The sequence below is a fragment of the Streptomyces argenteolus genome, assembly GCF_042902585.1.
Classification (GTDB): Bacteria; Actinomycetota; Actinomycetes; order Streptomycetales; family Streptomycetaceae; genus Streptomyces; species Streptomyces argenteolus.
Map to the genome: position 1 here is coordinate 480931 of NZ_JBIBEG010000003.1, position 114394 is coordinate 595324.

The 114394-nt window shown below is 71.3% G+C and carries 95 protein-coding genes, 2 tRNA genes and 1 pseudogene (2 of these 98 running past the window's edge); 53 read left to right on the forward strand and 45 right to left on the reverse strand.

Annotated elements, in window-relative coordinates:
* The 5 genes from ACFY8O_RS14750 to ACFY8O_RS14770 form a co-directional block, all read left to right on the forward strand.
* A protein-coding gene (locus tag ACFY8O_RS14750; protein WP_387902026.1) for an SPFH domain-containing protein crosses the window boundary here: on the forward strand, nt 1-1012 show its 3' portion. 8 nt of this gene lie to the left of the window's left edge; only the last 1012 of its 1020 coding nucleotides appear in the window; its start codon lies off the left edge, out of view; its stop codon occupies nt 1010-1012.
* The gene (locus ACFY8O_RS14755) at nt 1009-1908 is read left to right on the forward strand and encodes a hypothetical protein (RefSeq protein WP_387902029.1); all 900 of its coding nucleotides are present in this window, start codon (nt 1009-1011) and stop codon (nt 1906-1908) included. The genes ACFY8O_RS14750 and ACFY8O_RS14755 overlap by 4 nt, the downstream gene beginning before the upstream one ends.
* A gap of 73 nt (nt 1909-1981) precedes the next feature.
* The gene (locus ACFY8O_RS14760; protein WP_387902032.1) at nt 1982-2530 is read left to right on the forward strand and encodes a nucleotide triphosphate diphosphatase NUDT15; all 549 of its coding nucleotides are present in this window, start codon (nt 1982-1984) and stop codon (nt 2528-2530) included.
* 50 nt (nt 2531-2580) lie between these two features.
* Complete coding sequence (locus ACFY8O_RS14765; protein WP_145805598.1) at nt 2581-3075, forward strand: FBP domain-containing protein; 495 nt, start codon at nt 2581-2583, stop codon at nt 3073-3075.
* 70 nt (nt 3076-3145) lie between these two features.
* The gene (locus ACFY8O_RS14770; RefSeq protein WP_387902036.1) at nt 3146-3553 is read left to right on the forward strand and encodes an SHOCT domain-containing protein; all 408 of its coding nucleotides are present in this window, start codon (nt 3146-3148) and stop codon (nt 3551-3553) included.
* Nucleotides 3554-3759: 206 nt separating this feature from the next.
* On the opposite strand, the gene ACFY8O_RS14775 is transcribed toward ACFY8O_RS14770, so the two are convergent.
* From ACFY8O_RS14775 to ACFY8O_RS14785, 3 genes are read right to left on the reverse strand one after another with little or no spacing between them, the layout of a single operon-like run.
* Entirely contained in the window at nt 3760-4578 is an 819-nt protein-coding gene (locus ACFY8O_RS14775; RefSeq protein WP_387902039.1) for an ABC transporter ATP-binding protein, read from the reverse strand.
* An 8-nt stretch (nt 4579-4586) separates the two neighbouring features.
* On the reverse strand, nt 4587-5735 hold the full coding sequence (locus tag ACFY8O_RS14780) for a FecCD family ABC transporter permease (RefSeq protein WP_387902042.1): 1149 nt from the start codon (nt 5733-5735) through the stop codon (nt 4587-4589).
* Nucleotides 5732-6817 (reverse strand): FecCD family ABC transporter permease, encoded by a 1086-nt coding sequence (locus ACFY8O_RS14785; protein WP_387902044.1) that lies wholly within the window; start codon nt 6815-6817, stop codon nt 5732-5734. The genes ACFY8O_RS14780 and ACFY8O_RS14785 overlap by 4 nt, the downstream gene beginning before the upstream one ends.
* Nucleotides 6818-6978: 161 nt before the next feature.
* Here ACFY8O_RS14785 and ACFY8O_RS14790 point away from each other — a divergent pair, with 161 nt between their 5' ends.
* The 8 genes from ACFY8O_RS14790 to ACFY8O_RS14825 all read left to right on the forward strand — a co-directional run bounded on the left by ACFY8O_RS14790 (nt 6979) and on the right by ACFY8O_RS14825 (nt 16705).
* Nucleotides 6979-7962 carry an ABC transporter substrate-binding protein gene (locus tag ACFY8O_RS14790; protein WP_387902047.1) on the forward strand — a complete coding sequence of 328 codons (984 nt, stop codon included), beginning with the start codon at nt 6979-6981 and terminating at the stop codon, nt 7960-7962.
* Complete coding sequence (locus tag ACFY8O_RS14795) at nt 7959-8747, forward strand: 2,3-dihydro-2,3-dihydroxybenzoate dehydrogenase (RefSeq protein ID WP_387902050.1); 789 nt, start codon at nt 7959-7961, stop codon at nt 8745-8747. The genes ACFY8O_RS14790 and ACFY8O_RS14795 overlap by 4 nt, the downstream gene beginning before the upstream one ends.
* A 56-nt stretch (nt 8748-8803) precedes the next feature.
* On the forward strand, nt 8804-10003 hold the full coding sequence (gene dhbC, locus ACFY8O_RS14800; RefSeq protein ID WP_387902053.1) for an isochorismate synthase DhbC: 1200 nt from the start codon (nt 8804-8806) through the stop codon (nt 10001-10003).
* A complete protein-coding gene (locus tag ACFY8O_RS14805) occupies nt 10000-11649 on the forward strand; it encodes a (2,3-dihydroxybenzoyl)adenylate synthase (protein ID WP_387902056.1) in 1650 nt (549 codons plus the stop codon). The genes dhbC and ACFY8O_RS14805 overlap by 4 nt, the downstream gene beginning before the upstream one ends.
* A gap of 70 nt (nt 11650-11719) precedes the next feature.
* Nucleotides 11720-12352: an isochorismatase family protein gene (locus ACFY8O_RS14810; RefSeq protein WP_387902058.1), complete on the forward strand. Its 633-nt coding sequence runs from the start codon at nt 11720-11722 to the stop codon at nt 12350-12352.
* 5 nt (nt 12353-12357) lie between these two features.
* A complete protein-coding gene (locus tag ACFY8O_RS14815; protein WP_145805617.1) occupies nt 12358-12585 on the forward strand; it encodes a phosphopantetheine-binding protein in 228 nt (75 codons plus the stop codon).
* Nucleotides 12582-16514: an amino acid adenylation domain-containing protein gene (locus ACFY8O_RS14820; protein ID WP_387902060.1), complete on the forward strand. Its 3933-nt coding sequence runs from the start codon at nt 12582-12584 to the stop codon at nt 16512-16514. Before ACFY8O_RS14815 ends, ACFY8O_RS14820 begins: the two co-directional genes overlap by 4 nt.
* Nucleotides 16511-16705: an MbtH family NRPS accessory protein gene (locus ACFY8O_RS14825; protein ID WP_387902063.1), complete on the forward strand. Its 195-nt coding sequence runs from the start codon at nt 16511-16513 to the stop codon at nt 16703-16705. Before ACFY8O_RS14820 ends, ACFY8O_RS14825 begins: the two co-directional genes overlap by 4 nt.
* Nucleotides 16706-16940: 235 nt before the next feature.
* On the opposite strand, the gene fes is transcribed toward ACFY8O_RS14825, so the two are convergent.
* Nucleotides 16941-18212 carry an enterochelin esterase gene (gene fes / locus ACFY8O_RS14830; RefSeq protein ID WP_387902065.1) on the reverse strand — a complete coding sequence of 424 codons (1272 nt, stop codon included), beginning with the start codon at nt 18210-18212 and terminating at the stop codon, nt 16941-16943.
* 195 nt (nt 18213-18407) lie between these two features.
* On the opposite strand from fes, the gene ACFY8O_RS14835 reads away from it, so the two are divergent.
* Together ACFY8O_RS14835 and ACFY8O_RS14840 are read left to right on the forward strand one after the other, a co-directional pair.
* Complete coding sequence (locus tag ACFY8O_RS14835; RefSeq protein WP_387902066.1) at nt 18408-20231, forward strand: hypothetical protein; 1824 nt, start codon at nt 18408-18410, stop codon at nt 20229-20231.
* A 139-nt stretch (nt 20232-20370) separates the two neighbouring features.
* A complete protein-coding gene (locus ACFY8O_RS14840; RefSeq protein WP_387902067.1) occupies nt 20371-21426 on the forward strand; it encodes a YncE family protein in 1056 nt (351 codons plus the stop codon).
* Between the two features lie 313 nt (nt 21427-21739).
* Here the strand turns inward: ACFY8O_RS14840 and ACFY8O_RS14845 are convergent, their stop codons facing one another.
* From ACFY8O_RS14845 to ACFY8O_RS14875, 7 genes are all read right to left on the reverse strand, one after another.
* Nucleotides 21740-23953 (reverse strand): catalase, encoded by a 2214-nt coding sequence (locus ACFY8O_RS14845; RefSeq protein ID WP_387902070.1) that lies wholly within the window; start codon nt 23951-23953, stop codon nt 21740-21742.
* A 181-nt stretch (nt 23954-24134) separates the two neighbouring features.
* Nucleotides 24135-26168, reverse strand: coding sequence for a CocE/NonD family hydrolase (locus tag ACFY8O_RS14850; protein ID WP_387902072.1), 2034 nt, complete (start codon nt 26166-26168; stop codon nt 24135-24137).
* A gap of 39 nt (nt 26169-26207) precedes the next feature.
* Complete coding sequence (locus tag ACFY8O_RS14855; protein ID WP_387902075.1) at nt 26208-27524, reverse strand: ATP-grasp domain-containing protein; 1317 nt, start codon at nt 27522-27524, stop codon at nt 26208-26210.
* 127 nt (nt 27525-27651) lie between these two features.
* The gene (locus ACFY8O_RS14860) at nt 27652-28278 is read right to left on the reverse strand and encodes an alpha-ketoglutarate-dependent dioxygenase AlkB (RefSeq protein WP_387902078.1); all 627 of its coding nucleotides are present in this window, start codon (nt 28276-28278) and stop codon (nt 27652-27654) included.
* Between the two features lie 160 nt (nt 28279-28438).
* The gene (locus tag ACFY8O_RS14865) at nt 28439-29257 is read right to left on the reverse strand and encodes a phosphatase PAP2 family protein (protein WP_387902080.1); all 819 of its coding nucleotides are present in this window, start codon (nt 29255-29257) and stop codon (nt 28439-28441) included.
* A gap of 1 nt (nt 29258) precedes the next feature.
* The gene (locus tag ACFY8O_RS14870) at nt 29259-30212 is read right to left on the reverse strand and encodes a YihY/virulence factor BrkB family protein (protein WP_145805637.1); all 954 of its coding nucleotides are present in this window, start codon (nt 30210-30212) and stop codon (nt 29259-29261) included.
* A 1-nt stretch (nt 30213) separates the two neighbouring features.
* On the reverse strand, nt 30214-31965 hold the full coding sequence (locus ACFY8O_RS14875; protein WP_387902084.1) for a diacylglycerol kinase family protein: 1752 nt from the start codon (nt 31963-31965) through the stop codon (nt 30214-30216).
* Between the two features lie 398 nt (nt 31966-32363).
* Between ACFY8O_RS14875 and ACFY8O_RS14880 the strand changes: the two genes are divergently transcribed.
* From ACFY8O_RS14880 to ACFY8O_RS14890, 3 genes are all read left to right on the forward strand, one after another.
* On the forward strand, nt 32364-32825 hold the full coding sequence (locus tag ACFY8O_RS14880; RefSeq protein ID WP_145805641.1) for a DUF5709 domain-containing protein: 462 nt from the start codon (nt 32364-32366) through the stop codon (nt 32823-32825).
* A 133-nt stretch (nt 32826-32958) separates the two neighbouring features.
* Nucleotides 32959-33525, forward strand: coding sequence for a type 1 glutamine amidotransferase domain-containing protein (locus ACFY8O_RS14885; RefSeq protein ID WP_145805643.1), 567 nt, complete (start codon nt 32959-32961; stop codon nt 33523-33525).
* Nucleotides 33526-33768: 243 nt separating this feature from the next.
* Nucleotides 33769-34674 (forward strand): Rieske 2Fe-2S domain-containing protein, encoded by a 906-nt coding sequence (locus tag ACFY8O_RS14890; protein WP_387902541.1) that lies wholly within the window; start codon nt 33769-33771, stop codon nt 34672-34674.
* A 191-nt stretch (nt 34675-34865) separates the two neighbouring features.
* Here ACFY8O_RS14890 and ACFY8O_RS14895 read toward each other — a convergent pair whose 3' ends face one another.
* Nucleotides 34866-36263, reverse strand: a complete 1398-nt coding sequence (locus ACFY8O_RS14895) for a glycoside hydrolase family 43 protein (protein WP_387902086.1) — start codon at nt 36261-36263, stop codon at nt 34866-34868.
* Between the two features lie 507 nt (nt 36264-36770).
* Between ACFY8O_RS14895 and ACFY8O_RS14900 the strand changes: the two genes are divergently transcribed.
* The 5 genes from ACFY8O_RS14900 (at nt 36771) to ACFY8O_RS14920 (ending at nt 42805) form a co-directional block, all read left to right on the forward strand.
* Nucleotides 36771-39086 (forward strand): beta-L-arabinofuranosidase domain-containing protein, encoded by a 2316-nt coding sequence (locus tag ACFY8O_RS14900; protein ID WP_387902089.1) that lies wholly within the window; start codon nt 36771-36773, stop codon nt 39084-39086.
* Nucleotides 39087-39346: 260 nt separating this feature from the next.
* Complete coding sequence (locus ACFY8O_RS14905) at nt 39347-40102, forward strand: esterase/lipase family protein (protein ID WP_387902091.1); 756 nt, start codon at nt 39347-39349, stop codon at nt 40100-40102.
* A 178-nt stretch (nt 40103-40280) separates the two neighbouring features.
* Nucleotides 40281-41204, forward strand: a complete 924-nt coding sequence (locus ACFY8O_RS14910) for a universal stress protein (protein WP_387902094.1) — start codon at nt 40281-40283, stop codon at nt 41202-41204.
* A gap of 96 nt (nt 41205-41300) precedes the next feature.
* Entirely contained in the window at nt 41301-42191 is an 891-nt protein-coding gene (locus ACFY8O_RS14915; protein WP_387902097.1) for a universal stress protein, read from the forward strand.
* 230 nt (nt 42192-42421) lie between these two features.
* A complete protein-coding gene (locus ACFY8O_RS14920; RefSeq protein WP_387902099.1) occupies nt 42422-42805 on the forward strand; it encodes a VOC family protein in 384 nt (127 codons plus the stop codon).
* Between the two features lie 450 nt (nt 42806-43255).
* Here ACFY8O_RS14920 and ACFY8O_RS14925 read toward each other — a convergent pair whose 3' ends face one another.
* On the reverse strand, nt 43256-44284 hold the full coding sequence (locus ACFY8O_RS14925) for a hemolysin family protein (protein ID WP_145805657.1): 1029 nt from the start codon (nt 44282-44284) through the stop codon (nt 43256-43258).
* Nucleotides 44281-45618: a hemolysin family protein gene (locus ACFY8O_RS14930; protein WP_387902101.1), complete on the reverse strand. Its 1338-nt coding sequence runs from the start codon at nt 45616-45618 to the stop codon at nt 44281-44283. The genes ACFY8O_RS14925 and ACFY8O_RS14930 overlap by 4 nt, the downstream gene beginning before the upstream one ends.
* 678 nt (nt 45619-46296) lie before the next feature.
* Here ACFY8O_RS14930 and ACFY8O_RS14935 point away from each other — a divergent pair.
* Nucleotides 46297-46938 carry a maleylpyruvate isomerase N-terminal domain-containing protein gene (locus ACFY8O_RS14935; RefSeq protein ID WP_387902103.1) on the forward strand — a complete coding sequence of 214 codons (642 nt, stop codon included), beginning with the start codon at nt 46297-46299 and terminating at the stop codon, nt 46936-46938.
* Between the two features lie 199 nt (nt 46939-47137).
* Entirely contained in the window at nt 47138-47551 is a 414-nt protein-coding gene (locus tag ACFY8O_RS14940; protein WP_387902105.1) for a hypothetical protein, read from the forward strand.
* A gap of 144 nt (nt 47552-47695) precedes the next feature.
* Here ACFY8O_RS14940 and ACFY8O_RS14945 read toward each other — a convergent pair whose 3' ends face one another.
* The 3 genes from ACFY8O_RS14945 to ACFY8O_RS14955 all read right to left on the reverse strand — a co-directional run bounded on the left by ACFY8O_RS14945 (nt 47696) and on the right by ACFY8O_RS14955 (nt 48906).
* A complete protein-coding gene (locus tag ACFY8O_RS14945) occupies nt 47696-47857 on the reverse strand; it encodes a hypothetical protein (protein ID WP_387902107.1) in 162 nt (53 codons plus the stop codon).
* 474 nt (nt 47858-48331) lie between these two features.
* Nucleotides 48332-48493 carry a hypothetical protein gene (locus tag ACFY8O_RS14950; protein WP_387902110.1) on the reverse strand — a complete coding sequence of 54 codons (162 nt, stop codon included), beginning with the start codon at nt 48491-48493 and terminating at the stop codon, nt 48332-48334.
* A complete protein-coding gene (locus tag ACFY8O_RS14955; RefSeq protein WP_387902111.1) occupies nt 48490-48906 on the reverse strand; it encodes an ATP-binding protein in 417 nt (138 codons plus the stop codon). Before ACFY8O_RS14955 ends, ACFY8O_RS14950 begins: the two co-directional genes overlap by 4 nt.
* 662 nt (nt 48907-49568) lie before the next feature.
* On the opposite strand from ACFY8O_RS14955, the gene ACFY8O_RS14960 reads away from it, so the two are divergent.
* A complete protein-coding gene (locus ACFY8O_RS14960) occupies nt 49569-50288 on the forward strand; it encodes a hypothetical protein (RefSeq protein ID WP_387902113.1) in 720 nt (239 codons plus the stop codon).
* 51 nt (nt 50289-50339) lie between these two features.
* Nucleotides 50340-50713: pseudogene (locus ACFY8O_RS14965) on the forward strand (transposase family protein); the annotation flags it as partial.
* A 246-nt stretch (nt 50714-50959) separates the two neighbouring features.
* Here the strand turns inward: ACFY8O_RS14965 and ACFY8O_RS14970 are convergent.
* Nucleotides 50960-51676, reverse strand: a complete 717-nt coding sequence (locus ACFY8O_RS14970) for a TetR/AcrR family transcriptional regulator (protein WP_387902116.1) — start codon at nt 51674-51676, stop codon at nt 50960-50962.
* Nucleotides 51677-51799: 123 nt separating this feature from the next.
* Between ACFY8O_RS14970 and ACFY8O_RS14975 the strand changes: the two genes are divergently transcribed.
* Nucleotides 51800-52507 (forward strand): NAD(P)-dependent oxidoreductase, encoded by a 708-nt coding sequence (locus tag ACFY8O_RS14975; RefSeq protein ID WP_387902118.1) that lies wholly within the window; start codon nt 51800-51802, stop codon nt 52505-52507.
* Nucleotides 52508-53108: 601 nt separating this feature from the next.
* On the opposite strand, the gene ACFY8O_RS14980 is transcribed toward ACFY8O_RS14975, so the two are convergent.
* From ACFY8O_RS14980 to ACFY8O_RS14990, 3 genes are all read right to left on the reverse strand, one after another.
* On the reverse strand, nt 53109-53828 hold the full coding sequence (locus ACFY8O_RS14980) for a hypothetical protein (protein ID WP_387902120.1): 720 nt from the start codon (nt 53826-53828) through the stop codon (nt 53109-53111).
* A gap of 21 nt (nt 53829-53849) precedes the next feature.
* Nucleotides 53850-54986, reverse strand: coding sequence for a hypothetical protein (locus ACFY8O_RS14985; protein ID WP_387902123.1), 1137 nt, complete (start codon nt 54984-54986; stop codon nt 53850-53852).
* 198 nt (nt 54987-55184) lie between these two features.
* Nucleotides 55185-55814 carry a transposase gene (locus ACFY8O_RS14990; protein WP_387902126.1) on the reverse strand — a complete coding sequence of 210 codons (630 nt, stop codon included), beginning with the start codon at nt 55812-55814 and terminating at the stop codon, nt 55185-55187.
* Between the two features lies 1 nt (nt 55815).
* On the opposite strand from ACFY8O_RS14990, the gene ACFY8O_RS14995 reads away from it, so the two are divergent.
* Nucleotides 55816-56169, forward strand: coding sequence for a tyrosine-type recombinase/integrase (locus ACFY8O_RS14995; RefSeq protein WP_387902128.1), 354 nt, complete (start codon nt 55816-55818; stop codon nt 56167-56169).
* A 118-nt stretch (nt 56170-56287) separates the two neighbouring features.
* On the opposite strand, the gene ACFY8O_RS15000 is transcribed toward ACFY8O_RS14995, so the two are convergent.
* Both ACFY8O_RS15000 and ACFY8O_RS15005 read right to left on the reverse strand, forming a co-directional pair.
* A tRNA-Pro gene (locus tag ACFY8O_RS15000) sits at nt 56288-56361 on the reverse strand.
* 50 nt (nt 56362-56411) lie between these two features.
* The gene (locus ACFY8O_RS15005) at nt 56412-59069 is read right to left on the reverse strand and encodes an ATP-binding protein (RefSeq protein WP_387902130.1); all 2658 of its coding nucleotides are present in this window, start codon (nt 59067-59069) and stop codon (nt 56412-56414) included.
* A gap of 107 nt (nt 59070-59176) precedes the next feature.
* Between ACFY8O_RS15005 and ACFY8O_RS15010 the strand changes: the two genes are divergently transcribed.
* The 3 genes from ACFY8O_RS15010 (at nt 59177) to ACFY8O_RS15020 (ending at nt 60852) form a co-directional block, all read left to right on the forward strand.
* Entirely contained in the window at nt 59177-59752 is a 576-nt protein-coding gene (locus ACFY8O_RS15010) for a DUF309 domain-containing protein (protein ID WP_387902132.1), read from the forward strand.
* Between the two features lie 106 nt (nt 59753-59858).
* A complete protein-coding gene (locus tag ACFY8O_RS15015) occupies nt 59859-60281 on the forward strand; it encodes a DUF350 domain-containing protein (protein WP_145805671.1) in 423 nt (140 codons plus the stop codon).
* Between the two features lie 139 nt (nt 60282-60420).
* Nucleotides 60421-60852 carry a hypothetical protein gene (locus ACFY8O_RS15020; protein ID WP_387902135.1) on the forward strand — a complete coding sequence of 144 codons (432 nt, stop codon included), beginning with the start codon at nt 60421-60423 and terminating at the stop codon, nt 60850-60852.
* Nucleotides 60853-60889: 37 nt separating this feature from the next.
* On the opposite strand, the gene ACFY8O_RS15025 is transcribed toward ACFY8O_RS15020, so the two are convergent.
* Genes ACFY8O_RS15025 through ACFY8O_RS15035 form a run of 3 tightly spaced genes read right to left on the reverse strand, consistent with a single transcriptional unit; the run spans nt 60890 to nt 65138 of the window.
* Complete coding sequence (locus ACFY8O_RS15025) at nt 60890-62290, reverse strand: NAD(P)/FAD-dependent oxidoreductase (RefSeq protein WP_387902138.1); 1401 nt, start codon at nt 62288-62290, stop codon at nt 60890-60892.
* The gene (locus tag ACFY8O_RS15030) at nt 62287-63708 is read right to left on the reverse strand and encodes an FAD-dependent oxidoreductase (protein WP_387902141.1); all 1422 of its coding nucleotides are present in this window, start codon (nt 63706-63708) and stop codon (nt 62287-62289) included. The genes ACFY8O_RS15025 and ACFY8O_RS15030 overlap by 4 nt, the downstream gene beginning before the upstream one ends.
* On the reverse strand, nt 63705-65138 hold the full coding sequence (locus ACFY8O_RS15035) for an FGGY family carbohydrate kinase (protein WP_387902144.1): 1434 nt from the start codon (nt 65136-65138) through the stop codon (nt 63705-63707). The genes ACFY8O_RS15030 and ACFY8O_RS15035 overlap by 4 nt, the downstream gene beginning before the upstream one ends.
* Nucleotides 65139-65510: 372 nt before the next feature.
* Here ACFY8O_RS15035 and ACFY8O_RS15040 point away from each other — a divergent pair, with 372 nt between their 5' ends.
* Entirely contained in the window at nt 65511-66518 is a 1008-nt protein-coding gene (locus ACFY8O_RS15040) for a hypothetical protein (protein ID WP_387902147.1), read from the forward strand.
* Between the two features lie 61 nt (nt 66519-66579).
* Nucleotides 66580-68109: an amino acid permease gene (locus tag ACFY8O_RS15045; protein ID WP_145805683.1), complete on the forward strand. Its 1530-nt coding sequence runs from the start codon at nt 66580-66582 to the stop codon at nt 68107-68109.
* Nucleotides 68110-68131: 22 nt separating this feature from the next.
* On the opposite strand, the gene ACFY8O_RS15050 is transcribed toward ACFY8O_RS15045, so the two are convergent.
* On the reverse strand, nt 68132-68896 hold the full coding sequence (locus ACFY8O_RS15050; protein WP_387902148.1) for a sulfite exporter TauE/SafE family protein: 765 nt from the start codon (nt 68894-68896) through the stop codon (nt 68132-68134).
* Nucleotides 68897-69040: 144 nt separating this feature from the next.
* On the opposite strand from ACFY8O_RS15050, the gene ACFY8O_RS15055 reads away from it, so the two are divergent.
* The 6 genes from ACFY8O_RS15055 to ACFY8O_RS15080 all read left to right on the forward strand — a co-directional run bounded on the left by ACFY8O_RS15055 (nt 69041) and on the right by ACFY8O_RS15080 (nt 76506).
* On the forward strand, nt 69041-70162 hold the full coding sequence (locus ACFY8O_RS15055) for a substrate-binding domain-containing protein (protein WP_387902150.1): 1122 nt from the start codon (nt 69041-69043) through the stop codon (nt 70160-70162).
* A gap of 101 nt (nt 70163-70263) precedes the next feature.
* Nucleotides 70264-71631: an ABC transporter substrate-binding protein gene (locus tag ACFY8O_RS15060; protein ID WP_387902154.1), complete on the forward strand. Its 1368-nt coding sequence runs from the start codon at nt 70264-70266 to the stop codon at nt 71629-71631.
* 46 nt (nt 71632-71677) lie between these two features.
* A complete protein-coding gene (locus tag ACFY8O_RS15065) occupies nt 71678-72679 on the forward strand; it encodes a carbohydrate ABC transporter permease (protein ID WP_387902157.1) in 1002 nt (333 codons plus the stop codon).
* The gene (locus ACFY8O_RS15070; RefSeq protein WP_145805692.1) at nt 72676-73551 is read left to right on the forward strand and encodes a carbohydrate ABC transporter permease; all 876 of its coding nucleotides are present in this window, start codon (nt 72676-72678) and stop codon (nt 73549-73551) included. The genes ACFY8O_RS15065 and ACFY8O_RS15070 overlap by 4 nt, the downstream gene beginning before the upstream one ends.
* A gap of 37 nt (nt 73552-73588) precedes the next feature.
* Nucleotides 73589-74617, forward strand: coding sequence for a hydroxyacid dehydrogenase (locus ACFY8O_RS15075; RefSeq protein WP_387902161.1), 1029 nt, complete (start codon nt 73589-73591; stop codon nt 74615-74617).
* Nucleotides 74614-76506, forward strand: coding sequence for a DUF2264 domain-containing protein (locus ACFY8O_RS15080; protein WP_387902163.1), 1893 nt, complete (start codon nt 74614-74616; stop codon nt 76504-76506). The genes ACFY8O_RS15075 and ACFY8O_RS15080 overlap by 4 nt, the downstream gene beginning before the upstream one ends.
* Before the next feature lie 33 nt (nt 76507-76539).
* Here ACFY8O_RS15080 and ACFY8O_RS15085 read toward each other — a convergent pair whose 3' ends face one another.
* On the reverse strand, nt 76540-76665 hold the full coding sequence (locus ACFY8O_RS15085; protein WP_387902165.1) for a hypothetical protein: 126 nt from the start codon (nt 76663-76665) through the stop codon (nt 76540-76542).
* Nucleotides 76662-76826 (reverse strand): hypothetical protein, encoded by a 165-nt coding sequence (locus ACFY8O_RS15090; protein WP_387902168.1) that lies wholly within the window; start codon nt 76824-76826, stop codon nt 76662-76664. The genes ACFY8O_RS15085 and ACFY8O_RS15090 overlap by 4 nt, the downstream gene beginning before the upstream one ends.
* A gap of 651 nt (nt 76827-77477) precedes the next feature.
* On the opposite strand from ACFY8O_RS15090, the gene ACFY8O_RS15095 reads away from it, so the two are divergent.
* Complete coding sequence (locus ACFY8O_RS15095) at nt 77478-78143, forward strand: fascin domain-containing protein (protein ID WP_387902544.1); 666 nt, start codon at nt 77478-77480, stop codon at nt 78141-78143.
* Nucleotides 78144-78254: 111 nt separating this feature from the next.
* On the opposite strand, the gene ACFY8O_RS15100 is transcribed toward ACFY8O_RS15095, so the two are convergent.
* The 6 genes from ACFY8O_RS15100 to ACFY8O_RS15125 form a co-directional block, all read right to left on the reverse strand.
* The gene (locus ACFY8O_RS15100) at nt 78255-78893 is read right to left on the reverse strand and encodes a LutC/YkgG family protein (RefSeq protein ID WP_387902171.1); all 639 of its coding nucleotides are present in this window, start codon (nt 78891-78893) and stop codon (nt 78255-78257) included.
* Nucleotides 78890-80434 (reverse strand): LutB/LldF family L-lactate oxidation iron-sulfur protein, encoded by a 1545-nt coding sequence (locus ACFY8O_RS15105; RefSeq protein ID WP_387902173.1) that lies wholly within the window; start codon nt 80432-80434, stop codon nt 78890-78892. The genes ACFY8O_RS15100 and ACFY8O_RS15105 overlap by 4 nt, the downstream gene beginning before the upstream one ends.
* Nucleotides 80431-81198: a (Fe-S)-binding protein gene (locus ACFY8O_RS15110; RefSeq protein WP_145805704.1), complete on the reverse strand. Its 768-nt coding sequence runs from the start codon at nt 81196-81198 to the stop codon at nt 80431-80433. Before ACFY8O_RS15110 ends, ACFY8O_RS15105 begins: the two co-directional genes overlap by 4 nt.
* A 35-nt stretch (nt 81199-81233) precedes the next feature.
* Complete coding sequence (locus ACFY8O_RS15115) at nt 81234-82232, reverse strand: DMT family transporter (protein ID WP_387902176.1); 999 nt, start codon at nt 82230-82232, stop codon at nt 81234-81236.
* Nucleotides 82229-82837 carry a TetR/AcrR family transcriptional regulator gene (locus ACFY8O_RS15120; protein WP_387902178.1) on the reverse strand — a complete coding sequence of 203 codons (609 nt, stop codon included), beginning with the start codon at nt 82835-82837 and terminating at the stop codon, nt 82229-82231. Before ACFY8O_RS15120 ends, ACFY8O_RS15115 begins: the two co-directional genes overlap by 4 nt.
* 133 nt (nt 82838-82970) lie before the next feature.
* Nucleotides 82971-83423 carry an Lrp/AsnC family transcriptional regulator gene (locus ACFY8O_RS15125; protein ID WP_145805708.1) on the reverse strand — a complete coding sequence of 151 codons (453 nt, stop codon included), beginning with the start codon at nt 83421-83423 and terminating at the stop codon, nt 82971-82973.
* A 138-nt stretch (nt 83424-83561) separates the two neighbouring features.
* Here ACFY8O_RS15125 and ACFY8O_RS15130 point away from each other — a divergent pair, with 138 nt between their 5' ends.
* Nucleotides 83562-84575: a DMT family transporter gene (locus tag ACFY8O_RS15130; protein ID WP_387902181.1), complete on the forward strand. Its 1014-nt coding sequence runs from the start codon at nt 83562-83564 to the stop codon at nt 84573-84575.
* 149 nt (nt 84576-84724) lie between these two features.
* Here the strand turns inward: ACFY8O_RS15130 and ACFY8O_RS15135 are convergent, their stop codons facing one another.
* Nucleotides 84725-85504: a FadR/GntR family transcriptional regulator gene (locus tag ACFY8O_RS15135; RefSeq protein ID WP_387902183.1), complete on the reverse strand. Its 780-nt coding sequence runs from the start codon at nt 85502-85504 to the stop codon at nt 84725-84727.
* Between the two features lie 81 nt (nt 85505-85585).
* Nucleotides 85586-85891, reverse strand: coding sequence for a hypothetical protein (locus tag ACFY8O_RS15140; protein WP_387902185.1), 306 nt, complete (start codon nt 85889-85891; stop codon nt 85586-85588).
* A gap of 217 nt (nt 85892-86108) precedes the next feature.
* On the opposite strand from ACFY8O_RS15140, the gene ACFY8O_RS15145 reads away from it, so the two are divergent.
* The 5 genes from ACFY8O_RS15145 to ACFY8O_RS15165 all read left to right on the forward strand — a co-directional run bounded on the left by ACFY8O_RS15145 (nt 86109) and on the right by ACFY8O_RS15165 (nt 90200).
* Entirely contained in the window at nt 86109-87062 is a 954-nt protein-coding gene (locus tag ACFY8O_RS15145) for a HAMP domain-containing sensor histidine kinase (protein ID WP_387902187.1), read from the forward strand.
* Between the two features lie 2 nt (nt 87063-87064).
* Nucleotides 87065-87736, forward strand: coding sequence for a response regulator (locus ACFY8O_RS15150; RefSeq protein WP_387902189.1), 672 nt, complete (start codon nt 87065-87067; stop codon nt 87734-87736).
* A gap of 203 nt (nt 87737-87939) precedes the next feature.
* The gene (locus ACFY8O_RS15155) at nt 87940-88821 is read left to right on the forward strand and encodes a DUF2510 domain-containing protein (RefSeq protein WP_387902546.1); all 882 of its coding nucleotides are present in this window, start codon (nt 87940-87942) and stop codon (nt 88819-88821) included.
* 411 nt (nt 88822-89232) lie between these two features.
* Nucleotides 89233-89607: a PadR family transcriptional regulator gene (locus tag ACFY8O_RS15160; RefSeq protein WP_145805717.1), complete on the forward strand. Its 375-nt coding sequence runs from the start codon at nt 89233-89235 to the stop codon at nt 89605-89607.
* On the forward strand, nt 89604-90200 hold the full coding sequence (locus tag ACFY8O_RS15165) for a DUF1700 domain-containing protein (protein WP_387902192.1): 597 nt from the start codon (nt 89604-89606) through the stop codon (nt 90198-90200). The genes ACFY8O_RS15160 and ACFY8O_RS15165 overlap by 4 nt, the downstream gene beginning before the upstream one ends.
* Before the next feature lie 228 nt (nt 90201-90428).
* Here the strand turns inward: ACFY8O_RS15165 and ACFY8O_RS15170 are convergent, their stop codons facing one another.
* Nucleotides 90429-91400 (reverse strand): hypothetical protein, encoded by a 972-nt coding sequence (locus ACFY8O_RS15170; protein ID WP_387902194.1) that lies wholly within the window; start codon nt 91398-91400, stop codon nt 90429-90431.
* A 96-nt stretch (nt 91401-91496) separates the two neighbouring features.
* Complete coding sequence (locus ACFY8O_RS15175) at nt 91497-100055, reverse strand: golvesin C-terminal-like domain-containing protein (RefSeq protein WP_387902197.1); 8559 nt, start codon at nt 100053-100055, stop codon at nt 91497-91499.
* Between the two features lie 419 nt (nt 100056-100474).
* Between ACFY8O_RS15175 and ACFY8O_RS15180 the strand changes: the two genes are divergently transcribed.
* Entirely contained in the window at nt 100475-101011 is a 537-nt protein-coding gene (locus ACFY8O_RS15180; RefSeq protein ID WP_387902199.1) for a hypothetical protein, read from the forward strand.
* A gap of 627 nt (nt 101012-101638) precedes the next feature.
* On the opposite strand, the gene ACFY8O_RS15185 is transcribed toward ACFY8O_RS15180, so the two are convergent.
* The gene (locus tag ACFY8O_RS15185; protein WP_387902549.1) at nt 101639-102580 is read right to left on the reverse strand and encodes a glycoside hydrolase family 6 protein; all 942 of its coding nucleotides are present in this window, start codon (nt 102578-102580) and stop codon (nt 101639-101641) included.
* Between the two features lie 231 nt (nt 102581-102811).
* Between ACFY8O_RS15185 and ACFY8O_RS15190 the strand changes: the two genes are divergently transcribed.
* Nucleotides 102812-103825 carry a LacI family DNA-binding transcriptional regulator gene (locus ACFY8O_RS15190; protein ID WP_387902201.1) on the forward strand — a complete coding sequence of 338 codons (1014 nt, stop codon included), beginning with the start codon at nt 102812-102814 and terminating at the stop codon, nt 103823-103825.
* Between the two features lie 221 nt (nt 103826-104046).
* On the opposite strand, the gene ACFY8O_RS15195 is transcribed toward ACFY8O_RS15190, so the two are convergent.
* On the reverse strand, nt 104047-105657 hold the full coding sequence (locus ACFY8O_RS15195; RefSeq protein WP_387902204.1) for a glycoside hydrolase family 43 protein: 1611 nt from the start codon (nt 105655-105657) through the stop codon (nt 104047-104049).
* 400 nt (nt 105658-106057) lie between these two features.
* On the opposite strand from ACFY8O_RS15195, the gene ACFY8O_RS15200 reads away from it, so the two are divergent.
* Entirely contained in the window at nt 106058-107650 is a 1593-nt protein-coding gene (locus tag ACFY8O_RS15200; RefSeq protein ID WP_387902552.1) for a glycoside hydrolase family 27 protein, read from the forward strand.
* Between the two features lie 227 nt (nt 107651-107877).
* Here ACFY8O_RS15200 and ACFY8O_RS15205 read toward each other — a convergent pair.
* Nucleotides 107878-107951, reverse strand: a tRNA-Pro gene (locus ACFY8O_RS15205).
* 129 nt (nt 107952-108080) lie between these two features.
* Between ACFY8O_RS15205 and ACFY8O_RS15210 the strand changes: the two genes are divergently transcribed.
* The 3 genes from ACFY8O_RS15210 to ACFY8O_RS15220 all read left to right on the forward strand — a co-directional run bounded on the left by ACFY8O_RS15210 (nt 108081) and on the right by ACFY8O_RS15220 (nt 113137).
* Nucleotides 108081-108785 carry a transketolase gene (locus ACFY8O_RS15210; RefSeq protein ID WP_145805731.1) on the forward strand — a complete coding sequence of 235 codons (705 nt, stop codon included), beginning with the start codon at nt 108081-108083 and terminating at the stop codon, nt 108783-108785.
* Between the two features lie 53 nt (nt 108786-108838).
* On the forward strand, nt 108839-109735 hold the full coding sequence (locus ACFY8O_RS15215; RefSeq protein WP_387902207.1) for a transketolase family protein: 897 nt from the start codon (nt 108839-108841) through the stop codon (nt 109733-109735).
* Between the two features lie 246 nt (nt 109736-109981).
* Nucleotides 109982-113137 carry a ThuA domain-containing protein gene (locus tag ACFY8O_RS15220; protein WP_387902209.1) on the forward strand — a complete coding sequence of 1052 codons (3156 nt, stop codon included), beginning with the start codon at nt 109982-109984 and terminating at the stop codon, nt 113135-113137.
* 66 nt (nt 113138-113203) lie between these two features.
* Here ACFY8O_RS15220 and ACFY8O_RS15225 read toward each other — a convergent pair whose 3' ends face one another.
* The 3 genes in view from ACFY8O_RS15225 to ACFY8O_RS15235 are tightly spaced (each overlapping or abutting the next) and all read right to left on the reverse strand, a layout consistent with a single transcriptional unit that may run on beyond the window.
* A complete protein-coding gene (locus ACFY8O_RS15225) occupies nt 113204-113785 on the reverse strand; it encodes a GAF domain-containing protein (RefSeq protein WP_387902212.1) in 582 nt (193 codons plus the stop codon).
* Nucleotides 113782-114393: a GTP-binding protein gene (locus ACFY8O_RS15230; RefSeq protein WP_145805739.1), complete on the reverse strand. Its 612-nt coding sequence runs from the start codon at nt 114391-114393 to the stop codon at nt 113782-113784. Before ACFY8O_RS15230 ends, ACFY8O_RS15225 begins: the two co-directional genes overlap by 4 nt.
* Nucleotides 114371-114394, reverse strand: partial view of a DUF742 domain-containing protein gene (locus ACFY8O_RS15235; RefSeq protein ID WP_145805741.1) — the final stretch only. 348 nt of this gene lie beyond the right edge of the window; the window shows 24 of its 372 coding nt (coding positions 349-372); its start codon lies beyond the right edge, outside the window; its stop codon occupies nt 114371-114373. Before ACFY8O_RS15235 ends, ACFY8O_RS15230 begins: the two co-directional genes overlap by 23 nt.

A 114394-nucleotide genomic window follows, 5' to 3' on the forward strand; every position in this document is an offset into this window, starting at 1 on the left:
CATCACCCGGCGGTTCGGCTGGCGCCACCTGCGCTCCGCGCCCACCGCGCACATCCGCCACCACGAGCGCGGCAAGCTCGCCCACGACGGGCCGGGGGCGAGCTTCTGGTACCGCTCGCTCACTGCCGCGCTGTCCGAGATCCCGGTGGACGACCGGGAGCTGGCCATGGCGTTCCACGCCCGTACGGCCGACTTCCAGGACGTGACGGTGCAGGCCACCGTCACGTACCGCATCAGCGACCCCGCGGTGGCCTCCGCCCGCCTCGACTTCTCGGTCGACCCCGACACCGGGGCCTGGCGCGGCGCTCCCCTGGAGCAGATCGCCACCCTGCTCACCGAGACCGCGCAGCAGCACACCCTGGACGTCCTGGCCCGCACCCCTCTCGCCCCCGCCCTGGTGGACGGGGTCGCCTCCGTACGGGACCGGGTGGCGACCGGCCTCGCCGCGGAACCCCGGCTGCCCGCGACCGGCATCGACGTGGTCGCGGTGCGGGTCGTCGCCATCCGCCCCGAGGCGGAGGTGGAGCGGGCCCTGCGCACGCCGGCCAGGGAGCAGATCCAGCAGGAGGCCGACAGGTCGGTCTACGAACGCCGGGCGGTCGCCGTGGAGCGTGAGCGCGCGATCGCCGAGAACGAGCTGGCCAGCAAGATCGAGCTGGCGCGCCGGGAGGAGCAGCTGGTCGACCAGCGCGGCACGAACGCCCGCCGGGAGGCCGAGGAGAAGTCGGCCGCCGACGGGGTCCGCGCGGAGGCCGAGGCCGCCCGCACCGTGCGCCTGGCCCGCGCGGAGGCGGAGGCCGCCCGCGAGGTCGGGGCGGCCCGCGCCGAGGCACAGTCGGCATGGCTGCGCGCCCACGCGGACGTGGACCCCGCCACGCTGCACGCCCTGGCCGCGACGCGACTGGCCGACAATCTGCCCCGCATCGACAGCCTCACCCTCTCCCCCGACGTCCTCACCGGCCTGCTCGCCCGGCTCGGCAGGCCCGGACCGGAGCCGGAGGCACGGGCGTGAGCCTCGCCCCGCGCGCGGTACTGGTGCACCGCACCACCGAGTACGAGGAACTGCTGACCCGGCACGGGACCCACGGCCAGGCCGCCTTCGTGCTGGCCGGCCGCGGCCGGTCCGTCGAGGAGGTGGCCGAGCGCCACCGGCGCAACGCGCAGGCGCTGCACGAGGTGGCCGCCGCCGTGCCGTTGCGCTGGCGCAGGACCCAGGTGGAGCGTTCGGACCTCGACCGCTTCCTGTTCGGGCCGGAGGACGTGGTGATCGTGGTCGGGCAGGACGGCCTGGTCGCCAACGCGGCGAAATACCTGTCCGGTCAGCCGGTGGTGGGGATCGACACCGACCCGGGACGCAATCCGGGCGTCCTGGTGCGCCACCGGCCCCGCGACGCGGCGGCCCTGTGCCGGGCGGCGGTCACGGCCGGTGGCCCGGTGGACGCGCTCACGATGGCGGAGGCCGTCGCGGACGACACGCAGCGGCTGCTCGCCCTGAACGAGATCTACCTGGGCCCGCCGGGCCACCAGACCGCGCGCTACCGCATCGGCCCCGACAGCGCCACTGCCACGGGGGAGTCCCAGGCCTCCTCGGGTGTCCTCGTCGGGACGGGGACGGGGTCCACCGGCTGGCTGCGCTCCCTCTGGCTGGAGCGCGGCAGCCGGCTCCGGCTCCCCGCACCGTCCGATCCACGACTGGTCTGGTTCGTACGCGAGGCCTGGCCCTCGCCCGCCACCGGCACGTCGATGGTCTCCGGTGAGCTGGCGGCCCGGGACGGGCTCAGGCTCACCGTCGAGTCGGACCGGATGGTGGTGTTCGGCGACGGAATGGAGTCCGACGCACTGGAGTTGACCTGGGGCCAGTCCGTCCGGCTCGGGGTCTCGGACACCACGCTCAATCTGGTGGCGTAGGCCCTCTCGTCCGGGACAGGATGGCGGGGTCCGTGGAGTTCCGTATCCGGTCGACCGGGGAGAAGAGCAGCGCATGACCACCGATCCCGTGGACGTGGACGTCCCGGCACGCAACTCCCGCCCGCCGCTCGCCCAGGCCGCGTTCGGGGTGGGCGTCATCGTGCAGGACGCGGAGGGCAGGATCCTGCTCGGCAGGCACCGCGGCGGCACCTGGGAACTGCCCGGCGGGAAGGTCGACCCGACGCACGAGTCGGTCGCGGCGGCGGCGGCCCGTGAACTCCGCGAGGAGACGGGGCTGCGCGTGCCCGAGCGGGACGTGCGCGTCTTCGCGATGCTGCACGACGTGGTGGGCGGCATCAACCGGATCAGCATGGGCGCCCTGGTGAGGGTGGGCTCGGCGACCGCCGAGGTCACCGAGCCGCACCTCATCAGCGCCTGGCGCTGGACCGACCCGGGCGCACTGCCCGGCCCGCTCTTCGACCCCTCCGCGCAGATCCTGGCCGCGTGGCGTCCCGATCTGGGCGTCGAGCACCCTCCGGCCCACCGGCTCCAGGTCGTTTCCGACGAGGAGCAGGCCACGCCAGGGCCTCTCCCCCGGCTCCGGACGGATTCCAGGCCCTAGGTCTGATAACTATTTGCCTAGGCCTCATAGGCACGGTTAGCGTCGGACGCATGAGAGCCCTCAGTGAACAGGACATCCGTGCGTCCTTCGTCAATTGCTCCAAGGGAGAGGCGAAGCGCCTGCCGCTCCCCCGTGACCTCGATGAGCAGCCCTGGGACGACCTGGACTTCCTGGGCTGGCGCGACCTCTCGGCTCCCGACCGGAGTTACATCGTCACGGAGCTCCACGGCGAGCTGACCGGCATCACGCTCCGCTTCCCCTCCCGGCAGCGCGGCTTCCTGCACCGGAGCATGTGTTCGGTCTGCCTGACCACGCATCCGGGCAACGGCGTCTCCCTGATGACCGCTCGCAGGACGGGACAGGCCGGCAGGGACGGCAATTCGGTGGGCATCTACCTCTGCACCGACCTCGACTGCTCGCTCTACGTACGCGGGAAGAAGTCCCCCGCCCCGGGTGGGCGGTTCGAGGAGTCGCTGACCGTGGACCAGCAGATCGAGCGGACGCGGGACAAGCTCTCGGCTTTCCTCGCCACGCTCTCCGCCTGAGCCCAGGAAGTGCGGCGGCTCGGAGTCGGATGTACCAATGAGGGACATTCCGCACGATCGGAGTAGACCCGTGGACGACTATCCGCTCCTGAACGCCTTCCTCACCATGATGTACCTGTTCCTCTGGGTGCTGTGGTTCTTCCTGCTCTTCAAGGTGATCACGGACATCTTCCAGGACCACTCGCTGAACGGCTGGGTCAAGGCGGCTTGGGTGGTCTTCGTGATCCTGCTGCCCTACGTGGGCGTCCTCGTCTATCTGATCGCACGGGGGCGGGGCATGGGGCGACGCGAGGCGAAGCAGGCCGAGGACCGCGAAGCCGCGTTCCGGAAGTACGTGCAGCAGGCCGCACGGCCCGAAGGTGAGACGGGACCGGGCGGCGGTCACGTGTCCGACCTCGCGAAACTCGCCGAGCTCAAGGAGAACGGCCATCTGAGCCAGGAGGAGTACGAGAAGGCGAAGACCAAGCTTCTCGCCTGACCGGCACCGGCAGTGCACGTTTCCCGTCCGGCGGCCGAACCGGGCGGGAAACGTGCGTGCGGACCCGAAGTCCGGAACCGGGCGGGAAACGCGTGTGCGGACCCGAAGTCCGGAACCCGGCCTGCGGGAACGGCATCCCGAGCGACCCGGCCCGGCCGGGCGTTACCCATGGCCCTGACCTCGCACTCCACGGAAGCCTGTGTCCGTCAAGGCAGCTCCGCGAGCCGGCCACTCCTCGGCACCACGACGGGCGCGGCGTCACCCGGGGCACGGAGTACGTCCGCGTCCAGTCCGTAGAGTTCCTTCACCAGCGCCTCGTCGACCGTCTCGTGCGGCTGGCCCTGGGCGACGACCCGTCCGTCCTTCATGGCGACGAGGAGGTCGGCGTAGCGGGCCGCGGCCACCAGGTCGTGCTGCACCATGACGACCGTACGTCCGGCGGCGGCCACCTCCCGTACCAGTTCCAGCACCTCCACCGCATGGCCGAGGTCGAGGGCGCTGGTCGGTTCGTCGAGGAGGATCACCGGCGTGTGCTGGGCGAGGACCATCGCCAGCCAGCACCGCTGGCGCTGGCCGCCGGAGAGCCTGTCGAGGCGCTCGGCGGCCAGTTCCGTCGTCCCGGTGGCGGCGAGCGCGTCGCGTACGGCGTCCTCGTCCTCCCGTGACCACTGGCGCAACAGCCCTTGCTGGGGGTGGCGGCCGTAGCGTACGAGCCCGGCCACCGTGACGGCCTCGGGGGCGCGGGGCGACTGGGGCAGCAGCGCCACACGGTGGGCGGCCCGACGGCGGCTGAGCTCCCAGACGTCCTCGCCGCCGATCCGGACGGTGCCCGCGTCGGGCCGGTGCAGCCGCGCGACGGTGCGCAGCAGCGTCGACTTCCCGCAGCCGTTGGGGCCCACGATCGCGACGACCTGGCCGGCGGGGACGGTGAGGTCGACCTCCTCGACGACGGGGCGGCCGGGGTATCCGGCGTGCAGGGCGCTGACTTCGAGTCCGGGCACGGTCGCGCGGGGTGTGTCTGTCATGGGGTGGGTCAGGCCTTTCCGGTGGCACGGTCCGGGCGGAAGAGGACCCAGAGCAGGAAGGGGCCGCCGAGGACGCTGGTGACGACGCCGACGGGCAGTTCTACGGGTGCGGCGACACGTCCCAGCGCGTCGGCCGCGGCGATCAGGGCCGCCCCGGTCAGCGCGGAGCCGATGACGGGCACGCGGGTGGGACCGGCCAGGCGCTGGGCCAGGACGGGTGCGGCGAGGGCGACGAAGGCGATGGGCCCGCCGACGCCGACGGCCGTGCCGGCGAGCGCGACGCCGAGTGCCAGCGCGCCCGCCCGCAGACGTCGCAGGTCGACACCGAGCGAGGCGGCCACGTCGTCGTCGAAGCGGAGCAGTTGCAGCCGGTGCCCGGCGGCGAGGGCGAGCGGCACCAGGACCAGCAGGACGATCGCCAGAGGCGTACCGACGCCCCAGTCCCGGCCGCTGAGGCTGCCGACGGTCCAGAGGAAGACGCCGCCCGCGGTGTTGTCGTTCTCGCGGGACATGATCAGGTCACTGACCGCGCCGATGAACGTCGAGACGCCGATACCGGTGACGAGCACGCGGTAGCCGGCGCTTCCTGCTCCGCCGGCGCACAGGACGACGATCGCCGCGGCCAGGACGGCGCCGATCGGGCCGAGCCACCAGTCGCCCACCATGCCGGTGGTGGAACCCGCCGCGGCGGCGATCACGGCCGCCGTGGCGCCGTCGTTGACGCCGACCAGGTCGGGGGTGGCCAGGCGGTTGCCGGCCAGGGTCTGGGTGAGGCATCCGGCGATGCCGAGCGCGGCCCCCACCATGAGCCCGGTGAAGATCCGGGGCAGCCGGAACTCCCGCACGATCATCACGGTTCCGGCGTCGCCGGTACCGAGGAGTCCCGAGAGCGTCTGCGACAGGCTCATCCCGGTCGAACTCGCCATCACCGCCAGGGCTACGAGGACGACGAGGAGCGGCAGGAGCAGCGCTGCGGCGAGGGCGCTGCGGCGCGGCAGGAGCCAGGAGAGCGTGCCGGTGCGCAGCACGACGCTGTCGGGGGGTGTCACGTCGGCGGTGCGCCGGACCGGGCCGCCGGTCGTTTCCGTGGTGGGCCGGACGGGGCCGTCGGCCTCCGTGGTGTGCCCCGGCGGGCTCTGTGCCGTCCGGTCGCTCATGCCTCGGCCCCCGCGGTGGACAGGCGGGAGGAACGGGCGATCCAGACGAGCAGGGGGCCTCCGACGAAGGCGAGCAGCACGCTGACGGGAGTCTCCCAGGGGCGGATGACGATCCGGGCCAGGATGTCGGCGAGGAGCATGATGTCGGCCGCGATCAGGGCGGACAGGGCGAGTTGGGCTGTCATGCGGGGCCCGGTCAGCGCCCTCGCCGCGTACGGGGCGAGCAGTCCGAGGAAGGCGATGGGGCCGGCGACGGCGACGGCGCAGCCGGCGAGCAGCGTGACCGCTCCGGCGACCACGAGCCGGATGCGGCCCGGGTGGTGGCCGAGCGAGCGGGCGCCGTCGTCCCCGAGACCGAGGGCGGACAGGGGGCGTGCCGAGCCGAGAGCGACGAGCAGGCCGAGAGCGACCAGCGGCAGGAGGGGGGCGAGGTCGGAGATCTCGACCCCGGCGAGCGAGCCGATCGTCCAGTACCGGTAGGTGTCGAAGGTCGACCGGGTGCCGAGCAGCACGTAGGAGGTGCAGCCGTGGAAGGTCGCGCCCAGCGCGGATCCGGCCAGGACGAGACGCAGCGGCGAGCCCGCCGTGCGTCCCGATCCGGCGAACAGCAGGACGACGGCGCTGGCCCCCATGCCGCCGACGAGCGCCCAGGCGAGCAGCGCTTGCGGGGAGTCGGCGCCGAAGAAGGTGAGCCCGAGCACGACGGCGAAGGCGGCCCCGGAGTTGACGCCCAGGAGGCCGGTCTCCGCGAGCGGGTTGCGGGTGGCGGCCTGGAGCAGACAGCCGGCGGCACCGAGGCAGGTGCCCACGAGCAGGGCCGCGAGCGTGCGCGGCAGCCGTACGTCCATGACGGCCAGCCTGACCTGTGCGTCCGCGCGGGCGGCGGGGTCGCCGACAAGGAAGTCCCAGGCCCGCCCCACGGCGCTCTCACCGGTGCCGATGAGGAGGGAGAGCAGCACGAGGGCCGCGAGAAGGACCAGAAGTCCGGTGGTGGCCCAGGCGATTGGGCGTCCCTGGGCCGAGGGACCTTCGGATGGGCGGGATCCGGCGGATCGCGGCCGACCCCCTTGCGCTAGCAACATAAGGTTAGCCTAACCTAAGCAAGCTCGTCCGGTTCTGGCGGGCCTCCGGGCACACCTGTGCCCTGAAGTGGCGCGTCGCGTACCGCTTCTCGCCGGTGCACGCGCCGGAGAGCGCCCGGCCGGAACCGAATTCGTCCGAATGCAAACGGAGATCCCAGGCCATGGCGCCGTATTCGTCCCTCTCGTCCCGCGGTATCGCACGTCCCGTCGTGTCCGCCACGCTGCTCGCTCTCTGCGCCCTCACCCTGAGCGCCTGCGGATCCGACGACGACACAGCCGGCTCCGCCGTCGCGGGCGCCGCGGCGACCACCCAGGTCACCGACGCCACCGGGACGAAGGTGAAGGTCCCCGCCGCACCGGAGCGCGTGGTCGCCCTCAGCGAGATGGATCTGGACGCCTCCCTCGCCCTGGGCGTCGAGCCGGTCGGCCTGACCGCGGGACGGGGCCAGAAGGGCGCGCCGCAGTACCTCGCGGAGCAGGCGAAGAGCATCCCCGTGGTCGGCGCGGTCACGGGCCCGGACATCGAGAAGGTCGTCCAGGCGAAGCCGGACGTGATCCTCGCCGGCCAACTCGCCGACGAGCAGGTGCTCGAGCAGCTGCGGAAGGTCGCGCCCACCGTCGTCACCATCGACGGCACCAAGGACTGGAAGAAGGCCCTCACGCTCACCGGCACAGCGCTGGGCAAGTCCGACGAGGCCGAGAAGTTCCTCGCCGACTACGAGACGAAGGCCTCGGCCCTCGAGAGCGACCTCGGATCGCAGGCCGGCGCGAGCGTCTCCGTGGCCCGCTACTCCGCCAAGGGCACCGCCGTCATGCAGCAGGGCGTCTTCATCAGCGACGTCCTGAAGGACCTCGGCTTCACGCGCCCCGGCATCCAGAACGAGCAGGGCGAGGGCCACTCCACGCCCCTGAGCGACGAGAACCTCAAGGAGATCGACGGCGACTGGCTGTTCATCGGTTCCCTCGACGCGACCTCGGACGCCGACCTGCTCGGCGAGCTGGCGAAGAAGCCCGCATACAAGCAGCTGGGTGCCGTGCGCGACGAGCACGCCACCGTCATCGACGGGACAAAGTGGACCAGCCTCGGTGGTGCCCAGGCTGCCCTCTCGGTGCTCGACGACATCCGTAAGGCCATGGTCAAGTGACCGCCGAGCAGGACTTCGCAGGCCGGTTCGCCCTCGTGACGGGCGCGGGCCGCGGCATCGGCGAGGCGGTCGTGCACGCCCTCGCCGGCCGCGGGGCCCGCGTGCTGGCCACGGACCTGACCGAGGACGGTCTCACCGCGCTCGCCGGGACGTACGAGGGCCGGGTGACCGCCCGCACGCTCGACGTGACGGACTCCGCGGCGGTCGAGAGCCTCGTGGCGGAAGCCGAGGCAGCCCTCGGCCCGCTGGACGTCGCGGTCAACGTGGCCGGTGTCCTGAGCGTTTCGCCGGTCGCCGACCTGCCGGACGAGGAGTGGACGGCCACCTTCGCCGTCAACACCCATGGCGTCTTCCACGTGTCACGCTCCGTCTCCCGCAGGATGGCCGCGCGGGGTTCGGGAAGCATCGTCACCGTCGCCTCCAACGCCGCGGGCATCCCCCGGACGAACATGTCGGCGTACGCGGCCTCCAAGGCGGCGGCCGTGATGTTCACCAAGTGCCTGGGCCTCGAAGTGGCTTCCGCGGGCGTGCGGTGCAACACCGTCTCTCCCGGATCGACCCTGACCGACATGCAGCGCGGCATGTGGACGGTGGGCGCCGAGGAGGCCTCCGCCCGCGGCGTCGTCGAGGGCGACCTCGCGACGTACCGCACCGGCATCCCGCTCGGCCGGATCGCGAACCCCTCGGACATAGCCGACGCGGTCGCCTTCCTCGCCTCCGACCGCGCCCGCCACATCACCATGCACGACCTGTACGTCGACGGCGGCGCCACGCTGCGGGCCTGAACCCCGACCCGCCGTCACCCTGCCGCAGTTCGAGCCATCCCCCCTGGAGACCACCCATGTCTGCCTCTCTGCGCGTCCCCGCCGCCGCTCCCCCGCACAGCGCCCCCGGCGTCGCGACCTCCCTGCTGGAGGCCTACCGGCCCGGCACGGACCGCTTCCTCGCCACTCCCCGGCACACCCTGCTCGGCTCCGGCACCCGCGCCACGGTGCCGCACGACGCCCGGCCCCTGCCCCTGCGGGTGCGGGAGGTCCTGGACTCCGCCCGGAGCGCGGGCGATCCCGCTCCGGTCGTCGTCGGCACCGTCCCCTTCGCCCACGACGGTGAGGCGTCCCTCGCCGTACCGGAGACCCTCCGGTGGGCCGGCGCCCTGCGCGCCGACCCGCTCGTCGCCCTGCACGGTCCCGACGTGGAGCAGGGTGACGACTGGCGGATACGCGAGGTGCCCGCCGCGGCGGACTACTCCGAGGCGGTCGCCGCCGCCGTGCGGCGGATGCGCGCCGGGGAGTTCGACAAGGTCGTCCTCGCCCGCACCCTCGAACTGACCTCGTCGCGTGACCTGGATCTGCCGGCCATGCTGAGCCGGCTGGCCCGCCGGGACCCGGAGGGCTACACCTTCGCCGTTCCCAGCGGTCCGGGCCGCACGCTCGTGGGTGCGAGCCCCGAACTCCTCGTGGCCCGCCGGGGGGCCCGGCTGGTCGCCAATCCGCTGGCGGGCTCCGCCCCGCGCAGCGGCGATCTGGCCGAGGACGTCCGCAGGGCGGCGGCGCTGCTCGACTCGCCGAAGGACCTGCACGAGCACGCGGTCGTGGTCGACGCCATCCGCGAGGCACTCGCGCCGTTCTGCGTGAGCCTGGACGTGCCCGAACGCCCCACCCTCATACGTACCGCCGCGATGTGGCACCTGTCGACCACGCTGACCGGTGAGCTGCGCGACCCCGCCTCCACCGCGCTCGACCTGGCGTCCGCGCTGCACCCCACTCCGGCGGTCTGCGGCACCCCGACCACTGTGGCGCGGCAGGTCATCGCGGACTCGGAGCCCTTCGACCGGGGGGCGTACACCGGCATGGTCGGCTGGCAGGACGCGGACGGCGACGGGGACTGGGTCGTCACGATCCGCTGCGCCGAGGCCGAGGGCCGCACCCTGCGGCTGTTCGCCGGGGCCGGCGTGGTGGCCGAGTCCTCCCCGGCCGCCGAGACGGCGGAGACCGGGGCCAAGTTCGGTACGTTCCTGAGCGCCGTGGGAGCCGCCCTGTGAGCGCCTTCCCGAGCCCCGACGCGCCCACCTGGCCCGACGAGTTCGCCGAGCGCTACCGCGCGGCGGGCCACTGGCGCGGCGAGACCTTCGGCGGGGTGCTGCGCGAGCGCGCCGCCGCCCATCCCGACCGCGTGGCGATCGTCGACCCGGGCCCCGAGCGCCGCGAGTGGACGTACGGGGAACTGGACGTACGCGCGTCACGCATGGCGGCCGGTCTCGCGGCACGCGGGATCTCCCCGGGTGACCGGGTCGTCGTGCAGCTCCCGAACATCGCGGAGTTCGTCGAGGTCGTCTTCGCGCTCTTCCGGATCGGCGCGCTGCCCGTCTACGCGCTGCCGGCGCACCGGGAGACGGAGATCGAGTACTTCTGCTCCTTCACCGAGGCCGTCGCCTACGTGATCCCGGACCGGCACGCGGGCTTCGACCACCTCGCGCTCGCCTCCAAGGTCAAGGCGCGTACACCGAGCCTGCGGCACGTGTTCGTCGTGGGCTCGCCGGGCGGGCACACGGCGCTGTCGGAGGTACCGTGCGACCCCGTGGACACCGGGCACGAGCCCGCGCCGGACGACCTGGCGTTCCTGCAGCTGTCGGGCGGGACGACGGGCGTCCCGAAGCTCATCCCCCGTACGCACGACGACTACATCTACTCGCTGCGCGGGTCCGACGAGATCTGCGGCGTGGACGGTGACACCCGCTTCCTCGTGGTGCTCCCCGCCGCGCACAACTTCCCGATGAGCTCACCCGGCTGGCTCGGCGTCCTGTACGCCGGCGGCACCGTGGTCATGTGCCCCAGCCCGGACCCGGCGACGGCCTTCGCGCTCGTCGAGAGCGAACGCGTCACGATGACCGGCCTGGTGCCGCCCCTCGCCCTGGTGTGGACGGAGGCCGGCCCGGGCACCGCGCACGACCTGTCGAGCCTGGAGCTCGTCCTCGTCGGCGGCGCCAAGTACAGCGAGTCGGCCGCGCGACGGCTGGAGCCCGCCCTCGGGTGCCGCCTCATGCAGGTCTTCGGCATGGCCGAGGGCCTGGTCAACTACACACGGCTGGACGACGACCACGAGACCGTGGTCACCACCCAGGGCAGGCCGATCTCCGAGGACGACGAGATCCGGGTCGTCGACGACGCCGACGAGGACGTCCCCGAGGGCGGATTCGGTCATCTGCTGACCCGGGGTCCGTACACGATCCGCGGGTACTGGCGTGCGCCGGAACACGACGCGAGGGCCTTCACCGACGACGGTTTCTACCGCACCGGTGACATCGTGCGCCGCCTCCCGACGGGACACCTGGTCGTCGAGGGGCGCGCCAAGGACCAGATCAACCGGGGCGGTGAGAAGGTCGCACCGGAGGAGCTCGAGAACATCATCCTCGCCCATCCCTCGGTGCACGACGTCTGTGTCGTCGGCGTGGCCGACGCGTACCTGGGAGAGCGCACGCTGGCCTACGTCATCCTGCGCGAGGGGGCCGAGGCCCTGAAACCGGCCGCGGTCAAACGCCTGGTGCGTGAACGTGGCGTGGCCGCCTACAAGATCCCCGACCTCGTCGAGTTCGTCGAGGCGTTCCCGCAGACCGGAATCGGCAAGGTCAGCAAGAAGGGCCTGCGCACGGAGGCCCTCCCCGGCCCCGCCGCGTCCGCCCCGCGCTGAGACACCTCCGCCCGGCACCGAGATCAGCACCCGAGTTCCGCCCCCGAGCGGCACCGAAAGGTTCCACCCCATGGCCCTTCCCGCCATCACTTCCTACGCACTGCCGTCCGACGCCGAACTGCCCGCTAACCGCGTGGACTGGACCGTCGACCCCGCACGCGCCGTGCTGCTCGTCCACGACCTGCAGAACCACTTCCTCCGCGCCTTCCCGGCCGGCGAGCAGCCGCTCACCGGCATGCTCGACAACACCTCCCGCGTCATCGGGCGCGCCCGCGCCCTCGGGGTCCCGGTCGTCTACTCCGTGCAGCGCGGCGGCCAGACGCACGAGGAGCGCGGCCTCCAGCTCGACTTCTGGGGACCTGGCGCGGCCGACGACCCCGAGGCCCTGGCGATTCCGTCCGCGGTCGCACCGGCGGACGGCGACACCGTGCTGACCAAATGGAAGTACAGCGCGTTCGTACGGACCGAACTGGAGTCCCTGCTCCGTGACTCGGGGCGCGACCAGCTCGTGATCACCGGCGTGTACGCGCACATCGGCGTCCTCATGAGCGCCTGTGACGCGTGGATGCGTGACATCCGGGCCTTCCTCGTCGCGGACGCCGTGGCCGACTTCTCGCGCGAGGACCACGACATGGCCCTGCGCTGGGCCGCGGGCCGCTGCGCGGTCGTCACCACGACCGACGCGCTTCTGAAGGAGATCTGATCACCATGGCGCTCACCCTCGAACTGATCCGCCAGGATGTCGCCGACGCCCTCGGCGAGGCCCCCGAGGACATCCCCCTCGACGAGAACCTCCTGGACCACGGGCTGGACTCCGTGCGCATCATGGCGCTGCTGGGACGCTGGCGCCGCGACCACGGCGTCGAGGCGGACTTCGCCGACCTCGCCGAGCAGCCCGCCGTCGAGGCATGGGCCCCGCTGCTGGGGGTCTCATGACCGCCCTGCTCACCGACGCCGCAGCCGCCGGTCGCACGCCGGCCGGGGAGCCTCCCGTACTGCCGCTGACCGCCGCGCAGTCGGGCATGTGGTTCGCCCAGTCGCTCGATCCGCTCAGCCCCGCGCAGAACACGGCGGAGTGCCTGGAGATCGAGGGGCCGCTGGACCCCGAGCTGTTCGCGCGGGCCCTGCGACGGGTGACCTCCGAGGCCGAGGCCCTGCGGGTCCGTGTCGAGGACTCCCCCGAAGGCCCGCGCCAGCGTGTCCTCGCCTCGGTCGAACTGCCGCTGACCACACGGGACCTGCGGGGCGCGGCCGACGCCGACGCGCGGGCCGGGGAGTGGATGCGCGCCGACCTGGCCGAGCCCTTCGACCTGACGGCCGGGCCGCTCTTCCGGCACGCGCTGTTCCGCGTGGGCGAGGAGCGGTGGCTGTGGTACCAGCGCATCCACCACCTCGTCATGGACGGCTTCGGCTACTCGCTCCTCGTACGCCGTACCGCCGAGGTCTACACGGCACTCGCCAGGGGCACGGAGCCGGGCCCCCGCACCTTCGGATCGCTCGCCGACCTGGTGGCCGAGGACGAGGCCTACCGGTCGTCGGAGGCCTTCGAGGCCGACCGCACGCACTGGAACGAGGCCTTCGCCGACCGCCCCGAGGTTCCCCGGCTCGCCGGACGCGGGGCACTCCCGTCAAAGAGCTTCCTGCGCCGCACCGCCCACCTGGGCCCCGAGGCCACGGAAGGCGTGCGCGACCTGGCCGGACAGCTCCGCGCCACCTGGCCGGACGTGCTGATCGCCGCCCAGGCCCTCTACACCTCGCGGGCCACCGGCCGTCGGGAGGTCGTGCTCGGCCTGCCGATGATGGGTCGCATGGGGTCGGTCTCGCTGCGCGTGCCCGGCATGGTGATGAACGTCCTGCCGCTGCGCCTGGAGGTGTCCCCCGGGGCCACCTTCGCCGAGCTGGTCCGCCAGGTCGTGCTGGGCATCCGCGCGGCCCGCCGCCACCAGCGCTTCCGTTACGAGGACATCCGCCGCGACCTGCGGCTGCTCGGCGAGAACCGCGGGCTGGTCGGGCCCCTCGTCAACGTCATGCCGTTCGACTACGCCGTGGACTTCGCGGGTGCCCCCGCCCGGGCCCGCAACCTGTCGGCCGGGCCGGTCGACGACCTGACGCTGAACATCTACGACCGCGCCGACGGCCGTGGGCTGCGCATCGACCACGACGGCAATCCCGCCCTGTACGGCGAGGAGCAGCTGACGGCGCACCAGGACCGCTTCCTGCATCTGGTGGAGCGGCTGAGCCGGACCGACCCGCACGTACCGACAGCCGCGCACGGCATCGCCACCCCGGCCGAACACGAGCTGGTCGTCCACACCTTCAACGACACCGACCGCGCCCTCCCGCCCACCACACTCATCGGCCCGATCGAGTCACGCGCCGCCCGTACCCCCGACGCTCCGGCTCTGGTGTACGGCGACACCACGCTCACCTACGAGGAGCTGAACACCCGCGCCAACAGGCTGGCCCGGCACCTGCGCACGCTCGGTGCCCGGCCCGGCGCGGTGGTGGCGGTGTCCGTGCCCCGCTCGGTGGAGCTGATCGTCTCGCTGCTCGCCGTGCTGAAGGCCGGGGCCGCCTACCTGCCGCTGGACCCGGACTACCCGGAACAGCGGCTCACGTACATGCTCCAGGACGCCGCGCCCGTGTGCGCGGTCACCGACCGGACGGGCCGGCTGCCCGAGGACACCGGAACCCCGCTGGTGGTCCTGGACGGGCTCGACGTCTCGGAGTACCTCTGGGTGAACCCTTCACGACCGCTCACCCCGGCCCATCCCGCGTACGTCATCTACACCTCCGGCTCCACCGGCAGGCCCAAGGGCGTCGTCGTGTCGCACGGCGCGATCGACAACCGGCTGCGCTGGATGCAGAGCGCCTACGGGCTGACCTCCGAGGACCGCGTGCTCCAGAAGACGCCGTCGTCGTTCGACGTCTCGGTGTGGGAGTTCTTCTGGCCGCTGCGGCAGGGCGCGGTGCTGGTCGTCGCGGAGCCGGGCGGCCACAAGGACCCGGCCTACCTGGCCCGGCTGATCCGCGAACAGGAGGTCACCACCTGCCACTTCGTGCCCTCGATGCTCCAGGTGTTCCTGGCGGAGGCGGACACCGGCGCGTGCGGCAGCCTCCGCCGGGTCTTCTGCAGTGGTGAGGCCCTGCCCCGCGAGACCGCCGCCGTCTTCGGGCGGGCGCTGCCGGGCGCCGAGCTGCACAATCTGTACGGCCCCACCGAGGCGGCCGTCGACGTCACGTATCACGCGTGCGAGGCCGGCTCCACCGGTCCGGTGCCGATCGGCAGGCCGGTCTGGAACACCCGGCTGTACGTGCTCGACGCGGCGCTGCGGCCCTGCCCTCCCGGGGTGCCGGGCGAGCTCCACCTGGCCGGGCGCCAGCTCGCGGAGGGCTATCTCGACCGTCCGGAGCTGACCGCGTCGCGGTTCGTCGCCGACCCCTTCGGCCGGCCGGGGGCGCGCATGTACCGCACCGGGGACCTGGCGCACTGGACCGACCAGGGCGAGGTGGTCTACCTCGGCCGCACCGACGACCAGGTAAAGCTGCGCGGGCAGCGCATCGAACTCGGCGAGATCGAGACCGCTCTGACCGCTCAGGACGGGGTGGACGGCGCGTGTGCGCTCGTACGCGAGGACCGGCCGGGCGAGCAGCGGCTCGTCGGGTATGTCACGGGCGGCGCCGATCCGGCGACGGTTCGCGCCTCGCTGGCACAGGAGCTGCCCGAGCACATGGTGCCGGCCGCGGTGGTCGCGCTGGAGACCTTCCCGCTCAGCCCCAACGGCAAGCTGGACCGGCGTGCCCTCCCCGCACCGGTCTTCAGCGGCGGCGCCGGAGCGCGACGGCCATCGGGCGCGCGGGAGGAGACGCTGACCCGGCTGTTCGCCCAGGTGCTCGGCGTCGCCACGGTGGGTCCTGACGACGCGTTCTTCGACCTGGGCGGCACCTCACTGCTCGCGGTGCGCCTGGTGGCCCGGGTCCGGGACGAGTTCGGAGCGGAGCTGACCATCGGGTCGCTCTTCGAGTGCCCGACGCCGGCCGCCCTCGCCGCCCGGCTCGGTTCCGCCGGACCGGCGTCCGACGACGCGCTGGACGTCGTCCTGCGGCTGCGCGGGGGTGACGGAAGGCCGCCGCTGTTCGCCATCCATCCGGCAGGAGGACTCGCCTGGTGCTACGCCGGGCTGACGGCCAGGCTCGGCCCGGAGCAGCCGGTGTACGGCATCCAGGCACGCGGGCTGGCCGGGGACGACGCGCTTCCGCGCACGCTCCAGGAGGAGGCGGAGGACTATGTCCAGCACATCCGCGGGGTGCAGGAGCACGGCCCCTACCGGCTGATCGGCTGGTCGGTGGGTGGCGTGCTGGCGCACACCGTGGCCGTACTGCTCCAGGAGGCGGGCGAGGAGGTCGAGCTGCTCGCGCTGCTGGACTCGTTCCCGGCCGAGCAGTGGCGTGAGCGGCCCGCGCCCGAGGAGGGAGACGCGCTGACCGCCGTGCTGCGCATGGCGGGCTTCGAGCGCACGCGCGAGCGCGACCGTGAGGACGTGCTGGCCACCCTGCGCAAGGCGGGCAGTCCGCTCGCCGGACTGAGCGACCGCGCTCTGTCCGGCATCGTCGACATCGTGCCGAACCACGCCCGCATCATGCGTGAACACCACCACCGGGCCTTCGAAGGCGATCTGCTGTTCTTCACGGCTGCCGCTCCCCGTGCGGAGGACTGGCTGACCCGCGAGGCGTGGCGTGCGCACGTGACCGGGGCGATCGACAACCACGATCTCGACTGCACCCACCCGCAGTTGATGCAGGACCGCCATCTCGACGGCATCGCCGCCGTCCTGGCGGCCCGTCTGAAGGAGCTGGACGCGTGAGCACGTGGAGCGGACCGTTCGATCCGGACCCCGAGGGGGAGGACACACATCTCGTGCTCGAGAACGCCGAGGGCCGGCTGTCGCTGTGGCCCACCTGGCGGGAGGTGCCTCCGGGGTGGTCGGCACGCTTCGGCCCGGCTCCGTACGAGGCGTGCGCGGCCACGTTGGAGCCGGGCCGGGCACAGACCTGAGGGGCCCGCCGTCACGGCGTGGGGCCCCGCTCCCGCGCCGCGACGGCGGCACATGCGGGGCTGCGGGGCCCGCCGGTCGCGGCGGCGCCCCACGGTGGGGGCCCGCCGGTCGCGGCCGGCCTTGCGGCAGGCGGGGCCTGGCGTCACGGCGGGGGGACCCGCCGGTCACGGCGCCGGGCGCTGTGGTGCACGGCCCGGCCTCACCCTGGGGGTAGCTGCCGACCGTAGCCGGCGTTCACCGCGCGGAGGTGGCCGGGCCGAACAGGTCCACCAGGCCGTCGGCGAGTTCGGTACGCCAGCACAGGTAGTCGTGCCCGCCGTTGAACTCCCGGTAGCGGGCGTCGTCGTAGCCCGCCGCCGCAAGGACCTCACGCAGGCGCCGGGCAGCCGGCAGGGCGACCCACTCCTGCTCACCGAAGGAGAGCCAGAAACGGACCGGCAGCCGCGGAGTCCGCGCGATCCGGTCGGTGAGCCACTCCGCCTGCGGCCCGTCGGGCCACCAGAAGGAGCCGGACTGGGCCAGGACGTTGCCGAAGCGGCCGGGGGCCGACACCGCCGCGTGGGCCGCGCAGAGTCCGCCCAGGCTCTGCCCGGCGACGACCGTGCGCGCGGGGTCCCGGGTGACCGGCAGCCGCTCGGACGCCCAGGGCAGCAGCTCGTCGGCCAGGAAGGCCACGAACTCGGGGCGGCAGGTCAGATGTGCCCATCTGGTGCCGGAGTCCACGGAGTCGGGCAGCAGGGCGGCCACGGGAGGGATACGGCCGTCGGCGATGAGGTTGTCCAGCAGGTGCGCCAGACGAAGCCGCGGCTGCCAGTGTTCGCCGTCCAGGAGCACGAGGACGGGGAGTTCCTCCTGGCGGCCGGAGGCGAGCGGCGGTTCGTAGAGCCAGACCCGGCGCGTTCCGCCGAGATTTCCGGAGGGGACCTCGTGGGCGGTGACCCGGCCACGGGCCACGTCCGGCCTCGGCTGCCAGTCCTGCCCGCCGGGCGCCTCCGGGAGTTCGGCGTAGGAGACCGGGTCGCCGCTCCAGCGCCGGGGCAGGGCACAGGGGTTGAGGGGATCGCAGCGGCGCCGGGTGCGCAGCCACTGCCAGTAGCCGGGAGTGCCCTGTTCGGGACCGCCGCCCTCGTCCACGTAGAAGTCGTAGGTGCCACGCCAGTCGTTGCGCAACCGCAGCGACCAGTGCCAGACGTCTGTGCCGGGCACCCGGTCCATCAGATTGCCCTCGGGGGCGCGCGGATCGCCGATCTTGTTGGGAAGGACCTGCACCGCACGGGTGGCGGGGGTGCCACGCCAGAGGAACGTCACGGCGCTGTGGCCGGGGCTGCCCTGGGGGTCAGGAGCGATCAGGGGGGTGCCTCCGGCGCGCACCCGGGCCCAGAAGTCCCCGGCCTCCCCCGGGCCGGGCAGCGGGAATCCGGGCAGCGGGAGCCTCGGCACGCCGTCCGGGCGGGCGATCCTGGGCGGCCGGCGCGTGACGTCCTGCGGCGGCTCTGAGGTGATCACGAGAAGGGCTCCGAACACGAAGGAAGTGCGACTTAGGGTCACCTTACCTCTCGGGTATCGAACGCAAGGTTCGACACTACTGAGGTTAGGCTAACCTAAGTGAACTTGGAGGGCTCAGACCGGCTGATTCACCAGGCCGTTGCCCCGTACGCCCTCCCTCCCGCATCCTTCTCCGCCTGCCAGGAGCAGCTCATCATGAACCCCGCCAGACCCTCCCGTATCTCCGCGTCCGCACCCTCCCGGCCCCGGCTGGGACGCGTTGCAGCCCTCGCCGCAGGCGCGACGCTCGGCATCGGCGCACTCGCCGGAGCGCCGCTCGCCTCCGGCTCCTCCGGCACGGACGCCACGGGCACGGTCGCCCTCGTCGCCGACACCGCCTCCCCCGCGGTGACCCTGGGCGTCACCGCGGTGAAGCCCGGCGGGGAGGTGGCGTTCGAGGTCACGGGCTTCCCCGCTGGAGCCACCCTGAGCGTCAAGTTCGACGACAAGACGCTGCTCGGGCAGTTCGCGATCGGTGACGACGGCAGCGTCTCCGGTTCGGTGACCGTCCCGGCCGATGCCGCCCCGGGCGGTGAGCACTGGCTGCGCTTCCTCGCGCCGCAGACGAGCGTCCGCAGCGAGAACCTGACGGTGACCGGCAGCACGCCCACGCCCACCCCGACCCCGACCCGCACGCCTACCCCGCAGCCGACGACCGAGCCGCCCGCGGCGGCCGAGCCGGCGGTACGGCTGACGAACTCCGGGGTGACGGCCGGCGGTAAGGTCACCTTCACCCTGTCCGGCTTCACGAAGGGCCAGAGCGTCACGGTGAAGCTGGACGACGCCGACATCATCGGGCAGTGGCCCTCCGCGGTGAAGGCCGACGGCACCCTCACCGCCACGGTCACCGTCCCCCAGTCGACGTCGGCGGGATCCCACTGGCTGCGTTTCCTGGCACCGAACCCCTCGACGAGCCTCCGGGCGGACATCTCCGTGACACCGTCGGGCACGGGCGGAAGCGGCGGGTCGGGGACCGGCGGTTCGGGCTCCGGCGGTTCGGGCTCCGGCGGTTCGGACTCCGGAACGGGCGGCTCCGGCTCCTCCGGCACCGGCAGCGGTTCCGGCACCACCGGCGGTTCGTCCGGCTCCGCCTCCGGCAGCACCTCCGCCACGATCACCGCGGGTTCACAGGTCGCCGCAGGCGGCAAGGTGTCGTTCCGGGTGACAGGCTTCCCCGCGGGGCAGCAGCTCACGGTCAAGCTCGACGACTCCGAGATCATCGGGCAGTGGGCGAACGGCATCGGCGCGGACGGCTCGATGTCGGGCACCGTCACCGTCCCGGCGGAGGCCACGAAGGGCGCCCACTGGCTTCGCTTCCTCGCCCCCAATCCGTCGACGAGCCTCCGGGCCGACTTCACCGTCACCTCCGGCGCCCCGGCCGGGCAGGTCGCGACCGCCTCGGGGCCCACGGGCCGATCCGGCGCCACCAGCGAGGTGCCCGCGGCCACCGGCGCACCGGCCGCCGCGTCGAACTCCCGGGGTTCCAAGGCCACGATCTCGGCCAGCGAGGTGCAGCCGGGCGGCACAATCCCCTTCGAGGTCGTCAAGTTCCCGGCCGGACAGACCGTCACCATCAAGCTGGACGACGAGGAGATTCTCGGCCAGTGGAAGGCCGACGCCTCGGGCGCGTACAAGGGCGAGGTCACCATTCCGGCCGAAACGCCCCCAGGGGCCCACTGGCTGCGGTTCCTGGCGCCAAACCCCTCCACCACCCTCAAGGTCGACTTCACGGTGACCGCACCCGGCACCCCGGCCACCGCGGCCGACCCGGCCGCGGTCACGCCGGACGCCGTTCCCGGCACCGTCACCGCGGTCTCGTCGGAGAGCTCCGTCTCGTACCCGACGATCGCCTGGTCGGCCGCTGCGGCAGCCGTAGGCGGGGCCGCGGGCGCCGCGGCCACCACTCTGTTCGTCGTCCGCCGCCGTCCGGGCGGGACAGCCGCACCCGCCGGACCCGCCGGGCCCGTCGCCCAGAGCTGAATCGGGCGCGCGGCCCGACACAGCACCCTCACAGCGCAGTTGTCGCATGCCTCACACACCTGAAGGTGTGTTACTTAGGTAAGCCTAAGCTAAGTTGTACATGTTCCAACCGAGACCCTGTCAGGGAGTTGACCCCCGCATGACCACGTCCCACCACAGAAGCCGTCGCACCGTCACCCGCGCCGCAGTCGCCGTCGTGATCGCCGCCGGCACCACCACCGCACTGACGGGCACCGCCTCCGCGCACGCCGCGACCGACGCAGTGACGGTCGCGCCGCTCGTGAAGGGCCTCTACCAGACCTCGTACTCCGAGCGGAACGACGTCCTGTGGACGACCGTCGCCGTGGGCCGCCCGCCGGTCGTGAGCTCCAGCCTGCTGAAGGTCGATCCGGACACCCTGGAGGTCGAGCGGACCATCACCCCGCCCGTCACCGACGCGGCGACGGGCGCCCTGGAGGCCGTCTACGGCGTGGCGGTGGACGACGAGCACAACACCGTCTGGACGACGAACACCCGTAACAACACGGTCGCCGTCTACAGCCAGCGCACCGGCAAGCACCTCGTCACGCTCCCGAACGTGAACCACGCGCGGGAGATCGTGGTCGACGAGCGCCACGACACCGTGTGGGCGAGCGCCTTCACCGACGGCACCCTCGTCGCCTTCGACTCGAAGACCTTCGAGGAGAAGCAGCGGATCACGGTGGAGGGATCCGGTCCGACCGGGCTCGTCGTGAACGAGCGGACCGGCACCGCCTACGCCGCCGACCTCACCAACGACCAGGTCATCGAGGTCACCGCCACGTCCGCGACCCCGCGGCTCATTCCCGCAGGCGACGGGGCGATCTCGATCGCGCTGTCCAAGAACGGCAAGACCGCGTACACGGCCAACCAGACCAGCGGCGACGTCTCGGTGATCGACCTGAAGAAGGGTCTCGTCACCAAGTCCGTCGCCACCGGCGCGGGCGCCCTGTCCGTCGCCACCGACGACCGCACGGGCAACATCGTGGTCGTCAACCGGACCGCCGCCACGGCGACGGTCGTCGACCCGAAGGCGGGCAAGGTCGTCAGGACCGTGACCACCGGGGCCAACCCGAACCACGTCGAGATCAGCGACGGCACCGCCTACGTGGTCGACAAGTCCGGAGCCGGCCTGGACGGCGCCGACCAGATCCACAGCTTCCGCGTCACCCGCTGACCCCGGCTCTCCCCCCGCCCCCACGCTCCACGCCGGTACGCTCCACCTCCCCCACCCACGTCACAGCCGGGTGCCCGGCCCACCTCGCGAAGCGGTGGACCGGGCACCCGGCTCGTCGCCGTGACCGGAGCACGTGAAGCGCCGGGCCCGAAAGGCGCCACCGAACGGGTGCGGCGCACGCTTTGCCGCTCAGGGGAACCCACCCTGGTCAGACGGTGATGGCGGGGGCGGACGCGGCACGGCACCCGGACACGCCACAGGCGGCACCCTGACTCGGGTGCCGCCTGTGGCCGGGCTGTGCGGTGCCCTCCGGTCAGACCCTCGCGGGGAAGCGGTCCCAGACCCGGTGCCCGCCCAGGAGGTGGCGGACCTGCTCCAGCACCTCGGCGCCGGAGCCGCCGTTCACCACGCCCGGCGCGTCCAGGGGCACGCCCGCCGAGGTGAGGACTCCGTCGCCCCCGGCCCAGGCCCCGATGGCCTTGGCGTGCCGGTACGCCTCGTCGAGCAGCAGGAGCAGCCGCGGGTCGGTGGCTCCGCCGCCGGATCCGGCCTTCGCGTCCCGGGCGCCGATGGCGTCGGCGCCGGGCGCGGGGGCGCCGGCGAGGAGGACGGCGTCGAACTCGATCGAGCGGGCGGTGGCGAAGGTGCGCTGGACGGTGATGGGGTCGCCGTCCGGGTCGAGGACGCCTCCGGCGGGGGCGACGACCAGCGGCACCATGCCGGCTTCCTGCACGGCGTCGCGTACCGCGCGGACCCCGTCCAGATCGGCGTCCTTGTCCGCGACGATGCCGATGACCCGGCCATCGGCCGGCCAGACCCCGCCGACCTGCGACAGGGCAGGGCTCGGGTCCGGATCGGCGAGCGCCCCCTCCGCCTGCGGGGCGGGCAGCCCCAGACCGGTGGCGACCTGTTCGCAGAGCTGGGTGTCGATCCGCGCGAGCACCTTCAGGGCGCGTTCCTTGATCGCCTGCTCGTAGCACTTGCCGAGCTCGAAGGTGTAGGCGGCGACGATGTGTTCGCGCTCCACGGGCGTCATGCTCAGCCAGAAGAGACGGGGCTGGCTGAAGTGGTCGTCGAAGGACTCCGGGGCCTCACGCACCTTGCGGCTCGCGGCCACCTCCGCGGGCACCTCGACGAAGGCGCCGGTGTCAGCGCCCGCCACGAACGGGCAACCGCCGTCCAGGGAGTTGGGCCGGTACGGCGCGACGCCCCGGTGGACGGCCGTCTGGTGCATGCCGTCCCGCAGCATGTCGTTGACGGGCGCGTGCGTGCGGTTGATGGGCAGCTGCGGGAAGTTGGGGCCGCCGAGCCGGGTCAGCTGGGTGTCGACATAGCTGAACAACCGCCCCTGGAGCAGCGGGTCGTTGGTGACGTCGATGCCCGGCACCATGTTGCCGAGGTGGAAGGCCACCTGTTCCGTCTCGGCGAAGAAGTTCGAGGGGTTGGCGTCGAGCGTCATCAGGCCGATCGGCTGGACGGGGGCCAGCTCCTCGGGGACGAGCTTCGTCGGGTCCAGCAGATCGATGCCCTGGAACATCTGCTCGGGGGTGTCCGGGAAGGTCTGCACGCCCAGCTCCCACTGGGGGAAGGCGCCGGCCTCGATGGCGTCCGCCAGGTCCCTGCGGTGGAAGTCGGGATCGACGCCCCCCGCGATCTGGGCCTCCTCCCACACCTGGGAGTGCACGCCCAGCTTGGGCTTCCAGTGGAACTTGACCAGGGTGGAGGCGCCTTCGGCGTCGACGAACCGGAAGGTGTGGACGCCGAAGCCCTCCATCATCCGGTACGAGCGCGGGATCCCCCGGTCGGACATGTTCCACAACGTGTGGTGCGTCGCCTCGGAGTGCAGCGTCACGAAGTCCCAGAACGTGTCGTGGGCGCTCTGTGCCTGCGGGATCTCACGGTCGGGGTGCGGCTTCCCGGCGTGGATGATGTCGGGGAACTTGATCGCGTCCTGGATGAAGAAGACCGGGATGTTGTTCCCGACGAGGTCGAATACGCCCTCCTCGGTGTAGAACTTCGTCGCGAAGCCCCGGGTGTCGCGGACCGTGTCGGCCGAGCCACGCGAGCCGAGCACCGTGGAGAACCGCACGAAGACCGGTGTCTCCACGTCCTTGGCCAGGAAGGCCGCCTTGGAGACCTTCGCCGCCGTCCCGTATCCGCGGAACACGCCGTGCGCGGCGGCGCCGCGCGCGTGGACCACGCGCTCCGGGATGCGCTCGTGGTCGAAGTGGGTGATCTTCTCCCGCAGATGGTGGTCCTGGAGAAGGACGGGCCCGCGGGGCCCCGCCTTCAGCGAGTGGTCGGTGTCGTACAGCCGCGCGCCCTGCGCGGTGGTGAGGTAGGCGCCGCTCTGTGCGTTGCGCGCCGGGTCCGCACCGGTGGGCTGGCCCGTGGGGCTGACCGTCTCGGGGCCGCTCTGGTCGGGCTTGGGAGGCAGCGGCTCGCGCGGTTCCGTCGGTTCCTCCGCCGACGGGGGAAGACTCCCGGGTGCACCCGGGACGGGCTGATGTCCTTGCTTGTCCGTCACTTCTCTCCTCCTGGATGTGGAGCCCGTCACCGGATCGGCGTACGGATGCCTCCGCCGCACCGGCCCGTCCGGGCACGGCTCATACCTCCCGCGCCCGGACGGTCTCCCACGGCGAGTCCCGGGCCGTCACCCGTTCGGCAGCGTCCGTCGGGGTGCGTGACGTCCGGGCGCGGGAGGCGGGTCAGACGTTCTCCCGCGGGATGCGTTCGTTCCAGGTCCGGGAGAAGACCCGGCGGCCGTCCTCGTAGCCGTCGAGGGTCGCGTCGACCTGGAAGGTGTCCTTGTCCGAGCTGAGCACGGTGCGCGTCTCGACCCGGACGTCCCAGTCGGTGCGGCTGAAGCGCATCTCCCAGGCCGACTCACCGCGTACGGAACCGAAGTCCTCACCGGTCCAGCTGTACGTCTCGTGGGCCCGAAGTCCGGTCTCGATCCCCGTGTCCTCGTGCCGCTGCCGTCCCCTGTCCTTCACGATGTCGAGCACCGACCGGTAGTCGACCAGGTCCCTGGCGACCGTCCACGCCTGTTCCGGCTCGCTCAGGCGGGTGACCGGGGGCGGGGCGCATCCCTCGGGCTCCCCGAAGGGGGCCAGGAGCTTGTCCTCCGGTACGTCGGAGGGACGCACGGGCAGGGTCAGGGCGCTGCCCTTCTCGTACACGCTGAGCAGCACCGGTTCCGGGGCGGGCCAGACGAGCGGCCAGTACGAGGTGGACAGCGACAGCCGGATGCGGTGTCCGGGCGGGAACGCCTGTGCGACGCTGTGCAGCGGTACGCGCACCCGGTACCGCCGGCCCGGTTCCAGCACCTCCGGGAACTCCTCGCTGTCGCGGTGCGTGAGGTTGAGCACCCCGTAGGTCACCCGGGTCGAGCGACCGTCCGGCGCGACGTCGGACACCCTGGCGTTCAGCTGGGCGACCGGCGCGTCGGCGGCCACCTCCACCTCGACGACGGGCGCGCCGAGGATCTCGACCCGCTCGGCCAGCGGTTCGGTCTGGAAGACGAGGGAGCCGCCGTCCTCCTCGCGCTGGTCGTAGGGGAGGTCCGGCGGGGCGTTGTAGGAGGCCCACTTCCCGGCGAACTGGCCGACCGACAGCGGCGACTGCACCGTGTGGACGCGGTCCTCCCGCTGCTCCACGGGATCCCCCGGGGTTCCCAGGGTGCCGCCGATCAGCGGGAAGACGGCCTCGTCGACGTCCGGCGAGGGCCAGGAGGGCGCGCCGACCCAGCGGCCGGGCCGTTCCTCGTACGAGGTGGAGGGCGGGACGCTCTCCTGCATCCAGGCGCGGAGCATGGGGCCGTCCATCACTCCGTTGTCGACGCCCTTCAGCCAGTGGTCCCACCAGCGCACCACCTCCTGGAGGTATCCGATGGCGGGTCCCGGCTCGCCGAGGTGCGGCAGCTTGTGCGACCACGGCCCGATCAGGCCCTTGCGGGGTACGTCGACGTGGCTCAGGAGCCTGGCCACGGCGTTGGAGTAGCCGTCAGCCCAGCCGCTGGAGGCGAGCACCGGGCAGCGCAGCGCCGAGTAGTCCTCGCTGAGGCTCGCGTGCCGCCAGTAGTCGTCGCGCTGCTGGTGGCGCAGCCACTCCAGGACCCAGGGCCGCGCCGCCTCCATGCGCTCGCGCCACATCTCACGCCAGCGTTCCCCGACCACCGCCGGGTCGGGCGGGCAGGTGGCGTAGGCGAACATGGTCCCCGCCTCGGCCAGGTTGTCGGAGAGCATCGCGCCGCCGAGGTAGTGCATGTCGTCCGCGTACCGGTCGTCCGTGAACGAGGCGATGCAGATGGCGCGGAGACTCGGCGGCCTGCGGGCGGCCGTCTGGAGGGCGGCGAAAGCTCCCCAGGAGATGCCCATCATTCCGGTGTTCCCGTCGCACCAGGGCTGCTCGGCGATCCACGCGAGCACCGACTCGGCGTCGGCCTGCTCCTGTTCGAGGTACTCGTCGAGCAGCACGCCCTCCGACTCCCCGGTCCCTCGTACGTCGACGCGCACACAGGCGTAGCCGTGTCCGGCGATGTACGGGTGGTGGATGGCGTCACGGGTGGCCGTGAGGTCGTTCTTGCGGTACGGGATGTACTCCAGGACGGCCGGCACGGGTTCCGCGTCCGACGCGGTGGGACGCCAGATCCGTGCGGAGAGCTTGATCCCGTCCGCCATGGGGAGGGTGACGTGCTTCTCTTCCTGGATCGCACAGGGCAGTTGATCGACGTGGCGCATGCCTGGGCGACCTCCTTTCGTGGTGCTGTACGTGCCGGTTCACCGGGTCTTCGTGCCGCGGCCTCCCGGCTCCGTCTCGTCGAAGGTGAGCCCGAGGGCCGCCACGCACCGGTCGAACTTGCGGCGGAGGTCCTCCTCGTCGGCCCCTCCGGTGAAGATGTGCGCCACCTCGTAGCTGTAGCTGTCCTGCTGGGAGACCGTGGAGAGCTTCTGGCCCTCCTCCGGTACGACGTCGATGCGCACGCCGGGTATCTCGCGTTCGATGGCGGCGATCCGCTCCGGGGTGGGCACCTCGTGCACCTTGCCGTCGCCGAACCAGCGGTAGTACCACTTGGCGGCCATCGCGTAGCGGCCGAGGCCGCCGGGAAGGGCGGGGTCGCGGCCCAGGGCGAGGCTGATCATCCGGTGGTGGTTGGGCGCCCCGTCGACGTAGTCGAAGAGTTCGGCGTGGGACTGCGAGTGCCGGGGGTTGATCTCCAGCAGGCTGACGTCGCCGGTCTTCGGGTCGTAGAAGTACTCGATGCTGAAGGTGGCGGACTCCATGCCGATCTGACGCATGGTCCGTTCGCTGACCTCGTGCAGCTTGCGGATCACCGGTGCGGGGAGGGTGCTCGGGTACTGGTGGCGCAGGAAGCACGGCGACGAGGGGTAGTTGATCGAGTCGAGCACCCCGTACACGTGGGCGTTGCCCTGGTAGACGTAGCCCTCCACGGCCACCTGGATGCCGGTCATCGCCTCCTCCGCCAGGCAGACCTGGCCCCCCACGCCCTGCATCTCGGGCGGGAGTTCGAGCAGGTCGAGTACGGAGTCGAAGGGCCTGCCGACGCGGCCGATGCCGGCCTTGATCTCGTCGACGGCCGCGCGGAACTCGGTCATGTCCGACACGCCGAAGGCCAGTTCGGACGAGTAGGCGAGGGCCGGCTTGAGCCACATGGGGAAGCTGACGCCCTCGGGGGGCTCCGGGTCGTCGGCGTCGAGGTCCACCCTGCCGAAGCGGGGGTACGCGTCGATGGCCTTGCGCTGTTCGAGCCGGCTCCAGTACTTGTGCTCGCACTTGACGACGGATTCGAGGCTGGTCGTGCGGACGCCGTACTCCTTGCCCAGCATCGGGACCATGGTGCTCACCGGGAAGTCCCAGTAGCCGACGATCGCGTCGATGCTGCCGTCGTGCGCGTCGAGTGCCGCCCGGGCACGGTCCATCAGAGCGGGTACGGAGACCTCGCCCTCCTGCAGTTCCTCGACGGTCAGCAGCCGGTGGAAGCGGTACGAGTCGGCGTCCGGGACCGCCTCCAGGGTCCGCAGGTTCGCGTCGTCGAGGCCGACGACGAAGATGTTCTTACGGTGCCCTTGGGGCATGGGGATGTCCCTCCGGTAGGAAGTGTTGCCTGCACTTCCCACCGCCTGCCCTGAGCCGGTTCCGGCATGCAGGGCCCTGAGCCGTGACGATCTCCGGGACGGCCCCTCCGACCGGCGGATTCCCTGGTCAGCGCACTCCGCGTGTGCGGAACTGGACGCTGATCCGCGGCCCTCGGGCGTGCGCGGACTTGGGAACGGCGTGCTGCCATGTGCGCTGGCAGGACCCGCCCATGACGATGAGGTCGCCGTGGCCGAGCGGCGTGCGCACCGTGTCGCCGCCCCGGCAGGGGCGCAGGAGCAGATCGCGCGGGGCGCCGAGGGAGAGGATCGCCACCATCGTGTCCTCGTGGGAGCTCCGGCCGTGCAGGTCGCCGTGCCAGGCGACGCTGTCGCGGCCGTCCCGGTAGTAGCAGAGCCCGGCGGTGACGAAGGGCTCGCCGAGCTCGTCGGCGTAGTGGGAGGACAGGGCCTCGCGGGCCTCGTCCAGCACGGGGCTCGGCAGCTGGTCCTGCGCACCGTAGAAGGCGAGCAGCCTGGGCACGTCGACCGTCCGGTCGTACATCTGACGGCGCTCGGCTCTCCAGGGGACGTCCGCCGCGAGTTCCGCGAAGAGCTCGTCGCCGCCACCGAGCCAGCCGGGCAGGAGGTCCGTCCACGCCCCGTCGCCGAGGACGGTCCGCCGCAGCCCGGCCAGGGGGCCGAGGGAGGGACCGTCGGCCTGGTCGAAGAGGGAACCCTGGAGATGAACGGACATACCGACAAGTCTACCCCGCGATTAGAACAGGTGTTCCCTTCGCCGGTGAGGCACCCTCCCCGGACCGCGCACTTCTCGCTTCACCCCGCGTGCCGCCGAACAGGACCGGGTGCCCGCAGGCCGGTGTCCTCGTGCGGCACCCGGCCCCTCCGGGCAGGTGTCATCGTGCGGGCCCCGGACCCGGACCCGGACCCGGACCCGGACCCGGATCCTCCGGCTCGGCGTCGTCGCCGCTCAGCTCCGGCTCCAGGCCCTCGGCCACCTCGCTGCGGCCGAGGCCCGCGTCGGCGCGCCAGGCCTCGAAGGACCAGCCGGTCAGGGCGACCACGGCCAGCCCGAGGGTCCAGCCGCCGACCACGTCGCTGAACCAGTGCACCCCCAGGGCGATGCGGGTGAAGCCGACGCCCAGCACCGAGACCGCCGCCACCGCCCAGAACAGGGGGCGCAGCCGACGGCGCACCATCGGCAGCAGGACGAGCAGCAGGATCGCGAACGAGGTCGTGGCGGTCATCGCGTGACCGGAGGGGAACGAGAAGCCGGGGGCCTGGGCCACCGGTTCCGGGAGGGCGGGCCTCGCCCGCTCGACGACTACCTTCACCAGCAGCCCGGTCAGCCCTCCGGCCACGGCGGTGACGGCCGACCACGCGGCGAGCCGCCAGGCCCGGCGGTGCAGCAGCCACAGGGTGAGCACCGCGACGGCCGCGCGCAGGGTGACGGGGTCCCACACCACGTCCGAGAGGAAGCGGAGGGTTCCGGTCCAGGCCGGGTGGTCGAGGGCCGTCCGGTTCAGCCATCGCGCCGCGCCCGCGTCCAGGCGCCGCAGCGGGTGCCACCCGCTCTCCACCAGGACGAGGAGGAGGCCGAAGAGGACTGCGGCCACCGCGGCGACGGCGGCGGATCCGAACAGCCGGATGCCGAATCTCCGGTCGGCGTCACGGCGATTCCGGCGCAGCGCGGGGGCGACGGGTCGTGCGGGCATGTCAGGCTCCCGGGTCGGGTTGTACGGGTCCGGGCCGCTTGGCCCGCACGGCCTCCAGCTGGGCCGCGAAGGAAAGGGCCAGGAAGAGGGCGATGGAGGTGAGGTAGGCCCAGAGCAGCAGGGACATGAAGGCGGTCAGCGGGCCGTAGACGGTGTCGAAGGACCCGCTCACCTGGAGGTAGAGGCTGAGCAGCCAGGTCAGCGTGGTCCAGAGCACGAGGTAGACGGCGGCGCCGAAGGCGAGCCAGGTGTAGCCCGGCTGCCGCCGCCGTGGCGAACGGCGGAATATCGCGCTCGCGGAGAGCAGTACGAGCGCCACGCCCACGGGCCAGCGGAGCAGGTCCCAGGCGGACCGCGCATCGGCGTCCAGGTCGTACACGTCGACCACCGCCGCCACCAGGTCTCCCCCGGCCACCATGGCGACGAAGCCGAGGCCGAGCGGGATGCCGGCGGTCAGCGACATCACCAGCCCTCGCAGGTACTTCAGGTGGAAGACCCGGTCGCGCTCCACCCCGTAGATCCGGTTGGCACCCCGCTCGATCTGGCACATCGCCGTCGTCGTGTTGGCCAGTGAGAAGACGAGCCCGAACCAGAGCGCCACCTGCGCCCCCTCGTCGGCCCGCTGACGGCTGCGGTCCAGCGCGTCGTCGACCACCTCGGCGCTCGGCCCCGCCGTGATGCGCTGGATCGTCAGTTCCGCGACGCGCCCCAGGTCCTCGGTGTGCAGGGCCGTCGACAGCCCGACGAAGGCGATGACGAGGGGCACCACGGCCAGGACGGTCTGCAGGGCGAGGGCGCGGGAGTGGCTGAAGCCGTCGGCGTAGCGGAAGCGTACGAAGGAGTCGCGCAGCAGCGGCCAGCGGCCGTACCGTCGCAGGGTGACGAGTGCCTCGTCACCGGAGAGTTCACTGCCGATCATGTCGCGTGTCTGCGGCACGCGGGTCGCGGTTCCCATGTCACTCCCCCCGCGCGGGCAGCATGACGGTCAGCGCGCCCGGCACGACCCGGGCGGTGAGCAGCCGGCCGGGCGGCACCGGGTCGCCGTCCAGCTCGCGTGGCTGGGGCGCGTCGAAGCGGATCTCCGCACGGCGGAACGTGAAGTACTCCACGGCCCGGGAGCCGTCCGCGCTCTTCCCGTCCGTGCTGCGGCGCAGCAGGGCGACGACGGCGCCGAACCATCCCGCCGGACCGCGCGGATCGAGGATCAGCAGGTCGAGCAGGCCGTCGTCGGGCCGGGCCGCCGGGACGAGTGCGGCACCACCCTGCACCTTGCCGGTGTTGGCGATGAGCACCATCCGCGCGCTGCGGCGCAGGGGCCGCCCGCCGTCCAGCGTCACGGTCAGGCGCATCCGGGGGGCGCGCAGCTCACGCAGGCCGCCGACCACGTAGGCGGGCCAGCCGAGCACCGCCTTGGCACGGTCGCTGGTGCTCTCCAGCATCGCGGCGTCGAGCCCTGCCCCCGCCATCACGGTGAAGTGGGCGGTGGCCGTGTCGTCGCCCTCGATACGGCCGAGGTCGATCCGGTGCGGAGCACCGCTGAGCGCGGCGGCCAGCGCCTCCGTGGACCTGACCGGCAGGCCCAGGTTGCGGGCCAGGAGGTTGCCCGTGCCGCAGGGCACCACAGCGAGCGGCACTCCCGTGCCCGCCAGCGCCTCCGCAGCCGCCCGGACCGTTCCGTCGCCCCCGCAGACCACGACCAGCGAGGCCCCGGCCCGTACGGCGCCCGCCGCCTGGCCCTCGCCCGGATCCTCGGCCGTGGTCGGGACGAACTCGGCGTCCCGGTGGCCGTGCTGCTCCAGGACCTCGCGCAGGGCTGCGCGGTCGCGCTCATCCGTCACGGTGGGGTTGAAGACCACCGTGGTGGCGCCGGGCGACGTGGCGTGCGCCGTACCGGCGGCGATGCCCGCGAACGGCGCCTCACCGGAGGGAGCCGGGGCGGGCACGTGCGGGCCCGCAAGGAGAGCCCTGCCGACGATCAGCAGGGACAGGCCTCCGTTGAGCAGGCCTCCCGCGATGTCCGTCGGATGGTGCATCCCCCGGTAGGCCCTGGCGATACCGACCAGGACCGGCAGGAGCAGCAACAGCACGGCCACGGGCCGGCGCCACGGCCCCTTGGCCCGGCGCAGGACCAGGACCGCGAGACCGGCGTACAGCGCCGTGGCGGCGCCGGTGTGCCCGGAGGTGTAGCTGGACGTGGGCGGCGACGCGTCGAGGCGATCGACGTCCGGCCGGGTGCGGTCCACCGCCTCGGTGATGACCAGGAAGACCAGGGACTGCAGTGACACGGCGACGGCCAGGAAGACCGCCTCCCGCCACCGGGGCAGCCGGGGGACCACCAGGAGCAGGAGGCAGCTGAGGAGGGTGCCGGCGACGACCGTCGCCGTGTTGCCCGCTTCGGACACGACGAGGGAGACCGTGTCGAGGGTGGCGGTGCGGGCTCGCTCCAGTGTCCGGGCGACCGCGTCCTCGGCCGTCATGGGCCACACGTGGGCCCCGGGGCCGGTGATGAGGAGGCCGAGCCCCACCATCAGCGCCGCCTGGCACGTCGCGGTCGCCGCGATGATTCCGGCGGCCCGTCCCATGCCTCCGGCGGTCTCCGGTGCACGGCGGGGGGCTTCGGCGGCCTGCCGCTCGCCGGAGCCGCGCGGCAGGACCACGGCGCGGGCGCCGATGGGGGCTGTGGGTCTTTCCGGTATGTCGGTGGGCATGGGCGTTCCCGTCGTTCTGTGGCTCTCGGCCGCGAGTGGGACCGGGGCGGCCCGCCCCGGCGTTCGCCGTCTGCCCCCTCTGCGCCCGGACAGACCTGTCGTGGCGTGAGGTGTCCACGCCCGTCCCCCGCCACGGGCTCCTCCGCCCGGTCGCACCGGCCGGTTATCGGTCATAAGCTGCCTGGGCCGACGGAGGGTGGCCCGTACCGGGCTGACCAGGCCGTCTGTCCGTACCCGGCGCCGGACGACGCCCCGGGGGCAGCGGGGTGGCCACCGGCGAATTCCGGCCGGTTCGCACCAATGACCCGGGCTCGTGCGGGCAGGAGAGCGGCGACGCCGGACGACCCGGGAGTACGGGCGACGGCGGATGCGGCATACCTCAACGGAAGGAGCAGCCGGTGTCGGACGCAGCACGCGGTGACGACGTCTACCAGCCGGAGGGATCGGACGGGGACAACCGGCCGACGGACGAACTCGATCCGGAGAACGTGATCGACGAGCCCGATCTCGACGACATGCTGGACACGGGCTACTCCCCGCCGGAGAAGCCCCTGGGCGTGTCCAAGTACGGCACGACGGCCGAGGAGCAGAGGGAGGGTGAGTCCCTGGACCAGCGCATCGCGCAGGAGCAGCCCGAGGAGGATCCCTTCCAGGTGAACCTGACCGAGGGTGAGCCCGAGGACAACGGCCCGGAGGAGGACGACGCGGGGGGCGAACGGGCCGGACGCGTCGCGGCGGCCGAGGACGCGCGCCCCCTGCGCAACAACAGGGTGCTGGGCCGCGACGTGGGCATCGACGGGGGCGCCGCCTCCGCCGAGGAGGCCGCGGTGCACATCCAGGAGGACGAGACCGGGGCCTGACGGTCCCGGCCGGCGGGCCTGCGCACGCTCCTGACCTGCAGGTCGGGTGCGCCGGATGCATGGCCTCGCCGATCAGGGGAACGTACGGACGCGGGCCACGCTCCGGTGGCCCCCGGAGGAAAGGTGACAGGCGATGACCGACAACGACGTGAAGAACCGGAAGGTGCTGGCCGTGGTCACCAACTACGGCGTGGAGCAGGACGAGCTGGTGGTGCCGGTCGAGCGCCTTCGCGGCGCGGGTGCCCAGGTCGACGTCGCGGCGGTGTCGATGGACGACATCGTGACGCTGGTGGGCGACAAGGATCCCGGCAAGACGGTCCGCCCCGATCTCACCCTGGAGGACGCCGTCCCAGGCGACTACGACCTGCTGCTCGTCCCGGGCGGCACCCTGAACGCCGACACGCTCCGGCTCCAGGACGGCACGACCGGGATCGTCCGCTCCTTCACGGAGGCCGGGCGCCCGGTGGCGGCCATCTGCCACGGCCCCTGGGCCCTGGTCGAGGCGGGTGTCCTCGCGGGCAAGCGGCTGACCTCGTACGCCTCGCTGCGGACCGACATCCGCAACGCGGGAGGCGAATGGACCGACGCGCCGGTGGTGACCGACGATTCCGGCGGCTGGACGCTGATCACCTCGCGCAACCCCGGTGACCTCGACCCCTTCCTGGGAGAGATCGGCAAGACGCTCGCAGCGCGCGCCTGAACCGGGACGGCGCACGGGAACCCGGCCCGGCCCCCGCGTCCGGACACGACCGGTGGCGGGCCGGGGCGCCGGCCCACGCGCCACTGCACTCCCCGGGGTGCGTAGCGCGGGCAATCGACTGACAACGGCGCCCGGCCGTTTCCTGTCGCGCCAGATGGATACCCGCCCTCTATGAACGAAATGTCTGAAGTCGACCGACGCGCCTCCGCCGGCGGCACGGCCTGGCGCGCGGTGCGGCGCGTGATGCCGTCCCCCCTGGGCCCGGGCCGGATCCTGCGGGCCATGGACCGCCTCGAACACACCACCGCACTCGACGGTGCCGTCGACCTGGTGCAGAAGGGGGTGCATGCGCTCCCTCTAGGGCCCTGGCGAGACGCGCTGCACGGCCGCTGGCTGGGCCATCCCGTGCATCCCCTGCTGGTGCAGGTCCCCATCGGCACCTGGCTCTCGGCCGCCGTACTCGACCTCCTTCCCGGACAGCGCCGCGCGGCGTGTGCCCTCGTCGGCGTGGGACTGAGCACCGCTGGCCCGGCGGCCCTCGCGGGCTGGGCCGACTGGGCGGAGCTGCAGTCCCGCCAGCGGCGGGTCGGGTTCGTCCACGCGGCGGCCAACATCACCGCCGTGGCCTTGTACGCCGGGTCGTTCACGGCCCGGCTGCGCGGACGCACCGGACTCGGAAAGGCCCTGGGTTTCGCGGGTCTGTCCGTCGTGGGCGTCGGCGGGGCGATCGGCGGCCACCTGGCGTACCGGCAGGCCTCGGGGGCCAACCACGCCGAAGCGGTGCCGGATCTGGTGACGCCCGGGTGGCACGAGGTCGGCGCCGTGTCGGACTTCCCCGTCGGCGAGGCGGTGCGCCGGCACATCGACGACGTGCCGGTCGTGGTGGTGCGGGAGAGCGGCGAGCAGGTGCGGGTGCTGGCCGACGCGTGCAGCCACCTGGGCGGCCCGCTCTCCGGCGGTGAGGTCACGGACGGCTGCGTACGCTGCCCGTGGCACGGGAGCGTCTTCCGGCTGTCCGACGGCTGGAACGTCGAGGGCCCCGCGACCGCTGCGCAGCCCGCCTTCGACACGCGGATCACCGACGGCCGTGTGGCGGCGCGCCTGCGTGAGCGAGGGCTCTCCCCGAGCGCCTCGCACGGAGCGGCCTGAGCGACCGGGCCCCTGGAGCGTGGCGTGCCGGGGACGACCGGGTGAGGGTGGCGGCGGGCGGGCCGTCCGCCGCCACTGTCACCTCACGACACGGGAACCGCGGCCCCGGCACGGCCACGCGTCCCCGGCCGCGCCGGGGAACGCGCCGACCGGTCTCGGGGCGCCTCTCCCCGCTGCCGGGCGTCCGTGGCTCAGTAGCCTACTGAGAACGTGGCGTCGGCCCGGTCCGTGGCGGTCGCGACCGGATCGATGCGCAGGGCGTAGCCGGAGTGCCTGATGTACCGCGTCGGGTTGTTGTGCGAGCGGAAGGACGCCCATGAGCTGTCGGCCAGCCCGGCGACCCGGTGGAACGTGGCGTCCTGGGCGTAGGCCGCGGTCCCGTCGACGGCGTCGAGCCGGAGCTGGTAGTCGTAGTGCCGCAGGTAGCGGGTGGGGTAGTTGACCGACTGGAAGGAGACGCCCGCGGAGTCGGCCAGGCCCGGCACGAGCCGCCATTGGGAGTCGGTGTACGGATCGAAGGGGTAGGTGTCGATCCGCGCGGCGAAAGCGGCGTGGCGCACGTAACGGTCCGGGTGGTTGTACGACTTGAGCCGGTTCCAGGCGGGGGCGCCCCAGCGGGCGACGAGGTTGCCGTACTCACCGGTCGTGACAGGGGCGATCGTGCAGTGCTTGGCGTTGACCGGGTGGGTGTAGAGCCTCTGATCGACGGGGGTCCAGGTGCCGGCGGCGAGGTCGGTGCTCCGCCAGGCGTAGAAGACTCCGTTGGGGGTGTAGGTGTCGCCCCACAGGTACCAGGTGTTCGAGGTCAGGGACTTCACCAGGGTGGGGGCCTCGGTGCCTCCGTGGGCGACCGACGTGCTGAAGGGCGTGAAGCTGCCCGGGTTCAGCGAGGTGGAGCGGGCGCCGACCAGACCACCGGTGCTGCTGCTCTTGAAGTAGAGGTAGTTGGCCCCGTTCACACCGACGGCCATGTCGCCGTCGATGACGTCGTAGCCGGGGTCGAAGAAGACCTGGGGAGCGGAGACGGTCGTGAAGTCGCTGGTGTAGTTGACCATGAGGACGTTGTGGCCGGACGAGTTCACGGCCGAGTAGAGCAGCGCGTACTGCCCACGGCTCGCGTCCCAGAAGGCTTCCGGCGCCCAGCTGTGGGTGGCCATGGTGTGCAGGTGGGGGCGGCGGTAGTTGGTGAACGTGCGCAGGTCGGTGGAGTCCCACACATGGATGTACTGGCTGTTGTAGCCCCAGTCCGTGCCCTTGAGGTCGGTGGCCAGCACCACGAAGGTGCCGTCCCGTTTGCGCATGATGAACGGGTCCCGCAGGCCGCCGGCACCTGCGGTGGGGGTGACGACGGGGTTGTTCTGGTTCAGCGGCATCCAGGTGAGGGAGTCCGTGCTGACGGCCAGGTGCAGGCCGTAGTCGGTTCCGGCCCCGTCGGGTGACTCGGTGAAGTAGCCCATGACGTAGGCGGCGTCCGCGGCGTGCGCCGGGCCGGCCCCCCACGCCAGGTCGGCGGCCAGCGTCATGGAGGTGGCCGCGGCGGCGCCGAGGAACAGCCTGCGTGAGGGCGTGGTGCGGGGGTGTGCGCTCATCAGCTCTCCGGATGCTTGCGGGTCGGGTGAGCGGACCGCGGTGACGGGCCGGCCGCCTCGGCTGCCGGCCCCGCCGGTGCCGGTCTGGGGCCGCCACCGTCGATGCGGGTCGATATTTCGAACGAAGTTCGGTGGACCGGTCAGAAAGTAGAGCTTCCCGAGAGGCGCGTCAATGCCCCTGACAGCGCTTTCCGCTCCTCGCCGACTCAGCACAACCCGCTTGGCACGCAAGGCACTTGAGGGCGCCGACGGCATTGACGCCGAATTTCGCGGCGCCTATGGTTCCGGCGACATGGCGAACACTGTTCGAAACCACGAACAGTATCCCCTCGCCACCCTTCCGGGCCCCGGCACGTGCGGTTCTCCCCCGAGCGCCGCGTCTCCCATGCACCCCCGGCCCTCCCTCGGACGCGAGGAGGTGTCCGTCGGCGCACCGCCCCAGCCCGTCCGGAAGAGCACACCACCCCACAGCCAGTGCACCACTGGCCCTCACGGAACAGGTGCTCGATGTCTTCCCACGTCAGCAGGCGACGCATCCTCCAGATCGCCGGGGCCACGGCCGCCGCCTCCGCCGCAGGACCTCTCCTCGGCGGCTCCCCCGCACAGGCCGCGATACCGCCGGTCAGGGCCGACATCGGAGTCCGCGCACAGGGCTTCGACCTCGGCCAGGTCCGCCTGACAGCCAGCAGGTGGCTGGACAACCAGGAGCGCACGAGGAGCTATCTGCGCTTCGTCGACGTGGACCGGCTGCTGTACAACTTCCGCGCCAACCACCGGCTGTCCACGAACGGCGCGGCGGCCACCGGCGGCTGGGACGCGCCCGACTTCCCCTTCCGCACGCACGTCCAGGGCCACTTCCTCACGGCATGGGCGCAGCTGTACGCCGTGACCGGGGACACCGTGTGCCGGGACAAGGCCGTCCGCATGGTGGCGGAACTGGCCAGGTGCCAGGCCAACAACGCGAACGCCGGCTTCGGCGCCGGGTACCTCTCCGGCTATCCCGAGTCCGACTTCACTGCACTGGAGGCACGCACCCTGACCAACGGCAACGTGCCGTACTACACGATCCACAAGACCATGGCCGGGCTGCTCGACGTGTGGCGGCACATCGGCAGCACGCAGGCCCGTGACGTGCTGCTCGCCCTGGCCGGCTGGGTCGACACGCGTACGGGACGGCTGAGCCGCTCGCAGATGCAGGCGATGCTGGAGACCGAGTTCGGCGGCATGAACGCCGTGCTGACCGATCTCTGCCAGCAGACCGGCGACACCCGCTGGCTGACCGTCGCCCAGCGGTTCGACCACGCCGCGGTGTTCGATCCGCTGGCGGCCGGCCAGGACAGACTGAACGGGCTGCACGCCAACACCCAGGTGCCGAAGTGGATCGGAGCCGTGCGCGAGTACAAGGCGACCGGCACCACCCGTTACCGCGACATCTCCACCCACGCCTGGAACCTGTGCGTCGGTGCGCACACGTACGCCATCGGCGGCAACAGCCAGGCGGAGCACTTCCGCGCGCCCAACGCCATCGCCTCCTACCTGAACCAGGACACCTGCGAGAGCTGCAACACCTTCAACATGCTCGCCCTCACCCGGGAGCTCTTCACCCTGGACCCGGACCGGGCGGCCCTGTTCGACTTCTACGAGCAGGCCTGGCTGAACCAGATGATCGGCCAGCAGAACCCGGCGGACAGCCACGGCCACGTCACCTACTTCACCCCGCTCAACCCGGGAGGCAGACGCGGGGTGGGGCCGGCGTGGGGTGGCGGGACCTGGAGCACCGACTACACCACCTTCTGGTGCTGCCAGGGCACCGGCCTGGAGATGCACACCAGGCTCATGGACTCCGTCTACTTCCACTCCGGTACGACGCTGACCGTCAACCTGTTCGTGCCCTCGGTGCTCACCTGGTCGCAGCGCGGCATCACGGTCACCCAGACCACCGACCACCCGACGGGCGACACCACGACCCTGCGCGTGACCGGCAGCGCGGGCGGCACCTGGGCGATGCGCATCCGTATCCCCGGCTGGACCAGCGGGGCCACCGTCAGCGTGAACGGGGTCGCGCAGAACATCGCCACCACGCCCGGCAGCTACGCCACGCTGAGCCGCGCCTGGACCACCGGCGACACCGTCACCGTCCGCCTGCCCATGCGGGTCGTCATGCGTGCGGCGAACGACGACCCCGGTGTCGCCGCGATCACCTACGGCCCGGTCGTGCTCTCCGGCGACTACGGCAACACGGCCCTCAACTCGCTCCCGTCCCTGGACACGTCCTCGATCAGGCGGACGAGCACCGCGACACTCGCCTTCACCGCGACGGCGGGCGGCTCGACCGTCGGCCTCGGCCCCTTCCACGACGCGCACGGCCACAACTACACCGTCTACTGGAACACCAGCGGCACCACGCCCGTCCGTCTCGCCAACGCGGGCAGTGGTCTCGTACTGGGCATCCAGGACATGTCCACGGCCGACGGGGGCCGCGCCCTCCAGTGGACCGACTCCGGCACCGCCGACCACGACTGGGAGATGCTCCCGGACGGTGACGCCTTCCGCTTCCGCAACGTGCACAGCGGCAAGGTGCTCGGCGTCCGGGACATGTCCACGGCCGACGGCGCGACGGTCCTGCAGTGGTCGGACAACGGCACCGCGGACCACCGGTGGATCCTGCTCGACCAGGGGGACGGCACCCACAAGATCCGCAACGTGCACAGCGGCAAGCTGCTGGCCGTCGAGAACGGCTCCACCGCGCTCGGCGCCTTCGCGGTGCAGGACCGGGACGACGGCACGGCCGACAACCGGTGGCGCATCGTGCGGAACCCGTGACGCTCCGCCGGACGGCCCGCCTGTCCGCTCGCGGGCAGAGGAGGCGAGGCTCCGTGCCGGCCGGTCCCCAGGTCGGGGGCCGTACCGGGCGGGACCCGCCCCCGGTTCGACGGCCGATTCGGAGCGGACCTCTCCCCCGGTTCGGCGGCCGTCCTCGCTCGCTGGTGATTTCACCGATGGCGTCCAGGTCACGTCCCACGACTCTTGTCGGGTCAAGCACCCGCATCCCAGCGTCCCGCATCCCCGTCAAGGAGTGCTCCATGCGTCGTCGTCTTCCGCGCCGGATCATCGGCGTCCTCGCGACCGCCACGGCCGCGTTCACCCTGTTCTCCGCGGCCCCCTCAGCCGGCGCGGCCGACATCGCGACCACGGCTTCCTCGACCGCCTCCACCGCAGGGGCCACCGTCGCGGACGTACAGCCGCTGGCCACCGGCACACCCGTCGTCTTCGTCCACGGCTACACCGGCAACGCCTCCAACTGGGTCACCGCCATGGGCGTCTTCCAGCTCAACGGCTGGTCCAGCTCCAACCTGTTCGCCTACGAGTACAACTCCTACGGCAACAACATCACCAACGCCCAGGGGCTCGCCTCCTTCGTCAACAACGTGAAGGCGCGGACCGGGGCGAGCAAGGTCGCCATCGTCAACCACTCGATGGGCGGCCTCGTCAGCCAGTACTACATGAAGGTGCTGGGCGGAAACAGCAACGTCAGCCACCTCGCCTCGATCGCGGGCGCCAACCACGGGACCACCTTCGCGAGCGCCTGTCTGATCTACACGACCTGCCAGCAGATGTATCCGGGGTCGTCGTTCATCTCCCAGATCACCTCGGGCGACGAGACGCCGGGCAGCACCAGGTACGCGAGCTGGTACTCGGCGTGCGACGGCGTCATCATCCCGTACACCAGCACCCGGCTGGACGGTGCGACGAACAACAACGTGCTCTGCCAGACCCACATCGGTTTCCTGGCGGACACGGTCGTGCTGGGCCAGATCGCCCGGTTCATCGCCTCCTGACCGCCCGGGGCGCCGGCCGGTGTCCCGTGGGGGGTCTCGAACGTCCCCGGCCCTGTTCCCTCGCGCGTCCGCGGTGGGAACAGGGCCTTCCGGCCTTCCGTGCCCGTCAGGCGCTGGCCGCACCCCGTCCGGCGGTGACAGCATGGAAGGAGGGGGACGGACGGCACGAGGAGCAGCGATGCGTACCCACACGTCCGGCGCGGGACCGAGGACGGTCGTGGGCGTGGACGGTTCGGAGCATGCCAGGGCCGCCGCACTGTGGGGTGCGGACGAGGCCACACTCCACGGTCAGGCCCTGTGGCTCGTACACGCCGCGAATCTGGACCGCCTCGACCGGTTCGCCTCGTTCGAGACCTCCGAGCACGCCCGGACCAACGGCACCGCGGTCCTGGCGGCGGCGGAGGAGGAGATACGCAGCCGGTTCCCCGGTCTCGACCTCACGGTCAAGCTCAGCAGGCGGAATCCGGTGACCGCACTCCACTCGGCTGTCGGGCCGGGCGGCACGATCGTCGTCGGCAGCAGGGGCAGCGGAGGGTTCGGCCCCCTCCTCCTCGGATCGGTCGGTCTCGAAGCGGTCGTCGGCAGCCCCGCGCCCGTCGTCGTGGTGCGCGGGGAGACCGGACGGGGCAGCGGCGCACCGGTCACCGCCGCGGTACGGGACGAGCACGACGCCGTGTGGCTGGACCGGGCCGCGAGGGAGGCGGAGGTGCGGGAGTGCCCCTTGCGCCTGCTGAACATCCGGAGCATTCTCGGCCGGTTCGACGGACGGCAGGCCCCGACCGAGGACGAGGAGCGGCCGGGAGACTCCCACCGGCAGTTCCTGACCAACCTCGCCGCATCGATCCGCGAGACGCGTCCAGGTCTCACCGTGCAGGCGGGAACGGACACGGCGCGATCGGCCGCGTCCGCCCTCGTGGAGGCGAGCAGAAAGTCGGAACTCCTGGTCGTCGGAAGCCACGAGCGCCGCAGTGTCTCGGCCCTGGGCCTCGGCCACGTCGTACACGCCCTGCTGCACCACGCGCACTGCCCCGTGCAGATCGTGCCCTACACCCGCGACGAGCGGGGAGTCGCCGAGGAGGCGCTCGGGGATGACGTCGTCTGACGCGCCGGGCCACGCCCGGCCGTCGGCTCCGGGCCCGGCCTCCGGCTCCCGGCCACCGTCGGGGCCCGTCGCCCCCGCGCACGCCGAGGAGGAATCATGCCGGGCAACGAACGGAATCTGACGCTGGACGGTCCGGTGGTCGTCGGCACGGACGGCACGGAGGACGCCCACCGGGCGGTGCGCTGGGCGGCGTCCGAGGCCGCTTCCCGGGAAAGCCCCCTGACCGTCGTACACGCCACAAGGACCGAGGCCGGACACGGCCGTCTGTCCGCACGCGGAGTCGAGCGCGCGAAGGAGCACGCCACCGAGGTGCTGGCCGAGGCGGCGGAGCTCGCGAAGCGAACCGCTCCGGGCGCCGCGGTCACCACCACGTCGTGTCCGTACGCGACCGCCTCCTGCCTGCTCGGCGAGGCCGGCCGTGACGGCACGGTCGTCGTGGGAACCCGGGGCCACGGCGGTTTCCTGGCTCTGCTGGTGGGCTCGGACGCCCTCCGGGTGGCGGCCCACGCCCATGTACCGGTCGTCGTGGTGCCCCGCCAGGAGCGCGAGGATGCCGCGGGCACTGTGCTGGTGGCCGCGCGGGACGGACGGGACCGGGAGGCGGTGCGTCTCGCCGCCGACGTGGCACAGCGCCGAGGGGCGGCGCTGCGTGTGTTCAGCGCGTGGATCTTCCTCGACAACGTCGGCAGCATGGCGACGATGTTCGGCGATCCGGCCGGTCTCGCCGAGGCGGAGGCCGCGGAGGCCGCCCGTCTCGTCGCCGAACTGCGCGCGGACCGCCCCGGTCCGCGGGTGAGCCACGACGTCGTCCGCGCGGCGTCGGCAGCCGCCGTGCTGGTGACGGCGACCGCCGACGCGGACCTCGTGGTCATCGGCTCCCGCCGGCATTCCTCTCCCGTAGGCGCCGCGCTGGGACACGTGACCCACGCGGTGCTGCACCACGCGCACTGCCCTGTGCTCCTCACCCCGCTGTCCGCGCGGGACTGAGCCGCCGGGTCGTGGGCCGGGACCGCGAGCCGCCGGGTCCTGGGTCGTGACCCGCCCTGCCGAGCGGGGTGGGGGGAGGCACTCAGTGCGTGCCCGCCGCGCCGGGCACCCGCACGGGCGGCACGCCGAAGCCGGCCTGCTTGCAAGGCGGTCCGCACCGGCCGCCGTGCGGGAGCCCGGACCGGCCGCATCCGCCCGGTCCCGGCCCTCCGCCGCCTACACTCCCGGGCATGGCATGCCGTATCAGCGAACTTGTCCTCGACGCCGCCGACCCCGGCCGGCTCGCCACGTTCTGGAGCGAGGTCCTCGGCTACGTCGAACTCGGCCGCGAGGACGACGGAAGCATCGAGATCGGACCGCCCGGCGTCGGCTTCGGCGGACCGCAGCCCACCCTGGTCCTCAGCCCGAGCAGCGACCCGCGCCCGAGCAAGCTTCCGCTGCACATCGACGTCAACTCCACCGACCGTGACCAGGAAGCGGAACTGGAGCGGTTGCTCGCCCTCGGCGCGACGCCGGCCGACGTCGGCCAGACCGGCACGGAGGACTGGCACGTCCTGGCCGATCCCGAGGGCAACGAGTTCTGCCTGCTGCGCACCCGGCTCCAGCCGCTCTGACCCCGCTCCCCCGGTACGGGCCCTCTCCCTCTCCGCAGCACCGTGCATCGGGCACCGTGCATCGGCGAGGCTCCTGAGTCACGAAGCGGTGTGCCCGTACGCCGACCTGCCCGGGCACCGACCCGCACGTGCGGCGGTGTACCCAGGCGCCGTTGTGCCAGGCGGCGGTCACGAGGCCAGGCCTTCGAGGACCGAGCGGGGCGGCCCCCGGCTGCCCCGGAGGCGTCCACGACACGTTCGGCGGGGCGGGCGGCACCGTGCCCCGCCGGGAGCGCAGACCGAAGCCGCCGTTCGCGGCGGCGACCCCCGCCGCCGCGAACGGTACGAGCAGACCGGCCCGCCACCCCTCCAGCAGCGCGGCCTGCGACTCCTCGTGCGTCGCGGCCACGCTGACGGCGGTGACGGCGTGTCAGCCCCGTCGAGATCCGGTCACCCCTGGGAGATGGCGGGTCACCCGGCCGCGGGGCCCTCCGGTTGAAGATAGCGAGCCAGGAGGTCGTCCAGGCTCACGATGCCCGTGAGCCGCCCGGCGTCGTCGCGGACCACCGCGAGCGAGGACCGGCGCCGGCGCAGCAGGTCCAGGGCGGCGGCGACCGTGGTGTTCTCCGTGACCTCCGGCACCGGCCGGGCCAGCGCGCGGGCGTCGACGGCCCGGTCCCGCGCACGGGCGACCAGGACGTCACGCGCGTGCACCGAGCCGAGCACGGTGTCGTGGTCACGGACCAGGAGCCGCGTGCGATCGCCGGACGAAGCCACCCGGAGGATCTCCTCCGCTCCGGCGCCCGCCTCGACCGAGAGGATGGCGTCGGCCGGGACCTGCAGGTCCCGCACGGGCGTCTCCGGTTCGGTGAGGGAGCGGGTCAGCAGGCCGGAGTCCACCCCGCTGATCAGGCCGAGTCGTTCGGACTCCGCCACGAGGTGGGTCAGCTGCTCACGGTTGTGGACGGAGGCCAGCTCGTCGCGCGGGGTGACCCTGCACAGCCGAACGAGCCCGTTGCTGACCCTGTTGAGGACCCAGATGAGGGGGCGCACCACCTTCACGACCGCGCGGAAGGAGGGGGAGAGCAGCATCGCGGAACGCTCGGGGTGGGCGATGGCCCAGGACTTGGGCGCCATCTCGCCCACGACCATGTGCAGGAAGACCACCACGATCATCGCCACGGCGAAGGCGACGCCGTAACTGAGTGCGCTGGGCAGGCCCAGGTCGTTCAGGAGGGGGTCGAGCTCATGGGAGATCGCCGGCTTGGAGACGGAACCCAGGCCCAGCGTGCAGACGGTGATACCGAGTTGGGCGCCTGCCAGCATGAGGGAGAGTTCCCGCATACCCGCGAGGGCGGCCTTGGCCCCCCTCTGCCCCTGGGCAGCGGCCTTCTCCATGCGGTGCCGCTTGGCGGCCACCAGGGCGAATTCGGCGGCGACGAAGAATCCGCTGCCGATCAGCAGCAGGACCGTCACGAAGAGCGCCATCGGAAAGCTCATGCCCGCTCCTCCGTCTGTTCGGGAAGTCGCTCGATCCGGACGCGGCCGGGCACATGCCGGTCGAGGGTACGGACGTCGATGACGACACCGGCACCACCCGCGAGGATGAGGGTGAGGCGGTCACCGATGGCCGGGAAGCGGCCCAGCCGGTCGATGACGAGCCCGGCGACCGTGTCGTAGTCGTCGTCCTCCGGGAGTTCGAGCCCGGTGACTCCCGCGACCTCGTCGAGACGGCGGCCTGCGTCCACCAGCCAGCCCTCGCCCTCCGCGACGGCGATGAAGGTCGCCGCGTCGGACTCGTCGGCGATGTCGCCCACGAGTTCCTCGGCGATGTCCTCGTAGGTGACGATGCCGGCCACGCCGCCGTGCTCGTCGAGCACGACGGCGAACTCGTCGTCCCGCTGCCTCATCCGTGACACCGCGGCCGGGAGCGGGAGCGTGTCCGGCAGCAGCAGCGGCGGACGGGCCGCCGCCCCGGCCGTGGCGACGGCCGCCTGCCGTGCGGACATACGCATCAGTTCGCGCACCCCGAGCACCCCTGCGACGTCGTCGGGGTGGTCGCCGATCACGGGGTAGTGGGAGTGTCCGTACGCGCCGATGAGGGTGACGGCCTCGGCCGCGGTGGCGTCCTTCCGGACGAAGACCGCGTCCACGCGCGGCACCATCACCTCCCCCAGTGTCCGTTCCGAGAATTCGAGCGCGTGGTCGACCAACTCGGCGGTCGCGCGCGGCAGCTGGCCCTGCTCGTGGGACTCGCCGATCAGGTGACCCAGTTCCTCCAGCGTGGCGCCGTGGTGGAGTTCCTCCACCGGCTCGATGCCGGTCCTGCGCAGCAACGCGTTCGCGGCGCCGTCGAAGATCCGCACCAACGGACCGACGACCTTGAGGTAGCCGAGCGTCGAGGGGGCGAGCGCCTTGGCCAGGCGCTCGGGGACGGCGAGGGCGAGGTTCTTCGGAGCCAGCTCGCCGAGCACCATCTGCACGACGGTGGCCAGGACGAAGGCAAGCACCACGGAGATGCCGGTGACGGCTCCGTCGGGGACACCCACGCCGGACAGGACCGGCCGCAGCAGGGCGGAGACGGCGGGTTCCGCGATGAATCCCACGATCAGCCCGGTCACGGTGATACCGAGCTGGGCACCGGAGAGCATGAAGGACAGACGCTCCAGCACCTTCAGGGCGCGAGCGGCCTTGCGATCACCTCGCTCGGCCTCGCGCGCGAGGGCGAGCCGGTCGGCGGAGACGTACGCGAATTCCTGGGCGACGAAGTAGCCGGTGCCCGCGGTCAGCACGAACACGGCCAGCACCCCCAGCCAGGCTTCCACGGCACTCATCCGACACCACCCCGCAGCGTGCCGCTCTCAGGCGTTTTCCGGCGAGGTGGCCGGGGACTGTGCCCCGATGGGTCCGTCGACGATCTGGCGGACAAGCGTCGGCTCCTAGGTCTGGTACGGGTCTGGTGGGAACGATTGGGGACGAAACGATGTTCCCGACCGGCGTACGCGCGAAACGGCGCCACCGGCCGTGCGCACGGGATCACGCACCGCCCCCGGCCGCCCGGCGCACCGGTGAGCGGCTGACGCATTCCACCGGTCACGGGCCACGCCGGGGAAGGAGTCTCCACCTGCGACGAGGGCAAGTCTATGCTCTACATGGTTGTAGAAACAGACCCACGGGCCCGTATCGCACCCACTACCCCCACCGGGCAGGGGCCGGACGGACTGATCCAGGCCCCCCGCGCACGCACCCCGGGCTGCCCCACGACTCGACCAGCTCCCCCACACCACGAGGCCACGCCCGCTCTCCACCTCCGGGTCCGGTCGCCTCCGCACCGGCAGCTTCTTCGAGAGCCAAGGGGATTCGCTCAGACGCGTATGGTCGGTGCGCGCTCCGGTACTTCGCAGACAACGACGGGGCTTGGTCCCACCGATCGGTCGTTCATGCTTTGGTCAAAGGTTCCATCATGTGGGCGGCTCGGGCGGGACGATCTTGATGGGGGCACGATGCCTCGCATGACTGAGGAGATACGCAAGGCATACCTACTGGGCGCCGAGCGGGCCGTGCAGCTACTGGCCACGGAAGAGGTGGCGCGTTGCTGGGACGAAGAGTCGGTGCTGCCGGGGATGACGGTGGGTGGACTGGCCGGTCACCTTGCGCGCAGCGTTCTGCAGGTCGAGTGGTTTCTCGAGGGCGAGACGGTCGGCGCGGATCCAGTTTCGCCGGTGCGCTACTACGCGCGGCTCGTCGGCACGTCTCTGCCCGACTCCCCGCTCAACGTCGGCGTGCGTGCGCGGAGCGAGGAGACGGCAGCCGCGGGGCCCGCCGCCGTGGCTGAGCAGGCGCGCGCTGTATGGCACAGGCTGGCACAACGGCTGGACCGAGAGCCGGCCGATCGGCGAGTGGCCGTCCTCCACCGGCCCGGGGAGGAAATGCTGCTCGACGGCTACCTCCAAACCCGATGCGTCGAGTTGGCAGTGCACCTTGATGACCTGGAGCTGAGCGTGGGCGTTCAGAATCGGACACCCGAGGCCACCCTCGCCCTTGCAGTCGACGTCCTCGTCGCGGCCGCTCGTGACCGACACGGCGATCAGGCCGTGCTCCACGCGCTCGCCAGGCGTGAACGTGACGCCGGCCAGTCCTTGCGCGTGCTGTAAGCAGCGGTTGACGTTCCGGGCCTGAAGGGCGCGCGTCGGTTGCCGACGCCTGCACCCCGCCACGAACGCAAGCCGGGCCCAGCGCCTCGCCTTCGACGGCCGTCGGTCCGGTGGCGCCATGGCGTCAAGAGGGTCTACCCCCGAGCGCTTCACCTCGGCCGAGGGGGAGCCGAGTTTCGACCAGGAGAGTGCATCGATCATGACCGAATTCGTCCGCACAGGGCGGTTGTTCCGGGTCGTCGGGTTCAATCCGTCCCACCGGCAGCTCTTCTTGCGGAGCGAGGCAACACTGGTTGACGGGACTACGACACGCATCGAGATCTGCATCGGCCATGTGGAGCTGATGCTCCTCCAGCCCTACTACCGCGAAGGGATCCACATTCGGCGCGCCGATCCTGAGGAGTTCGCCGTGTTGAAGGAGCGGCACAAGTTGGAGCCGTCCGACGCCGAGTACACCTGGATGCTGGACCCCGAAGGGGGCAGCTTTGTCATCGGCGGCAACCCGAACTGGCGCGAGGCGGAGTACGCGCTGATGGGCGACCGGGAGTCGCTGTACGACCTGTCCAAGCCCTGGCCGCCCGACTTCCCGGTGGAGACGGGCAACGTCGACTGACTCATCGTTCCGGACGAGCGGACATGGCTGGGGGGCACCCGGAGCCACCGGATGCGGCCCAGCAGTCCGGGACCCGCCCTTCCAGCAGATCTACCCCAGGAAACGACGGCGTGGTACGCCAGGAACTGTCCCCGTTCACCAGGGTCAATGGGCGAGGCCGGCGCCGTCAGCCATGGGGCCCCACGTCGACAGGTCGAGGGGTGCCACTGGCGCTGCGGCGACGACATGGACGACGCGGGACGAGTCGCGGCCGTCGATCTGTTCCTGCCCCGGGTGGATCTCGATCTGTGCGATCTCGGTGATCACGGGTGTGGTGTTCCCTTCCTGCTTCTCGGGTCGGACGTCCAGAAGAAGACGGCCGCCGGAGCGGCGCTCTCTGCCCACTTCAACGGGATGCGCGCACCACGCTCGCTGCCGAGCCCCATCGTCACGACCCGCTGACCCGCTGACCCGGTCAAGGACGCCAGACCCCAACTGGTCCCCCACTGGTCCCCAAAAATGATCAAGGGCCGGATTCGGATTCCTCCGAAACCGGCCCTGACCTGCGACTGTCTCCAGTCGGGACGACAGGATTTGAACCTGCGCCCCCTTGACCCCCAATGGACGAAACACAGTCCAGGGGCTTCGTTAGATCCAGGGAGAGCGGAAAACGTCCAGGTCAGCGCCGGTTTTTCCGATTCGTACCGCGCAGTTCGTGAGACCTGTGTAAGACGACCGTGAGACGACAAAGCCCCGGCTCGGTGAGTTCACCGGCCGGGGCTTCGCCGCGCCTTGGGCCGGTCAGTTCTGCTCGTCGTCCTCGGACTCTTCGCCGACGGCGAGCGACCCGGGTTCAGCAGGGGCCGTACTGATCCGCAGGCATCCGTCCGCGCCGAACAGCTCGATCACCTGCGACAGATGGGCGCGGGCCGCACTGCGGCCGGGGGCCTCTCGAGTGGTCACCCGCGCCCCTCCAGGACCGCCCACACGATCTTGCCCCAGCGCCGCTCGTCCGTGCCCCAGTCGGCAGCCAGCGCCGCCACGAGACGCAGACCGCGCCCGCCCTCTTCGTTGTCGTGCGCTTCGCGCTCCACCGGCCGGGCCCGGGAGAGATCCGCGACGCCGACACGCACCCGCGTGTCGCCGGGACGGTCGATGACGACCCGGATGGACTCCCGCCTGGCGTGCTGCACTGCGTTGGCCACCAACTCGGAGACGATCAGCGCCCCGTCCTCGGCCAATGCGTCCAGCCCCCAGACTGCACAAGCGGTACGAAGCAGGCGCCGCGCGGTGGCTGCGCTCTCGGGCTGCCTCGCCAGGGTCTCGCTGTACCCGGGGTGCCCGGTCCGGCGGGCCCGGGTTGTAGGTTGCGGCACGTCGGTCTGCTTCCTTCAGATCGGCCAGGCCCGGGGCCGTTCGCGCGGTCGCCGGGGCGCTTCGCGTTCAGGTAACCGGGGTGCGTGATCATGCGGAGGAGCCAAACAGGGGGCCAGGGAGGGGCCACACTGGATACGGAAGGGGGCCACCATGAGCGACACCACCGAGCGACGCCGCGAGTCCGGCGCCTACCTCGCCGGTCTGCGGCGGCACTCCGACCGCTCGCAGCGGCAGTTCGCCGCCGTGCTGTGCACCGTGTCGATCAGGACTTCTCGGCTACACCGTCGTCAGCGACGCCTTCGGGCGTCGCCGCAAGGGAAAGCCCGAGGCCCACGCCGCCTTTTGCCGACTCACTGCCGACTGGATCCGCCAGGCACGCGAAGAAGCCGGCCGCCCCGTCAGTACGCCATGGCAGCTGGTGGCGGTGAAGGCGCCCGCTCTCGTCCGGACCCACCACAGCGAGCCGGAACGCGATCGCGGCGATCGCCCCGCGGGGCGACAGAGGCGGGTGTCCGCTCCCCATGGGCGCCGGCTGCCACGCGGGCCGGCCAGCGCCTTCCCCGTTACGAGCGAACTCTGGACCTAAGGGCTGTCCCGCAAAGATCGGCTGGTGTGCCCGGCCTCATGGGCGCGGAGCCAGGGCCGCATAATGTCCCCTGTGATGAACAGTGCAGACCTGCAGCCTGCCCGGATACCGGGTTACGACGGCGGCCCCCTCACTTACCAGGCCGGGTTCCTGGACGAGCCGCTCTTCTGGCTGGGGCACCTCCACTCGTGTATCCAGAGCGAGGACGCCGAGGAACTGCTGTTCGGCGCGGACTACGACGCGGCCAACGACTTCCAGCAGCGACTGTGGGCGCGGACCGAGTGGCCGGCATTCACGGTCCCTCTCGCTGCTGATCACCGTCTCCACGTGGTCTACCGCACAGTCACGGACGATACCGGCACCGACTACCTCCTTCACCATCCCGACTGGGACCAGGCCGAACTCCTCGCCCGGGACGACGGGCACTTCATGGGGCCGGGCCTGTCCTGGCCCGAGCTCGTAGCAGCTGGGGACAACATGCTGCCCGGCGGCAGCACCACCGATCCCCACTCCCGCCTGCTGCTCCTGCTGCCTGCGTTCGGCGACGATGCAGTATCCGACGATGCTGTTGGCCGCCTGGCGGGTGCGCTGCAGGCCCGCACGAGCGTGGAAGACCCCGAGGCCCTCGCCTCTGCTCTCCTGGAGGACCAAGGGGCCCCGGGCCCCGCGCGCTGGACGACAGCCGGGCACGGTTTCTCCGTGAACGATGGCGAATACTCCTTCCGCAACCCCACCAACCTCTTCGCCCTGTCAGCGGGTCGCCTGGCCCGGGTAGCAACCGCGCTGACGCCGTGACTCACACACCAACTCCCGACGGCGAGTTGTCGCGTTCGGAACGATCCAGCCGTGACTGCTGTGATCACGGCTACGCAGCCGACGTGGATATCTCCGTTCACCGGGCTGAGCCCGCGCTGTTTCAGCAAGTTGGTGCCTATGCTGCGGCGTGACGAGGCAGACGCGGTTCGCAGGGGCCGACCGTAGAGCCTGCTGCGGGCGGACCGGGTACCGCTGGTCACGGCGTACCGGCGCACGAACTTGACGATGCGCCATCTCGCCCCGCTGTTCGGCGCCTCGAAGTCCGCAGCCGACCGCATCATCGACCACCTCGGGCCCCTGCTCGCTCTCCAGCCCCGGAAGCGGTTCCGCAAGGACACTGTCTCATCGTGGATGGCACGCTTGTACCCACCCGCGACCACACGGTGGCCGAGCAATCGAAGAATCGGGGGCCAAGGCCGCCGTCAGCAACACGATGACGATCGCCCCCACCCGCCCCGAAGCCGTGATCCACATTGCCCAAGTTGGACTCTTTGCCACCGAAGTTGGATCGGTCAGGCGGTGGTGACGAGGTTCGCCTTCTCGTGTCGACGTTCGCGTGAAAGTACCCAGCCAGGCGCGAACGCACCCGGCACGCCGTACCCTCCACGGCCGGAGCCAGGCCGGCTTTCGGCCTGCGAGTTGGGAGTCGTTCAGCACTGGTGAGGGATGCCCAGTCCGCGTAGGAGCTGGGCCAGTTCCTCGCGGAAGAGCTTTTCTGGGCTGACGGTCTGGTTGCGCATGTGGCCGTAGACCTCAAGCGACACCAGGCCGTGCAGCTGCCCCCAGATGCGCAACGCGAGTGCAACGGCCGCGGGCGGCAGTTCCGGGAATGCCGGGCGAACCTTGTCGAGAAGCCCGGCATCGAAGTCGGACCATTCGAACTCGCTGCCTTCGTAGAAGCGTTTGGCTCGGGGCCAGGCAACTGCCGCGAGTGCGGTGAGTCCTGTGCAGACGCGGCGTGCGGCATCCGGTGCGGCGCCTTGCTCGGGAGCACGGTAGCCGGGAACAGGGTCACCGTAGATGAGCCGGAAGCCCTCGGGGTTGGCCAGGGCCCAGTTCCGGAAGGCGCTTGCCCATGCCCTGATCCGGGCGGCGGGATCCGGAGTGGGAGCAGATTCCCAAGCCGAGTCCACGGCGTCGGCCAGGGCGGTGTACACGTCGTTGATGAGCGTGGTGACCAGGTCGTCGCGGGTGGCGAAGTAGCCGTAGATAGCGTTGGCGGTCATGCCCATCTCGCGGGCGATGGCCCGCAGTGTGATGGCGTCGGGTCCGCCTGAGGCCATTAGCTCCAGTGCCACGCTCTTGATTTCGGCCGTCGTCTCGGCGCGCAGCCGCTCACGTCTTCCCCTGCTTGCTGTACCGGTCACGAGGACACTCTACAGCGTCACCTCAATTGGTGGCCGTATGGAAACTTCACGGCGTATAGTCGCCGCTGGAGCGTCACGGCGGTCGCTGACGCACCCGCTTCCGCATGAACGAAGGGAAGAACCATGCGTATTGGAGTCATCGGAGCTACGGGAACCATCGGCAGCCAGGTCGTCGCCGAGGCCCTCGACCGAGGGCACCTCGTTCAGGCATTCAGCCGCGATGCTTCCCAGGTCAAGAGCAACGAGCGCCGGGACGGCGTCAGCTGGGCGAGCGTCGATGTCCTGGACCCGGCGAGCATCGCGGCAGCCCTCCCAGGTCTCGACGTGCTGATCAGCGGCTTCCAGCCCGGCAACGCCGCCCATGACATCGCGGACACCCTGCGGCGTTCGATCGCCGATCCCACGGTCTACGCCACCGCGGCGCGAGCCCTGCTGAAGGCGCTGGAGAGCCACCCCAGAACCCGGCTCATCGTGATCGGCGGCGCGGGCAGCCTGGAAGTCGAACCGGGGGTAGTACGCGCCGACTCCGATGAGCTCCTGCACGCGACACTCGACCAAGTCGGGCTGCCTCGCGAATATGCGGCAGCAGTGCGCGGCCACCGAGACGCCCTGAACGTTCTGCGGACCTCCAACCGCTTGTGGACCTACTTCAGCCCGGCCGAGGACATCGCCCCCGGCGAGCGCACCGGTCGCTTCCGGATCGGCGGTGACCAGCCCGTCGTGGACGCCGACGGCCGCAGCCGCATTTCGGTGGAGGACGCCGCTGTTGCCCTGATCGACGAGGCGGAGCTGCCGCGCTTCGTCCAACGCCGCTTCACGATCGGCTACTGATGCCCGCAGCTGGTATTCGCCACGAGAGAAAGCACCCAGAGGCTGGTCATGCATGGCCTGACCCGCCTGGGCACGTTCAGGTGTACCCCGACATCTCGCGCCGGTAGGCGCGTTGTGCTCGGCAGGAGCCTGAGCAGGTCAGGCGAATCTGCCCGGTGAGCCCAAGGTGAGTGGCGTCCCGCAGACGACGCAGCAGTTCGGTTGGTTGCCCCGGGTGTTGTCCGCAGCTGGCTGAGGCAAGGTGGGAGACCGCGGTCGACGCCTCGGTTGATGTAGGACCAGCGAGCGCAGCGCTTCGAGCAGTAGATCTTGTTGGTCGGGCAGGAGAGGAGAGGGGGCCTGTGGACGATCGCGTCATTCCCCACGGGTAAGTTCACGTAATTCCCCAAGTCCTGGCTCGGGAGGGCTAGGAAGTCATCTCAATTGGCTGGGCAGGCTGCTGGTCATGGTGGGTTCGTTGAACGTCCGCTTCTCTCGCGGAGGCGCCGCCGCACTCCCTCGCCGGCCAGGGCGCGAGTCATCTCCAGCCGATTCCCGCCTGAGCTTGTACGTCATCTTCAAGAGGCGTGAATGGCTGTAGCGCCCCACCGGGAGATCGCGGCTACGGGTCCTGGCGTGCGTGCCGGGCCCTGGCGGACGCCGATCGCACCCAGCCAGGGCCCGGGGCCGCGTCGAAGTCCTCGGTGAAACGGTAGATGCCGCGCACGCCCGTGTACGCGGCTACCAGGGCCAGGATCCATGCCAACGCGTCGGGTCCCGGTCCGCGTTCGGCCACGAGGAGAGCGAGCAGCGTCACCGCGGCCATGGCCAGCGCGGAAAGGTGCGCGGCGGGGCGGTACTGGGAGGTGCGCGGGGGCAGGCGGACGCGGCGGGCTGCGGTGGGTTGCGCATGCTCCGGTGCGTACGCCGACTCCGCGGCGTGGCGATCCGTCACTCCCCGGACGACGTACCCGTCGTCCGTGACCAAGGCCGCGCCCATCGCCTCCGTCGGATCGCCCCAAGACCCGCCGGCCGCGGCCCAGCAGAGCCAGCCCTCCCGGCCCTCGAGGGCGATGCCCGGTTCCAGATCGAGCCAGCGGAACGCCGTGTTCTTCTCGTCCGCGGTCCGCAGCGCGAAGGTCCGGTCGTCGGCCGTGAGCGACAGCCGACGCGCCAGCCAGGTCACGGTGCCCTCACCGTCCCACTGTGCCTTGCCCGCCCGGACGCGGCGGGCCGCAACCGTACCGGCGGCGGCATCCCGGCGCAGCTCGGACGGGCCCGCGTGAGGGCCGCCACCGGCGAACAGGCTGACCACCCACAGGCGCAGCAGGTACAGAGACACCAGGCGAAGATCAGGTCTCGTTCACTGCAGCGACGGATGTGACGTTTCGCGGCGGGTCCACGGTTCCTGGTCCACGCCCACTCCATCCATCGTCATCCCCGCGAGGAGTCCCACGGCACCTGATATCAAGCCCAGCAGCAGGCTGGCCCAGCGCGGAGCGACATCCAACAGGAACGGGACAGCAAGAAGGGCACCTGCCGCCGCGAAACGCAGGTGTGAGGCGTGCGTTCCCACGAAATAGCGGGAAGGCCGGGGAATCGGTGTCACAGAGAGCGCGGTGTCGGTTTCGCAGACGGGCGCGGCTCCCTCATGCAGGTAGTACCGGTGATCCTCCTCGAGGGTCGCGCCCCAGACCACATGGCCGGAGTCGGAGACGAAAGCAGCGGAGACCGTGCGCGCCTTGCCCGCCTCAGCGACGTCTCGCCATCGGGTCGGCCAGCACAACCAGCCGGCGTGAGCGACGAGTTGGGCAGCGGCGTGGGTGAGGTGCTTCTCGCTGACGATGCTGCCGTGTCCGGCGTGCACGGCCTGCAGTCGGACGACGTGTTGCCCGTCGGTGTCGTCTTCGGACGTCAGCTCAAGGCTGTAGGAGTGCTTGACTGCTATACGACCGCCGTTTCCAGCCGGGTACCGGTATGCCTCCTGTACCGCGGTCCCGAATCGGACGCGGACCGCGTGCACGCCGCCTGCGGCAGCATCCTTTCTCAGGATGTGCTGCGCGTGGTCGAGGTAGCTCTGGAGCAGGGACAGGAGACACAGAGACGACACGACCCCGAGGACGAAGGTGAGCAAGCAGTACACGGCCCCGAGCTCTGAACTCCGGCCGCTGTAGAAGGCACTGTTGGCTGCGGCAAAGGGAGCCCAGACGGTGAGATAGGCCGCTGCCACGAGACCCCAGTCACGGCGCACCACCCCCAGCTTGCCGGGAATCGTCGTTTGTGGAGGAGCGGTGGCCGGCAGTGGCCTTACCAGGGGAGCCGACCGCGAAGCGTGCAGCCAGCCCACAACGAACGCCGACGCCAGGCCCAAAGGTACGAGGATGTCCCAGCGCGGGCCGTCGGTGTGGGACTGCAACGAGGCAGCGCCCCAGGCGGCCGCTGCCGACAGCAGGGTCGCCGCACCCACAGCCCTGGCGACAGGTGTTGAATGGTGCTGCATGTCTTCTGCCCGCCCCTGGCTCGACGATCTTGTGTGTGGCAAGGAGAGTACGCCCCGCTGATCGGTATCCGGAAGCGGCGGGGGCGAGAGCCGGAGGTCTGGCGCTGTCGCGGCTCATGACCATCGAGCACGCACAACTGGACTGCCGTTTCGCCCTGGTGAACAGCTGCCCGGGGCATCACGCCCACCCAGGGCACCTCAGTGAGCGTTTGGCTTTTCGATCTCTGTTTTATTTGGTTGGGCGTCGCGCCAGTTCGGGGCGGCCTCGTGGGTGAGGCGGCGGGTCATGAGGTTGATGGCGGCCGGCTGGATCATGGCGGCTGATCGGTGGGGGTGGGTTTCGTAGTCGCGGGCCAGGCGGCGGTGGTGCATGAGCCAGCCGAGGGTGCGTTCGATGACCCATCGACGTGGTTGGACGTGGAAGCCTCGGGTGGTGGGGTCGCGTTGGACGATCTCGAGGTCGATGCCCAGCTGGGCTGCGTGTTCTACGGCTTTGTTGTCGATCAGGCAGGCGCTCGGCTGGCTTGCGCGGCCCTCGGCCTGGCGGACTTTGCCGCGGAGGAGGCTGGTGAGCTGGTCGAAGATGCCGTCGGCTTCCCAGCGGGCGAAGTAGCCGTAGACGGTCTGGTGGGGTGGGAAGTCGTGCGGCAGATAGCGCCAGGGGATGCCGGTGCGGTCGACGTAGAGGATGGCGTTCATCAGGGTGCGTAGGTCGTGGGTGGGTTTGCGGATGCCGGCGCGGGCTTGGCGCCAGGTTTCCAGGGTGGGGCGGATGAGTTCCCAGCGGGCCTCGGACAGGTCGCTTGGGTAGGACTGCGAGGGCTGCATGATGCCCCAGCGCATCCTGTCCGTCGGCCCCAATCCGGACGCCCGCCTGTTCACGGGCCCGCGCGGCGGACGTATCTCCACCGCCGTCCTGCGCGACGCCACACACTGGGACGACGTGGTCACCAAGCTCGGCTACGAGCATCTGCGCCGCCACGACCTCCGGCACACCGCGCTGACCTGGTTCGCCGACGCCGGGGTCCAAGTGCACGTCCTCCGCAGAATCGCCGGCCACGGTTCCCTGACCACCACCCAGCGCTACCTGCACCCGGACGTCCACAAGATCACGGCAGCCGGGGCGGCGCTCTCCGCCCACTTCAGCGCGTACCACGCTCACTGCCGGGCCCAGTCGTCATGACCCGCTGACCCGGTCAGGGACGCCGGACCTCCAGCTGGTCCCCAACTGGTCCGCAAAAATGATCAAGGGCCGGTTTCGGATTGCTCCAAAACCGGCCCTGATCTGCGACTCTCTCGAGTCGGGACGACAGGATTTGAACCTGCGACCCCTTGACCCCCAGTCAAGTGCGCTACCAAGCTGCGCCACGTCCCGATGCGATTCCTCCCGGTGTTCCCGGGTGGCCGCGCAGGACAAACATTACCTCACTCCGAGGACCGGATCGACGCCCGGACCTGCTGGGCGCGGGTCGCCAGTCCTTCCGCCCCGCAGGCGGTGGCCAGCTTCTGGGCACGGGCGACCTCTCGGTGGGAGCGGATCGCGGTGCCGTACTCGAAGCGGGCCAGCGCGTGCTCGTAGGCGGACGAGGAGGACTCCAGGTGACGCACCGCCTCGGCCAGCAGGTGGGTGGCCTCCTCCTCGGGGGCGAAGAGCGAGACGCAGCGCAGGGCCTCACCGATGGCCGTGCCGGTGCCCAGGCGCTCCGCGTGGACGCGGGCACGGGTGGCCAGCTGGGCCCCGCGGACGGGGTCGGTGTCCGCCAGAGCTCGGGCGAGGTCGCAGGCCCAGGGCGCCCAGACACCGTTGAAGCGGCCCCGGGGCTCCAGTGCGGCTCCGGCGGCCTCCAGCTCCGCCACGGCCTCCTCGAAGCGCCCTTCGGCCAGGAGCAGCCGGCCTCGTACACACGGGGCGTCCGGCAGGACCATGGCGCTGGGGTACGGCGGCCCGAAGTTGTACCGGTCCGCGACGAGCCGGGCCTCCGCAGTCCGGCCTCGCGCGAGCAGGGTGTCGACGAGCAGACAGGTGGCGTCCCAGTGGACCGGGAGGCCGCTTCCGGCCCTGTCGGCGAGCCTCAGTCCTTCGCGCAGGAAGCCCTCCGCCTCGGCGAGACGGCCACGCCTGCGGTGCACGAGGCCCAGGAGGGTGTGGGCGAACGCGAGGTGCGCGCCGCTCCAGCCGGAGATCTCGAAGGCGCGTACGGCCTCGCTGAACAGGGCTTCGGCCCGGTCGAGGCGGTCGGTGAAGGCGTAGGTGATGCCGACCATCGCGGGGAGCTCGAAGCCCCATTCGGAGTCGGTCCAGCCGAGCCCGCGCGCGGGGCGGCCGTCCACGAGCGCGCGTTCGCAGAAGTCCGCGATGATCTGGGCGTCCTCACCACGGAGCATCGCGTCGAACGCCCGCAGAGTGAGCAGCGCGCGCTCGGCGTTGTCCCGGCCCTTGAGGTGGTCGGCGTTGCGGGCGAGCCGTGCCGAGCGACCGGGGCCGTCGTCCTCGGACGCCTGCATGCCCTCCCACAGGAAGTGCGCGGCCTGGAGCCGCATCAGGCCGGGGCCCGGTTCGGTGCGCGCGGCCTCCGCCGCCAAGGAGAGTGCCGCGTCCTTGAGCTGGTTGTTGTGGGAGAGGGCGGAGGCGAGCCGGAAGGTGGCGTCGATCCTGAGCGCCGCGTCCAGCCCCGGTGTGTCGAGGGCGGCGCGCAGGTGCTGCACGGTGGTGGCCGGCGAGGAGAGCAGTGTGGCGCAGCCCAGTTCGTACAGGAGGGCCGCCCGGTCGTGGGGGCGCGGCGGTTCGTCCAGCGCGCGTTCGAGACAGCGCCTGGCGGCCTCCGGGGCGCCGACGGCCAGATGCTGACGCGCTGCCTCGCGGAGCTGGGCGACCAGTTCCTGGTCGTCGTCCGGGTGGACCTCGAGCAGGTGCCGGGAGGCGGCAGCGGCACCGAGGCCCGCCTGGGTGATGGCCCACGCCGCCCGTCCGTGCATCGCGGTGCGGGTCGCCGGCGGGATGGACCGGTAGACGGCGCTGGCGATGAGCGGGTGGACGAACTCCAGCGGGTCGAAGCCGCTGACGATACGGGCGTCACGCAGTCGCGCCGTGCAGTCCGCGGCCTCCGCCGAGCTCATGCCCGCCAGGGTGGCGGCGAGTTCCTGGGAGATCTCGGTACCGAGCACGGCCGCGGCCCAGGCGAAGCGGTTGGCGTTCGTGCCCAGGCGTTCGAGGCGGGCGACGAGACCGCTGCCCCGGGCCGAGGCGCCGAGTTCGCGCAGCAGACCGGCGGATTCCTCGACCGGTGCGAGCTCGCGGTCCTGGGCCTTGGCGACGAGTTCCACCGCCTCGTAGGGGTTGCCGCCGGTGACGGCCCAGACCTCACGGCAGAACGGGTCGTCGGCATGGTCGCCGAGGCCCGCCCGCACCAGTTCGGCGGTGGCGTCGGGAGTGAGGGCGCGCAGGGCCACCCTCACCAGGGCGGGGTGGCCCTCCGTGCCGCCGCTCGCCGCGCCCCGCGGCATGGCCCAGTCGGCGTCGCGGTCGGCGAATTCCTGGGGTCGGTGCGCCTGGACGACCAGGACGGGGAGTTCGGAGAGCCGGGCGGTGAAACCGGCGAGCCAGGCGAGGGACTCGCCGTCCGCCCAGTGCGCGTCGTCCACTATGAGGAGAAGCGGCCGGTGGCTGAGGCGGGAGGCGAGCCGCGCCACGACGAAGTCCAGCCCGTCCCGCACACCTTGGGGATCGGGCTGTGGGCCGCTGGGCTCGGCGAGGCCCAGGGCGGGCGCGGTGATCTCGAACCAGTCGCCGAACAGGGCGCGCGCCTCGTCGGCGGGGAAACGGTCCAGGGCGGGCTGGAGGAGCTGGCGTACGACGTGGAACGGGACCGAGGTCACCGTCTCGCCGCCACGTGCCGACCAGATGGTGCAGCGGTCGGCGGCCATGGCCTGGATCTCGCCGAGCAGGGCTGTCTTGCCGATGCCCGCCTCACCGCTGAAGACCAGCAGCCCACCGGCTGCTTGTCCCCCGCAGAGGGCGTCCACCGCCTTCGCGGCGGCGGCGAGTTCCGGTTCGCGCTCGTACAACGGCCGGGACGGCTTCATGCCTCCCCTTCCCAGGGTGGTTGCGGAGGGTTCCGAGCCTAGCCGCGCGCGGGTGTCCAGGCACAGGGTTCCCGGGGTTCTTCGCAGGTGCGAGGCACAATTGGCGGGTGGACGAATCTCGCAGGGACCGTGACGAGGAAGGACGGGCGCGCAATGCGCGCCCCCGGGACGGGCTCGGGCGCCCCCTGCCGTACGGGGCTGCGGGGGTGGAGCGGCAGCCGGAGGGGGTGGTCCGCTCCCCCGAGGAGACGGTGCGTGAGGCGCAGCGGCTGCTGGACGCGGGGATGCCGTTCCACGCCCACGAGGTCTTCGAGGACGCGTGGAAGTCGGGGCCGGAGGCGGAACGCGAGTGGTGGCGTGGCCTGGCGCAGATGGCGGTGGGGCTGACGCACGCCGCCCGGGGCAACGCGGCGGGCGGGGCACGGCTGTTGAGGCGCGGAGCCACGGCGGTCGAGGGGTTCCTCGGCGCCGATCCGTACGGCGTCGGGGTGGACGGACTCATCCGCTGGGCCCAGGAGTTGGCCGGTCGCGTGGACCCGAGCGGGCAGGAGGGCGCGGACCCCGGGCTCCGGTCCGCGCAGGCCGCCCCCGGCGACGTACCCGCCGGACGGGAGGGTGTTCCCGTCCTGGACGCCGCGGCGGAGGCGCCGTGGCTGCTGCGAGGGGACCGGCCCAAGGAGTAAGGACGTGCGTGCGATAGGTTTTGCTCCTTCTTGACGACGTGTTGATCGCGCTCGTCGATGCACGTTCCTCTTATCCGAACCACTCGCTCAGGAGACGGACGCCCCGATGACGGACATCATCAACGGCCTCGGCCGTGCCACCGCATACGGGGCCCTCGGCGTCGTACTGCTCGTTCTCGGCATTTTTCTGATCGACGCCCTGACCCCGGGCAAGCTCGGTCGGCAGATATGGGAGGAGCGCAACCGCAACGCGGCGGTGCTCCTGAGCTCGGCCCTGCTGGGCATCGGCGGCATCGTGTTCACCTCCATCTGGACGACGTACGAGGACTTCGGCAAGGGGCTCGCCTCGACGGCCGCCTTCGGGCTGCTCGGTCTGATCATGATGGCGGTGGCCTTCCTCGTCGTGGACCTGGTCACGCCCGGAAAGCTGGGGGCCACCCTGGTGGAGCGGGAGCCGCACCCGGCGGTGTGGGTGACGGCGTCCTGCAACCTGGCGGTCGCCGCCGTCGTCTCGGCCTCGATCGCCTGATCCCGGGACCGCTCACGGCCGCCCGGTCGCACGACGGGGCGGCCTCCTGATCGCGGCACCGGCCCCGGCCCCGGATCGCGGGCGGCCGATCGCCCGGTCCGGCGAACAACGCGCTGCGCAGCCATTACGATCCGGCGTCATGAGCACTTCTGACCAGGACCAGGACCGAGCGCGGGACGAAGCGCGGGAGACGCAGCAGGCCCCCGCGCGGGACACGCCGGGCGCCGCACCCCAGCGACAGGGGCGGGGACCGGAGCAGGAACCGGAGAAGGACCTGAGCGCGGCGGACATACCCGAGCCCGCCGAGCAGAGCCGGAGACTCACCCCGCGTCAGGCGCGGCGGTTGCGGATCCTGCTCTCGTCGGTGGGCATGGCGGTGATGGCCGTGGTCCTCGCGCTCCGGATCGCGAGCCGTTCCTCGGTCCTGGTCGTCGGGGTGTACGGCCTGGCCCTCATCCTCTGCGGGCTGGTCATCGAACTCAGCAGGAACGGCCGGACCCGGCTCGGCAGCTGGCTGCTGGGCGTCGGCCTGGCGGCAGCGGTCGGCGCGGACTGGCTGCTCATCCCCTGACCCACGCCCCCCGCCTGAGGCGCATCCGCCTCCTCTGTCACAGCGCGGTGATCCGCACGGGCGGGCCACCCGGGTCGACCCCGTCGAGCCAGCCGGCCGGAAGATGGAGCGCCCTGCCGGGAATCGCGGGCAACAGCAGCCGCTGACGGTGGAGTTCACGCCCGCCCTGGGTGACGGCGAGCAGCGGCACGGAAAGCCTCCGTGTGGTCCGCAGCACGAACCGGTCCCCCTGGGGCCGCGCGCCGTCGGGACCCGCCACGTTGGGGGCGATCCACCGCAGCGGCGCGTCGACGAGCAGGGGGGTCCGGCTCCCGGCCGGCTCCCCCGTGCCGGCCAGGTGGTGCAGCACGGGCACGGCGACGGCCCTGCCCTCCTCGGCGGCGATCCCCGCGCGCTCGACGGCGTGCAGCAGGTTTCCCACGGCGAAGACACCCGGCCGAGACGTCCGGTACGCGGCGTCGTAGGCGGGTCCCCGGGTGCCGGGATCGAGCTGGATGCCGCCGCGCCTGACGAGCTCGTGTTCGGGGACGAAGTCCCCGGTGAGGACCACGGTGTCGCAGCGCAGCGTGGCGGTCCTCCCGTCGTCATGGCGCACGGTCACCCCGGTCAGCCTGGTTCTTCCGCTCAGGCCGGTGACCGTGGCCCCGGTCAGCAGGGGGATCCTGCGGCTCCGCACGGGATTCGGGCGGGCCGGCTGCCCGGTGACCACGGCGACCACCTGGACGCCTGCGGCCAGCAGGGTGGCGACGGCGGCATGGCGCACGGGCTCGTCGCCGACCACGACCGCGCTGGTGCCGATCCGCTGTCCGAATCCGTGGACGGCCTGCTGGAGTTCACCGGAGGTGTAGACGCCGGCGGGCCGGGTTCCGGGGATCAGTCGGGCGCTGCGCGGGCGTTCGCGGGCGCCGGTGGCGAGCACGACGGCGCGGGCCGTGATGCGTTCGAGCCCGCCGGGCCCGGTGGTCTCGACGGTACGTGGACCTCCCCAGCCGGTGACGCTGATCCCGGTGCGCAGTGCGGCCCCCGCCCTCAGTGCCGACTCCACGTGCTGCCGGGCGAACGCCGGGCCGCTCGTCCCGCCCGGAGCCCACCAGGAGGGGCCCTGCTCCGGGTCGCCCGCCACGCCCTGGGAGTACGGCGATCGGCCGGCCGAGAACCGGGCGTACGCCGAGCCGCTCGCCGGGACGTGCGCCGCAGCACCCACCGCGGACCGGACGTACGGGGAGCCGTTCGCCGAGGCCAAGGCGTACACCGACCGGGTGACGGGTCCGCCGAATCCGCCGTGGTGACAGTGCCGGGGTATGCCACCGGCCTCCTGATCGCGCTCCAGGATCTCCACCCGGCCGGCGCCCGCGGCGGCGAGTTCGGCTCCCGCCGCGAGGCCGGCCGGGCCCGCCCCGACGATCAGGACGTCGACCTCCCGTACGGTCACGGTCATGGTCGCGCCTCCTCGAAGAGGGCGCGTACGGCCGCGCCGCAGTGGAAACCCTGGCAGCGGCCCCCACGGGCACGGGTCCTGCGCCGCAGGCCGTCGAGGGACCGGGGCGCAACCGTCGAGGAGAGGGCGTCCCTGACCTCCCCGAGGGTGACCCGCTCGCAGTGGCAGACGAGCGTGCCGTACGCCGGGTCCGCGGCGATCAGACCGGCGCTGCGGTAGGGGCGGGCGGAGGACTCGCCGATGCCGGGCATCGTGAGCGGCGGGAGCTCGTGGGGCTCTCCGCGTTCCAGCCCGATGGCGTCGAGCAGTCCGCCGACGTGCCGGGCGATCGCCATGGACGCGGTGAGGCCGGTGGACCGGATGCCGCCCACGGCGACGTACCTCTGGTCGGGATACTCCTGGATCCGGTAGTCCTCCTGCCCCGTGGCGGCGCGCAGGCCCGCGTAGACGGCGGTGATCTCCTCGTCCAGGAGTGCGGGCACGATCCGCCTGCCCTTCTCACGCAGCGTCCGCATGCCGTCGGCGGTGGAGCCGGTGGCGGTCTTGTCGTCGAGTTCCTCGGCGGTCGGGCCGAGGAGGACGTTGCCGAACACGGTCGGTGCGACCAGGACCCCCTTGCCCGCGGGGCCGGGGACCGGCAGCAGGATGTGGCCGACGAGGTCGCGGGCGAGCTTGTCGAAGACGATGAGCTGGCCCCGGCGCGGGGTCACGGTGAAGACGTCGTGGCCGAGGAGCCGGTCGATCTCGTCGGCGTACAGCCCTGCGGCGTTGACGAGGTAGCGGGTGCGCAGAGGGCCGCGGGAGGTCGTGAGCGTATGGCCGTGCTCGTCGCCGGCGACCTCCCGGACCCGGCAGTTCAGGTGCAGGTGGACACCGGCGCGGACGGCCTGGGTGGCGAAGGCCAGCGGGGTGGTCCAGGGGCAGATTATGCTCTCGTCCGGGACTTCGAGCGCGCCGAGCGCCCCGGGCCCGAGATGCGGTTCACGGACCCGCAGTTCGTCCGCGCCGACGAGGCGGGCCGCGTGGTAGCCGTTGCGGACCGCCTTGTCGAGGAGCCGGGGCAAGGCGGTCAGCTGCTCCTCGTCCCAGGCCACGAGCAGCGCGCCGACGCGCTCGACGGGGATGCCGGTCGCGGCGGCGTAGGCGGTGAGGAGTTCCTTCCCCTCGCGTACGAGGCGGGCCTCCAGCGAGCCGGGTACGGCGTCGAACCCGGTGTGCAGGATCGCGGTGTTGGCCTTCGACGTGCCGCTGCCGATGTCGTCGGCGGCCTCCACCAGCGCGATACGCAGCCGGTGGCGGGCCAGTTCGCGGGCGATGGCCGTGCCGACCACGCCCGCGCCGACGACGGTGACGTCGTACCGGCTCCCCGGGCCCTCGTCCCGGTGCAGCGGGCCCTGCGCGGTGACGGTCTCGCTCACGCGCGCTCCAGGAGGAGGTTCACGGCGGACCGGAAGCCGTCCAGGCGCTCCGCCGCCTCGTCGGGTCCGATCCGCGGTTCGTAGACGGCGGAGGGCCGCCAGGCCGGTGTCGCCCGCCGCGTCGGGAGGTCCGGGTCGAGTCCGAGGCGGGCGACGGCGCCGGCGCCGAGCGCGGTCACGTCGGGCAGCGCCGAGACCTCGACCGGCCGTTGCAGCAGATCCGCCTGGGTCTGCATGAGCAGGTTCGAGCGGGTCAGGCCCCCGTCGACCCGCAGCGCGGTCAGCGGTGTGCCCAGCTCGCACGTGACGGCGTCGGCCAGCGCGACGACCTGTGCGGCGATGCCCTCGCACAGAGCGCGGACCAGGTGGCCCGCGGTGGTGTCGAGTCCGAGGCCGGTCACGGAGCCCCGCAGGTCGCTGCGCCACCAGGGCGCGGCGAGTCCGGCGAGCGCGGGGACGAAGGTGACTCCGCCGGTGCCGGGGACGGTCGCGCCCACGGGGTCGAGGTCGGCGGCTCCGGAGATCACGCCGAGGCCGGTGAGCCAGCGCACGGCGGAGGCCGCCGTGTAGACCTGTCCGTCCAGGCAGTAGTCCGTCCGTCCGCCGAGCCGCCAGGCGACGCAGCTGACCAGGCCGGTGGAGCCGGTGCTGGGCCGGTCACCCGTCTGGGCGAGGAGGAACGCCCCCGTCCCGTAGGTGCACTTGGCGTTCCCGGGTTCCAGGGCGTTCTGCGCCAGGAGCGCGGCCTGCTGGTCGACGATGAGGCCCGTCAGGGGGATCTCGCCGCCGAAGGCGGTGGTGGTGCCCACCGGGCCGGCACAGTCCACGACCGTGGGCAGCCGTTCGCCGGACAGGCCGAAGATCTCCAGTGCGGCGGGTGACCAGCGGACGTCGTGCAGCCCGAGCAGTTGGGTCCGCCCGGCGGTGGCGGCGTCGGTGACGAAGGCCCCCGTCAGCTGATGGACCAGCCAGGAGTCGCTGGTCGTCACCACTCCCTCGCGGGTCAGCTCGCGGCGTATCCACGCCATCTTGGGTGCGGCGAAGTACGGGTCGAGCGGGAGCCCGGTGAGTTCCTTCAACTGAGCCGCGTACGCGCTCAGTTCGCCGCAGAGCGACTCCGCGCGCCGGTCCTGCCAGACGACGGCGGGCGTGAGGGGGCGGCCCGTCGCCGGGTCCCAGGCGAGCACCGTCTCGCCCTGGTTGGCCAGACCGACCGCCGCCACGGCTTCGCCCGCTTCCGCGACGGCCCGCCGTCCGGCGTCGAGGACCGACCCGAGCAGTTCGGCGGTATCGGTCTCCACCAGTCCGCCGGCACCGTGGTGCGGGTGCACGGGCGCCGTCGCGGAACCGATCACCCCCCGCTCGGGGCAGATCACCAGGGCCTTGGTTCCGGACGTCCCCTGGTCCACGGCGAGTACCGGTCCGGTCAATCGACGCTCCAGTCCTGCGGCTGCCCGGTCCCCCGGGCGACCTCGTGATCATCTGGTCCCGCGACCACAGTCGTGCAGTCCGCTCCCCGCGTCAAGCAGGATCCGGCCATCCTGCACCGAGCCCTCCGGAGTCTCCAATGTCCGCCATTCGGACGCCAGTTGAGTAAGATCCGCAAAGTTGCCGAAGGGCGGGTGCAGCGCGCCCTACACTCACCGCGCAGTGAACAACCGGAGTTCCGGCGAGGGCTGTTCGCGACTGTTCTGCCCACCCCCCACGTTCTTGAGGATTCATGTCGAGAAGAACCCGTGCCGTGCCTCCGTGCCCGGCATCCCGCCCCGCCCCCACCGCGTGTCCAGGGCCGGGGCTCGTCCATGGGCACCGGTGATTTCAGGCCGGTCTACCACCCCGCCGGGCCCGATCACGCCTTACGCGTGGCCCTGCAGGATCTGCGCACCGGCAGATGGCTCGCCATGCGGAATCTGCTGGAGAGCACCCCGGACTGGGCACTGTGGACCCAGCGCACGCAGGTCCTCGCGGCGGTGGCGGCGGGCTCGGACACCGTGCACGCGTGGCTGACCGAGGAACCGCGGAGTGTCGCCGCGGCCGTGATGCACGCCCGAGTGGCGGTGGAGCGCGCGGTGCGCGCCCATCGCGAGAAGCGCCCGCGCGCACAGGAGTTGTGGCAGGTCGCCTGGGAGGGCTGCCGCTCCGCGGCCTACGCCTCCCCGCAGGACCCGGTGCCCTGGGTCTGTCTGCTGGCGCTCTCCCAGCTCGACGAGGGGCAGCGCCTGGAGGAGCACCGGCTGCCGCCGCCCGGCCCGATGCTCTTCCCGGGCCCGTGGGGCCTGCTGGCGGAGGCGGACGCACGCGATCCGTTCAATCGTGAGGCCTACCACCGGATGCTGCAGTTCGTCTACGCGAGGCAGTCGGGGGGAACGCTCTCCGAGGCCGTCAACTTCGTCCAGTGGGCCGCCTCCTCGGCTCCGGCGGGCTCCCCTCTGCACGCACTTCCCCTGTACGTGCGGGTGGAGCGCTACCGGCGCGAACACGGCAACGAGCGGGCACTTGACCTGCACTGGGTCACGGAGGACGGCGAGCGCGACGCCCGGCGGGCCCTGCACCTGTGGTTCGACGCGGCGGCCCCCTCCACCCGGTCCCTGCTCGATCTCAACCATCTGGCGCACGCGTTGTGGGGCTCGCTCCGGTTCGCGGACGCGGCGCCGGTGTTCCGGGCGATGGGCCCGTACTACACGTCGGTGCCCTGGTCCTACCGCACCCGCGCACCTCAGGACGCGGGCGGCGCCGAGGACGTGTTCCTCCGTGCCCGCGGCCGTTGTCTGGCCTCCGGGCACGAGCCCGGAACGGAGTCGCACGGCTGATGCGCCGGCGCCCGCCACCGCCTTTCCTCCGTCCCTCGTCCCCCACCTGGAGGTCAACCCGATGTCCATATCCGCCTCGACCCCGCCGAGTACGGAAGCCGCTCCGCACGACGACGAGGAGCAGCGCCTGCGCGAGCTCGGCTACCAGCCGGTGCTGGCCCGCCGCATGGGCGGCTTCGGCAACTTCGCGATCAGCTTCTCCGTCATCTCCATCCTCTCCGGCTGCATGACGCTGTACGGCTTCGGCATGTCCACCGGCGGGCCGGCCGTCATGCTCTGGGGCTGGGCCGGTGTCGGCCTGTTCGTGCTCTGCGTGGGGATGGCCCTGGCGGAGGTGACCAGCGCGTATCCGACGTCGGGAGCCCTGTACTACATGGCCGACCGGCTCGGCGGCCGCAAGTGGGGCTGGTACACGGGGTGGCTGAACCTGCTCGGTCTGCTGGGAGCGATCGCCGGGATCGACTACGGTGCGGCGTTGTTCACCGGCGCGTTGCTCAATCTGCAGTGGGGCTTCGACCCGACCCCCGGGTCCACGATGCTCATCTTCCTCTGCATCCTGCTGCTGCACGCGGTGCTGAACCTGTTCGGTGTGCGGCTGGTCAGTGTGCTCAACTCGATCAGTGTCTGGTGGCACCTGGGCGGTGTGGCCGTGATCGTGTCGGTCCTGGCGATCGTGCCCTCCAACCACCAGTCGCCGTCCTTCGTCTTCACCGAGTTCGTGAACGGCACCGGCTGGGAGAACCCGATCTACGTGGCGGCGATCGGCCTGCTCCTGGCGCAGTACACCTTCTGCGGTTACGACGCCTCCGCCCATCTGTCCGAGGAGACGTCCAACGCCTCGGTGACGGCGGCCAAGGGCATCGTCCGGGCGATCTGGGTCTCCTGGATCGCCGGTTTCGTGCTGCTGGCGGGCCTGACCTTCGCCATTCAGGACTACGCGGGCACCCAGGACAGCGCCACCGGGGTCCCTCCGGCCCAGATCCTGATCGACGCGCTGGGCACGGCCGGGGCCACCGCCATGCTGCTGATCGTCATCGCGGCCCAGCTCTTCTGCGGGAACGCCGAGGTCGCGGCGGCGAGCCGGATGGTCTTCGCCTTCAGCCGTGACAACGCGCTGCCGGGCTCCACCCTGTGGCGCAAGGTCAGCGGGCGCACCCAGACGCCGGTGCCCGCCGTGTGGCTGTCGGTCGGTGTCGCCGCGCTGCTGGCGGTGCCGTCGCTCTACTCCGCGACGGCGTACGGGGCGGTGACGGCGATCAACGTCATCGGGATCACCCCGGCGTACGCCATTCCGATCTACCTCAAGCTGCGCGCCGGGGACCGCTTCCAGCGTGGTCCCTGGCATCTGGGCCGCTGGTCCAAGCCGATCGGCTGGATCGCCGTGGTGTGGGTCGCCGTCGTGACCGTGCTGTTCCTGCTCCCGCAGTCGTCGCCGGTGACGATCGACTCGATGAACTACGCGTCGATCGCGCTGGTCGCCGTGCTGGTCCTGGCGACGGTGTGGTGGTTCGTGGCCCGCCGTTCGTACAGCACCCCGACCGCGTACGGCAACGCTCGGGAGCAGGCGGAGATCGCCGAGGGCATCGTCTGACCGTCCCCGCCCGGGGGGGCCTTCAGCTCAGCAGGAGCTGGAGGCCGCCCAGGACGGTGGCCGCGATCACGATCCGGTCGAACACCTTCTGGTTGATCCGGCCGACGCAGGCGCGGCCGAGGTAGGCGCCGGGGATGACGAACAGCACGAGGGCGGCGTCCAGGAGCAGCGACCTGGCGTCGATGAGGCCGAGCCCCACGCTGAAGGGCACCTTCGAGGTGTTGACGATCAGGAAGAACCACGCGGACGTCCCGAGGAAGCCCAGCTTCCGGAACCCCGCCGAGAGCAGGTAGAGCGACATCACGGGGCCGCCTGCGTTGGCGACCATGGTGGTGAACCCGCCGAGCACTCCGTACGAGCGGGCCTTGAGCCGTGCTGCCCGGGAGGGTGCCTCGGTCTCCTCCTCGGGGGGCGGCTGGGAGCCGGCGCGCCGTCGCCAGAGGGTGACGCCCGCCATGAACAGGAGGATCGCGCCGATCGAGGTGCGTACCGCGTCGTCGCCGGCCCACATCATGAAGAAGGTGCCCGCGAGCACGCCGACCGCCACGGCGGGGAAGAGGCGCAGCAGGGTCGGCCAGTGGGCGTGGCGCCGGTAGACCAGCACGGCGAGGATGTCGCCCGCGATCAGGATCGGGAGCAGCACTCCGGTGGATTCGCGGGCCGGGAGAACGGCCGCGAAGACCGCGAGGCTGATCGTATTGGCTCCGCTGACCGCCGTCTTCGAGAAGCCGACGAGCGTGGATGCCGCCGCGAGCGCGGCCAGTTGCCAGAGTGTGATGGTGTCCATTCCGGATCAGATGGTAGACACATCTTCCTCTCGGCGGATCATCGTTCCCTCCGTCCCCTCCGCGTCGCCCTCCGCTCGCTATGCTGCGATCGCTCGCGGAAACGTTCAAACGAACACGGCACAGCGGTAGGCAAGGGGGCCATCATGCGGGAGCCGGTCGATTCGAGGCGGAAGCGCATCCTCTCGGTGGTGCACGCGCGCGGCGCCGTCAAGGTGAGCTCGCTCGCCGAGGAGCTGGACGTCTCGGCGGTCACCCTGCGGCGGGACGTGGAGGAGCTGGCCAGGGCGGGGATGCTGCGGCGCGGCCACGGCGTGGTCCGCCCGATGGGGGGCGTCGAGCGCACCACGGCGGTTCCGGCACCACGGGGCGGTGAACCCGCCGGGGAGGGGGGCGCGATCGCCCTCGTCGTCCCGGAGCGTCATTCCTATCTGTACGAGACCCTGCACGGCGCCCGGACGGCACTGGAGGCGGCCGGGGAGCACATCACCCTGCGCATCGCGCCCCAGGCGGCCGGCGCGGAACGGCCGCAGGTGGAGCGCGCGCTGGCCGCCGGTGTCCGCGGGCTGCTCATCGCGCCCCGATGGCGCAGCAGGGCGGGCGAGGAGGCCGACTACGGCTGGCTCTCCGAGGTGGAGGTGCCGACCGTCCTGATGGAGCGGCGGCCCCGGGCCGGCAGCGCGCTGCACGCCCTGGACTCGGTGTGCACCGACCACTGGTACGGGATCCATCTGGCCGTGGACCACCTCGTCTCGCTGGGCCACCGCCGGATCGTGCTGGCGGCGAGGAACGACAGCCCGACCGCCCGCTCGATCCGGGCCGCGTTCGCCGAGATCGCGGGTGCGCGGCCCGAGGTGGAGGACTGGGCGGTGGTGCTCAGCTCCCCGACCGCGGGCCCAGGGGAGCCGGGCAGCCGGGAGGAGGCTCCGGATCTCGCGGCACTGGTGCACGGGCGGGGCTTCACCGGCGCGGTCCTGCACGGCGACGAGGACGCCCTGATGCTGGTCCAGAAGCTCGCGGAGAACGGGATACGGGTGCCGCGGGACTGCTCCGTGGTGGCGTACGACGACGTCGTGGCGGCGCTGGGCAGCACCTCCCTCACCGCGGTGGCCCCGCCGAGGGGCGAGATCGGGCGGGCGGCGGCCGAGCTGCTGATGCACCGTCTGGCCCATCCGCCCGGCACGACCGGTCCGGTGCGGCGGGTCGAGCTCCTGCCGGGCCTCGAAGTGCGCGGATCGACTCAGGAGTTGCCCCACCCGGCACACTGATCGTTTGAACACTTCAAGCTTCTTTTGATCGATCTATTGACCACTAACGATCAGCCGATCAGTATTCCCGTGTCTCGAATCAGGAGCCGCGGGAGGCGCACATGCCTGGTCGACAGAGCCGTCGATCCGTGCTCGCCACGATCACCGCACTTCCTCTGGCAGGCGCTCTCAGCGCCTGCGGAGGGGGCGGCGGAGACACACGATCGGGCGGTACGAGCAGTACCGGCAGTACCGTAAGCAGCAGGAACGGCAGGAAGACCCGGATCACCTTCTGGTCCGCCCTGCGGGGCAGCCAGGAGGTCGTGGACGCGTTCAACCGCGGTCACGACACGATTCAGGTCGATTACCAGCAGGTCCCCTCGGGGGCCCAGGGCGGTTACGCCAAGCTCAGCAACGCGGCCCGGGCCGGCAACGCCCCGGACATCGCCACCATCGAGTATCCCCAGGTCCCGGGTTTCGCCATCGACGGAGTCTGCAGGGACGTGACGGACCTGGTGAGCGCGGGGCTCCGGGCCAAACTGCTTCCGCAGGCGCTGGGTCTGACCACCTTCGAGAAGCGGGTGTTCAGCGTCCCGCTCGACATAGAGCCGATGGTGCTGCACTACCGCACCGACCTCTTCGAGCGGTACGGCCTGACCGTGCCGCGCACCTGGGAGGAGTTCGAGGAGGCGGCCAGATCCGTGCGCGGCGGGAGCGGCGACCGCCGGATGGCCCTCTTCCCGACGGACGGTGACACCCATCTCGCCGCCTTCGCGTGGCAGGCGGGCGCCCAGTGGTTCGACACGTCGGGCGGCGCCTGGAACGTCTCGCTCGCCGACGCCCCGACGCGACGCGTGGCCGCGTACTGGCAGCGGCTCACCGACCAGGACCTGGTCTTCATGAACGCGGTCGAGAGCCGGCACAGCGATGTCCAGATCGGCAACGGCCTGGTGCTCAGCAGGCTCAGCGGCGCCTGGGACGCCGGGGCCCAGATGAAGGCCCGGCCGGGCCAGAAGGGCAGGTGGGCGCTTGCGCCGCTCCCCCAGTGGGATCCCGCCGACCCCGGGGTGGGGACCCACGGCGGTTCGACGTTCGCGATCACCAAGGACAGCGCTCACCCCGAGGCGGCGATGGAGTTCATCGAGTGGCAGGTGTCGCACCCGGACGCCCTGCGCGCCCGGCTCTCCAGCGGCGCGAGCAGCCAGTACCCGGCCGCGCCCGGCCTGGTCGACGTGGGCCGCAAGGCCTTCGACCGGGCCTACTACGGCGGCCAGGACATCTACACCCTCTTCGAGCAGGAGGCCGCCAAGATCCGCCCGGGCTGGGTCTGGGGCCCCCGGATGACGGCCACCGGCAAGATCATGAAGGACGGGCTGGCACGGGCGAGCGGCGGCCAGGGATCCGTCATCGGAGCCGTCAGGGCGGCGCAGGAGGGCACCATGCCCGATCTCAAGGCGCTCGGCCTGACCACCACCCAGCGCTCCACATGACCGGCGGTCCCCTTCCGTTCCCAGCAGCAGAGAGGCAGGTGACAGCATGACCAGCGCCACCCCCGTGTCCGTCCATGCGGACGCCCCCGCGCGGCCTTCGCCGGAGCGTCCGGCCGCCACCGCGCCGGCACCGAAGGGCCGCAGGTCCGCCCGGCGGCGTGAACTGGGCGCCTGCGGCGTCCTGATGACGCCGTTCTTCGCCCTTCTGGTGACCGTCTTCCTGATCCCGGTCGCCACCGCCGTGTATCTGAGCTTCTTCAGCGACGACCAGCCCGGGCTCGGTTTCGGCCCCGAACGGACGGTCTTCGCCGGGCTCCGCAACTACGCCGCCGTCCTCGCGGACCCGACCTTCCTCGGCGGTCTCGGGGTCGTCGCCCTGTACTGCGTGGTCTACATCCCGCTCATGGTGCTCGGTGCCCTCGTGCTGGCCCTGCTGCTGGACTCCGGCGTCGTCCGCCTGCGGGGCACCGTCCAGCTCGCGCTGTTCCTGCCGCACGCCGTGCCGGGCATCATCGCGGCCCTGATCTGGCTGTACCTCTACACGCCCGGCATCAGCCCGGTCATCGACCTGCTCGGCAGGGCGGACGTCACCGTCGACTTCCTCGGGGTGCACATGGTGCTCCCCTCCATCGTGAACATCGCGCTGTGGAGCAACCTCGGCTACAACATGGTGGTGTTCTACGCCGCGTTGCAGGCGGTCCCCCGCGAGGTGATCGAGGCCTCCGTGGTCGACGGCGCCGGTCCGGTCCGCACGGCCCTCCAGGTCAAGACCCCGCTGGTGCGCTCCTCGATCGTGATGGTGGCGATGTTCACCCTCATCTTCGCCCTCCAGCTCTTCACCGAGCCGATGCTGCTCAGCCAGTCGACCCCGATGATCAACTCGCGCTTCTCACCCAGCATGTACATCTACGACGCCGCCTTCACCCGGAACAACTACGGTCTCGCGGCTGCCGCCTCGGTCATCCTGCTCCTGTGCACGATCGCCCTCTCCTACGGCGTCACCCGCTGGACCAACCGTGCAGACGCCACCGAGGAGGACGCCCGATGAGCGCGTCGACCGTGTCCCGTACCGCGTCCCCCCTCCGGCCCCGGCTCCTCGGCCGTTCCGTGGTCAACCTCGTGGTCCTCGTCTCGGTGCTGTACACCCTGCTGCCGGTGCTCTGGCTGGTCCTGGCGGCAGCCAAGGACCGGGACGCCCTGTTCAGCAGCAGCTTCCTGTCGCTGACCGACTTTTCCTTCGTTCAGAACATGAAGGACCTGTTCGCCATGGACGGCGGGCTCTACGGGCGGTGGTACGGCAACAGCCTGCTGTACGCGGTCGTGGGCGCGGCGCTCGGCGCGCTGATCAGCATCGCGTGCGGCTACGCCTTCGACAAGTACCGCTTCGCGCACAAGGAGAAGCTGTTCGGCCTGGTGCTGGCCGCCGTGATGGTGCCGCAGACCGTGCTCGCGCTGCCGCTGTACCTGATGGCGTCGGGTGCCGGACTGGTGAACACCTTCTGGGCGGTCTTCATCCCCGTCCTGTTCAATCCCTTCGGCGTCTACCTGGGCCGCATCTTCAGCCAGGGCTACGTGCCCGACGAGGTGCTGGAGGCCGCGCGGATGGACGGCGCGGGCGAACTGGCGGCCTACTTCCGGGTCGCGCTGCGCATGCTGGGGCCCGGCCTGGTCACCGTCTTCCTCTTCCAGCTCACGGCCATCTGGAACAACTTCTTCCTGCCCATGGTCATGCTCTCCGACCAGGACCTCTATCCGGTGAGCCTCGGTCTGTACTCATGGAACAGCGCCGCGTCCGTATCACCCGAGTACTACCCCGTCGTCATCATGGGCTCGCTGCTCGCGGTTCTGCCCCTGATCCTCGCCTTCGCCCTGCTCCAGCGTTTCTGGCGGTCCGGGCTGACGGCGGGCGCCGTCAAGTAGCCGTGCCGCCCCGCCCGGACCACCGCACAGGAGAACCATGCCCAGCACTCCCCCCGCCCACCGACTGCCGCGTGCCGCGCTCGCCATGGGAGCGGACGCCGCCGCCGCGGTGCTCTCCCCCGCCTCCCTGTCGGCACTGGCCGAGGTGTGCACGCTCGCGCCCCTGCCGGCGATCGACGACTTCACCACGCCCGCGGCCCGCGCCGCGCTCGCGGACACGGAGATCCTGATCACCGGCTGGGGGTGCCCACCGATCCACGCGGGCGTGCTGGCCGCCGCACCCGCGCTGCGGGCCGTCGTGCACACGGCGGGCTCCGTACGGGGTCATGTCACCGAGGCCTGCTGGGAGAGAGGCATCGAGGTGTCGTCCGCGGCGGCGGCCAACGCCCTCCCGGTCGCCGAGTACACCGTCGCCATGATCCTGCTGTCGGGCAAGCGCGTCCTGGAGCGGGCCCGCGACTTCCGCGCCACGCGTCACCGCGACGCCTGGCTGGCCACCCCTCCCGACGTGGGCAACTACCGCCGTACGGTGGGCATCCTGTCCGCCTCCCTGATCGGACGGCGGGTGATCGAACTGCTGCGCCCGTACGACCTGCGGGTGCTCCTCCACGACCCGTACGTCACGGAGGCCGAGGCCGACGCGCTCGGGGCCGGACTGGTGTCCCTGCCCGGCCTGTTCGCCGGGAGCGACGTCGTCAGCGTGCACACACCGCTGCTGCCGGCGACGACGGGCCTGGTCAGCCGGGAGCTCCTCGCCTCCATGCGGCCCGACGCCGTTCTCGTCAACACCTCCCGGGGGGCGGTCGTCGACCAGGACGCCCTCACCGACGTACTGCGCTCGGAGCACATCCGGGCGGTGCTCGACGTCACCGATCCCGATCCGCTGCCGGTGGACCATCCGCTGTGGGACTGCCGCAACGCGACCATCACCCCGCACCTCGCCGGATCCCAGGGCAACGAACTGCGGCGACTCGCCGACCTGGCCGTCGGCGAGGTCGCCCGCTGGGCCGAGGGCGGCAGTTTCGCCCATCCCGTACGACGCGAAAGGCTGGCATTCCTCGCATGACCCTCATCCCCTTCCGGCTCCCCCCGGCGGATCACGAGTCGAGTCCCCTCACCGGCTGGACCCGGGACCACTGGGAAGCGGTGGCCGACGGACTGCTCCGCTCGGCCTGGGAGTGGTCGACCCCCGGCCGTGCCCTGATCGACCTTCCGGGGCGCCCGTCCCGCTCCGGCGTCCGCTCCGACGGCCTGGAGGGCTACGCCCGGACCTTCCTCACCGCGGCGTTCCGCGTCGCCGGCTCGGGCGGCGAGGATCCGCACAACTGGCTGGAGCGGTATGCCGACGGGCTCGCCGCGGGCACCCGCACGGCCGGGCGGGACGACGCCGAGTCGTGGCCGCTGATCCTGGACCACACGGTCTTCGGCCAGCCCATGGTGGAGTCCGCCTCGGTGGCGATCGGGCTCAGGCTGACCCGGCCCTGGCTGTGGGACGGGCTGGACGCCCGCACGCAGGACCGGGCGGAGGAGTGGCTGCGCGGTGCGCTGCGGCACTCCCCCGCGCCCAACAACTGGTACCTCTTCCCGTTCTCCGTCGCGGGTTTCCTGGAGTCGGTGGGCCGGGGTGACGCCGAGACGGCGAGGGCCCGGCAGCGTGCGCTCGACCTGATGGAGGGGTGGTACCGGGGCGAGGGCTGGTACTCCGACGGCGACGGGCGGGCCTTCGACCACTACAACGGCTGGGCGCTGCACCTGTATCCGGTGCTGGACGCGTTCCTGTCGGGTGACGAACAGCTGGCCGCGCTCTACGGCGGCCGGCTGCGCGAACACCTGGAGAGCTTCTCGCTGATGTTCGGCGCGGACGGTGCGCCGATGCACGTCGGACGCTCCCTCACCTACCGGTTCGCGGCGGGAGCAGCGATCGGGATGGGCGCGGCGTCCGGGCACACCCCGCTGGCGCCGGGCGTCTCGCGGCGGCTGATCAGCGGTTCGCTGCGGTACTTCCTGGAGCATGGTGCGGCCGGTGACGACGGTCTGCTGAGCCTCGGTTACCACGGCCCGCACGACGCGACGCTCCAGGTGTACTCGGGCCCGTCCTCGCCGTACTGGGCGTCCAAGGCCTTCGTCGCGCTGCTGGCCCCTCCGGAGCACCCGTTGTGGACCGCTCGCGAGGAACCGGCGCCGAGCGAGGGCCCGGACCGGGTGCTGGCCCTGCGGTCACCGGGCCTGCTCGTCCAGTCGACGCGTGCGGACGGCATCGTACGGCTGCACAACCACGGCAGCGACCACGTGCGGCCCCATGAGGCGGAGACGGCCGACGTGTCGGACCCGCTCTACGCGCGCCTGGCGTATTCGACGGCCACCGGCCCGACGGCGTCCACGAACACCGCGGACAACCACCTCTCGCTCAGGGTCGCGGGCTCCCGCAGCAGCAGGGTCCGCATCCGTCCGCTGGGGGCGGGGCACGGCGAGGGCTGGGGCTGGGCCGCCTCCTGGCACATCCCGGTCTTCCCCGAGGGGGCGCCGACCTGGCCGGGTCTGCGGGTGGAGAGCGTGACCGTGGTCCGGGGCCGGTACGAACTGCGGGTGCACCGGATCCTGGGCGCCCCGGCCGACGCGCGGGCCGAGCAGACGGGTTGGGCGACGGAGCCCGGGGGCGCGGTGCGTTCCTCGCTGCACGGGCTGCACGGCTGGACGGAGCAGGAGGAGGTGCGGGCACCGCAGGGCACGGCGTTCACCCGGTGGGCGGTGCTGCCCCGGCTGGGTGCGGACGTGGAGGGGACCGAGGTGCTGGTGGCCCTGGCCGCACTCACCGGCGAGCCCGAAGCCGGCCCGCTCGCCGCGGCGGTGAGCGCGGTGGACGTGAACGGGGATCGGATCGAGGTGCGTTGGGCGGACGACGGCTCGACCACCCACGTGGGCTTCGCGCCGCTGGAGGTCGGCCACGGCCTGTAGCCCGGAGACGGCCGGCCCCTCACCGCGCGCCGTTCACCTGGCGTGGGGCCCGTCGCCGTCACCGGCGAGCGCCGGGAGGAGGTGCCGTGCGAGGAGCTCTTCGATGTCGCGCAGGGCCCGCGCCACGGTGCGGTGCTCCTCGCGGAGCCTCACGATCACGGGGCCAGCTGGGGGAACTGCTTCTCGAAGTCGGTGAACGCCCCCTCCTCGCCGGAGTGGTGCGTACGAAGGGAGTCGCAGAAGGCGAGGCAGTGCACCGCGAGCCCCTTTCCCGGCGCCCGTTCCGGCCGGAAGATCCCGGTCCCGGAGGAGCTGCGCACGCTCGCGCTGACCCCTCGGCACCTGTACCTGCTCGCCCACCTGCTCCTCGACGGGCCGATGAGCGTGGACCGGCGCCGGAAGATCGTCAGCATCTCCCCCTCGCACCGGGACACGATCCACGGGTGTGGCTGGGGCACGGGGCGACGGCCTGGCGGGAGGCGCTCGGACCCTGACGGCCGAGCAGCGCCGGATGTTCGTCGACACGCCGGCGGCGTACGAACGCGCCCTCGCCGACGGCTGAAGCACAGCCCGGCCCGCACACACCCCCGCGAACGAACGCCGGGGAAACACTTTCCGCGCTCCGCCTTAATGGAGAACTACGGAACCAGTAATTCAGGAATACACTTCACACGTCTCCCCGAAATCCCCCGAATTCAATTCCGAACAGCACGTCGCGCGGTTACGCTGAGGCCGCTTCGCCCAGTGGCGTGGCAGCTGCCGAAACGCCTGGGGAGGCGTCGGTCGCAGCTTTCGGGGGTGCGGGGGACGGGGGCGGCTTCGCCGTGGGGGGGGAACAGGTCGACGGGTGAACACTCTCCCCGGCCGTTGCCGTTCGTCCCTGGGACCGTTCGGCGAGGCGAGAACTCCTTCGCAGTGCTTTCCCGCAGCCGGAATTCTCTTGACGACGAGTAAGGAAAACCGTGCGACGCATCACGTCCGTATTCCTGTCCCTGAGCGCCCTTCTGACGGCCTCCGTACTGGCCGCACCGATGGCCGGATCCGCACCGCGGACCGACGGCCCGGCCCCCGTCCCCAGCGGCTGGGCGGCGGTGGACGGCGCCGCGCTGGAGCGCCTCGCCTACGCGGCGGGCGCGTCGCAGGCTCCGCTCGCAGCCGGCCGCACCACCTCCGCGACGGCCGCCGAGCCCGAGCTCCTCGCCCTGCGGTCGGCCCGTAACGAGAAGTTCGTCGCCACCGAGGCCACCTACCCGGCCCCGAACACCGGCGTCCTGCGCGCCCGCTCCGCCGAGGTCGGCGGCGGCTGGGAGGGCTTCGCGTTCGAGTGGGACGAGCCTTCCGCGACCTACGCGCTGAAGTCCCTGGCGAACGACCGGTACGTCGCCGTGGAGAAGAACTACACCGGCAGCGCCCAGAACGTGCTGCGGGCCCGCTCCGCGAGTGTCGGCGGCTGGGAGCGCTTCTACCTGTTCTACAACGAGGAGCTGGACCGCTACGCCCTCCAGTCCACGCTGAACGGCCTGTTCGTCGCCATGGAGAACAGCTACACCGGTTCGCTCCAGTACGCCCTGCGCGCCCGTTCGACCGCGATCACCGGTTCCTGGGAGGAGTTCAGCCTCTACGGCATCGGCGCCTGACCGCGCCCCCGCCCCGGTGCCCGCGATGCTCGGGCACCGGGGCCCGCGCGGCGAGGAGCTGCCCGGGCCTCGGCCTCGTCCGCAGCGGCGGCCTGGGCCGACTGGTGCCGCTCAGACGTCCGTGCGGATCACCACCGCGAGGGTGCGAGGACCGTGGACGCCCTCGACCCGCTCCAGTTCGATGTCGGAGGTGGCCGACGGTCCGCTGACCAGGGTGGTGGGCCTCTCCGGGACCAGCCGGGCGACCGCCTCGGGAACCCCGGCCACGACCGAGGACAGGTCCACGACACAGACGTGCAGGTCGGGCACGAGGGACAGGGCGCGCCGCCCCTGGTCCGGCGATCCGTCCAGGAAGATCGTGCCGGTCTCGGCGCAGCTGACGGCGGAGGCGGTCACGACACCGTCCAGGGCGTCGAGGCTGGGCGCGGGGATGTCCGCCGAGTCCCGCTGGACCTCGCCGTCGTAGGACACGAGCCACTGTTCGTCCAGCCCGGCGGGCACTCCGATCCGCCGTGCGCCGTGCCCGCGCAGCACCTCGGCGACCACGTCGGCGGTGCGGTCCGCCGTGCAGGGGTGGACCAGTGCCTTGTAGTCGACGAGGCGGTCGGTCAGGAGCGTGAGGCGTTCGCCGTCCGGGAGAGTGCGGCCGGTGCGGTAGGCGCGGGGGATCTCGGTGCCGGGGGTGGGCGCGAGGGCCAGGGCGTCCCTGATCCGGCCGAGCACGGTGTCGCGTGCGGTGGGGGTGGTCACCGGTCCTCCTCGGGGGCCTCGGCCGTACGGCGCGCGCCTTCGTCGGCCGCCGCCCGCATGGTCTCCGCGCCCTCGGCCGACGCCAGCCAGGAGCGGAAGGACTGCTTGGGCGGTGCGGCGGTGTCCCGGCTGTCGCTCCAGCCGCTGAGGGGGGCCGGCAGATGCGAGATCGTGCCGTCGCGTCCGCCGACGACCCAGCCGAGGGAGGCGGCCTTCTGCGCGGCGGTGAAGAGCCCTGGTTTCTTCATCACCGAGGCCGCCGCCTTCATGGCCAGCTTCTCCGCCGTGGTCCCGGCCTGTTCGGTGTGCTGGTGGCGCAGCTCGACCAGCATCGAGGGAATGTCGATCTTGACCGGGCAGGCGTCGAAGCACGCGCCACAGAGGCTGGAGGCGTACGGCAGGGAGCTGTTGGGGTCGTTCTTCGCCGCGTGCATCCCGGCGAGCTGCGGCGTGAGCACCGCCCCGATCGGCCCGGGGTACGTCGATCCGTACGCGTGTCCCCCGGCCCTTTCGTACACCGGGCAGACGTTGAGGCAGGCCGAGCAGCGGATGCAGTTGAGCGCCTCGCGGCCGATCGTGTCGGCGAGGGCGGCGGTGCGCCCGTTGTCGAGGAGGACCAGGTGGAAGTCCTGGGGCCCGTCTCCCGGGGTGACGCCCGTCCACATCGAGGTGTACGGGTTCATCCGCTCGCCGGTCGAGGAGCGGGGCAGGAGTTGGAGGAAGACCTCCAGGTCCTGGAAGCGCGGCAGGACCTTCTCGATGCCCATGACGGTGATGAGGGTGTCGGGCAGCGTCAGGCACATGCGGCCGTTGCCCTCCGACTCGACGACGGCGAGGGTGCCGGTCTCGGCGATGCCGAAGTTGGCGCCGGAGACCGCCACCTTGGTCGTCATGAACTTCTCGCGCAGATAGGCACGGGCGGCGGCGGCCAGGTGCGCGGGCACGTTGTCGAGGTCCGGGTCGATGCCGGGGATCTCGTCGAGGAAGATCTGCCGGATCTCGTCGCGGTTGCGGTGGATGGCGGGCACCAGGATGTGCGAGGGCTTGTCGTCGGCGAGCTGCACGATGAGCTCGGCGAGGTCGGTCTCGTACGGCGTGATGCCGACCGCTTCGAGGTGCTCGTTGAGGCCGATCTCCTGGGTGGCCATCGACTTCACCTTGATGACGTCACGGCTGCCGGTCGCCCTGATCAGCCGGGTGACGATCTCGTTGGCCTCCACGCCGTCGCGGGCCCAGTGGACGGTGCCGCCGCGCTCGGTGACCTTCCGCTCCAGCTGCTCCAGGAGTTCGGGCAGCCGGTTCATGGTGTCGGTCTTGATCGCCGACCCCGCGTCGCGCAGCTGTTCCCAGTCAGGGAGTTCGCCGGTGACGTTGAGGCGCTTGGTGCGGATGGTGCGGGTGGCCCTGCCGAGGTTGCGGCGCAGCTGCCCGTTACGGAGTTCGTCGTGGGCCGCCTCCGGGAACCTCCGGTCGCCGCGCAGGTTTCCCGTGCCGTACGGGGAGCGGGGCGGGGCTGCGGGCATGCCGAGAAACGTGCTCATCGGGCGGCCTCCATCGGGGCGTACGGCGCGGTACGGGTGGATCCGAGGATCTGGGCGAGGTGCAGCGTGCGCGTACCGGACCTGATGCGGGAGAGCCCGCCTCCGATGTGCATCAGGCAGGAGGAGTCCCCCGCGGTGCACACCTCGGCCTCGGTGTCGGCGATGTTGCGCATCTTGTCCTGGAGCATCGCGGTGGACGTCTCGGCGTTCTTGACGGCGAAGGTGCCTCCGAAGCCGCAGCAGGAGTCGGCCTCGGGGAGTTCGACGAGGTCGATGCCCTCGACGGCCCGCAGCAGTTCCAGCGGTTTGTCGCCGACCCGGAGCATGCGCAGGGAGTGGCAGGTGGGGTGGTAGGTGACGCGGTGCGGGAAGTAGGCACCGACCTGGGTGACGCCCAGGACGTCGACGAGGAGTTCCGAGAGCTCGTACGTCTTGGCCTTGACCGTGGCGACACCGGCGCGCAGCGAGGCGTCCCCGTACCGCGCGGCGACGATCTCGTGCTGGTGGCGGACGGAGCCCGCGCAGGATCCGGACGGCATGACGACCGCGTCGATCGAGGAGTCGCCGAACTGCTCGGCGAAGTTCCGTACCAGCGGGACGGGTTCGCGCTGGTAGCCGGTGTTGACGTGCATCTGCCCGCAGCAGGTCTGGCCCGGTGGGAACACCACGTCGTGGCCCAGGCGGGCGAGCAGGACCGCCGTGGATTTCACCGCCTCCGGGAAGAGCGTGTCTCCCAGACAGGTGGCGAAGAGTCCGATGCGCATGGGACCTCCCCGGGTTGATTTATGGTCCGACCATACTAGCCTCGGTCCGCATGGGGAAGCAGGGAGCCTGCGCCGCTTTCCGACGTGGCGCTCACGTTCCGGACCCTCCGCGTCCGGCGGACCGGAACGGTCAGCACGGCGAGGCATCCGACGATCAGGAGCGTGCCGGCCCAGCCGAGGAGGGGCAGGCGTTCACCGACGACCAGCACGGCGAGCACGGCCGCGACGGCGGGCTCCAGCAGCGAGAGCGTGGTCGCCGTGCTCGCCGGCACGTGCGCCAGCCCCCAGCCGAAGAGGACGTAGCCGGCGAACATCGGCACCAGGGCCATGTAGACACCGACGGCGGCATTGGACCAGGAGTGGAGGAGCGGCCCGCCGGTCACCAGCAGCACCGGCAGCAGGAGCAGCGCACCCAGGCCGAAGACGGTGCCCATCGCCGCCCCCGAGGCGACACCCCTGCTGATCAGGCGGTGGGCGGCCCAGGAGTAGACGGCATACGTGAGACCCGCGACCAGGCCGAGCCCCACCCCGAGCACGGTCGCCCCCACGGAGCGGGCCCCTTCGCCGGAGTGCGCGTCGGCCGCTCCGGCGGCGCAGAGCAGCGCCGTTCCGGCCAGTCCCAGCGAGGCACCGGCCGTCCACCGCCGCGTCAGGCGCCGGCCGTCGACGGCACGCTCGATCAACGCCGACGCGAGCGGGGCGGACCCGATCGACACGACGGTCCCGACGGCCACACCCGCCAGGTGCATGGAGGAGTAGAACGCCGGAGGGTAGGCACCCACCGCCAGCGCGCCGAGCAGCACCACGCCGCGCTGTGCGCGCAGCCCGGCGCGTTCCACCGCCACCCGGCGGGCGGCCACCAGCGCCTGGAGCAGCCCGCCCACGCCCATGGCTGCCGCACCGATGGCCAGAGGACCCACTCCCGGGGCGAAGGTCGCCGCGGTGCCGGTGGTTCCCCACAGCACCGAGGCGAGGAGTATGCACAGCGAACCCAGCCCCACCGGTCGCGCCGCGCGCCCGGCCGGCCGCGTCACAGACGGTCCAGCAGGCCGGCCGCCAGGGTCCGCGCATGCCGCAGACGCGTGCCGCCGCCCTCCAGGCCGGCCCGCGCCATGGCTCCCTCCAGCAGGAACGCCAGGTGCTCCGCCACGGTGCGGACCTCCTCGGGCCGGTCGGGCAGGAGTGCACCGAGGTGCCCGGCGAGCAGGGACTCGACATCCTCCTTGTGGCGGCGCACCACCTCCCGCCCCTCGTGACCGGCGGGGAGTTCGGCCGCCGCGTTCAGGAGGCCGCATCCACGGAAGCCGTGTTCGTACGCGAGGTCCGCGTGATCGGCGTACGCGTCGAAGACGGCCAGCACGCCGCTGCGGGCGTCGCTCACCGCGGCCAGCCGGCGGCGGTACAGGTCCAGCCATTCCTCGTGCCGGGCGTCGAGGTAGGCCATCACCAGGTCCGCCTTGGAGGCGAAGTTGTTGTAGAGGCTCATCTTCGCCACGCCCGCCTCGGCGGTGATGGCGTCGATCCCGGTCGCCGAGACCCCGTCCGCGTAGAAGCGTTTCGCCGCGGCGGCGAGCAGCCGTGTGCGCGCGGTTCCCCTTCTGTTCGCGGGGTGCGCTGCCGGGGTGGAGGCCTCACTCATCACGTTCCCTCTCGCTATTAGGTAGGTCAGTCTACCTAGCAAGGAGGCGGTGGTCGGGCCGGCCGCCGGCCGTGACGCCGGGCGGCCCTCCCCCGGGCCGTCGGCCTGCCGGCAGGCGCTCCTGGCCCCTGTCTCACATGGGCCCGACGACCTTCTTGTGCATGTGGTTGTAGATCACCGACGTCCGCACGTCGGCCAGTTCGGGTCGCTTCGTCAGCTTGTCCAGGACCACCGCGTGCAGATGGTCCGTGTCCCGGACGGCGACGTGCACGAGGAAGTCATCCGTCCCCGTGAGGACGAAGACCGAGATCACCTCGGGCATCCGCACGAGGAACGCCTGGAAGGCCTCGATCACCGCACGCGTGGGCGGTCGGACCCGTACGGCGATCATGGCCTGGAGCCCACGGCCGATGGCCGCGAGGTCGGCCTCCGCGTGGAAGCCCGTCAGGATGCCGCGCTGGCGCAGCGACCTGATCCGCTCAAGGCACGTGGAGGGGGCGATACCGAGCACCTGGGCCATGTCCCTGTTCGTGCGCCGACCATCCTCCTGCAACATCCGCACCAATGCCGAATCTAGTTCGTCCATACTCGTACCGCCCTCATCGATGTCGAAGCTAATTCGGATTCTAAGCGCCTTACCCGTCGCTGTTGCTAGCCTCCTCGCGATTTCACTGACCTTTATTTGGCCTCGGCGAGGAATCGGCGAGGGAGAGGACGGCTTCCCATGGGAGAACGAGGCCCCGGCGCGGGGGCGATCTGCGCTGTCGTGGCCGCCGCGCTGTTCTGGAGCAGTTCGTACGCCGTGACGAAGCAGGTGCTGGAGGATGTCGGCCCGCTCGGCATCGGCGCCATCAGGTTCACTCTCGCGGCGCTGATCCTGGGTGTGATGGTGCGGATGCGGCGGCAGCGGCCTGCCCGGCCGGACGCACGGCAGCGGCGGCAGCTGTATCTGAGCGGCTTCCTCGGCATCACCGTCTACTTCGTCCTGGAGAACGTCGGCGTCGATCTGTCCACCGCTTCCGACGCCTCGCTGATCGTGGCCACGTACCCGCTGATGACGATGCTGCTGGAACTGGTCGTCTTCCGCACACGGCTGCCGCTGACGCGTGTGGCGGGGGTGCTGCTGGCAGCCGTCGGCGCCTTTCTCGTCGTACGCAACGGAGCGCAGGTCGGCGGGAGTTCACGCTGGCTCGGCGACATCCTGCTGCTGCTCGGCGGGGTGGCGTGGGCCGGCTACAACGTACTCGGCAAGCGGGCGAGCGCGGGCCAGGACGCGGTGGGCGTCACCTATCACCAGACCCTGGCGGGCGCGGCGGGCTTCCTGGTCGCGTCGCTGCTGGAGGCGGGCGACTGGCGGATGCCGGACGCGACCACCTCGGCACTGCTCGTCCATCTGGCGGTGGCGTGCTCGGTCGGCGGCTTCCTGCTCTACAACTACGGGCTGCGCAGGATGGCGTCGAGCGTCGCCGTGAACATCCTCAACCTGGTCCCGGTGTTCGGTGTCCTCGGCGCCGTCGTGATCAACGGGGAGTCGATCCGGCCGGCGCAGGCAGCGGGCGGGATCATCATCATCGCCGGGGTGGCGCTGGGCATGATCGAGCGGGGGCGCGAGGCCACGGGTGAGGAGGCCGCCCCCGCCCGGTCGGCGCACCCACCGGCAGGGGTGGGTTCCGCACCGTCGCCGCAGGTCCCAGAAGCCGGCGCCCAGACCGCCCACGGCGTGCACGGGGCCGGCTGACGACCGCGAGCCCGGATCGGGGCAGCGCGGGAGCCGGGAGGACGGGCCCGGGCCGGGAGCCGCGAACCACCGGAGGACGGGGCTACGAGGCACGCGGCGGCCTCATGAGGAGCGCGGCCTCACGCGACGCGACGTACGGGGCGCGGGCCTCAGGAGCCGTCGTCGGCGTCGCGGCTGTCGTGGTTGTCGTGGCCACCGCCGCTGTCGTCGCTGTCGTCGACCAGAGTGCCGTGCAGGCCACGGATGTGTTCCTCGACCAGGTCGGCGGCCTCGCCGCCCCGCCCCTCACGGACCAGTTCGAGCAGTCGCGCGTGCTGGGCGTTGAGCGCGGTCGCCGTCGCCGGCCAGTCGCCCGTCTCCTCCAGGGCCCGCAGGATCAGCGGCCGGACGGACTCACGCACCGCGGACGTGAGCGTGGAGGTCAGCGCGTTGCCCGAGCTGCCCGCGATCAGCACATGGAAGCGGGTGTCGAGGTCGTTGAACTCCGCCACGCCCACGGACGCTTCCCCCATCCGCCGGACGAGCTGCCCCGCCGCGTCGAGGTCCTCCGGAGAGGCGTGCCGGGCTGCGGCCTCCCAGCTCGACCGCTCCAGGACGACACGCGCCTCCAGTACGTCGTGGAGGCTGTAACTGCCGAGGGCGAAGTGCAGGCGCAGCAGCCGGCCGAGCGCGTCGTCCGGGTTGCGCACGATCCGCGCGCCGGAGTCCGGGCCACGGCCGGGCTGGGCCACCAGGACGCCGATGGTCTCCAGCACCCGGAGAGCCTCACGCAGCGCGGACCGGCTGACGCCGAGCACCGGTGCGAGCTCCCGCTCCGGCGGGAGACGGTCGCCCGCCTTGAGTTCGCCGGCGAAGACCTGCTCCTCGATGCTCTGGAGCACCAGCTCATGAGTGCGGGACTGCCGTACGGGTTGCCACTCGACGGGCATCCGCTACTCCCTGGTCCGGGCGATACGCATGGACCGACTATGTCACACAAGGGCTGTGGTCGGACCAAATCCCGGGCAGGCTCAGCGGGGGCGCGGCACCCGGCTCCGGTGCGCTGACCGTCGTGGTTCGAGGAGCTGGCCCGCCATCCCGGCCACCACCAGACCTGCGGCGATGAGCAGACCGTGCCCGATCACGATGCCGGCCACCAGGGCGACGATCCCTGCCGCGAGCCACGGCCACACCTGGCGGGGGCGCGGATCGCGCCGGGCCCCGCCTCGCGGAGCGCCGCCGGACGCGCCGCCCGCGTAACCGCCGCCGTCCCGTGCGTCGCCGTCGTGCACGGGCCGGTACTCGATGCCGCTCGGCCGCTGGTCGTAGTCGGGCATGGTGACTCCCTCCCGGATCGGAACCCGTTGGGCCGGACTCCATCGTCGACGCCGGCGGGGGCCGGTGACCATCGGGGATGACACCCATCTTCGAGGGGGCCGGCCATGCAGACACGGCCGCACGGACCGGGCGGGACTCCGTGGTCCGCCCGACCGGCGATAGTGGAGGCAGTCGCCCCGCCCGGGCGGGTGACCGTCCGAAGGAGGCCGTGCGGTCTTGTCCCTGTTCTGGCGCATCTTCCTGCTCAACGCCGCTGTCCTGGTGGCGGCCGGCGCCCTGCTGTTGCTCGGCCCTCTCACCGTGTCCGCGCCGGTGGTGCTGACCGAGGCCCTGATCCTGGCCGTCGGGATGGCGTTGATGCTCGGCGCGAACGCGCTGCTCCTGCGGCTGGGCCTCGCCCCGCTGCAACGGGTCAGCCGGGCGATGACGACCATCGACCTGCTGAGCCCGGGGCCCCGGCCCGAGGTCGCGGGGCAGGGGGAGGTGGCGGCCCTGATCGAGACGTTCAACAGCATGCTGGACCGCCTGGAGGCGGAGCGTGCGACCAGCAGCGCACGGGCTCTGTGGGCCCAGGAGTCCGAGCGACGGCGGGTCGCGCAGGAGCTGCACGACGAGGTGGGCCAGACCCTGACCGCGGTCCTGCTCGAACTGAAGCGGGTCACCAACCACGCCCCGGACCCGCTGCGCGAGGAACTCGCCCAGGTCCAGGAGATCACCCGGGGCAGCCTGGACGAGATCCGCCGCATCGCCCGCCGGCTGCGCCCCGGGGTGCTGGAGGAGCTGGGCCTGGTCAGCGCCCTGACGGCGCTGACGACCGAGACGCCGACGCCGAGAGGGCTGACGGTGAGGAGGCGGCTGGAGAAGGATCTGCCGCCCCTCGGCGAGGAGGCGGAGCTGGTGGTCTACCGCATCGCCCAGGAGGCGTTCACGAACACAGTCCGCCACGCCCGGGCCGGTCTGCTCGAACTCTCCCTGCGCCGCAGCCGCCACGGCGTCGAGCTCCGTGTCCATGACGACGGACGGGGCGTCGGGGACGCTCCCGAGGGTGCGGGGCTGCGCGGCATGCGCGAGCGCGCCCTGCTCATCGGCGCCACGCTCACCGTCGGCACCGCCCCGACGGGCGGGACGGACGTCCGCCTCGACGTACCCGTACGGAACGGAAGTGCCTGACCATGGCCCACTCCCCCGCCCGCTCCCCGAAAACCCGCATCCTGCTCGCCGACGATCACGCACTGGTCCGCAGGGGCGTGCGGCTGATCCTGGACGGCGAACCCGACCTCCAGGTCGTCGCCGAGGCGGGCGACGGGGCGGAGGCGATCGAGATGGCCCGGGCGGAACAGCCGGACCTCGCCGTCCTCGACATCGCCATGCCACGCCTGACAGGGCTTCAGGCGGCCCGGGAGCTGTCCCGGGTCATGCCGGGGCTTCGCATTCTGATGCTCACCATGTACGACAACGAGCAGTACTTCTTCGAGGCGCTGAAGGCCGGCGCCTCGGGCTTCGTGCTGAAGTCCGTGGCCGACCGGGACCTCGTCGAGGCGTGCCGGGCGGCCATGCGCGACGAGCCGTTCCTCTACCCGGGCGCGGTCACCGCTCTCATCCGGAACTACCTGGACCGGGTCAGGGAAGGCGGCGACGTACCGGACCGGGCCATCACCGAGCGGGAGGAGGAGATCCTCAAGCTGGTCGCCGAGGGCCACTCCTCGAAGGAGATCGCGAGCCTGCTCGTGATCAGCGTCAAGACGGTGGAGCGGCACCGGGCCAATCTGCTGCAGAAGCTGGGCCTCCGCGACCGTCTGGAGCTCACGCGGTACGCGATCAGGGCCGGGCTGATCGAGCCGTAGGCCCGCTCGGCCGCCGTACCGCACGCCCTCGTCGTCCGGCGCGACACATGCGGTTTCCGGGCGAGTGACGAACTGGTCAGGCTCCGCCCGGACTTGTCCGCCGTCCGGCGAGGTGCGCACGTACACCTGGGACGTGACTACGGCCACGCTGTGCGTTTCATACGTTTCTCAGCCAGTGCGCCTACGGTGCTCTCGTGACGCAGATGACCCCGCCCGGCTGGCATCCAGACCCCGGGCACTCAGGAATCGGCCCCGTCCAGGAACGCTGGTGGGACGGGAGCCGCTGGACCGACCAGCTGCGGCCGTCGCCCGCGACGGTCAGGCGCCGCCGCATACGCATAGGCGCCGGCATCGCCGCCGGTGTGGTGCTGCTCGCCGCCGTCGGTGGCGGCGCGTACATGCTGGGCGACCGCTCCGACGACCGTGGCGGCAGCGCCGCGGACGCCCCCGCAGGCCCTCCCGGGGCTTCCGCCAGCCCTCGCGGACCGGGCGGCGGACAGGGCGACGAGGAGGACGGCGGCGGCCAGGGCCCCGGACAGCAGATGCCGTCCGAGGACGGTTACGCCACCGATGCGGCCAGCGGGATCAGCATTCCCGTCCCCGACGGGTGGACCGGCCAGTCCGGCCCCATCGGCGCCGGTCTGACGACCGGTGAGTACGCCTGCCCGGGCGACGAGAGCCAGACGTGTGTGCGCGGCGGGGTGTTCTCCGCGCCGGCGCAGGCCCTGAAGGTCGAGGCGACCACGGCGAAGGCCGCGGCCGAGGCCGACATCGAGGCCAACGCCGAGGAGTCGTACGGGGAGAAGGTCTACGGCGGGATCACCTCGCACGAGGAGCTCAAGTCCGAGGCGGTCACCGTGGCGGGCCAGAAGGGCTACCGGGTGCGCTGGAAGGTGGTGACGAAGAACGGCGACGACGGCTACGTCGAGTCGCTCGCCTTCCCCTCCCCCCGCTCCGCGGACATGCTGGTCGTCGTCCGCTCCGGCTTCGACGTCCACGACAAGGCGCCGAAGCTGTCCGTGCTGGACGACATCACCGAGGGCATCAAGAAGGCCGCGTCGGCCGGCTCGGGCCGGACCACCTGAGGCGACCCCGCACGGCCGCTGCTCCGGGCAGGGGCGTGGAGCTGTTCCACGCACCTGCCCGGCTCGCGTCCGGGTCACGGACCCGCACGGGCTCGCCGAATCCTCGGGCCCACCACGGAGCCGGCAACGAGCACCCGCGCTGCGCCGGGTAGTCCGGTCCCGGCTCCACCGGCCTACGCTCTTCCGCCCGACTCGCCGGCACGAACAACCTTCCGGACCGTCGACGACCGGCCCCGGATCCCTTCCCGTGGTCCGGGGCTTTCGCGTGCGCACGACCGCTGTCGAAGAGGCCGGCGGACCCGCCGCAGTCGGCTCGGGGGGTACTCCGTATGCCGGACGGCACCCAGGCCCCCGGAGCGAGACCGCACCCACCCTCCCCGTGCACTTGCGCAACCAGGTATCTTGCATCGCATGGAACCAGGTGAGTCGACCAAGCAGGCCAGGGCAGCCGCCCAGCTACGGAAGGGCGTCCTGGAGTACTGCGTGCTCGCCCTGATGCGGGACCGCCCCCGCTACGGCGTGGAACTCCTGCACGCCTTGGAGGACTCCGGCGCTCTGGCCACCAGCCAGGGCACGGTCTATCCGCTGCTGTCCCGGCTGCGCCGCGACGACCTGGTCACCACCACCTGGCAGGAGTCCGCCTCGGGCCCTCCCCGCCGCTACTACGCCCTCACCGACAACGGCCGTACCGCGCTGGACGAGTTCACCCGCGTCTGGCCCGGCTTCCGCGACGCGGTCGACACCTTCCTGAACACCCCACCCCCCTCCGACGGAGACCTCGCATGAAGACCTCTTCCGATCTCGTACGCGACTACCTCACCACCGTCGAGCGCGAGGCCTCCGCACTCCCCGCCGACCGCCGCCAGGAACTCCTCGCCGACCTCACCGAACATATAGAGGTGGCCCGGGCAGAACGCCCCGGCGCCGCGATCGGTGACATCCTCGCGGAGCTGGGCGACCCCCGCACGATCGCGGCGACGGCGCTGGCCGAGTCGGGGAACGTGACCGCCGGGACGCACCCCGGAGACGATGCCGGGGCACCCGCCCGCCGCGGCAAGGTGCATCCCCTGGTCCCGCTGCTGATGCTCACTCTCGCGCTGCCGTTCGCCATGGTCTTCCCGGATCTCCCCGGCCCGGCGTTCGCCTTCGTCTTCCGCATCACCGGCGCGGTGCTCCTCTGCACCTCCGTGCACTGGAGCACCGTCCAGAAGACCACCGGCGTACTGATCACCGCCGTCCTGCCGACGGTCGTCATCGCCGCGTGGAACCTGTCCAACGGCGGCCCGGAAGGCGACACCCCGGCCCTCGTGGCCAACGTGGCCATGCTCGCCCTGCTCGTCGGCACGGCGACATGGCTCTGGCGCACCCGCCGCGCCTGAGGCACCCCGCCCCGGTGGGCGGGTCCCCCGGAACCACCTGGGCGGACAGAACACTTCAGTGAGGCGACCGGCCTCGGCAGGGCCGCCGCCACCCGCAGGAGGAACGAACCCGGCCAGGTCCGGGAGACCTTCTGACCCGGCCCTGCCCTTGTCCTTCGACGACCGCGCTGCAAGGAGGCCGGTCGAGGCCGGAGCTGCGAGCCGCCCGGACGTGCCGACGGGACCGGATCAGAACAGTGAGTTGTCGCCCCGCAACCGACGTCGCAGAAAGGTGGAGAAGGTCTGGTCCTCCAGGTGCGTGAGCGCGGTGCCGCTCCGCTCGATGTAGGCGATGCGCCAGTCCTCGGGCGAACCCTGGCCTGTGAGCCAGCCGAACATGTGCCCCGGTGTCTCTCCCCACTGCAGGAACAACCGGTCCTCGTCCAGCCACCGCAGCCCCGGGGTCTCCGGTCTCGCCTCCACGGGAAACACCCGGATACCGGCGACGACCCCGCCGGGGAATTCCTTCATGATGGCCAGGTAGTCGGCCGGAAGGGCGCCGAACGACTCCTTCACGGCGTGGTCCAGCAGCTCCTCCGCGTACTGCCGGACGCCCGGGACACCGATACCCCGCACCTTGGTGATGATTTCCTCCACCGCCCCGATCTCCGGGTTCGCCAGCGCGGTGGCCGTCGCGCGCACGTCGTCGGCGACATTCCAGAACGAGCCCGCCTCGTATTCCTCGTACGTCTCCAACGCGGGAACTCCTTCGGGTCGTCCCAGAAGGGCCCGCGCGATGAACTCCGACGCGGAGACAGGAAGGTCCAGCCACAGCTGGAAATCGGAATCCGTGAGGACGGTTGTCCAGTTCGCCGTGTCCGGGTCGGTGGTGTCCCACAGCAGCACGCCGTCACGGGCGGTGCGGCCCCACGGCACCATGCCGCCGGGCTGCGGGAAGAAGGACGGCGGAAGCGCGTGCTCGCGGGTACGCAGGGATTCCTCCATGTCCGCGAGGCGCAGGGCGGTTTCCTCCGTGAAGTCCGGCAGCGAGCGCACGGGGACATCGGGCCGGCTGAACAGCACCGAAGCCGCGATCACCCCCGGCGGCAGCGCCTGGACCAGCAACTCGAAGTCCTCGGGAACGACCTGCCCGTGACCGTCGTCCTGCGCCCGCAGCGGGGCGTCGAGACCGAGCAGCCGGATGACGTCGAGATGATTCATGTGTTCCTCCATGAACGGCATCGGCGGTGGGGTGGGCCAGCCGCCGGCCGCCCACCCCACCGCCTCATCTGTGCCGGATCAGTCCCTCAAGGGGACTTAAACTCCGGACCCTATCAGTCGCGAGAATGTGCCTGATGAGCTCGATACGTACATGTGGACTCCGATCGGATTGGTCCTGTTGGGCACGTAGACCGGAACGGACTGGTAATAGACCCGTTCTCCCAGTTTGAGGCGCCTTTCGATCTCGTACTCGACAGCCCGCATGTCGGTCTGGTTCGCGGACTTCGTTGTCGGGACGATGTTCTGCCGGAGGTGAGTCCCGCCGAATTCACGGGCGATCAGGTGAGCCCGGTTCCACTCGTCGGCGCTGCCCTGGAGGTTCCAGCCGACCGGGTTCTGCGGCTCGCTGGTGTTCCTGGGCGCCGGAGCGTCCGGATTCAGGCAGGCGAACCCGCCGGTGGCCCGGCCCTGTGTGTCCACCGGGGTGTTCCACACGGTGCTCGGCCCGGAGGAGTCCTGGCACTTCTTGTTCTCCTCCCCCGCGCGGTCGATCAGCTTGCGCTGGAGGGAGGTGTCCTCGGTCGCCTGTGACGACGTGAGGCCCTGGAAAATCCGGACCAGCATGGATACCGCTGCTCCGGTCGTGGTTCCCTGCGGGCCGCTCTTGGGCGCGGAGGGAGCCGGTCCCGGCGCCGGCGACGGCGTAGGACCGCTGCTCGACCCGCTGGAGGAGCTGGAGGAGGCCAGGTCCTCCGCGGACGGCATCAGCTGGCTCAGCGCCGTCGCCGCGTCCTGGAGGTTCCCCTGGCCCTCCGGCGTCGCCGCGTACAGGGCCGTCACCAGGGCCGCCCCGGCCCACCAGACCAGCGGGATGGCGAAGTGGCCGTCCATCTCGACGAAGCTGGTGGGGTTGCCGCCGGAGAACGCGTAACGGTTGCCGGTGAACGGGTCCGCGCCCAGGTTCATGTCGGCGAGGGCGCCGTTGTACATGTCCCGGGTGGTGAAGCGGTTGAGCCCCGGGCTGTAGTCCCGGAAGCCCATGTCGTACGTACCCGACTGGGCGTCCCAGCGCTTGGAGTTGAACCGGTAAGGGTTGTACTCCTGCTTCGTCGGGTCCGCGGCGTCCGGCTTGTCGATGCCCGTGAACTCGGACTTGTCGTCGGAGCCGTAGGCGGTGTAGCCGTACGTCGCCTTGGTGTCACCGTCCTTGTCGGTCAGCGTCTCGACGTCACTGTGCGAGTTGTAGCCGTAGAAGCCGTCCTCGCTCGTGCCGTCAGCGTTGTGCTTGACCTGGGAGAGACGCTCGCCCCACGGGCTGTACTGGTACGACTTGGTCAGCCGGCCGGCGACCTCCTCGCTCAGCACCTCGCCGGACAGGCCGAGGTAGCTGAAGTCGGTCGTCTTGCCGTCCGCCGTCTTCGACGTGGTGCGGTCCAGCGGGTCGAACGTGAACGTCGTCGACTTCATCGCACCGGTCCCGTCCATCTTCTGGGACTCCACGACGTGGTCGAAGCCGTCGTACACGCTCCTCTCGATGACCTTGCCGCCCGCGGTGACGGACTCCTGCCGGCCGAACGGGTCGTAGGCGTAGGTGGCCGTCGAGCCACCGGTGGTGGCACTGAGCAGCCGGTTGCGGTCGTAGTCGTAGACGGTGGTGACGTCCTTGACCGTCTGCCTGACGACGTTGGCGTTGTCGTCGTGGACGTACGTCTCGGTGCCCGCGCCTGTGCCGGTCTTGACCGACTTGGCGAGCCGTCCCACCGGGTCGTAGGTGTAGTCGGTGGTGGAGTCGAGGTACGCCGCGTGGTTGTCGGCGTTCATCTTCTCCGCGACGTCCTGCGCCTTGTTCCCGTTCAGGTCGTACGCGTAGGTGTGCGAGGAGACGAGAGTTCCGGAGCCCTTCTTCTCCGTGGTCGACTTCAGGTCACCGCCGAGGAGGTAGGTGTGGTCGACGGTGTTGTTGTTTGCCTTGGTCTCCTTGAGCCGCTGCCCGCGGTCGGTGTACGTGAACGACGAGACCTTCGGCGACGCGTCCGTGGCGGACTTGCCCACCGAGATCGTCTTGACCAGCTCGCGCAGGTCGTAGGTGTACTTGGAGAACTGGCCGGGGTGCGTGACCGTGTCTGCCTGGCCGTTGGCGTCGTAGGTGTACGACGTGGCCTTCTTCTCCTGGCCCGCGAGGGACTCCGTCACCTTCTGGACCTGGTTGAGGCCGGTGTAGGTGACCGTGTAGGCGTCGATCTTCGCGCCGGCCGAGGTGTCGTCGATCGAGGTCAGGTTGCCGTTGACGTCGTAGGCGTAGGCGAAGGAGTTCTTCTCGGTGTCCGTCTCCCCGGCCGTGTCACGCACCAGCTTGACGGCGTCGGCGACCACGCTGCCGGAGCTGCTCTGCTCCACCTCGAGCTGGGCGTCGTTGCCCTGCTTCAGGCTGTAGGAGCCCAGCGGCACCCAGGTCCCGGCGCCGGCCGTCTGGTCCTTGGTGACCGCGGGCTGGGTGGTCGCCCCCTGGGACAGCGTGTACTTCGCCGCCGTCGCGGCGCCCGTCACCTTCGGGTACTTCACGTACGCGGTGTACGAGCCGTCCTTCGGGATGTTCAGCGCCCAGGTGAAAGCATCCGTGCCCGTGCCGGCCGCGTGCCTGCGGTGGTCGTAGCCCTGCTGGCCGGCGAGGTCGCCGGCCGTCCAGGTGCCCGTGGCGGAGGTGTGCTGGGTGTCGGAGTTGTCGACCAGCACCACCGACCTGCCCACCGGCACGCCGTCGTCCGCCTTGGACTTGAGCTTGCCGTCGGGGTAGTACGACTGCGTCAGGGTGCGGTCCGAGGAACCGCCCGCAGACGTGAGCGTTCGGGCCTTCTGCTGCCCGAGTTCGGTGTAGTCGTACGTCGTGGTGATGTCCCACGGGTCGGTGGACTTCCGCGACCAGCCGTTGTCGAAGTACTCGAAGACCGTGTCGTTGCGGACCGTCTGGCCCTCCGACGGCGGCAGCGACTGCCGCTCCACCCGCCCCACCGCGTCGTACACCGTCTGCGTGTAGACGTTCGGATCGTTGTTGCCGGCGTCGTTCGGATCGTACGGCTGGAACTGCTTGACGGGCCGGTTCAGCGCGTCGTACTCGGTACGCGCGGTGAAGTCGTCCGCGGTGGCTGTCGCCACGCCCCTCGGCGAAATCACCTTGGTGTTGTTGCCGGCCTGGTCGTACTCGTACTTGGTGGTACGGAACGTGCTCTGGTCGTACGGGACCTTGACCTCGGTCTGCTTGCCCCGCTCGTCATAGGTGTAGGTCGTGGTGCTGCCCACGGCGTCCGTGGTCGTGAGGACCTGCGAGTCCTTGTCATAGGTGCGCGAGGTGACCTTGCCGGCCGCGTCCGTGGAGGTGATGAGCCGGTGGTTCAGGTCGTAGGCCATCTTGGACGTGTAGTCCGTGGCGTCGGCGGTCGCGTTCTTCTTCGGGTCGACCACCACGTCGGTGTTGCCGACGTCGTCGTACGAGTAGGAGATCTTGTCGCCCGCGGAGTTGGCGGCCGAGGTGAGCTGATAGATCTCGTCGTAGTGGTTCGTGGTGACGTAGTCGGTCGCGTCCGTCGTCGTCAGTGAACCCTTCGGCTCCGTGACGGTCCTGAGGTTGCCGACCTTGTCGTACGTGTAGGACGTCCTCCGCTCGGGTGACGTGGGCGTGTCCTTGGGCGCGGTGGCGGACTTGAGCTGGTCCGCGGCGTCGTACACCGCGGTCGAGACCGCGCCGTTGGGCGCCGTCGAGGTGGTGACGTTGTCGTTGGCGTCGTAGACCGGGGCCGGGGTGGTGATCAGCTCGCCCGCGTCCTGGACCTTCGGAACCGTGTTCACCTTCGGACGGCCGAAGGTGTCGTAGGTCTGCGTGGTCTTCTTGCCGAGCGCGTCGGTGACCTCGAGCACCTGGCCGCGCTCGTCGTAGAGGTACGACGTCCCCTTGCCGAGCGCGTCGGTGATCTTCGCCGGGTAGCCCGTGGGGCCGAACTCACCGGTGGTCGTCGGGTTGCCGTTGGCGTCGGTCGCCTTGGTCAGCCGGCCGTAGGCGTCGTACTCGTACGACGTGGTGTAGTCACCCGCCGTCGTGGTGGCGACGCCCTTGGGGTCGGTGACCGCTTTCAGGTTGCCGAAGGCGTCATAGGCGAACTGCCACTTCCGGCCTTCCGGAGAGGTCTTGGTGGCCAGGTCGGCGGAATAGCCGTCCGCACGCGTCTGATACGTGTACCGGGCCGAGTTGGCCGGGAATGTGCCCGGCGCGCAGTCCGAGGACGGCGGGACGCCTGCCTTGTTGCTCTCCGCGTCCCTCTTCCAGAGCGGATGGCCCGTCTTCTGTTCGTAGCAGTACGCGGTCTTGGCGCCGTTGGCCTCCTCCAGGTACGTGACGTTGTTGTCCGCGTCCCACGAGAGCTTCGTGGTCTGCGCCTTGGCGTTCGTCGTCCGGACCGGCCGGCCGAAGTCGTCCGACACGTAGTCGGTGGCGTGCGACTCCGCGTCGGTGACCTTGGTGGCGGTGAACTTGGTGTTTGCGGCGTCGGCCGCGTAGCCGAACCCGGTGACGCCCTGCAGACGCTCGGTGATCGCCTTGGTCCACCAGTGGTACTTCGGGTCGTCACCGGCCTGCGGCGCGTAGTACGACATCGCGGTGGCGTTGCCGCGGGGGTCGGTGGCCTTGACGAGTTTGACGTTCTTGTTGCCCTGCGTGGCGTCGTACTCGAAGCCGAACACCTTCGGCTGGGCGGAGCCGGCTCCGTCGGTCAGCTTCGTCAGCAGACCCTTGTCGGAGTACTCGAAGGCGAACGTGCGGCCCGATATCTCGGTCATCGACTTGATGTGGTCGATGATCTTCGGGTTGGAGCTGTCCGCCTTGGTGTAGTACTCGATGGTCAGCGACTGCCGACCGGACGGGTCGGTGAGGTAACGGAGGAACTTCGTCGGCTTGTTGTTGGACTTGCGTTCCTCGTAGGTGTACGTCTGCGTGTTGCCGTTCTTCTCGACCAGCGACGTCAGGTAGCCGTCGCAGCCGAAGAGGAACCGCGTCCCGTCGGGACGGGTCAGCGTCCACGCGTCCGGGACCGGGTCCTTGAGCGGGGTGCAGTCCAGACCGGGCTTGGCCGTCAGCTTGTAGTGGACACCGGCGGGGGCCTTCCACGTTCCGTCGTCCTGCTCGCGGAACACGTGGGTCGTGCCGTCACCGTCCGGGAGCCGGATCTCGGTCGGGTTCGGCTTGGGATGGAACTCCAGCGGGGCGCCGAGCCGGATCGGACCGGACGCCTGGAAGGACCAGCCGTGACCGGAGACCGTGTCGGAGGTGTCCAGGCTGTTGTATGCGAACCGGGCGAAGGTGGTGACACCGCGGCCCGGGTTGGTGAACGCGTTGTACTGCCAGACGCTGTTGCCGGACGCCAGGTTGTTCATGACGGTCGAGCCGGCGCCGGTGTTCTTGCCCGTGTAGGAGTAGAACTTCTCCATGCCGAGCTGGTTGGAGGTCGGGTCCTCGACCGCCACGTTCTGCTTCAGGCCCGGGATGCCCTCGGTGCCCGAGGCCCACGTCCCTGCGGTCTTGTCGTACACATCCCAGGTCAGGGCGTACTCGGTGAGCTTGTTGCCCGAGTCCGAGTTGATCGGGGTCCTCACCTGCGCCTGCAACTGGACGGATTCACCGGGCGCCAGGTCGCTCGGCAGCGCGGTCCGGATCTGGTTGCCACCGCCTGTGGCGTCGGTGCCGTCCGGCAGGGCCCACTTGTAGGTGAGGACGTGGTCGGCGACGTTCCACGTCGACGCGGTGGTGTTGGTGAGGGTGAAGTCGACCGTGTAATCGGTGTTCGGGGTCATGCGCGCCGGAGTCTGCGGCGCGTAGTACGTCGATTCCGTCGTGGAGTCGATGTAGGTGACCACGATTCTGGGCCGGAGCTTCGGCTCGGTGCCCTCGGACGACAGGAAGAGGGTCCGTTCCTGCGAGGCCGCCTCGTCCGCCATCTTGACGGCCACACCGCGCTGGGAGGCCGGGGTGGTCACCCAGGACTGCGCGAGTGAGGTCACGTTCCAGTCCTGGCGGGCCGGGTCGTTGGTCTTCGCGCCGGTGTCAGCCGCAACCGCGCCGAAGTCGCCGCCTGCGGCGGTCCAGTTCGTCGTCGCGTCCGCCTTGGCCCAGGTCGCGGTGGCCTCGTCGAAGTCACGTGTCAGGGGCCGCAGTTCGTAGACCGCGCCCGCGGTTTCCTGGGTGGTCTGCGTGCTCCACAGCCGGACGGTCGCGTCCAGCACCCGCGCCGTGGCGGGAATGCCGAGAGCCGGGAACTTCAGCAGGGCGCGGGTGTCGCCGTAGGTCGCGGAGTTGTTGCCGACGCTCAGCCAGTTCTTCGGGCCGCCGTCGTCGATCGTGTCGTGGGTGAGCGTGGTGCGGGCCGAGGACAGGGTCGTGTCCTGCGAGGCGGTCAGCACCTTCGTGGTGCGTCCGGCCTTCGGCAGCCGCACGAGCTGCGTCGGAGCGGCGACGACCTGCCCGTCCTTCGTCTTGACCGCGACCATGTAGTAATAGGCGCGGCCGTACGGGTCGGGGTCGTCCGCCTTCGTCGGCGTCGCCGCCGTGTCCGTGAACGACGTGGTGGCCGGCGCCACCGGAGAGACCAGCGTGGCGGCCGACGGCGTGAAGGTCTGGTTGATCGACCGGTGGACCTGGTACTCGACGATGTCGTCGGCGGTCCCGATCGGGTCCCGGTCCTGATACGCCGACCAGGACAGTTCCGCGCCCGTGTCGTGGATCGTGGTCGGGGCGGCGAGGTCGACGCCCTGGCGGCCGAAGGTCAGTACGAGACGTGGGTAGTTGGCGGTCTCGCCGTCATACCCGAACTCGCTGCCCTCGTAGCGGGGGCCGCCCTTGGGGCCGTTCGCGCTCTCGTCGCCGGCTTTGATCACGAAGCCGTTGTTCACCTGGGCGCCGTCGATCCAGGACTGGACGGTCTTGGTGACGGGGAAGGTGTGCCAGGTGTTCAGCTCGCCCGGCTGCTTGGTGACCACGCCGCCCTTGGTGAACCGGACCGCATCCGCGATCACCGACGTGCTGGTCGACGCCGGACCGTCACCGAGAACGATCTTGCCCAGGGTGCCGGCCTTGAACCGATGCGAGCCGAGCGTCTTCCACACGCCGGCCGTGCCGGCCTGCTGGTTGACCGTGTACCCCTTGGTCCCGCCGTCGTACGTCACGGTGTACGGGGCGTTGGTGGCACGGTCAGAGGCCGGGATGCTGTGCGCCTCGACCTGGTAGGTGCCGTCCTCGGGGAGGCTCGGCTGCCAGGTGTACGTGTCACCCGCGGCAGAGTCCTTGTTGTAGAGGTAGTCCTGGTTGACCGCGTACTGCGTGTAGGCCGTGTTTCCCGACGCGGGCCAGGCGCCGACGGCCGCCGTCCGTCCGGCGTCGCCGTCGTCCACCACGACCGAGGTGCCGGACAGCTCACCGGTGATCGCGTTGGCGCTGTTCCAGGTGGCCTGGTCCTCGGTCCACGGCTGCGTGGCGCGGTGCGCCTCCAGCTGGACCTCGGTGTCCCCCGTGGTGTGGAACTGGTCGTAGTACAGCTTCAGATCTGCCGAGTCGAGCTTCGTACCGGCCGGTACCCCGGTCAGCGGGAACCGCATCAGCGCACGCGATGATCCGGTGCTGGTGTTGCCGACCGACAGCCGCCAGTTGTCGTCGTAGTTCGTCCCCGGACCGTCCGAGGAGATCATGACGTCCTGCGCCGTCGTCGGCGTCGGAGCGATCGAGATCGTCGGGTCGACCGTCACCGGGTACTGCCGCTCGGGCGCGGACAGCCACTTCGCATCGGGGGTGACCGTCAGCTTCCAGCCTTTTCCGGCCCTGGTCAGCTTCTGGGTGACCGTCTTGCTGTAGGCGAAGCCGTACGGCGACCGGGCGTCCTTCCTGGCGTCCGTCATGAACGCCGCGGGGATCACCATCACCGGGTGGGCGGCCTCGCCGTAGAAGGAGACCGAACCGTCCTTGCCCGGTTTCGGCGTCAGCCCTTCGGCGTCCAGAGTGAAGATGAAGGAGACCGGGCCCGTGGGCTTCCGGTCCAGGACCATGTTCTCCTTCACCCGGCCAGGACCGACCTGGTACGACAGGTCCGCACCGCCGACGGCGTCCTTGTACGTGACGGTGTCGCCCTTGGCGACGGGGGTGAGCTTGCCCGCGCCCTCGAGGCCCAGAGTCACCGCGTGCCCGTCACCGGACTCGAAGCGGAGCAGCCTTTCGGCGTCCGATCCGAACCAGCTCCGGGCGGCGTTGGTCGTATTGGCGAAGTCGAAGCCCTTGGAGCCGGTCGGGGTGACTGTCGGGTCGATGTCCTTCCACGACTTCCCCGCCCGGTACCCGGTCGGCGTCGCCGACACCTCGGCCTGCACCCGGCCGTCGGACAGCTTCCAGTACCGGGCGTTCGCCGTGCGCTCGCCTGTCAGTTCCGCGACGCGCTTCGGCTTCCCCGCCGCCTTGCCCTTCGGCAGCTTCTCCCGGCTCGGCAGCACCGGAGTCCCGCCGGTCGACGGCTCCTCCGGCGCGTCCGACTCGCCCTCGTCCTCCGAGAACCAGCCCGCGAAGGCATCGACGATACCCTCGCCGTCGGTATTCGAAACCGGTGCCGCATAGGCGACTTGTGGCAGCATGGCACCGGCGACCGCCGAAACCACGAGGCAGGCTATTGCCCGCCCGTATCTGACTTTCACGCCATTCCCTTCATCAACGCCCATCCCGCACCAGGCGAAATAGGCGCACCGACGCGCCGGCGCGGGCACTCCGTCGCCGTTCACGGTGGACCTGACCTCGACCGAAGCACCTCAGGGCATGACGAACCAGGCCACCTCCCACATACGGAAAAATGGCCTCGCCAGAAATGAGCCGGTCGCAGCGGGCAGATTCTGATCACGCGAGTTGATGCCCCGTCAACCGTTTACGCATTTGGGGCATTTCAGCTGGCGGATCAAGACGATTGGGGGCACCTTGCCGGACTTTTCCGCTGCCTGGCATTCATCGATTCCGATGGTGTATAACGCAGGCGGAATTCACATCGACAGGAAGCACGGCAATGCCGACGACCGAAGAACCGGCAGGACCGGACACGTCCGAAACCCTGGACGGCACAAGGGCTTTTGAGACGCCGGAAGAGCGCCGCAGCAACCGCAGCGGCATCGCCGTAGCCGCGGCTCTGCTGCTCGCATGCGGTGCGTTCGTCACCTTCGGAGTCCTCGACTCCGATGACGACCCGGTGGACGGACGGCGGGCCACGCCCACCGCCGAGGTGACCTACGAGGTGCTCGGCGAGGGCTCGGCCGACATCTCCTACCGCGGGGCCGACGGCGACAAGGCGGATGTCGTCACGAACGCCGGCCTGCCGTGGAGGAAGACCGTGAGCGTTCCGCTGGGCGCTTCCCCGATCGTCAACGTCACCCTCGGCGAGAAGGGCGGCACGGCCAGCTGCACCCTGGCCGTACGCGGCAAGCACGTTCAGCGCGCCACCGCCACCGGCGCCTTCGGCCGGACCACGTGCAGCAGCGAACTCCCCACCCCCGAAGCGTCCGCAGCGGCTCACGAAGCGTCCGCAGCCGCTCAGGGAAGCCGGTGACCTCACATCCCTTCCGTCCTACGGCCAGGGCCGCGGCGGCTGCCGCTGTCGCCCTCACGCCCCTCGGTCTCGCCCCCGGCACGGAAGTGGCCCGCGTCTTGGCCGGGAGGGGAGTGATCACAGCGATCAGGACCGGCAAGACGCATCGGCAGGCCTGTGACGACGACCGCAGGCGTGCACATCGAGCGCCGAAGACCGCGCCGTAGCCCGGACGGTGATGCAGGACGGGTTCCGCCTGGTCGGCGATCACGAGCCGGCCCCGCCCGGGCGTCGTGGCCGCCACGCGGACCGAGGATCATCACGGCCGACGCGGCAGCTGGGCCGCCGCGTCCTGGCGGGGGATGCCGCGTTGACCGGGTCAGGCGCGTCGCAGCTCCGTCGGGCGCGCCGGTCTGCAACTGGTCCCCGGATACGGTCAGGGCCGGTCTCGGCTTGCTCCGGGACCGGCCCTGACCTAGGACTGCGGCGAGGTGCCGTAGCTGTCGTCGTGCGCTCGCCAGGGATTACGGGACAGCCCTCAGGGCGCGTCCGTGACACGTACGCCCCACGACTCGCCGCCGGGTCAAGGGGCCCGCTCGCCAGAGCCCGGCACGGCGGTCGCCTGTGCGGGCGGCGGGACTCCCCGGATCAGTAGCCGTAGATCATCTTGTAGGCGACCTCGGGCAGGAACTGGCCGGCCGTGGAGCCGGATCCGACACCGCAGTTGCCGTCGGACTCGCCCGGAGTCTTGATCCACAGGAGCATCTCGGCGCCTCCGCCCTTCTGCGTGGGCGTGCCGATGCGGCGGCCGGAGGGGTTGCACCACTCGCCGTTGGTGCCGTTGCCGTTGCGGCTGGTGTCCACGACGAACGGCTTGGTGTAGCCGTAGCGAGCCGCCAGTTCGTTGTTGACGGCGTTGCCGTAGGCGGTGTTCTCGGCGGTGGTGATGTAGTTGGAGACGTTGAGCGAGAAGCCGTGGGCCTGTCGGAGGCCGGCTTCGTGGAGACGCCGGGCCATGGTCGCCGCGTCGGCCCAGCGCGGGTTGCCGGCATCCATGTACACCCAGGTGTTGGGGGCTTGGCGGTTGAACTGGACGAGGGCGTTGGTGAGCATGGCCTCGCGTTCGTCGATCTGGGCCTGGGTCATGCAGCCGTAGTCTCCGAGAGAGTCCGGTTCGAGGATGACGACGGCCGGGCGGGCCGCGACACCTCCGGCGAACCGGGCGATCCAGTCGGCGTACGCGGACGGCGAAGCGGCTCCACCGGCGGAGTGCCCGCCGCAGTAGTCACGGTTGTAGATGTTGTAGGCGACGAGGATGGGCAGCTTGTCCCGGCCGTCCGCCGCTCCGGCGTAGGCGCCTGCCGCGGTGCCGATGGCGCCGCTCCAGGAGCCGAACCAGCGGGCCATGGGTGTGTTGGCGATGGAGGCCTTGATCGCGGCGGCCCGGCCGTCGCCGGGGTTGGCGGCCGCCCACCGGCTCGCGCTCGAGTCGGGATCCGCGTAGAACCCGTTGGTCATGGTGGTGGGGTCGGCGGCGTGGGCGGAGGGTGCGGCGGCGAACGCCAGCGGCAGAGCACAGAGCGCGGCCATGAGGGTGCGGAGTTTGCGGCTCAAGACAGTACCTCGATTTCAGAGGACGTGTGCTTTGGGAGCGCTCCCACTGGAAGCGGTCCCAATCGTGCGGGTGGGCGGTTGGGCTGTCAATACTCGGCACAGCATTCGATTTTCACCGAGGGACCAGGCTCAGGTAGGGCCATCGACCGGAAGCGGTCCCAATATGTGCGTCCCTGAGCCTCCCCGCCTGTGAAAGACTCACGAGTCATGGCAGAAGCAGCGCCGCGTCGGCATCCGACGCTCGACGAGGTGGCCGAACACGCCGGTGTTTCCCGCTCGGTGGCCTCCCGTGCTCTCAACAACGCACCGCACGTGAGCCGCGCGAAGCGCGAGGCCGTCGAACGGGCCGTGCGGCAACTCGGTTACGCACGCAATTCGACCGCCCGCGCGCTGGCCACCCGCCAGACGGGAGCGGCAGCCCTGGTCATCGCGGGGGAGGATCCGTCGATCTTCGCCGATCCGTTCTTCGCCCGGGTGATCGTGGGAGCGTCGGCCGCCCTGGACGCGGCGGACCTGCATCTGATGCTGTGCCTGGCCGCGTCCGACCGGGGCCGCAAACGGGTCGAGGAGCTCCTGCGGTCCAGGGGCGCGGACGGTGTGATGCTGATGGCGCTGCGCGAGGACGATCCGCTGACCCGGATGGCCGACGAGGCGCAGATACCCGTCGTGTTCGGCGGGCGCCCCGTCGGTTCGGCTCCCCGGTGGTACGTGGACGTGGACAACGTCGGCGGAGCGCGTGAGGCGACCGAGCATCTGGTCTCCCTCGGCCGAAGGCGCGTGGCCGTGATCTGCGGGCGTCTGGACACCGAGGCCGGGCGCGCCCGGTACCGCGGTTACCGGGACGCCATGCTGGCCGCCGGTCTCGATCCGTTCCCGCCGGCGGAGGGGGACTTCACGGAGCGCAGCGGGGCCGCAGCCATGGCCGTACTGCTGGCGGAACACCCAGACGTGGACGGGGTGTTCGCCGCCAACGACAACATGGCGGTGGGAGCGCTGCGCACCGTGCGAGAGGCCGGCCGACGGGTCCCCGCCGACGTCGCCGTGGTCGGCTTCGACGATCTGGCGGTCGCCCAGGTCGCCGATCCGCCGCTCACCACCGTCCATCAGCCTGTAGAGGCTCTCGGACGGGAGATGGCGCGCATGCTCGTCGCGCTCGTCAACGGGCAGGACCCCACTCCCCTGATTCTCCCCACCCGCTTGACCGTCCGGGCCAGCGCCTGACCTCTCACTTCCCGGGGCTGGACCCGGTCCGAACGGGAGCTCCCGGATACTGGTTGCAGCCTGCCCCTCTTCTTGCTGATGCCGGTCGCGGAGCCGGCTTGATCAGGACGGTCGCGGCCGGCACACCCAGGACGGACGCCCGGCGAACGCCGAGCCGTTTCCGCGGGCTCATGGTTCTCCTGACCGGGGCGGGCGCCGGGAGGTTCGGTCGATGGATCGGTTCAGGGTGTGGACACCTCGAACCGGGTGACGCGGACCGCGCCGCCGAGGGTCTGAGTGGCGTGGTTGAAGAGGGCGAACCGGTAGCCCATGAAGAACCGCCAGTCGTTGCCCATAGCGAAGGCGGGGCCGAGACGGGTGAACGTGACGCCGTCGGTGCTGTAGGAAAAGGTCCCGGGGCGCGGTGCGCCAGGGCGGATGTCGGCGTTCGCGCGCAGCCAGATGCGGCCGCCGGAGACGGGCGCGCTCGCGGTCTCGGCGCCGGTGCCGGTGGTGTTCCAGTTGCTGTCCATGGTCAGCCCGGTGACCATCACCACCCGTGTCGCACCGCCGTCGCGCTTGAGGCCGATCCAGGCGGAGGAGTCACGCAGCAGCGCGAGCCCGGCCCGGTCACCGTCCCGCATCGCGGAGTGATCGAGCTGGACCGTGGCGGTGGAGGTGGGACCCTGGATGCGGTGGGTGAGGGTGTTGCGGGCCCAGTAGAGGTCGTGGGTGACCGTCGCGGTGCGCAGCGTCAGGCCGTTGCCGACCGACCACTTGGTGTTGTCGGGGTTGTGGTTCCACTCCCATCTCGGTTTCAGGGTCGTACCGTCGAAGGTGTCGACGCCGGTCATCGGGGTGACCTGGCGGGGCGGAGTGGTTACGGCCGGGCTGGGATACGCGGCGCCCCACGCGCCGTTGACGAGCTGTACGACGGGCCAGCCGTCCGCAGTCCAGGTGACCGGCGCCAGGGCGGGCATGCGCCCGCCGGGGTAGGCGTCGACGAAGGCCATGTAGTACCAGGCGCCGCTCTGCGTCTGCACCAGCCCGCCCTGGTGGGGGACGCCGCCGCCGGGGATCGGCCCGCGCAGGTCGAGGAGGACCTGCCGCATCGTGTACGGGCCGAAGGGGCCGCTGGATGACTTGAGGATGTACTGGCCGTTCGCGGGGCGGGTCAGGAAGATGTAGTACTGGCCGTTGATCTTGTAGAACCGGGCACCTTCCAAGGTGCCGACGCTGGACGGTGTCCTGAACACCTCCTGCGTACGAATCTGGTTGCGGCCGTCGGGCGAGAGCTGGGCCACGCTGATGGTGGTGTTGCCGTACGCCACGTAGAGGGTGTCGTCGGTGTCGACGAGCAGGCCGGCGTCGTAGTAGGGGGTGCTGATCGTCGTCAGTCTGTTCCACGGCCCCTCCACCGCGGTGGCGGTATAGAGGTACGTCCGGGCGAAGTCGATCTGGCCGAGCCAGTAGAAGGTCCTGTTGCTGGGCCGGTAGGCAAGTGACGATGCCCAGATTCCTCTGACGTAGCCGCGGGTGCCGTTCAGGTCGTACTTGGCGCCGAAGTCGAGGACGGGTACCGAATGCCCGGCGATCTCCCAGTTCACCAGGTCGTACGACCGCAGAACGGGCGCGCCCGGCGAATAGTGCATCGTCGAGGCCGAGGCGTAGTAGGTGTCGCCGACGCGAATGATGTCGATGTCCGCGAAGTCCTGCCAGATCACCGGGTTCGTGTACTGCGCAGCGACCGCGAGGGCGGGCCCAGGGGGGACGAGGGCGCCGACGGCCAGGCCGGTGGCGGCCGCGAGCGTGCGGCGACGAGTGAGGGGTTGATGCGACCATGACAGATTCATGGAGGTGTGCACCTCGAGTTCATCGGTCGGAGCGGCTCCACCGTGTTCGACATACCGAACGCGGTGCGACTTGTCGAGCATTCTGGATGATAGGAGGTTGGCGTACCCCGTCAACCCTTCTCGCATGATTCGCGAGGCGCCTCGAAATATTCGGACTGTTCGGCGTGGAGTCGTTCGGTTCGCCTCAGCGTGCCCGTGGCCGATCTTGCGGCAAACCCGCACCGTCGAGGGGGGGGTTGACACGCCCACTCACCACTCTAGTATCCGTGAGGCCTCCGAAGTTTCCGAACGGCAATCGAAATTTCGAACAGCTTCCTCGTCTCCCTTCCCTGCCGAAGGAGTCCCGGTGCTCAGACGATCAGGCGGACGACTGTTCCGCCTCCTCACGGCCGCAACGCTGATGCTGACCGCGTCCGTGACGGCCTCAGCGCAGTCCACGGCCACAGCCGCGCCGGGTAGTCCGGCGCTCACCCCACCGCTGGGGTGGAACAGCTGGAACAGCTTCGGGTGCGGGATCACCGAGGCCCAGGTCCACCAGGCCGCCGACGCGATGGTGTCTTCGGGCATGCGGGACGCCGGGTACCGGTACGTGGTGGTCGACGACTGCTGGTTCGACCCGCAGCGTGACGCGCAGGGCAACCTGCGGGCCAACCCGACGAAGTTCCCGAGCGGGATGAAGGCCCTCGGGGACTACATCCACAGCAAGGGCTTGAAGTTCGGCATCTACCAGGTACCGGGCGAGCGTACGTGTGCGCAGACCGTGGGCACGTATCCGGGCTCCACGGGCAGCAGGGGCCACGAGGTCCAGGACGCCGCCACGTTCGCCGCGTGGGGGGTCGACTACCTCAAGTACGACTGGTGTTCCTCGAGCGGCACGCGTGACGAGCAGGTCGCGCGGTTCACGCTGATGCGTGATGCCTTGCGCGCCACCGGTCGGCCGATCGTCTACAGCATCAACCCCAACAGCTTCCACGCCATCACCGGTTCCACGTACAACTGGGGCGAGGTCGCCGACCTGTGGCGGACGACCGAGGACCTGCTCGACATCTGGCAGAACGGCAACACCAACAGCTACCCGATGGGCGTCGGCAACGTCCTGGACGTCAATGCGCCGCTGGCTGCGCAGTCCGGCCCGGGGCACTGGAACGACCCCGACATGCTGGTCGTCGGCCGCCCGGGCCTGTCGCTGACCGAGTCCCGCTCCCACTTCGCCCTGTGGGCGTTGATGAGCGCCCCGTTGATGGCCGGCAACGACATCCGCACGATGTCCGCCGACGTCAGCGCGATTCTGCGCAATCCGCGCCTGCTGGCGGTGAACCAGGACCCCCAGGGCGCAGGCGGCCGCAGGGTGCGCGATGACGGCAACATCGAGGTGTTCGCCAAGCCCCTTGCGGACGGTTCGGTCGCGGTGGGCCTGTTCAACCGGGGCGAGAGCGCAGCGACGGTCACCGCGACGGCCGCCCAGATCGGCCTGGGCGGAGGACCGTTCACCCTCACCGACCTGTGGACCGGCGGCACGTCGAGCACGTCCGCGCAGATTTCGGCGAGCGTCCCCGCGCACGGCGTCGCCGCGTACCGGGTGAGCGGCGGCAGCCCGCTGGCCGCCACCACCTCACGCCTGCGGGGCAATGCCTCCGGCCGCTGCGTGGACGTGGACAACGCCTCCACGGCTGCCGGCGCCGCGACTCTGATCTGGGACTGCCACACGGCCGCCAACCAGCTGTGGACCACATGGGCGGGCGGCGAGATCCGCGTCTACGGGGACAAGTGCCTGGACGCCTACAATCAGGGCACCACCAACGGAACCCGTGTCATCACCTGGCCTTGCAACGACCAGAACAACCAGAAGTGGACCGTCGGCTCCGACGGCTCGATCCGCAACGTCCGCTCCGGACTGTGCCTCGACGCCAGCGGGTCCGGCACCGCCAATGGAACCCCGCTGGTGCTGTGGACCTGTAACGGCCAGGCCAACCAGAAGTGGACCCGCGCGTGAGCGACACGGCACCGCGTCATGTCCACAGCGGCGCCACCCCGGCCACGGCCTCCCGCACCGCTGCCGGCGCCAGACCACATCCGCGCCCGGAACCCGCTGACCCACTGACCCGCTGACCCGGTCAAGGGCGCCGGACCTCCAGCTGGTCCCCGGCTGCTCCCCAAAAATGATCAAGGGCTGGTCTCGGATTTCTCCGAGACCAGCCCTTGATCTACGACTCTCTCGAGTCGGGACGACAGGATTTGAACCTGCGACCCCTTGACCCCCAGTCAAGTGCGCTACCAAGCTGCGCCACGTCCCGCTGTCCGTCTGACCTGGGCTTTCGCCCTGGCCGAACGCGCATGAGAACAATACCGCACTTGCACCGGTGCTCACGAACCCATTCCCGGGGACTTGACCTCAACCTTTATTGAGGTTGAACGCTGGGCGCATGACGACGCACACCACCTCCGCGCCGGTCCACGGATACGACGACCTGGGCCGGCTCATGAGCCTGATGACGGGCGACGAGAAGCACGGCCCCGCCGCCACATCCACCCTGGACGCCCTCTGGGTGCTCTACGACCGCGTACTCCGGGTCTCGCCCGGCACCGTCGACGCGCCCGGCCGCGACCGCTTCCTGCTGTCCAAGGGGCACGGCCCCATGGCGTACTACGCCGTACTGGCCGCCCGGGGCTTCTTCGCCGAGGAGCTGCTGCCGGGCTTCGGGGCGTACGACTCCCCGCTGGGGCACCACCCCGACCGGCTGCTGGTGCCGGGAGCAGAGATCGGCAGTGGATCGCTCGGGCACGGCCTCCCGCTCGCCGTGGGCAGCGCACTGGGACTGCGGGCCCAAGGACTCACCGGCCCCCGGGTGTGGGTACTCACCGGGGACGCGGAGCTGGACGAGGGCAGCAACCACGAGGCGATCGCCTTCGCCGGGCCCGCCGGACTCGAGCAGCTGCACACCGTGGTGATCGACAACGCCTCGGCCACGCACGCCAGGCCCGGTGGCATCGCGGCCCGGTTCGAGGTGGCGGGCTGGTCGGTCCGCACCGTGGACGGCCGGGATCACGAGGCGCTGTACGCCGCCTTCACCGCCCCTCACCCCGGCCGGCCCCACGCCGTGATCGCCCGCGTGACGCCCAAGCGCTGACCGGCGCGGCGGACCCGCGCACCCGTTACGTGACACCCCGGAGGACACCACACATGGACACCATGCGTGACCGCTTCATCGCCACGACCACACGCCTGCTGGAGGAGGACCCCCGCCTGGCCCTGGTACTGGCCGAGATCAGCCGCGACGGATTCGAAGGCGCCGCCAGGGCCCACCCCGACCGCGTGGTCAACGTCGGGATCAGGGAACAGCTGCTCATCGGCGCGGGGGCCGGGATGGCCCTGACCGGGATGCGGCCCTTCCTGCACACGTTCGCCAGCTTCCTCGTCGAGCGGCCGTTCGAACAGGTGAAGCTGGACCTGGGCCACCAGGGGGTGGGCGGCGTCCTGGTCAGCGCCGGGGGCTCGTACGACTGGCCGGCCGGGGGCTTCACCCATATGGCACCGGGCGACGTGGCGCTCCTCGACACCCTCGACGGCTGGACGGTGCGGGTGCCGGGCCACCCGGACGAGGCCGAGGCCTTCCTGGAGCAGGCAGCCACCGGGGACGACCGCGTCTACGTGCGGCTCTCCCTCCAGTCGAACCGCGCGCCCCACCCGGCAGGCCCGTCCCTCAGCACGGTGCGGCAGGGGACGGGTGGGGTGGTGATCGCCGTCGGGCCGATGCTCGACACCGTACTCGCGGCGGTGGACGGCCTTGACGTGACCGTGCTGTACGCGACGACCGTGCGCCCCTTCGACGCGGCCGGACTCCGCCGCGCGGCAGGTGCGGGCCGTGCCGCGGACGTCGTGATCGTCGAGCCCTACCTGGCGGGCACCTCGACCGCGGTGGCCAACGACGCCCTGGCGGACCTCCCCCACCGCGTCCTCGGGCTCGGGGTGGGCCAGGCCGAGCTGCGCCGTTACGGACAGATGGCGGACCACCTGGCGGCCCACGGCCTCGACCCGCGCACGCTGCGGCAGCGGATCGCGGCCTTCGTGTCCCGCTGACGCTTCAGCCGCCCACGGAGGGCGGGCCCGGCCCGGGGTGCGCCGCGAGAATCCGGCGAAGGGCCGCCTGCCGCCGGGAACCCGGCCCACTCCGACGGGGGCCCCGCGGCGCGACACCCGTACGCCGACGCGGGAGTCCTGGGGGCCATTGACCCGGCCATGCCATGAAATTACCCTGAACCACGCACCTCAGAAAGCGCTTTCCACCCTTGGCCCGGCCCCCCACCCCGCACCGGGAGCGCCCTCATGAGCAGCAGTCCGTTACCCAGACCCGCACCCCAGGCATGCTCCCCGGCGTCGATCGCCCTCGTGACGCTCGTCTCGATCCTGGCTCTGATCATCGGCTCGGTGACGGGCGCCGCGCTGCCGAGGGATCCCACGGAGGACTTCCGCGTACTGGTGTTCTCGGGCAGAACGGCAGCGGCTCCGGACCCGGCCCCCGCCGGAGTCGCGGCGGTGAGGAAGCTCGGTGCCGAGAACGGGTTCGGGGTCGAGGTGACGGACGATCCCACCGTCCTCAACGACACCGACCTGGCACGCTTCGGCACCGTGGTCTTCATCAACACCCCCGCCGCGCGGAACGGCACGTTCGGCGCGGGCGAGCGTGCCGCCCTGCGGCGCTACATCCGGGCCGGTGGCGGTTGGGTCGGTCTGCACGGCGCCTCCGCGGGCACGGACGACTGGGACTGGTACGAAGGTCTGGTCGGCGCGGAGCTCGACCGCGGTACGGCGCCGCAGACGGGACGGATCAAGGTCCTCGACCATGCGCATCCCTCGACCGTGACGCTGCCCGATCTCTGGGAGCGCACGGAGGAGTGGCCGAGCTGGCGCGCCGATCCGGGCCCCGCGGTGCACACCCTCGCCCGGATCCGGGTACGCGACGGCATCTCCGGGGTGGACCAGGGCGTGGACCATCCGTGGTCCTGGTGCCAGGACTACGACGGCGGGCGTTCCTGGTTCACCGCCGGCGGGTCCGTGGCGTCGGCCTTCGAGGACGAGGCATTCCTCGCCCATGTGCTCGGTGGCATCGAGTGGGCGGCGGGCGCGGAGGAGGGCGACTGCACCGCGACGCGGTCCGGCGCCTTCCAGCGGACGGCGCTCACGGGCACGGGGCTGAGCGATCCGGTCGACGTCGAGGTCGCGCCCGACCGCCGGGTGTTCGTCGCCGAACGCACCGGCGAGCTCCGGGTCGTCGACCAGCGGACCACACGGGTCTCCACGGTGCTCGACCTGGCCTACGCCCCGGATACGGTCACTCGCCTCGACGGCCTGATCGCCCTCGCCCTGGATCCGGCCTTCGAGGACAACGGCCGCCTCTATCTGCTGCGTTCCGACGTGAGCGGGGGGCGGCTGCACCTCTCACGCTTCACGATGCGCGGGAACAGCGTGGATCCGGCGTCGGAGAAACGCCTGCTCTCCCTCCCGGGCCGTCGCCCCACGACCGGTGGCACCTCGCCCCCGTCCGGTTCGCTCGCCTTCGACGCGGCCGGGCATCTGTACGCCGCCACGGGGGACCGCACGCTCCCCTCCGCCTCGGCGGCCTCCGAGGATCTGCGCGGTGCGATCCTGCGGATCACCCCTCAGGACGACGGCACCTACACCGTGCCGGAGGGCAACCTCTTCGCCCCGGGGACGGCCGGGACCGCCCCCGAGATCTACGCGACGGGCCTGCGGAACCCGTACCGCCTCACCGTGGACCCGTCGAGTGGCGCCGTGCTGATCGCCGATGACGGGGCGGGCGGAGCGGTGGGGTACTCCCGGATCACCGAAGCCGGGCAGGTCGGCCGGCCGCACTGCGCCGGGGGCGATCCCGGGGATCCGGTCTGCGCACCCCGGGTCGCCGGTCCGCCGGACGCCCGGGGCGAGAGGGCCGCCGCCGGGGCGGTGAGCGGGCCCGTCTACGCCTACGACCCGGACAGCCTCTACCGCACCAGGTTCCCCGCGTACTTCTCCGGGAAGTGGCTGACCTACGACGGGATCACCCGGCGCTTCCAGACGCTCTCCTTCCAGCGCTCGGCCCACGTGTTCTCCGGCGGGCTTCCCCCCGCCGCGGCGGGTGACCTCCAGTCGGTGAACGGCGTGCTCGACGGCATGGAGTGGAACCGTCCGTCCGCCGCGGTCTTCGGTCCGGACGGCGCCCTGTACGTCATCGACTCGGGACTCGGCGGCGGTACGGACGGCGAGGGCGGCAGCGAGGGAGCGGGGGTCTTCCGGATCGACTACGTCCGCGAGGACCGGTTGCCCGGAGCCGCCGTCACCTCCGACAGGAACGCCGGCCCCGCCCCGCTCACGGTCGCCTTCACCGGCACCAGCACCGGAACGGGCACGGCCTCAGGGGCGGACGGGGGCACAGGAACGGGCACGAGCACCGGCACCGGCACCGGCACCGGCACCGGGAGGGACGCGAGCCCTGGGCGCGACGTCGGTGGTGCCGGTTCGGACCCCGGCTCCCGCGCCTCCGCGCACGCACGGGTGGCCTATGCGTGGGACTTCGACGGGGACGGCACCACCGACTCGACGGAGGTAAACCCCTCGCACACGTTCCGCACGGCAGGGCTGTTCACGGCGCGGCTCACCGTGACCGGACCCGGAGGTACGGCGACGGCGGGCCGGGAGATCACCGTAGGGAACACCCGGCCACAGGTGACCGTCGAACGTCCGCGGGACGGCGGCCTGTTCCGCTTCGGCGGCACCCTCGGGTTCACCGTGCGTGTGGTGGACAGGGAGGACGGCGGTGGCGCCGAGGGCCGCGCCGGCGTCGACTGCTCGCGGATCCTCGTACGTTCGGCCCTCGGCCGGCCCACGAGGCCCGTGGCCCGCGCGGGCTCCCCGGGTTGTCACGGCTCGATCGTCACGGAGCAACGGGCGGACGCCGGCACCGGTGCCTACCCGGTGACGGTGGAGTACACGGACGAGGGTGCTCGCGGCGCCCTCGAACTCACCGGCGCCGCCTCGTTCACCGTGCGCACCGCGTTCCAGGAGGCGGAGAGGTACAACTCGACCGGGGGTGTCCATGGCGGCGCCGTGGCCGGCAGCCGTGCGGGCGCCTCGGACGGCACGGCGCTGACGGAGATCGAGGACGGTGACTGGATCGCCTTCGCCCCGGTGCACCTGGCGGGCCTGCGGACGGTCACGGTAGGTGCGGCCCCGTGCGGTCTCGGCGGCACCATCGAGTTCCGGTCGGGCTCCCCCGGCGGTCCTCTGCTCGGTTCCCTGGCGGTCCCCGGCGCGGCGAAGGGGGAGGCGGGCGCGAGTGGGGTCGTCTCGCGCACGGCGTCGCTGCGCGGCCCCGCTCATGGTGTGCGGCTCTACCTGGTGTTCGTCAACTCCCGCTGGCGGAGCGAGCGACCGGATCTGTTCACCGTGGACTGGCTGCGGTTCGACGGCCCGCGCACCGGCTGAGACTCGGTGGAGGCATGCCGGAGCGGACCGGACCAGCCGGCGGCCGGCGTCCCGCGCGGGCGCGGATCAGGGGCGGAACGCCTCCCGGTGCTCGATCTGCGTGACGATCTCCCGGGCGAGCAGTTTGATGACGTCCAGGCCGGCCCGGCCCCAGGGCCGTGGCACGGTGTCCACGGCGCAGACCGTGCCGAGCGCGACACCGGTCCGGTCGATGAGGGGTGCCCCCAGGTAGGAGCGGATGCCTATGTCGTCGACCACGGGATTGCCCGCGAACCGCGGGTAGTCGCAGACGTCCTCCAGCACCAGGGCCTTGCGCCGCTCCAGGACGTGCGGGCAGTAGCCGTGGTCCCGGGCCATGTGGCGTCGCCGGTGACCGCTGCCCGCGGCGGCGGCTCCGAGGTCCGCCCCGCTCGCCGTGCCGCCCGGTGTGTGCAGGCCCGCGAAGAACTGCCGGTTCTCGTCGATGAAGTTGACCATCGAGAACGGCGTCGCGGTGACCTCGGCCACCCGGTCGGCGAAGGCGTCGAAGCTGTCGTACGACGCGTCCGCGCGCTCCCCCAGACCGAGCCTGCGCAGCCGCGCGCTCCGGCGGGAACCGTCCTGGTCGACGGGGGTGAGCAGCGGCCGGCCGGTCCCGTACGCAGTCACGGGTGGGCCCCGAATCCCGAGAGCGGCGCCGGGGTCGTGGCGTTGATGAGGTGCTGGACGAGGGTGACCAGCGCGCCCGTCCCCGAACTGGCGATGCGGGCGTCGCACAGGACGACGGGGACTTCGGGCCCGAGGTCGAGCGCCGCCCTCACCTCTTCCGGTTCGTAGCGGTAGGCGCCGTCGAACTCGTTGACGGCGACGATGAAACCGATGCCGCGGCGCTCGAAGAAGTCGACGGCCGCGAAGCACTCCGCCAGCCGCCGCGTGTCCGCGAGCACCACAGCGCCGAGTGCCCCCTTGGAGAGTTCGTCCCACATGAACCAGAACCGCTCCTGGCCCGGTGTGCCGAAGAGGTAGAGCACGTGCTGAGCGGAGAGCGTGATCCGGCCGAAGTCCATGGCGACGGTCGTCGCCGTCTTGGACTCGATGCCTTCGAGACTGTCCGTCGCCGCGCTGACCTGGGTCAGGAGCTCTTCGGTGCTCAGCGGCGCGATCTCGCTGACGGCACCCACGAACGTGGTCTTGCCGACGCCGAACCCGCCTGCGACCAGGACCTTGAGCGCTACGGGAAAGAATTCGGAGCTGTCAGAGCTGTCGTCGTAGACCATC

Coding starts and splice junctions, on each gene's coding strand:
- ACFY8O_RS15195 (WP_387902204.1), bottom strand. CDS start 105,657: ATGAATCTGTCATGGTCGCATCAACCCCTCACTCGTCGCCGCACGCTC.
- ACFY8O_RS15215 (WP_387902207.1), top strand. CDS start 108,839: ATGGACACCATGCGTGACCGCTTCATCGCCACGACCACACGCCTGCTG.
- ACFY8O_RS15025 (WP_387902138.1), bottom strand. CDS start 62,290: ATGACCGTGACCGTACGGGAGGTCGACGTCCTGATCGTCGGGGCGGGC.
- ACFY8O_RS14820 (WP_387902060.1), top strand. CDS start 12,582: ATGACCGCCCTGCTCACCGACGCCGCAGCCGCCGGTCGCACGCCGGCC.
- ACFY8O_RS15045 (WP_145805683.1), top strand. CDS start 66,580: ATGTCCATATCCGCCTCGACCCCGCCGAGTACGGAAGCCGCTCCGCAC.
- ACFY8O_RS14835 (WP_387902066.1), top strand. CDS start 18,408: ATGAACCCCGCCAGACCCTCCCGTATCTCCGCGTCCGCACCCTCCCGG.
- ACFY8O_RS14765 (WP_145805598.1), top strand. CDS start 2,581: ATGAGAGCCCTCAGTGAACAGGACATCCGTGCGTCCTTCGTCAATTGC.
- ACFY8O_RS15120 (WP_387902178.1), bottom strand. CDS start 82,837: ATGAGTGAGGCCTCCACCCCGGCAGCGCACCCCGCGAACAGAAGGGGA.
- ACFY8O_RS14905 (WP_387902091.1), top strand. CDS start 39,347: ATGCGTCGTCGTCTTCCGCGCCGGATCATCGGCGTCCTCGCGACCGCC.
- ACFY8O_RS15040 (WP_387902147.1), top strand. CDS start 65,511: ATGGGCACCGGTGATTTCAGGCCGGTCTACCACCCCGCCGGGCCCGAT.
- ACFY8O_RS15140 (WP_387902185.1), bottom strand. CDS start 85,891: ATGCCCGACTACGACCAGCGGCCGAGCGGCATCGAGTACCGGCCCGTG.
- ACFY8O_RS14875 (WP_387902084.1), bottom strand. CDS start 31,965: ATGCCCACCGACATACCGGAAAGACCCACAGCCCCCATCGGCGCCCGC.
- dhbC (WP_387902053.1), top strand. CDS start 8,804: ATGTCTGCCTCTCTGCGCGTCCCCGCCGCCGCTCCCCCGCACAGCGCC.
- ACFY8O_RS14890 (WP_387902541.1), top strand. CDS start 33,769: ATGCCGTCCCCCCTGGGCCCGGGCCGGATCCTGCGGGCCATGGACCGC.
- ACFY8O_RS15180 (WP_387902199.1), top strand. CDS start 100,475: ATGCCGACGACCGAAGAACCGGCAGGACCGGACACGTCCGAAACCCTG.
- ACFY8O_RS15200 (WP_387902552.1), top strand. CDS start 106,058: ATGCTGACCGCGTCCGTGACGGCCTCAGCGCAGTCCACGGCCACAGCC.
- ACFY8O_RS15175 (WP_387902197.1), bottom strand. CDS start 100,055: ATGCTGCCACAAGTCGCCTATGCGGCACCGGTTTCGAATACCGACGGC.
- ACFY8O_RS15155 (WP_387902546.1), top strand. CDS start 87,940: ATGACCCCGCCCGGCTGGCATCCAGACCCCGGGCACTCAGGAATCGGC.
- ACFY8O_RS15080 (WP_387902163.1), top strand. CDS start 74,614: ATGACCCTCATCCCCTTCCGGCTCCCCCCGGCGGATCACGAGTCGAGT.
- ACFY8O_RS14920 (WP_387902099.1), top strand. CDS start 42,422: ATGGCATGCCGTATCAGCGAACTTGTCCTCGACGCCGCCGACCCCGGC.
- ACFY8O_RS15005 (WP_387902130.1), bottom strand. CDS start 59,069: ATGAAGCCGTCCCGGCCGTTGTACGAGCGCGAACCGGAACTCGCCGCC.
- ACFY8O_RS15185 (WP_387902549.1), bottom strand. CDS start 102,580: ATGGCCGCGCTCTGTGCTCTGCCGCTGGCGTTCGCCGCCGCACCCTCC.
- ACFY8O_RS15110 (WP_145805704.1), bottom strand. CDS start 81,198: ATGCGCATCGGACTCTTCGCCACCTGTCTGGGAGACACGCTCTTCCCG.
- ACFY8O_RS14925 (WP_145805657.1), bottom strand. CDS start 44,284: ATGAGCTTTCCGATGGCGCTCTTCGTGACGGTCCTGCTGCTGATCGGC.
- ACFY8O_RS14865 (WP_387902080.1), bottom strand. CDS start 29,257: ATGCCCGCACGACCCGTCGCCCCCGCGCTGCGCCGGAATCGCCGTGAC.
- ACFY8O_RS14855 (WP_387902075.1), bottom strand. CDS start 27,524: ATGCCCCAAGGGCACCGTAAGAACATCTTCGTCGTCGGCCTCGACGAC.
- ACFY8O_RS15160 (WP_145805717.1), top strand. CDS start 89,233: ATGGAACCAGGTGAGTCGACCAAGCAGGCCAGGGCAGCCGCCCAGCTA.
- ACFY8O_RS15230 (WP_145805739.1), bottom strand. CDS start 114,393: ATGGTCTACGACGACAGCTCTGACAGCTCCGAATTCTTTCCCGTAGCG.
- ACFY8O_RS15220 (WP_387902209.1), top strand. CDS start 109,982: ATGAGCAGCAGTCCGTTACCCAGACCCGCACCCCAGGCATGCTCCCCG.
- ACFY8O_RS15135 (WP_387902183.1), bottom strand. CDS start 85,504: ATGCCCGTCGAGTGGCAACCCGTACGGCAGTCCCGCACTCATGAGCTG.
- ACFY8O_RS14895 (WP_387902086.1), bottom strand. CDS start 36,263: ATGAGCGCACACCCCCGCACCACGCCCTCACGCAGGCTGTTCCTCGGC.
- ACFY8O_RS15065 (WP_387902157.1), top strand. CDS start 71,678: ATGACCAGCGCCACCCCCGTGTCCGTCCATGCGGACGCCCCCGCGCGG.
- ACFY8O_RS14885 (WP_145805643.1), top strand. CDS start 32,959: ATGACCGACAACGACGTGAAGAACCGGAAGGTGCTGGCCGTGGTCACC.
- ACFY8O_RS14780 (WP_387902042.1), bottom strand. CDS start 5,735: ATGAGCGACCGGACGGCACAGAGCCCGCCGGGGCACACCACGGAGGCC.
- ACFY8O_RS15050 (WP_387902148.1), bottom strand. CDS start 68,896: ATGGACACCATCACACTCTGGCAACTGGCCGCGCTCGCGGCGGCATCC.
- ACFY8O_RS14815 (WP_145805617.1), top strand. CDS start 12,358: ATGGCGCTCACCCTCGAACTGATCCGCCAGGATGTCGCCGACGCCCTC.
- ACFY8O_RS15170 (WP_387902194.1), bottom strand. CDS start 91,400: ATGAATCATCTCGACGTCATCCGGCTGCTCGGTCTCGACGCCCCGCTG.
- ACFY8O_RS14900 (WP_387902089.1), top strand. CDS start 36,771: ATGTCTTCCCACGTCAGCAGGCGACGCATCCTCCAGATCGCCGGGGCC.
- ACFY8O_RS15210 (WP_145805731.1), top strand. CDS start 108,081: ATGACGACGCACACCACCTCCGCGCCGGTCCACGGATACGACGACCTG.
- ACFY8O_RS14940 (WP_387902105.1), top strand. CDS start 47,138: ATGACCGAATTCGTCCGCACAGGGCGGTTGTTCCGGGTCGTCGGGTTC.
- ACFY8O_RS14760 (WP_387902032.1), top strand. CDS start 1,982: ATGACCACCGATCCCGTGGACGTGGACGTCCCGGCACGCAACTCCCGC.
- ACFY8O_RS15165 (WP_387902192.1), top strand. CDS start 89,604: ATGAAGACCTCTTCCGATCTCGTACGCGACTACCTCACCACCGTCGAG.
- ACFY8O_RS15055 (WP_387902150.1), top strand. CDS start 69,041: ATGCGGGAGCCGGTCGATTCGAGGCGGAAGCGCATCCTCTCGGTGGTG.
- ACFY8O_RS15020 (WP_387902135.1), top strand. CDS start 60,421: ATGAGCACTTCTGACCAGGACCAGGACCGAGCGCGGGACGAAGCGCGG.
- ACFY8O_RS15060 (WP_387902154.1), top strand. CDS start 70,264: ATGCCTGGTCGACAGAGCCGTCGATCCGTGCTCGCCACGATCACCGCA.
- ACFY8O_RS14850 (WP_387902072.1), bottom strand. CDS start 26,168: ATGCGCCACGTCGATCAACTGCCCTGTGCGATCCAGGAAGAGAAGCAC.
- ACFY8O_RS15070 (WP_145805692.1), top strand. CDS start 72,676: ATGAGCGCGTCGACCGTGTCCCGTACCGCGTCCCCCCTCCGGCCCCGG.
- ACFY8O_RS15150 (WP_387902189.1), top strand. CDS start 87,065: ATGGCCCACTCCCCCGCCCGCTCCCCGAAAACCCGCATCCTGCTCGCC.
- ACFY8O_RS14985 (WP_387902123.1), bottom strand. CDS start 54,986: ATGCAGCACCATTCAACACCTGTCGCCAGGGCTGTGGGTGCGGCGACC.
- ACFY8O_RS14915 (WP_387902097.1), top strand. CDS start 41,301: ATGCCGGGCAACGAACGGAATCTGACGCTGGACGGTCCGGTGGTCGTC.
- ACFY8O_RS14860 (WP_387902078.1), bottom strand. CDS start 28,278: ATGTCCGTTCATCTCCAGGGTTCCCTCTTCGACCAGGCCGACGGTCCC.
- ACFY8O_RS14775 (WP_387902039.1), bottom strand. CDS start 4,578: ATGACAGACACACCCCGCGCGACCGTGCCCGGACTCGAAGTCAGCGCC.
- ACFY8O_RS14995 (WP_387902128.1), top strand. CDS start 55,816: ATGCCCCAGCGCATCCTGTCCGTCGGCCCCAATCCGGACGCCCGCCTG.
- ACFY8O_RS15015 (WP_145805671.1), top strand. CDS start 59,859: ATGACGGACATCATCAACGGCCTCGGCCGTGCCACCGCATACGGGGCC.
- ACFY8O_RS14975 (WP_387902118.1), top strand. CDS start 51,800: ATGCGTATTGGAGTCATCGGAGCTACGGGAACCATCGGCAGCCAGGTC.
- ACFY8O_RS14840 (WP_387902067.1), top strand. CDS start 20,371: ATGACCACGTCCCACCACAGAAGCCGTCGCACCGTCACCCGCGCCGCA.
- ACFY8O_RS14910 (WP_387902094.1), top strand. CDS start 40,281: ATGCGTACCCACACGTCCGGCGCGGGACCGAGGACGGTCGTGGGCGTG.
- ACFY8O_RS14930 (WP_387902101.1), bottom strand. CDS start 45,618: ATGAGTGCCGTGGAAGCCTGGCTGGGGGTGCTGGCCGTGTTCGTGCTG.
- ACFY8O_RS14790 (WP_387902047.1), top strand. CDS start 6,979: ATGGCGCCGTATTCGTCCCTCTCGTCCCGCGGTATCGCACGTCCCGTC.
- ACFY8O_RS15105 (WP_387902173.1), bottom strand. CDS start 80,434: ATGAGCACGTTTCTCGGCATGCCCGCAGCCCCGCCCCGCTCCCCGTAC.
- ACFY8O_RS15125 (WP_145805708.1), bottom strand. CDS start 83,423: ATGGACGAACTAGATTCGGCATTGGTGCGGATGTTGCAGGAGGATGGT.
- ACFY8O_RS15130 (WP_387902181.1), top strand. CDS start 83,562: ATGGGAGAACGAGGCCCCGGCGCGGGGGCGATCTGCGCTGTCGTGGCC.
- ACFY8O_RS14810 (WP_387902058.1), top strand. CDS start 11,720: ATGGCCCTTCCCGCCATCACTTCCTACGCACTGCCGTCCGACGCCGAA.
- ACFY8O_RS14785 (WP_387902044.1), bottom strand. CDS start 6,817: ATGTTGCTAGCGCAAGGGGGTCGGCCGCGATCCGCCGGATCCCGCCCA.
- ACFY8O_RS14960 (WP_387902113.1), top strand. CDS start 49,569: ATGAACAGTGCAGACCTGCAGCCTGCCCGGATACCGGGTTACGACGGC.
- ACFY8O_RS14870 (WP_145805637.1), bottom strand. CDS start 30,212: ATGGGAACCGCGACCCGCGTGCCGCAGACACGCGACATGATCGGCAGT.
- ACFY8O_RS15075 (WP_387902161.1), top strand. CDS start 73,589: ATGCCCAGCACTCCCCCCGCCCACCGACTGCCGCGTGCCGCGCTCGCC.
- ACFY8O_RS14990 (WP_387902126.1), bottom strand. CDS start 55,814: ATGCAGCCCTCGCAGTCCTACCCAAGCGACCTGTCCGAGGCCCGCTGG.
- ACFY8O_RS14935 (WP_387902103.1), top strand. CDS start 46,297: ATGACTGAGGAGATACGCAAGGCATACCTACTGGGCGCCGAGCGGGCC.
- ACFY8O_RS15190 (WP_387902201.1), top strand. CDS start 102,812: ATGGCAGAAGCAGCGCCGCGTCGGCATCCGACGCTCGACGAGGTGGCC.